Raw genomic sequence first — 112,471 nt, forward strand, 5'->3', positions numbered from 1 at the left:
TTCAACAATAGACTCTTCCAGGGCCGTAATGATTTTTTCTTTTAGAAAAATGCGGTTATGAACCAGGGACACTTCTCTGGTTGGAATCGGTGCCTGGAACTCACGCACGTGCTTTTTTTCTTCTTTTGAAAGGTTAAGGACGGCGAGTTCAGGCAGAAGAGTGTATCCACTGCTATTGATAACCATATTCTTAAGTGTTTCTAAGTTTCCACTTTCAAATTTCAGGTTGTCGTGAAGTCCGTTATCACGGGAAAGTTTGCATAAGTTTAAAACCTGCTGTCTGAAACAATGCCCTTCATTTAAAAGCCACACATCAGAAGTATCAAGGTCTTTATCTTTAACTTTAGCTTTCTTTAAAAGATGGTGGTCGTCTGAAGCAAAAACAGAGAAAGGCTCATGAAAGAGCACACGTTCAATAAAGTTCTCCCCCTGAATAGGCGTTACCAACAGCCCTGCATCGATTTCATCGCGACCGAGAAGATCAATAATGTCTTCTGTTTTAAACTCTTCAATCGTCAGTTTTACATCCGGGTATTTCTCTACAAAACTGGCCGCAAACAGTGGGATCACATAAGGAGCAAGAGTGGGGATGACTCCCAGTCTAAAATCCCCTCTGACTTCTGCTCTATTCGCATCGATAATCGAGAAGATCTTTTTATACTCGCGAAGAACAGTGCGGGCCTGATTGATAATCTGGCTTCCTTCTTCTGTGGGAAGAATCGGGTTTTTTGATCTATCAAAGATCACGACTCCCAGTTCCTCTTCTGCTTTTTGCAATTGCATCGAAAGTGTTGGTTGAGTCACGTTGCAAGCTTTAGCAGCTTTTCCAAAGTGACGGTGTTTATCTACGGCGAGAACATATTCTAGTTGTGTAATAGTCATAGACTCATTCTATCGAAAATAAATAGCGATAGCAACAAGGACTATATAGGACAGGAAGAAAGCGCGTAACCATTTACGATCACGGGCACTTAGCTCGTACCCAAAGTAAAAACTCTTATTCGGATTGAGCCCACGGGTAACTAATGAGAGAGATCCGCGCTGCGAGTGCCTGATCGCAAAAACGAGAAGAGGAAAAAGAACAAAAAGCCTGTCCCACCAACCAAGACCTCTAAAACGGGCCGAAAGCCTGATCCGATCAAACTCTTCTTTAAAAAGTAAAATCGAATTAAGAGCGATGAGTAATGGATAACCCATAATGACCTTAAGACCTTTATGAATAATAAGATACAAGATCACCTTGGTGTAGATGATAGTGTAAGTTGAACTCATCGACACAAGTGTGAGCATAAAAAGCCGGGCAAAATTCTGCAATCCATTCATTAAGGCCGCTTTATAAACAGTCCATGAAAAAATCGTCACCTGCTCCCCAACTCTTAACTTCTCCCCCGGATAAAGCAGGTTGAGCAGGAGAAACATAAAAGCAAAAAAGCCTGCATAAAATGAAAGCTTTAGCAGCACGCGGTTTGAAAGCCCATTCTTTTTAAAAAGAAAGATCATAAACAACGTTAAGGCAAAATTCGCCCATAAGACATTAGAGGCCAATAAAAAGATGAAGGTAAAAAAACTGATGATTAGCAAATACCAAGAATGGATAAATTCAACTTTAGCTTCGAGGAACTTCATGCAGCCTCCCCGCTTCTAAGATCAGAACCCGATCCGCAATTTTCTCAATAAAATAATCATCGTGAGAAATAAAAATTTGAATCAAGCCCAGTTTTTTAAGTTCTCTGATTAAGACAATAATTTCTTCTATCGACTTTTGATCTTGTCCAAAAGTTGGCTCATCATACAGAATCAGGCTCTTCTCTAAAAAGACTGTCATTAAAATAGAAAGCCTGCGTTTTTCTCCTTCTGAAAGAAGAAAAGGAGATTTCTTTAAATCAATGTCGTGAAAGAACCGGGCCAGAAGGTCATCTTTAAGCTCAGTGTGCTCTTTACTTAGAGCACGAAAACTCTGCTTAAGTTCTTCCTCAATGGTATCAAAGAAAAAATGGGCCTCTGGATTTTGAAAAACAAAACCGACATGGGAGAAAACTTTATCGTTTTTATAAAACTTTCCGTTTTTCTCCAGAAGAACCTGCCCACTCTTTGGTTTGAGAATTCCTGAAAGGATTTTAAAGAATGTACTCTTTCCTTCCCCATTTCTTCCTCTGACTGCGACCACTTCACCACTTTTAAAAGCAGCATTGGCGCCTTTTAAAAGCTCGCGACCTTCACTGTAAGAAAAACTAAGGTCAGAAGCAGTCACTCTAACATCTTCCACCGCTTTTGGTTTTGGCAGAGTGATGTTTTCAACCACAAAATTATTTTCTGTAAATGCCCCGGGAGTTATACGTCCTTCGTAATCGACAAAAACCACTTTGTTAATCAGCGGCCTAATTTCATCTACATGATGATCGACGATAATAAGAAGGCGATCTTTCCTGATAACGTCCAGGTAGTGGTAAAACTCTTTGCGAGCAGCGGGGTCTAAAAAGGCCGTCGGTTCATCTAAAAGAAGAACATCCGGACCAATCGCCAGCATAGAAGCCAACACTAACTTCTGGCACTCTCCATTTGAGAGTTCAGAAGTTTTTTTCCCCCAAATAGCTTTTAAATTAAAAAGTTTTTCGAACTTCTCTTTTTCGCGGTCCATTTGTTCGCGGGTAAAATTGAAGTTTTCCATTGAGAATAGAAATTCTTCTTCCGTCCCTGGATAAATCAGCTGCGAAAATGGATTCTGAAAAAGATAGAGAATCTTTTGCAGGTTCTCCTGAAAATAAGCTCCATCCAGTGGATGCCCATTAAAAAGGATTTCCCCTTCAAGTTTACCACTGCTGTATTCAGGAATAATCCCTTTAAGGATTTTAAGCAAAGTCGACTTCCCGCCGCCAGAAGGTCCAATGATAGCGACAGTGTCCTTTCGTTCAAAAATAAGAGTTGAATCTAAAAATATTTTTTTAGCTTTTGAACGTCCGGCAAAAGTATAAGTAAATGGTGATAACTTATACATCTTGATCTTTGGCAATCAGGAACTGATCCAATATTCCAAGTCTCACTAATCTTTTCCCTAATAAATGACTTAAAAGGCCTGCAAAAAAGAGCGACGAAATAATATAAGTCGATAACTGAAGCAGATTAAGTCCGGCGCTCAACGATTTATAATCGTAGTAGAAATAATCAAGAGTGTAGCTGAAAAAAGAGGACACTCCAGCGGCCAACATAAGAACAAACAGGTTCCATCTTTTGTATGAAAACACTAAGAACACAACCTCAGCACCAAGTCCTTGCACAAGCCCCCATACGACAGACATTAGCCCCCAGTGAGTAAGTAAACTCTCAATAAAAGCGGCCATGAGTGAAGCAATTAAAGCGACTCCTGGCTTTCTCACAATGTGAGGAATTAAAACCGAAGCAAGAATCCAAAAACCTGCAACGAGGTAACTCAACCCCGCCACTTTTAAAAAAGGCTTGGCCAGATCATAAACAAAAGTCCAACCCCAGAATGCGACACCCAATGCCACAGCGAGCACTAATGTGAGGACGATTTCAAAGATTGTCAGAGATTTTAGTTTTTCGAGAGGACGCGCGAGTGTATTCATGATTCTCCTTTCCTACGCAGGCATTATCCTGGTCAGGTGCGAGGGTATTTCTCAGACAGACAATGGTCTACCACCCCTAGGTTTCTAATAGGCCCATTTTAGCTTTTCTTCGCTTATTGTGCAATGAAAAACCATGCTATTTTCTTTGCATATAGAGTATTAAGGCGTACCCTACTTCGGTCGTAAATATTCCATTTAACAAGAGGATTGACCGTGAGTAATCAACGAAATGATCGCACTGAAAGAAACGATGCGGACGAAAAAAAACAACAGGCCCTAGACTATCATGCCGACGGGCGCCCCGGTAAAATCGAGGTTATCTCGACTAAGCCAACTCTCACTTCACTGGACTTAACTAAAGCTTACTCTCCTGGAGTTGCTTGGCCATGTCTGGAAATCGCCAAAGACCCTGAGCTTGCTTACAAGTACACTGCCAAAGGAAACCTGGTTGCTGTAATCTCTAACGGTACTGCCGTTTTAGGTTTAGGTAACATCGGTGCCGTTGCTGGTAAACCTGTTATGGAAGGTAAAGGTCTACTCTTCAAACGTTTTGCTGACATCGATGTATTCGACATCGAAGTTAACGAAAATACCGTTGAAGGAATGGTTAAAATTGTCTCAGCTCTTGAGCCGACTTTCGGGGGTGTTAACCTTGAAGACATCAAAGCTCCAGAGTGTTTTGAAATCGAGACACAGTTAATTGAAAAAATGCAAATCCCGGTTTTCCACGATGACCAGCACGGAACAGCGATTATCGCTTCGGCCGCGCTTTTAAATGCTATTGAGATCACTGGAAGAGATATCAAGAAAACAAAAGTTGCTGTTTCAGGAGCTGGAGCTGCTGCGATTTCTTGTGCAAAATTATTCTTTGAATTAGGTCTTCCAAGAGAAAACCTGATCATGTGCGATTCTAACGGAGCGATCTACAAGGGCCGCAAAGAAGGAATGAACAAATACAAAGACGAATTTGCCGTTGAAACAAAAGCAAGAACTCTAGGCGACGCGATGGTGGGAGCTGACGTTTTCATTGGTTGTTCTGCCAGAGGATTAGTCACTCAGCAGATGGTTAAAGATATGGCACCAAACCCTATCATCTTCGCCATGGCCAACCCAGATCCGGAAATTTACCCGGCAGAAGTTCACGCTGTACGCGATGACGCTATTATGGCAACAGGTCGCTCAGACTTCCCTAACCAGGTTAACAACGTTCTAGGATTCCCATTCATTTTCAGAGGGGCCCTGGATACACGTTCGAAAAAAATTAACGTAGAGATGAAACTAGCGGCCGTTCACGCCCTGGCAGGTCTGGCAAAAGAAGAAGTTCCAGAAGAAGTAAAAATGGCCTACGGTGGAGAAGACTTTAAATTTGGTAAGAACTACCTGATCCCTAAGCCATTTGACCCACGCGTATTAACTCGTGTCACTCCAGCGGTAGCAAAAGCTGCTATGGACTCAGGTGTAGCGAGATTTAACATCGACGATCTTCACGCTTATGCCCGCTCCCTTGAAGGACGTATGGGCAACTCTGCTCAGTTCATGAAATCTCTTCGCGACCGCCTGGCCACTTACGTGGCGAAGTCTGGCAAAAAAGTCAGAGTTGTTTTCGCTGAAGGAACAAACACACGTATCCTCCAAGCAGTTAAGCAACTGGTTGAAGAAGATAAAATCGAACCAATTCTTCTTGGACGCAAGAAAGCTATCCACAAAAAAATGGACATGCTTGGTCTTGAAAAATATAAGGACGATGTCCGTACGATCAATCCAAGAAAGCATGAAGAGTTTGAAAACTACGTTCGTCTTTACTCAAAAGAAAGACAAAGAAGTGGTGTTTCGGTTTACCACGCAGAAGAGCTTATGAGCCACCAGAACTATTTCGGTTCGATGATGGTTAAACACGGCTTAGCTGACGCTGTTATCGCTGGTCCAACTCTAAACTACGCTGACTGTTTCCCGCCACTAATGCACGTTATTGGTACAAAAGAAAAAGCAAGCGCTGCTGGTATCTTCGTTATGAGCTTCAAGAACCGCGTTCTGTTCTTTGCAGACTGTGCGGTTCAAATTGAGCCAAATGAAGACCAACTTTGTGAGATCGCAGCTGGTACAGCTGAACTCTTCAGAAAACTTATGAAGCGCGAACCACGTATCGCCTTCCTGTCGTTCTCGAACTTCGGATCAAACGACTCTGAAAGAGCAAAAGTTGTTAAGCGCGCTGTTCAGTTAACAAAAACTCGCTATCCGAACCTTCTGGTTGAAGGGGAAATGCAAGCGGACGTTGCTGTTAACAAGGGATTAATGGATAAATTGTTTAGCTTCTCAACTCTTGATGGGCCAAGCGACATCCTGATCTTCCCTGAACTAAACTCAGCGAACATCAGTTACAAACTTCTTGCTCAACTTGGAAATGCGAATGCTATTGGGCCAATTCTTCTTCCAATGAATCAGCCGGCAAACATTATTCCAAGAACAGCAACTGTTACTGAAATCGTCAATATGTGTGTTCTGTCAGCACTTCTGTCAGACAAAAAAATGAGCAACAGGGAGTAGGCGGTAAAATACTCCAATGGAGTATTTTTACATCGTCTGGAAATAAAACGCGCGGAACTTCTTTTTTAAGAGTTCCGCCTACATGAAGGTTAATTTTATGAACAAAACTATTATCGCAACAGACCTAGCACCAGCAGCTGTTGGAACTTATTCGCAAGGCGTCGCTGTAAACGGAACTTATTACTTTTCAGGCCAAATTGGTATTGAACCAAAGTCTGGAGAGCTGGCAAACGGCTTTGATGCGCAATTGAATCAAGTTATGAAGAACATCGATGGCCTTTTGACTTCACAAAATCTTAAAAGAGAAGATATCATTAAGACATCGATCTTTTTAACAGATCTAGGCAACTTTGCAGCTGTGAACGTTGCTTACACTGAATTTTTTAAGGCTCCATACCCTGCAAGAAGTACTGTTGAAGTCTCTAAGCTTCCAAAGGGAGCTCTCGTAGAAATCGAAGTTATTGCAGCTAAATAGCCACCAGTTATCGGACACTATGATTTTAAAAAGCAAATACGTATTTGAATCTAAGGGAACCAGAATGTATCGCCACTTCTTAAGCGTGGTGATCATTCTGACCTCTCTCTTCTTCTGTTACTCATTTGCTTGTGCCATTTTACTTCTGGACGCAAGAAACGAAGGGAAAAACTCTGTCTCGACTTTCGTCCAGAGTCCACCTGATTTGATCGTGGTTTTCACGGGTGGTCCAAAGAGAATTGAATTTGCCGTTAAAAAGGCGCAGGAATTTAAACAACCAAATGTTTTTATCACTGGTGTTCATGAGAAGAACTCTGTTCGCACGATTATGAACCCGATTGACCCGGCCGAAACAACTGACCATATCGAACTGGACTACACGGCAAGAAACACGGTGGAAAACGTTGTCTCAACGCTTAAATACCTTCGTTCTAACCGAGGTCTGAACAAAATCCTGGTTATCTCAAGTGACTATCACATTATGAGAATCAAAATGATTTTTAGTTCTCTGATGCTTGAAGATGAAAAGTTTGAATTCTTCTTTACACCAGTGCCTTCTGATTATTTAAGTTTTAAGAATATCAAAATCCTTTATACGGAAGTTTTCAAACTGATCCGTACAAAACTCTTCCTGATCTATTGGGATCAGAAATCGCCGATTAAGAATTTCTATTAATCACTAAACGCGCGTTACAGAAATAACTTCTTCCAAAGACTCAATCGCACTGATCGTCTTTAAAAGTTCACTATAGTCTTTAACTTCAACTTCAAAGATAAAACTTCCCTTTCTATCAGGCATAGATTTGGCAAGGGCACTTCTGATATTGATGCCGGCGTTGTTAATGGTTTTTGAAATCAGGGACAGAATCCCTGGCTTATCTTGAGTCATCACTCGCACGCTAACCGGGTGAGTGAAGCTGAAACCTTTATTCCATGAAACCCTGATCGTGCGGATAAGTGACTCTGCATCGACACGGTTACATTGGGCCGTGTGAACAGTAATCCCGCGTCCGCGAGTGATAAAGCCCACGATACTGTCGCCCGGAATTGGGTTACAACAACGGGCCATACGAACAACGACGTCGCTCATTCCGTCTACAATGATGGCATTGTCTGACAGAGACTTCTTGCGCACGTTTTTCGTCATCTTATCTGAGTAAGACTCGATTTCTGTGATCTTATCATCCAGCTCTTTGATTTCAGCTTTAGCGGCCGCCTCTTTTAGAGATGGAATGTGTTCGATAATACTTTTTGCCGTGTGCTTTCCAGAACCAACAAGAACACATAGTTCTTCTTCGTCGATAATGTGAAGCTCATCGAACATCTCTTTAAACTCATTGCCTTTCTTAAGCGCTTTAATACTGGTTCCAAAAACCTTGAAGGCCTTCTCCAGAATCTCGCGACCAAGCTCTCTGTTTTCATCGCGCTCAATTTTAAGGAGCCATTGTTTAATTTTACTGCGTGCCTTAGAAGACTTCGCAATATTTAACCAATCTTTCGACGGCGTCTGAGTTTTACTTGTCAGGATCTCTACCGAGTCTCCTGATTTAAGAATGTGTCTAAGAGGAACGATCTTTCCGTTAACTTTTGCACCAACACAGTGGTGCCCAACTTCAGTGTGAATCTCGTAAGCGAAATCCAGTGGAGTCGCTCCATACTTTAATTCTCTTACGTCTCCGTTTGGAGTGAAGACGAATACACCATCCAGATCCAGGTCGTTTTTAATAACGTCCAGGAACTCTGCTTTGTTATCTGAGTTTTTGTTGTATTCAAGAAGTTCCTGAACCCAGTCAAGTTTCGGAGCTGTTTTACCAGCAAGACCTTCTTTGTATTTCCAGTGAGCCGCAACCCCTGCTTCAGCAACTTCATCCATCTCGCTTGTTCTGATCTGGATTTCAATACGTTCAGCTTTTGGCCCCATAATCGTTGTATGGAGTGATTGGTAGTTATTGACCTTAGGAATAGCGATGTAATCCTTAAAGCGCCCTGGAATTGGCGTATAAGACGAGTGGATAATCCCCAGCGCCTTATAACATTCAGTGATGTTCGAAACGATGATCCTGAAGGCCAGTAAATCCTGAACCTGTTCAAAATCAACGCCTCTTGAAGTCATTTTCTTATAGATAGAATAAAAATGCTTCGGACGTCCCTTTACTTCAGCGTGAAGTGAGTACTCCAGAAGCTTTTCTTTGATGTTTGAAATAACGTCTCTGATATAAGCGTCGCGCTCCGATTTTTTCATCGAAACTTTTTCAGCTAAACGGTAATAGATTTCCGGCTTAAGGAAACGAAGGCACAAGTCCTCCAGGTCCGACTTAACCGAGTTAATCCCCAGACGGCTTGCCAGAGGAACGTAGATATCAAGAGTCTCTTGAGCGATCTTCTTTTGTTTCTCATCAGAAACGTATTGAAGCGTTCTCATGTTATGCATGCGATCGGCAAGCTTAACGATGATGACACGAAGGTCTTTGGCCATGGCCACGACCATCTTGCGGAAGTTTTCAATTTGCGATTCTTCTTTCGTTTTGAATTTGATCTTCCCGATTTTTGTCAAACCGACAACCAGGTCAGCAACTCCAGCTCCAAATTCTTTTTCAATTTCCTGAGGAGAGATATTGCAGTCTTCAACTACGTCGTGAAGGAATCCTGCCATAATCGTATCAAGGTCCATGTGAAGCTTGATTAGAGTGGCAGCAACGTTCATCGGGTGAATGATATAATCTTCACCAGAGCTTCTCTTTTGCCCAGAGTGCGCTTTTTCAGCAAATAGAAAGGCCTTTCTTAGTTTAACGAAGTCAGCGTCTGGATAGTACGCTTCCACTCTTCTAACTAAGTCGTCTACTGTGAGGTCTCTTTCGTGTGAAAAATCTAAACTCTGTTGCATTCTTTTTTAGCTCTATCCGTGCAGGATCTTCAGGGTGATTTCTTTTAGCCTTGCATAGGCGTTTTCGATATCGTCGTTTAAAATAAAAAAATCAAAATCGTCTTTTCTCAGAAGCTCTTTCTTGGCATTCGAAATGCGAAGATTGATGATCTGAGTGCTTTCTGTTCCACGGTGACGCAACCTTTTTTCCAATTCCTCTACCGATGGTGGAGCGATGAAAATAACATTGGCCACATCTCCAAAGTGCAGCTTCATTGAGTCCACACCTTGAACATCGAGATCAAACAGAACATGCTTTCCACTGCGGAGGCACTCTTCAACAAACGCTTTAGATGTTCCGTAAAAGTTGCCATGAACTTCGGCCCATTCTAAAAACTCATTGTTGTCTCTTTTAGCAATGAACTCTTCTCGTGAAATAAAAAAATAACTTAAGCCATGAATTTCACCCGGACGCATAGGTCGCGTTGTGTAGGAAACAGACTCGACGATAGACGGATGGTCCTGCTTTAATCTTTTGATCATTGTCGACTTCCCCGTACCTGACGGAGCGACAATGACGATTAATTTGCCAGTAAATTGGTTTTTATTCAATGTTCAACCCTTGCTCGCGCATTTTCTCTAGCTGCAGTTTCATTTGAACAACAGAATCTGAAATCTCTTTCATACTTGACTTTGACCCTATGGTATTGGTCTCGCGACCAAGCTCTTGCAGGATAAAATCAATCTGTCTTCCAACGTCGTTACTTGATTTTAAAAGATTTTGAAATTTTTCCAAGTGGGAATGAATGCGGTTAATTTCCTCATGGATGTCGATCTTTTCTAAATAAAAGATCACTTCCTGAAGCAGTCTTCCCTGATCGACTGCGATCAGAGCCTTGTATTCATCAACACGCTTCTTTAACTTCTCTTCCACGTTAGTCTTGAAGTGTTCAGCGTTTTTCTCCACTGTCTTAAACTGTTCCTTGTAGTTATCCAAGTGTTTCTCTAGGACTTTAATCAACTTTTCACCTTCAGCTTCGCGAGACTTTTTAAGCTCCCCGATAGCACCTTTGAAAGATTTGAAAAGAAGCTCACTTAACTCTTCCTGGTTCGCATCGTCCTGATCGATCAGAAACTCTGAGCGAAGAAGATCTGTCATTGAAAGCGTAGGAGTCACCCCTTCAGCTTTTGTCAGCGCAGTCACCTTCTGGATAAATTGCGAAACTTTTTTTGTGTCTAAATCATCGAAGCGATTTTTATTTTCGGCGCGTTTGATATTTACATAAACATCAAAACTCCCACGCGAAAAAATATCAGTCATTTCTTTTTTTAGTTCGAGTTCGTGTGCATTGAGTGTTGAAGGCATTTTAAAACGAATGTCTTTAAAACGATTGTTCACACTTTTCATTTCAACCGAAACAATGAAATTTTCAGACTGAGTAGCGGCTTGACCGAAACCGGTCATAGATTGTGCTGTCATAGGATCCTCGGCATTGGGATTTTTAGATTGTGCCGAGGATATTACTTTTTGATTTAGAGATCAAGGGCCCAGCCTTGAACCTTTCCATTCTCAAAATACACTTGTCTGACGCTACCATCTTCAACAAAAGACCATCGCTCATTTTGATTTTTCGGGTTACCTGCAATCTCTACGCGGGCAGGCTTACCCCATACATCAATAACTTCGCTTTTCTCCATTCCTAAAAACAGCTCACTACCGTGGACAGAGTGCCTCTGCACCATGTTTCTACGTTGATCCAGGTCCTCTTTAAGGTCCATTTGTTTGGTTTGAATGTAAGAATTCCTCTCATATGGTGACAGACTCAGGTAATAAAGCTTGTCAGAGTCCGTTTGCAGGAACTTTTTGTCTTGAAGATAACGCCCGGCCTCTTCTTCAGTCATGGCGTCTTCTTTTTGAATCAGCTCTTCACGTAGCGATACACTTTCTTTATTTAAGCGTCTTGATCTCTCACTTGCCGGCGTTCGGCTCATAATTTCTTCACGGCTTCGTCTCATTTGCCCCGTGTCTCCGCTAACTACTGGAAAGTCTTGTCCAGGACTAAGAAAGCCACCATCTTCTCTTTCCATTTCTTCAATGAAACTTCTATCCGGAAGCATCAAGGAGCAGCTTGAAGTGAGCGTCACTACTCCAACCAATAAAATTGCTTTCCTTGCCAATGTCTTCATGGGTCTTCTCCTGTCATTTTTTGTCGAAGAGCTTTCTCTTCATGAGTCATTTATCGGGCAAAGCTCCACTGAACCTTCGCTTGAAACCTCTTGTGCCCACCAACAGGCAAAAGTTGCATTTCCTGACTCGCACAGTCGGACAAAAATCGACCTCCTCAATTTCTATTGAAGAAATCCGATAAGACATTGAAGGAGTCCTAAACTTGAAGTTTTTAATTAAAATTGAAGAGGCCATTGATAACCTGATCATGACGTTCATCGAAAAGATGAAGGCCGCCACTCCACATTTTGTTTTTAAATCAATTGATTGGATTAAACACTCTCCTCAACTGGTCAAAAAGAAGGCCGGTGTTTATGTTCCAAAAATCAGAATTTTCTTTTTAAAGGTTATTGGTTACAGCCAACATTACACAACAATCGTTAAAGGCCATATTGTTGGTGTTCAGATTTATCTGCGCTCTGATGAATTTAAGCAAAGAAATAAAGTGGAAATGATTGTTTCTCCACTTAAAAAATTCAAAACTGACCCGGTTAAGGCCTTTAGTTTTGTGATCATTATGTCAATTTTTGTGGGTTCTGGTTATTTCATTTATAAGAACACTGAGAAAATTATCAGTGGAACGAAAGCTCTAAGAGCTCCTGCCTCTGCAGCGCTTGAAGACCCGATTTTAGAATTTAAAAAATTAAAATATCACGTCCTGGGTGATAAAGAGCTGGAACTCAACGTCATCATTACGGCCAAATCCATCGAAGACAAAAAAGACCTGGAGCATATTGAAAAAGAAATTGAAGAACATCTTCTAGGTGTCTCAATCCATATCAATCAACTACCTCCTTCTGATGAAGAAATCGCTGCCATTGAAAAAGAAATGATGGAAAAAATCGAAGGCTCTAAAATCAAGTCTGTTGAAATCAAACAAGTTCTTGGTGGAAGACCAAAGTATTTCATGCAGACTGAAAAACTGGCGACATTTAAAGATATCAATCTTCAACTCTTCCTGGAAGATACCAGAAGAAATCGCCAGATCTGGGTGGACTTCACAGCTCTTTCAAGTAACCGAAACGTCACTCTTTTCTTAAAAGATCATGAAATTGAAATTCGTGATTACATCAATATGCACGTTGAACCGGTCATTCCTCAACTTCCCATTGAAGAAGAAGGACGCCAGATCATCAAAGACAAAATCAGAATTGAACTCAATGAGTACTTAAAGAAATCAGGAATCGAAGGGAAAATCCTGGAGATTTATGTGGACTATCTTATTGTCTCTTAACTCACCCTCTTTTTTGGCAATATAGGCCTTGAGCGTATTGTGACTCAAATCGAGTAGCTTTGCTGTGCGGGTAAGATTTTTATCAGAGCGCAGATAAGTCTCATAACAATATTTGATTTTCATCTGTTCCATAGGGATGATCTCTTGTTTGTGAACTCTCTCACCTTCTTCAAACATTAGCTCTTTGTCACTTTCATCAATCACCAATCTTTTGCCTTCTGAGAGAATTTTCTTTCTCATCAGATGAGAATTGAGTTGCCTGATATTTCCTGGCCACGGGCAATTCATATAAAACTCAATCAACTCATCTGATAAAACCGCACAATGCTCTTTTTCAAACTGCTGACAAATTTTCTTAATTCTCTCTTTTTCTTCCATTAATGAATTGAGGCGAAGAGAGCTTCCCGCTTTTAAGCGGTAATAAAAGTCTCTGCGCATTTTTCCTTCCACGACTCTTCTCTTTAAATCACTCCCCGATGCAAAGATCATTCTCACAGAAGCCGTCGTCGTGCTCTCTCCTCCTACCGGACGAATTTCATAGTTATCTAAAAAAAGAAGAAGTTTTGTCTGGAGATCAAGAGATAAGGAATCAATTTCATCAAGAAACAACGTTCCTTTGTGGGCTTCGAGAATCGCTCCTCTTTTGGCATTTAAGGCCCCGGTGAAAGCGCCTTTAACATGCCCAAAAAGTTCTGATTCAATCAGACCTTGAGAAAAGGCAGACAAATTCAAATGTACAAAACGCCCGCTTCTTCCACTGGCCTCATGAATCTTCCTGGCCAGCGTCGTTTTCCCCGTTCCTGTTTCTCCCTCGATCAATACCGGAAGAGAGCTGCTCATCACCGCCAATGGAAGTGGATTTTCGTCTGCGACCAGGCTTTCAGGTCTTAAGAAATGCAATCGATTAAAGCCCAGGTCGATCACATCTCCACGCTCTAAAAAAGCTTCGTAGGAATAACTCCCATTAAGTTTAAAAGGAGTTTCACCAAGACTGCGAAATAGATAACGTGAATGTTGGTTGTGCATTTTAGTTTTTGCGGAAGCGACAAGAATCATTTCAAATCCACCACTCGCCCCTCCAAAAACCGGAAGTTTTATTTCCGATTTGATAAAATCAAAATTGAAATGATCATCAAAGAAAAAGCGATAGCTGGTGCGATTGAGTTTGAGTGTCCTTTTTTTCTCCTGAAAGGCATCGAGTAAAAAAGCATCCCCTTCTCTTGCACCATTAGGAATGACCGATGGATAAAGTGTGCGAGTTGCACGCAGTTGTGTAGGCATTTGTCTCATAGCTTCCATAAATCCCCCTTCGAAAAAAGCTTTTTCTCGCCTGCTTTACAACTGTTATGCCAGCTCAAGAACCGTGTACACACATGATTTTTAGTGTTATACTCCCTCAATATTTAAACTTAGGTACAGATATGAGTTACTCGATCAGACAACAAAGCGCACAGTTCAAAATGGGAATTTCAGACATTGCTCAATTTGAGGATTGGCTGGCAGACCACAAGGATGTTATTGGCGTAAGCTTCGTTGGCCGCTCAAACGTTGGTAAGTCGAGCATGATCAATGCTCTTTTTGGTTCAAAAACAGCGCGCGTTTCTAAAACACCAGGACGCACACGCGAAATCAACATTTTTGAATTTGAATTAAATCTCAATGGAAAAAAATCAGACCTTCCTCCTTTTTACCTGATCGACCTACCAGGTTATGGTTTTGCAGAAGTTTCAAAAGAAATGTCGAAAAACTGGAACGAGTTGATGGGAGCTTTTTTTGCTGAAGCTTCTGAATCAATGCTGTTATTAAACCTGCAAGATGCACGTCACCCTGATCAGGATGTAGACCGCCAGTTCTATGATTTCATCAAAGGCTTCGCGAGAAAAACGGTTCTTGTTTTTAACAAAATCGATAAACTTAAAACTCAAAAAGAAAGAGCTGCTCTTGAAAAACTAAAGCCAGCTCTATCAAAAGATTATAAATGGATCCGCCAAATGTACTTTGCTTCAGCTGAAAGCAAAAAAGGCGTGCCTCAAGTTGAAGAGGCCATCGTTACACACATTCTGGAAGAATTAGAGTTAAGAAAAACTCACGAAGAGTCAGATATCTAGTCGTCGTCCTTTTTTAGGTCAATTGCCGGGAATTTAATCTTATTCATCTTGCTCTCGATTTCTTCGAGGTCTCTTTTGCACGCTTTAATCGTATGAAGAAGGGCGCGCATTTTGGGAGAATCCCAATCCACCTCTCCATTATCAACTCCACGCTCTAAAAGTTTTCCCAGTTCTTCGTAGGTCTCTTTTAAATGGGCATTCGTGCGGGATGCTGTAAGCATCTTTTTGCCAATGGCGCTGGTCTTCATAAGTTCCTTATGAAAATTTAAGAACCAAAAGTTAAACTTATTTTTTAAGTTAGATCTTTTCTTCATGCGCGCGTCGCTCCTCCGGTATCCTTCGTAGTTTACCACTATAAGAAAGCTTGTGAAGAATGAATATTTTGATAGCATTAAAGGTGAAAACACTAATACCTTGAGAGGAATAGTTGGTTATCTTCAAACAAAAATTCACTAAGCTGGAAAAGGCCCTGGAAAAGCGCTATTCCAAAGAACGCGATCCTTGGGGTTTAGAGCCTAAGCGCGCCATCAGTGACCTGAAGGCCATCTGGCCATTTTACAAATATTATTTTGATGTCCGACTTCATGGAAAAGAAAAAGTTGAAGACAAGGCCTATATGGTGGTTTCTAATCACACCGGCCAGATTCCCATTGATGGGCTTTTAATCTGCACTGCTTTTGCAACAGAACTCGATCATCCAAAAATCCTGCGTCCTTTAGTTGAACGCTTTCTCACCTCACTTCCTTTTTTAGGAAGATGGTCGAGTGAAGGCGGAGCAGTTTTAGGCGACAGGATCAATTGCCTCAATCTCCTAAAGCGCGGCGAATCCATTCTCGTTTTCCCTGAAGGTGTCCGCGGGATTGCTAAAGAAACAAAAGATCACTACAAACTTCAGCGCTTCACTAAAGGCTTTCTAAGAATGGCCTTAACGTCAAAGGTTGAGATCCTTCCCATTGCCGTCGTAGGTGCAGAAGAGTTTTTTCCTTATGTTTACCACTTAAAGAAAGTGGCCAAACTTCTTCATGTACCTGCAGTGCCCTTGTCACTGAACTTATTTCCTCTTCCTTCTCCTATTGATATTTACATTGGCGATCCCTATATGCTTCCAGCAGAACTCAGCGCTGAGGCCTTAGATGAAGAGTTAGAGCCGCACATCATAGCCCTGGAAAAGAAGATTGAAGAGCTTACACAAGAAGGGTTAAAAAACAAACGCACGATAGCGCAAAGGTTGAAGTCATGAGTACAAAAAAAGTTCTCATCATAGGGATTCAAGGTGCTCTGGCCAAGATCACTGCTGAGCTTTTAATTAAAGCTCATCCAGATATCAGGATTCATGGCGTTGATTCTCGCCCGATTGACAACATCCCAAAGCGACCGCATATCACTGTTCAGCAAATTAAATATAACCGTACGAACTTTGAAAAACTTTTCCGCGAGCACCAGTTTGAGAGTGTCCTGCACTTAGGCCGTTTAGGCCATTCTCCAGCAATGGGAAATATCCACAAACGTATCGATATCAATCTGGTGGGAACAAATACCATTTTAGAACTTGCTCAGAAATTCCGTTCTAAAAAAGTTGTCATCCTCTCTACTCATCACGTTTACGGAGCTCTTCCTGACAACCCGATGTTTCTAAGAGAAGACTCACCTCTTCGCGCGAGTTTCAAATACGCCGAACTAAGAGATGTGGTTGAAATGGATCAAATGTGTACGAATTGGATGTGGAAAAACCAAAACCAAATTCAAACTATCGTTCTTCGCCCTTGTAACATCATCGGGCCTCAGATTAAAAACTCGATCACTCAGTACTTAAAAACACCATACTCTCCTCTACCACTGGATTACAATCCCATGTTCCAGTTTATCCATGAGTTCGACATGGCCACCATGATCGTCAACGCTGTCGAAAAACTTGGAACAGGAATTTACAATGTGGCCGGCGATGATGTGGTGAGCTTACATGAAGCCGCTGAAATTATCGGAGTGAAAAAAGTCCTGGTTCCCATTATTGCAGTCGAACAACTGGCAAAGGTTTTAACCCCGGTGTGGAAGTTTCCACTCTACCTTCTGGATTACATCAAATTCCCGGCGACGCTGGATAACAGCGAACTCAAAAAAACATTGGGCGAAGGCACTTTCCGCTTTAGCGCCAAAGAAGCACTTGAACTTATAAAACTCAACTGATTATTTACAAATCATCTTTGTAAGAATCTTTTGTTGGTCGTCGAGAAATTTCGAGACTTTCTTCTTTCCTTTTTCCTCGCATAGTGGACCTAAGGCTTCTGAGTGTGAATAAGATATCTTATGGTCTTTCATATTGTAAGCGACGTCTTTACTGATCACATGCACACGCATGTTCACCATTCCCGCTGATCGCAGAGTCTGACTTCCATCATCCTGGTTAGAAAGATAGGGAGAGGTTGAAGTGAAAGAACAATACTGGCAATCAAGAATCAAACTTGGAACCTCAGCCTCCTTCCCTGATTTTTTGAGCGAGATAAAACGATTGTTTCCAATTCCTTCGAGCTTGGAGTTAGCATCCAGAAAAACAATGCTTGATTCTGGATGCTCTGAGAGCTTAACCAATGACCTGGTTTGCACCAAACCTCTGATCCTATCCCCTGTCTTTAACTTAAAATCAGAGTGGGCATCATTGGCAACAAAAAGGTTTCTTGTCTTTTCAAGTTCATTCATCGTGTAGTTTGTAACGACTGATCCTACTACTGAGAGTTTATCATCGGTCATCCCACAAAGAGTCACTGGTCTGATTGATTTAGTACTCTCTGGTATCTTTTTTAAATCAGGAAGCCTGGTGTTTAAATCAAACGTCCATCCCTGAGTCAGGGCATCGTTTCTGATGTCGGTATAAACCAAGGCCTTTCCCGGCTCACGGATTACTTTTGTGTCTTCTGTTTCTTGTGTGAAATGAACGACACCCGTTCCAAAAACTTCGGCCTTTCCATCTTTCACCACAAGCCCAGTTTTTTCTTCCAGACAAATCCCAACGATCTTATCGTCTTTGTAATCTTCAATTGCTTTTGCCTGCACAGCGAGGATTCTTCCTAGTCTAGCGCGCTCACCACAATGAGTGGCGAATTCGAATCTTGCATGACATCTTTACTGGTAAAATCCTGTCCGCCAGTCATTGAGTACTGTGAAAGCCCCATTGAACCAGAACTCGTTCCACCAATCGCTCCACCTCTATTGGCCAGCGCTTTAATCTGCTCATGAAGTTTTGTGTCTTTCCATAACTGATAGGCTTTCCCTTGGTTTCCACCACGAATGAAAAGAACATCAGCATCGGCCAGAGTCTTAACCAGTTTAGGATCATTGGCCGCTTTTTTAGAACTGATAACCAAATTTTCAGAACTCGTCGCTCCCATGGATTTCAGATAATCCACCATGAAATTGGTGTCAGGCTTATCGAGTGAGAGAACGACGACTTTGATCTTGCCATCTTTAGTCGTGTCACCGTTGTCGATGAGTTTTTTATAAAGAGTGTACGACCAATCCTTCTCCATCCCAATATCGCCCTCCGGACCTCCGCCCGCAAGCACGACAACTCCTGGCGCGGCCAGGACAGACTGAGAAAGCATTAACCCCAGAAATAATGCTTTTATTTTCATAGTCTTCCTATCGAGACTTGCCTGAAAAAGATAACTTAATAATACCTGACTAAAAATTTTGGATTGACGTAAACGCTTACTATCCCTAAGATATCCTAATCCAATCAGTGCCTTGGTGGTGGAATGGTAGACGCAGCGGATTCAAAATCCGCCGTCCGCAAGGATGTGCGAGTTCGAGTCTCGCCCGAGGCACCAAATCTATACGTATAGTGTAAATCGCTATACGATTCTTAAATGAAACAGAAATCAAGGCATGGGGATTTGTATTCTCGAAGTTCCAAATCGATTTATTCGTAAAATGATTTGTACACGAGCCAGCTTGAAGCATTTGTATATTTTGAAATCCGTTTTAAATCAGAGTAATTTTCAGCGGCCCAACGAATATGAGAGCGTAATCTTTGAGTTGTTCTAAAACCTTTAAAGATTCCTTGAACAGGTTCTCGAAATGGTTTTTTACAACTCTTACAAAAGAATCTACTTTTTTTTATTTTTAAAAATACATGGCGACTTCTAATTGGTGCATCTCTAATTGTCACTAAAACGTGATCATAAATAGTCGAGCACTTTGAAGCACATTTGGACAAACTTCAAATTCAGATTGTTTTTCACAGTAAAAGTGATGTCCTTTTTTGTGGAAAGCTTCTTTGATAAATTGTAGTTCAGGAAGCAGAATTGATCGTGTTACACTTTCACTAAGCATGAGTTCTCCTTGTAAAATTTTTCTTCGCAAATTAATTTTAAACGAAGAGAACTTTATGCTTATTTGTTGATTAAATTAGTTCTGAGTCAGTGCTTCCCATTGTCAACCGAGAAGACCGGTAAAAGAGTTTGAAACCTTCCCAGGATAAAATGAATTACTATAAGACAACAATTCAGTACGTAGGAACAGAGTTCGCTGGCTTTCAATGGCAGAATGGACTTCGAACTGTTCAAGATGAAATCAATAAGGCTCTGGCCCAGATCATTGATGGCAAAGTGACTACCAGAGCAGCCTCTCGCACGGATACTGGTGTCCATGCCCTGGATCAAGTTGTCAAAATATCTTCTGCTCTCCCAATAGAATGTGAAACTTTTCTTGAATCATTTAATCGTCAACTTCCTGAAGATATCAAATGCCTGGCAATCGCTCCGTGTGAAGGAACTTTTAAACCAGGGGTAGAGGCCCTTTCTAAAGAGTACCGCTACTTTTTTACGAACAAAAAGCAAGTGAGCATAGAAGACAGACGGTTCATTGCCAATATTGCTAATGAACTGAATATTACGGCAATGAAATCATGCTTACAGGCCATTGTTGGAAAGCACGATTTTTGTAATTTTTATTCTATTGGAAGTAATGTTAAAACAACGGAAAGAGAGATTTCTTTTTGTGAACTCTCAGAAATTAATCCACATGAGATCTTTTCAGGTCAAACCTTATTTCATATCCCTAACGATTTACAATCTTGTTACCAATTAAGAATTGAGGCCAATGGTTTTCTCAAGCAAATGATCAGGCATTTAATGAGTGCTTTGTGGATGGTGGGAAGTAACAAGCTCAGTGTGGAAGAATTTCTGGCCTTAATTGATGGGCCTAAGAAAGAGAAGCAACTATGGAAAGTTGCTTCTCCTAATGGTTTGTACCTATATAAAATCTCTTATCCAAGAGATTAGTACTGCTTTTGCTTTACCGAAAGAACATAAGGAACCACTTTCCCATTTTCGTACTTCATCTTAACAGTCGCCACAACCTCAAGTGCATTATCCATAGATTTTGGAAATGAATAATCAAGAGTGATCACATTAACTTCCCCAATGTTTTCCAGGAATTTTGTTTCATTAAATGTTACGTTTTCAGAAGCTTCATCAAAAAGGTTAAGATTTTTTGGAAGAATAGACTCTCTCAATTTTTTTTTTAGTACTTCCATTGTTTCAGCGCCTTTTAATTCAACAGTTTTTAAGTCTCTTGATTCTCTGTTGATTAAAAGGATTTTTGAAACATAGTTCGACCATTTATAGTTTTCAGTTAAAACAATAGCGTCAGTGTCGAAACCAAGATTTTGAATAGCAAGCTTATCCAACGACAGATTGTAATGATTTCCAAAGTGAGTATCGCCAACGTTGAAAACAACAAATTCATCTCTCTCTTCATTGTTTTCACCAACGACAGTTAGGATTTTGTTTGATTCAATATCCACTACGAAATTGCGGACAGATGAAATATCCAGGTGCTCATCAATCTGGTCATATGTAAGAGTGTCAAGCCATTCAAAATCCAGACTCTGTCCAGGAATTCCCCAAGCGACAGCGTAACCATTTACAACCGGAAAGAATCTATCGATTCTAAAAGCCCTCTCAGCTGCGAAAGATGTTTGTGCTATGAAAAGTAGAACTAATCCAATAACTAAATTTCTCATAAATCCCCCTATTTTGTTTGCTGGGGAGGATTTACGACGCAGTTATTGTTTTGAAAATTAGAATTATTTAATTGAATCCTTGCAAAAATTAGAAGGATGGAATTTAAGTCTATAATAACATTGAGTTACATTGTCTTCATGATGGTTCTGATACCTTTGGCTATCTTCTTATCAACATCTGATTCAATGTCTGTTTTTCTTTAGTTTCTATTCTTAGAATTCAAAGTCCGGAATGAAATGCTGTAGAAACATTCGCGACGTAAGAGTCAAGTTCTTTCCTTTTGGTCTGGCCAACCATAGGTGGAACTCATGAATATGCTCGACTGGTATTTCAAAAAGCTCTCCACTCTCGATTTCATTTTTCACCATAAAGTTAGTCAGGTAGGCCACACCTTCACCGGCCATGCACATGCGTTTTTGTGATTCCTGACTATTAACTTCAAAACCAATGGGCGGAAGCTCTCCAAAAAGCTCTATCAAGACCTGCGAAGACCTGCGCCCCAGAGTCGCACCGATTGAACTGATGTAACCATACTTCCCAATAAGTTTTTTTAGAGTTTTTTCATTGCTTGATGATTTAGATTCTCTCCACAGGTCTGGGTGACAGACTAAAGACATTCTTTCCGGGTATAAACGACGGAATTCAATTTGCGGAGTATTGATCTTGGCAAACATCAAAGCAAACTCGCAGTCAGTTGTCAGAAGCAAATGCACGATCTCATCAGGAGTTCCTGCACGCACAGAAGGAATAACTTTTGGGTGCTCTCTTCTGAATTCATGCAGAGGTTTTGGCAAAAGATCATTTACGATGTGATCAGAAGCTGCAAACCTCAAGAGCCCCTCACAATTTTCCTGAACTCCTCGACAAAGATTTTCAATTTCTTTTTCAGTATGAAAGAGCTTTTCACATAATTTAAAAACATCAATCCCCTTAGGAGTAAGAGTCACTCCGCTTTTTGAACGGTCAAAAAGAACGACATTTTCTGTTTCTTCTAAAAGACTAACTGAGCGGCTTAAGGCCGATTGGCTGATATTAAGTTTCTTAGCTGCCTCTGAAAATTTTCCAGTCTTGGCCACTTCATAAAAGACTCTTAGGTAGTTTAATTCCATAGTTTCCGCCACTTAATTAATCATTCTATTTTTTAGAAGAATATGTACAAATCATTCTAATTTTCAAAACCTGCAAAGTAAAAGAAATTCCGGGACGCAAACAAAACAAGGGGAAAACAATGAAACAAGTACTTACTCTACTAGTCTTTGGGATACTTTCAACAACGGCCTTTGCTCACCCTGGAAGTCACAGACTTTCTTGTCAATCAGTTCTAAACTCTGGCGCCAAACAAAAGGTTGAGGTTTCACTCGTTAGGTCTAATGGCAAAGGTTGGTATGCACCAACAATTAAAGTGACCCTGGATAAAAAAGAAGTTGTCCTAAATACACCTGATGACATGGATAATTACGGTTCAACTTTTCACAATTCACCTTTAAAAGTTGTTACAGTGACTGCTGAAGTTCAGGACTCTGGTTATTTTTCAATCATCGCTATACCTGAAACAGTGAACGCCTTCGACCTAGAAGGAAATCTCGTTCAATGGAGCTTCGAAGCTGAAAAAGATGAATGCAATGATACTAATGGAAGTGCAACTTTCAAGGCCATAATCAATGGATATATTTACCAAGATGGTGCTGATGATAAGATTGAAACTCAAGTCTTGGATTGTAAATTAACTTACAATTCTGGAATGACTTGTTAAGAGGATTAAATGGCACGATTACTTTTACCCGTGATCCTTTTTTCTTCTCTGGTTTCAAATCGCGCTTTTGCGAAACAGATGACATCCCAAAACGACTCCGAATAAGACTCGTTTTGTTTTTGTGTTTGCGGGCCCATCAAGATGATGGCCCTTTTTATTTCTTTTTGGGTTCTAAAGGAAGGGTGACGAAAAAATTTGTTCCTGTTTCTGCTGAACTTTCGACGCGAACTGAGCCTTTATGAGCTTCTGCTAATCCTTTCACCAACGCAAGTCCTATGCCCCATCCAGTCTGCCCGCTTTTTAAAGCAGTACTCGAACGCCCGAAGTGAGTAAAGAGCAAAGCCTGATCTTCTTTAGAAATTGGTTTTCCTTCGTTGTGAATGCCAATTTCAGCAAACTCATTATCACAGTTTAAAGTAATAATGACATCACTATCACGTGAACCATATTTAATAGCATTGCTTGCCAGGTTTTCAATCATGCGATGGATGGCCAGATTATCCCAATGCCCGATAATCATATCTTGTGAGCGCTTCACTTGAAAACGTTTGCCGTGAAGTCTTTCCAGATCGTTGACGACGTAAGAGACAATCAACTCAAGGTGGCACTCTTGAAGTGTGACATTAATCCCAGCTCCAACCTTTAAACGGTTGGCATCTAAAAGATCGCGAATCATACGGTCTGCACGGTCCACACTGACGGCAATTCTATCCGCAGTCTCCACAACTACATCTTGTTTGTCTTTATTAAGCTTAATAATTTGTGAACCAACTTTGGCAATGGCCATTGGTGTGCGAAGATCATGAGTCAAGGCAGAGACAAATCTTTCGCGTAAGTCTCTTTCTTCCTGCAGCTCTCTTAAACTATCTTCAAGTTTTTTTCTGTTTAAGACTCTCGCGGTGACTTCTCTAGGTGTAGCAAGAATTCTATAAGGCTCACCTTCTCCATAACTGATACGTGAAAAAGTTGTATCAAAATAGCGCTCTTCAACAACCCCTGTTGTCTTATTAAAAATGCAGGCGAAACCTTCTTGTGAAAAAAAAGCTTCCCCAGTTTCATAAACTTTTCTCAAAATTCTTGGAAAATGAGAGTCTTGTAACTCTGGCACAGCAACTAACAATGGTTTGGTTAAAAGATCTCGGCCAGGATAAATAGCTTGATACTGCTCATTGAACATCTCATAAATCAACTCTGGTCCCTTAAAAAGCACCATCGGTGTGTCGCACCCATAAAACAATGCTTCGAACTTTTTTTGTTCAGCAATGATTTTCTGGTCAGTTGAATAAGAAGAAGATTCGGGCATAAGCATCCTAATATTATTAAAGCATAATTTACTTACTGGCTTCTGTAAAATTTAGCTTGATGCCCGAATCATTAAATGCGGTTTCTATTACTTAGAAAAATAGCAAAGAACTTTGATTTCAATAATCCAATTGGAATTAAATTTTATATAATCTTTGATGTCATTCGCGCTGTCGTTATGCTCAAAACTTCCCCATTCCAGATGATCATTGTTAAGCTCATCCATTGAAGAAATTCTCTCATAAGACACTTTATCTTTATTATCAGAAAGAGATAATTGGCGCTCATCTACGTCAATCGCAAAATTAGCTCCTTGAGGAATGTTGATCGAACAGTTGTAATTCGAACCATCCAAGATCTTAGACGTTGTTTTTACAATTGGTGATAGAAAAGTCAAAACACCGTTGTCGATCTTGTAACGTCCACTTCCTGAAGCCTCTAAAGAAAAACGTTGTGCGGCCGGTTTTGGATCACTGTTGCCACGAAGCTGATCACAGCTGACCTGGACATCATTAAAATAACAGCTTTCTTTTTTAGCTACCGAATCTGAATCACAGCTCACTAGAGTTAATAAAACAAGTGCACTTAAAAAAATTGATTTCATGGTTCCCCCCTTTTTTGTTCAGCCTGCTCTAGAGCAAGGCCAATGCCAAAAGGAGGATATTTGATTTAAGTAAGTTAGCGAAACAGGAGCGGCTTGATCGTATCATATTTAATACAAACGTATTAAATTAACGAATCATTTTTCCTATTCTAGTAGGAGTAAAACTAAAAGTATCATCTAATAATGGAAGAGTTAAAGACATCCATACGACAAAGGCCTTCCCTTTGATATTTTGCTCTGGAACAAAACCCCAGAATCGTGAGTCAGCAGAAAAATCGCGGTTATCCCCCATCACAAAATAATTCCCGGCCGGAACTTTAAACTTAGGAAAGGTATCGACTTGAGTAAGTTTATGGGTCGTCTGAATATTAAATTCACGTTCGCTGTCTTTAATTTTAAAGAACTGAACTTTCTCGCCATCAAAACTTCCTGCGAAATCTTTGGTGACATCAGAGCTATCCGGAATCATCGCCATTGGTTTTCCATTGACCAGAACTTCTTTATTAACAATTTCAATCTCATCACCTGGAAGACCGATCACGCGCTTAATAAAGTTCTTTGATGTATCCACCGGGTATTTGAAAACGATGACATCGTCTCTTTTTGGTGGTTCAAACTTTGTCAGGTATACAGGATCTGAAAACGTTTCCGAATAAGGAAGTTTAAATCCATAGGCAAATTTATTAACAACAATAAAGTCGCCGATATTAAGTGTAGGAATCATAGACCCGGAAGGAATTCTAAAGGGCTCAAAAAAAGTTGAGCGGAAGGCAAAGACGGCTGTAATGATCAGGACGTAAGACCAGATCTCCTTAGCATTTATTTTTTTGCTTAGTTCTTTCATGGAGTCTCCAAAATAATGACTCTACTAGTATTACGCCCGTCCATTACAAAGATCAATTGTTTATTAAAAGACTATTCACCCGTGCAGTTTAAATCCATAAAAGTTTTAAATTTTTCGGACTGCAGAAAATAAATAGTTCCTTGTGCATCCAGAATAAAGTCTCCTTTAAAACGTCCAAGCTCTGCTGCCCCATTCTTAATAACAATAGAGGCAGTTCCTTTTGCCTGACGAGCAACTTCTTCCAGCTCGTCAGCTGAAACAATGTCTGTGGAAAAATACAAATAATCACGGCTTCCTACTTCTTCACCTTGATAAGCAAAGTAAACTGAATCTGTATAAATATAACAAACTGTGTTTGAATTCTGCCTTACAAGTTTAGAGTCTAAAGCATGGGCCTGAGAAAATCCAAGAACTAGTGCACATGATAGAATTTTAGCAATCATAAATCCCCCCTTTGTTTAATGAGAGGCTTATAACACCCCCCTTTATATTATAAAAATTAATTATTCTTTCTAAAATAAGTAGTTTTTCTTATTATATAAACCTATGAGTGACCCGAATATCTACCATTTGCGCTATTTCCTCGACGCTGCCAACCTTGGAAGTGTCGCTGCCGCAGCTAAAAAAAATCATGTTAGTCAGTCCGCAGTCAGCCAAGCGATTAGAAAACTTGAAGAGTCTATGGACTGCTCGTTGATTGGGCATAGTAAAAATCAATTCAAACTAACCAGTGAAGGGCTCGTTGCCTTAGAATCGATTAAACAGATTCTTGACTCCGTTACCAATATGAAGGCCAAACTTGCAGGGGCCAAAGACGAGGCCGAAGGACCTCTTACTTTTGCCACACTCAGAAGTTTAGCTTTAGTACTTCTTCCTGATTTGATGAGCACTCTACAAAAAAACTATCCAAAGATTCAGCCGGTTTTGAAAATTGGTCACACTAAAAATATCCTGGAACAAGTTATCGCTGGTGAAATTGAAGTTGGACTGGTTGTCGATAACCGCGCTATTAGCGGTGTTCACAAGCATGTGTTACACGAGGGAACTTTCCTTTGTGTCGTCGGCTCTGCTTTTGCTGACAATGTGAAAAACATGGGATTTCTGGTCACAGAAGAAAAACCAGGCGTTAATGAACTAAAAAAAACTTATAAAGATCGCTATAAAAAATCCCACGTAAAAATTGCGATGGTAGTTGAAAGCTGGGAAGTTATCGCGCGTTTTGCCAGCACAGGATTAGGAATCGGCATGATACCTGATTTCGTGGCCGCCTCTGTCCCTGATTTAAAACTAGTTGAGGTCCATCATGACCTCGCTCAGAAAATTAGGTACAAAATTGTTTTAATTACGAAGAAATCGCTTTCCCCTAATGCGAAAGTCCTGGCCCATGAATTAAGCAGAGAAACCGAAAAACTTTTCCATAAATAGAGACTGATAAGAATGCACCCTTTTCCTATTGATACAATAAAAGATGATATTTTAAAGTCACTCGATGAAGTGGACTTTCTTATTATCAAATCAACTCCCGGTTCTGGAAAGACCACACGTGTTCCTCTCTTTCTTAGCGAAAAGTATAAAAAGAAAATCTATATTCTTGAGCCTAGAAAGCTGGCCGCTAAACTGGCCTCGCAATTTGTGGCAAAAAACAAAGGTGAACAACCTGGAAAAAGTGTCGGTCACATCTTCAAATATGAAAAGATGGCCAGCGATGAGACCCAAGTTATCTTTTTAACCGAGGGAACTTTTTTAAGAATCCTGGCCAGTGACCCGACTCTTGAAGATTGTGATGTGGTTATTCTGGATGAGTTCCATGAGAGACACTACTACACGGATATCGCCTTTAGTTTTCTTCACAAAATTAAAGAAAAAAATAAAAACTTAAAAGTCATTATTATGTCAGCAACGATTAACCTGGCCGAACTCGATGGTGCACTGACCGGACGAGTAAAGACGCTAGAGTTAAACGAAACCAAACATAAGCTTCATATCGAGCATTTGCCTAACAATACACTTGTTCTTAAAGATCCACTTGAAAGAAAAGTTTATAATGCTCTTTTGGAAGTTATAAAACGCCCGGGACATGTATTGATCTTTCTTCCTGGAATGTCCGAGATCAGAAAATGCGAAGAGATCGTTAGAAACAATTTTGACTGCGAAGTTGTTATTCTGCATTCTGAAGTCGCAGGAATTAACATTGATGAGAGCTTTTATGACCTCTCTCAAAAACGAGTCATTCTCTCAACAAATATTGCAGAAAGCTCGGTGACCATTCCTGGGGTCCGTTCAGTGATTGATTCAGGACTTCATAAAATCAGTCGCATTAATCCCATCACCCGACTCCCAATGGTTGAGCTAAGAAAAATCAGTCAATCTTCTGCCATACAAAGGGCCAACCGCGCCGGAAGAGAAGCCGATGGTTATGCCTTAAGGCTTTATGCCGAACAAGATTTTCAAGGACGAGATCTTTTTGATGTCCCGGAAATCAATCGCTCTGATTTAAGTGAACTTATTATAACATCGGCCGTTTTATTTAAGGCCCCTCTTCAAGAGTTTACTTTTGTTGCTCCTTTAAAAGAAAGCGAAGTCAAAAAGTCTGAAGACTTTTTGAACCAGATAGGCTTTTTAGAAAAAAATATTCCTACACCTCTGGCCCATAGACTTTCTCGTCTGCCTTTTCTTCCACGTGTTTCAAAGATTTTATATGAAGCCTCTCTTTGTGGAGAAGAAACTTTTAATCAAACCGTGCATTTCTTAGCAGAACTTTTGGAATCTAAAAATACAAATCGCTTTAAGTCATTGGCCAAAACTCATTTTAAATTTAAAAACAACGGATCTCATGTCGATGTAGAGAAATTAATCCTCTTTGGGTACGTGGATCAGATTTCAAAACTCCGTGACGGAAATAAACTAATCCACTCAAGCGGAGAAGTGTATGCCATTTCTTCAAGCATCACAGGATCAGTCGATCCCTCACATGATCTTTGGATCATTCTTGATTTAGACAACCGCAATGAGGTGACAAAACTTCTTCCAATTGAAGAAGAGTGGCTGTATGACTTGCCACTTTTTCCCATTGAAGAGTCTGAGCGTGTGGATTTTAATCCTGAAACATTAAAGTTGAGTGTAGAAAGAGCGATACACATTGGGGCAATTGTCCTCTCAAAAGAAAAAATAACAAATTCAGGACTATCAGATGAGTCTATTTCTTTTGTTATGAAAAAGCTCACTCCACTTTTTAGAGAAAAACTCAAAGAAGATACTTTTACTCGTTTAGAAATCCTGGAAAAATACACAGTTAAAAAAATAGCTGATTTTGAATTTGAACCGTGGTTTAAAAATCAAGTCCCTTACATACTGAGTGACTCTACTTATACTCTTGATACTGTGCTGGGATTCTATGTAAATGATTTGTTTGCACTTCTCAATGAAGAAGGCCTCTATGACCTGGAAGAAGATCTTCCTCTTTTTCTCAAGCTTCACGACAAGAGAAAAGTTCCCATTCACTACGATGCGACCAACGGCATTCACTGTGAATCTTATATTCAGGATTTCTACGGATTAAAAAATGCTCCTTCTATTCTGAAAGGAAAAGAAAAAATTAAAGTGCATCTTTTAGGTCCACACAAAAGGGCCCTGCAAGTCACAACAGATCTAGGGAGTTTCTGGGATAAGACCTACAAAGAACTTTATGCTGAATTAAAACGCGATTACCCAAGACACTACTGGCCTCTTTCTCCCAAAGAGGCACTTCCAATTCTTTTGATGAAAAATGTAAAATAGGACAACTTATGGCAAACCTGGACATCAATCGTTTAAGACAAGATACTCCGGCAACATCTGGACTTATTCATTTTAATAATGCAGGTGCTTCTCTTCCTCCTGCACCGGTTCTTAACTCGGTCATTAAGTACTTAAACGACGAAGCAACAATAGGTGGTTATGAAGCAGAAGCAAAGTACGCTCCTCAATTTAAAAGTATCTACTCTTCGATTGCTCGACTGATTAATGCCAAAGAAAATGAAGTGGCCTTGGTTGAAAGTGCAACCCGCGCCTGGGACCGCGCCCTTTCTTCCATTCCTTTTCAAAAAGGTGATATTATTCTGACGTCTTATAATGAATATGTAAGTAATTATATTGCCCTTCTCCAACTGCAAAAACATCACGGTGTTCAGATTCAAATGATTTCAGAAGACCCTCTAAGAGAGTTCTCAATTGATGATTTAAAAAAGAAAATGAATGCTCAGGTTAAACTTGTTGCTTTAACCCATGTTCCCTCGACTAATGGGTTGATCAATCAACTTGAGGGCGTAAGTGAAGTCGTCAAAAACCAAAAGTCCTTCTTTCTTTTAGACGCTTGCCAATCCGTAGGGCAAATTAATATTGATGTCGAAAAGATAGGTTGCGATTTTCTTGCAGCCACTGGAAGAAAATTTATGCGTGCACCTCGCGGCACTGGTTTTCTTTATGCGCGCAATGAAGCCCTTAAAGAATTAGAGCCCATGTTTCTCGATTTTACTTCTGCCGATCTCAAGAATAAAAACTATCAGATCAAAGAAGGGGCAAAGCGATTTGAAAATTATGAAACAAACTTTGCTGCACGCTTAGGGCTAGGTGTGGCCGTGGATTATGCTTTAAATATTGGAATGAAAAATATTGAAGGTCGCGTACAAAAGCTTGCTGGCGACCTGAGAACAAGGCTCTCAACTCTCCCGAATGTACGTGTGCATGATACAGGTAAATATCAATCAGGGATCGTCACTTTTTCATTAGATCAAAAAGATTCTTATCTGGTTGCTCACAAACTTAGAGAGAAAAAAATTAATGTTTCAGTTTCGAGCCCATCCTACGCTCTTGACCTTGAGGCCAAAGGACTCCTTCCAGTTGTGAGAGCTTCGGTTCACTACTACAACACAGAAGATGAATTGGAAGTATTAAAAGAAGCGCTAAAAGTAATCATTTAAATGATGGGGCCTGGCCCCTTCTTTTTCATAGGCCTCAACTTCAAAGCTGATGGCCATATAGGCTCTGTAGTGATTCATGCCTTTTAAGCGGCAGGCACAATACTCTTTCAGGTAAAGAAAATAAAAACGGCAAACTCCTACTCGCTTCATTTGATCAATATGAATCATTTCATGGTGAATTAGAACATCGTTGGGATTCTTTGAAGCAAAAAGGACAAAGGGATAAATAACAATACCTTCTGCCCTAAGTAATTTAGCAATCAATGAATTTCTAACCAATCTGGGTTTGAGCACTTATCCTTCTCTGATCGAATAATAATCCTGAGGAACCTTGATTCCACGGCGGGCGATCTTTTCTGTCATAATTGTTTCTTTTAAAAAGAAGATTGAAAACAAAAAAGCAGCGCTATTGCCCAATAAAAGCGGCGCGATTCCAAAATGAGCCCCCGTGACTTCTAAAGCAAAAACGGTTGAAGTGAGAACGGCCCTTGTCGCCCCGGAAAACATTGAAGACATACAGACAAGTGCAGTCACTTGAGTAGCAATTCCAATATCAGGGAAAAAATGCATTCCGATAAAACTCAGGACAACTCCAAGAGTGCTGCCAAAAGTTAAAAGTGGTGCGAGTGTTCCTCCCGATGTCCCACTTCCCAAAGAAATGGCCCATGAAAGAAATTTCAGAATAAATAATGTCAGCGCGGGAACAAAGAGCATATTTCCCTGAAGAGAATTGATAATATTGCTATACCCTACTCCTAAGGTTCTTGGGTCGTAATAACCAATCACACCAACAGCAATCCCACCGATCATTGGCCACCACATCCAGTGGATAGGAAGATGTTCAAATTTATCTTCTACATAAAAAACAATTTTTGAAACGACACATGAGACTGCACCAGTAATGGCCCCGGCAACAAAATAAAAAAGAGAGTTCCACCCATTAACTACTTCATGAATTTCTCCAATCGGAAATTCAGGTGTTGTATGTCCAAGAGCAAGCCTTAATGAATAAGAAGTCGACACACCAATAATAACGGGAATAAAAGACTTCGCACTAAATTCAAATAATAAAAGTTCAATACAAATAAAAATTGCAGCTAGAGGTGTTCCAAAAATAGCGGTCATACCTGCGGCAGCTCCAGTTGCTAAAAGAATTTTTCTTTCATACTCATGAAAATAAAGATGCCTTCCAATCCATGAACCAATCGAACTTCCAGTCGCAATGATCGGTCCTTCGGCCCCAAATGGTCCACCAGAACCAATAGAGATGGCCGCAGACAATGGCTTTAATAGAGTCATTCTTCTTGGGATTTTACTTTCTTTGGTTAAGATATTCTCCATCACTTCAGGAATGCCGTGACCTCTGATTGCTTGGCTTCCATAACGGGCCATAAGACCAACAATCAATCCTCCAATGATGGGAACTAAAATATAAATAGGACTGAATTCATGATTAACCAGCTCTACTGGCCTAAAAGAAATTTCATGAAACCAGAAAAGATGAGTAATGAAAGCAATTGACCACAATAAAATTTTGGCAATAAGATTAGAGAGTGCTCCTATGAGAGACGCAAATAAACAAAGAATAAGCATTCTTCTGCGTTTCAATTCCATTCATTAGTCCTTTTAAAAAAGTATATTCCTTAAAAGCAAAACTAATGTGCCTCCTGACTTTCTGCAATGGGCATCGTATCGAAACGCTGCATCAATGAGCTTCTTTAAATACCTCTCCTTTAGAACTTGAATGATATTCATTCATATGAAAGTTTGCTTTCTTTTCATAGAGACAGCTGTGTTGTGTTCAATGACCGATTGCCCGGCCACCGCATCGGCCGCAAAACAAACTTCAAAACTATCGGCGATTGCATCCACTACCGGATAAGTTAAGCAGATCTCTGTATAAAGAGCACAGAACACTAAACGTTTTTTTCCTGTGGCCTTCACGGCTTCTACAAACGCTTTGTCCTCCCATGCATCCATTGATGTACGGTCAATCTCAACAACACCTTGAAGAATATCTCTGAGCGATTGAATAGTTGGTCTATTCACTCCCATCTTCACAGCAACTGTGCTGAGGATAATAGGAATATTAAAGGCAACTGCGGCTTTTGCAATCGTGCATACATTAAGCTCAATCTCTTTGGGATAAGCAGAACCTAATCCACTGGACATTTCTGGCTGATTATCAATTAAGATAAGAGCGCAGTCATCTGCATCCCAAATACCTTTTAGACTCTTCATCATACTTGCCTCCATGTTATTCATCTTCGGCAGAAAATATTGTCGACACACTCAAACACTAGGAGCATGAATCTTTATATACAATTTAAGAAATAATTAAAGATAATAAGAAAATTAATCAGTTATTAGTAACCTCGAATTCTTGTCATGACCGAGTGGGAGGACTAGAATGCCTTTATTATGTACTCCATACTACTATTTTTTATTTCCATCTTCGCGGGCCTTCTAGGATCACTCCTAGGACTTGGGGGTGGTATTATTGTCGTTCCAGTTTTAACACTTTTTCTTGGTATTGATATCCGATATGCCATTGCCGCGAGTTTGATTTCAATTGTGGCCACGTCATCAGGAGCTGCTGCGAGTTTCTTAAAAGATCATTTGACCAATCTTCGTTTGGCAGTGTTGCTTGAAGTTGGAACAGTGTGCGGAGCTATCGTTGGATTCCTTCTGGCAAAATCAGTAAACTCATCTTTTCTTTTTATTCTCTTTGGAGGATTTCTTTTCTTCTCGGCCGTTATGATGTTGAGAAAAAAAGAAGATCACCGTGCTGAATTTGATCATCCCTGGTCACAAAAATTAAAACTGGCCGGACAATACACTGAAAAAAATGGCGAGCTTATTATTTATAAAGTTGCTCAAGTTCCAGTTGGCCTTGGAGCAATGTTTATTGCAGGTATCCTCTCTGCTCTTTTAGGTATCGGAAGTGGTATCTTTAAAGTTATGGCGATGGATGGCGCTATGAAACTTCCAATGAAAGTTTCTTCTGCCACTTCAAACTTTATGATCGGGGTAACTGCGACGGCCAGTGCGGGAGCATATTTTCTTCGTGGAGACATCCGTCCGGAAATCGCTTGTCCGGTTTCAGTAGGGATCATTGTAGGCTCTTATTTTGGAGCGCGCTTAATGCCTAAAATGCCTGCAGCTATCATTAGAAAAATATTTGTTGTCGTTCTCACAATTGTGGCAGTTCAAATGTTAATGAAAGGGATGAAATAATGGAACAGATGGATCAATTAGAATCACTGGAACTTAGAATTTCAAAATTCCTGAGATTAGGGGTTTTAGTTGCCGGATTATTCATGCTTATTGGCTGGATCTCGCAATCAATCAATCAGCCCGACTCTCTTATAGCTCTTAAAACATACCACTCGTCTACTCTCTCTGAGACACTCTCAAATGCATGGACAACAAGTTCATGGGGCGTACTTATCTCTTACCTTGGACTGGCCATCTTAATATCACTTCCTATCACACGCGTTTTTCTCACTGCGGTTCTTTTCTTAAAACAAAAAGAGTATCTGCTGGCTGGAATAGCTGCTTTCGTTTTAGTGGCATTGATTGTCAGTTTCTCTTTGGGAATTGAGTTGTAATCACTCTCTGGCGCTTTTGTTAGAGAGTGATCGATGAAATGATTAAGATACTTTTTTTACTTTTTTAAATTCTTTAGAAAGGTTATTCACTAACTGTTCAGTGGCAAGAGTGACCAATAGATTAAACAGCATATCTACTTTCACGTTTAGGACTTCTGAGAGTTCATGGAGCCTTTTAACAGGAGGACTTGAAACACCTCTTTCCCAATCAGAAATAAACTGTGGGCTTGTGTATCCAAGTTCTGCAGCCAGCTCAGACTGAGAGTATCCTCTGGCGAGACGAGTTTTCTTAATGTAAGAGCCAAGTGTTTCTCTTACGACCTTTGAGTTCTTTTTTGTGATTTTCTTTTTAGTTGTCATAATAATTCATCGTACCGCAAATATGAAGTATGTCAAACTACATATACATAGGCTACACATTTTGATGTAAAGGAAATTTCACTATAAATGAAGACCCTTTTCCTGCAACACTTTCTATAAATATTTTTCCACTGTGCGCTTCTACTATTTGTTTAGAAATATAAAGTCCTAAACCTAATCCTGATACTCCTGGATCATCACTCGCTCTTTCGAAACGCTCGAAGATTTGTTCTTGTTTCTCTAATGGAACACCAAGACCTTCATCTTGGACAACAACAACAGCATTACTGTTTTCTTTAAATACTTTTACTCTAACAGGTTTTCTTTCTCCGTATTTCATCGCATTGGTCAGGAGATTGGTAACAACTTGAGACATTCTGATTGGATCCATTTCTCCAACGGTTATTTCTGAACGCTCTAAAACTAACTCACTACCGCTGCGAATGGCCTGACTCGCTAGCTGAGCAATACAATCGCTAACTAATGCTGCCAGATCGGCCTGTTCTTTTTTTATTTCCAGTTTGCCAACTCTGATCTGTGCAAGATCCATCAGTACGCCTTGAAGTGTGGCAAGTTTTTTCACCAGAGTCATTGAACGAGCTGTGAGATTTTTCACCCGCTCTTTATCCATCGGTCCTTCTTCTTCGCTGACCGATTTTTCTAGTAAATAAATTTGCAGGTTAAGTGCAGTCAGTGGAGTGCGCAGCTCATGAGAGGCAATAGAAAGAAAATCGTCGCGCATTTTCACTGAAGCCCTTGCCTCTTTATACAGCTCACTGTTTTGAGTCGCAATTGCCTCCAGGGCAGCAGTTCTCTCCTGCACTTTTAACTCAAGGTCCTTGTGTGAAAGCCTCAAGTCTGAATATGATTTCTGTAGAAGATCGCCCATCCGGTTTACAGATTGATTCAGTTGCCCCAGCTCATCGCTTGAATCAACAACCAAGCGACGTTCAAAATTCCCTCGTCCAAACTCTGTCGTGATGTCATTGAGGTTTGATAAACCTTTAGAGATCGCCTTACTGGTAAAGAAAGTCAGAGTCAGACCAATACTTTCGACAGTGATAACCAGGATCACCAGGATCATAAAGATAAGTCTTTCCATCCAACGTGAGCCTTCACCTAATATTGATGAAAAAATTTCTTCAATTCTTGTAAGTTCGTTATTGATGCGAACAACATCATCGAGACACTTTTGCATTCTGACTTTATTAGTACCACCATCCAGCACCAACCCATAATACTCATCAACAGTGTTTCTCAATTCTACTAAAAGAGCATCACCTTCTTTCCAGGCCGATACAGCTTTAGCAATATAGCTGACTCGATTGAAACGCGTGAGCATATTGACGACAGGAGGAACATCATCAGGATGGATACGTCCTTGAACAAATCCGGCCAGAACTTTTTCCATATTCGGGTTTGGTTTCTCCAGCTCCAGTCTCGCAGCACGATCACCATCTGGAATTTTTAAAGCTTCATGAAAAGCGCGGTAGTCTGCTTCTTCTTTTGTCAGGGCAAAACGCTGAAAGCGATAAACAGCATTTTTTTGCGCCTTAGACCAACTGGCTTCACCGCCAACAAAGGCGCGAACAGCTGAAAGGTTCCCCATTGCAAAATGCAAAGTAAAAAGTTCGATAATAACCAGCGTGGCCATAATACCGACGACAAAATACAACTTCACTGAAATGGAAATATTCTTCCAGACGTTAAAAAGATTCTCTAATGGATGACTCTTTCCCAAAAAATTTTCTCAAAAGATTCTGATTCTTATAAAGCAAAAGTTTAGCACAAACTGTCGAAACGAAGTTAGCAATTAAATTATTTTTTTTGATTTGCCTCGAGTCATTTCCTTGTCATTAAATCTTTAGAAAACTACCCTCGCCATTGGATAATCAGTGTGGGATGTAATGAAAAAACTGCTTATAAATAAAGTTTTTTAAGATGCTCTACTGGCCATCTTTGTGACGGCCAGGCACCGAGGCTCACTTCCCGGTAATATCGCTACAATTTTTTGTGGACTCCTGGCCGTCTACTTTCTTATGGGAAAAATTCACGCTCGTTACTTCAGCATCTCCGCCTGGAAGAGTATTTAGAAAAATACCCGCCTGATAAGCGCGTGGTCTCAATAACCACTGAAACCTCTTACTACGATCCTCAAATCCTCGATTCTCAATTAAAGATTATGATTAAGGATGAAAGACATTATGAACTGTTGATGGAGTTAGGTTCAAACTCAAACATGATTGTCCCCATCAAGGCCCGTGAAAAAGTCAGAGGATCACTGGCCTTTATCGCTGGAAAAAATAAACCGAATTTTTCAGCTCAAGACCTCGCCCTGGCCGAAGACCTGGGAGGACGAGCGGGAATTGCCATCGAAAATGCAGCTACAGATGATGCTTAGAGGAGTTAATCCTGAAAGAGGTCTCACACCTCCACCGGAAAAACTAATGAAAGCACTGGTGAATTCAAGCAATCAGGTTAACCGACTCACTCTGCTCATAGAAGACTTGTTGGATGTTACCAGAATTGCCAGAGGCAAACTGATATATAACTTTGAAGATGTGAACCTCTCAAAACTGGTGCGTGAAGTGCTGTAACGTTTTAACGAAGAAATTCAATTCTCTAAATGCGAGCTGACTTTCGATTTAGAAGAATCAGTTATGGTTTACTGCGACCGCTATTGCATCGAACAGGTAACAGTTAACCTTCTTTCCAATGCCATAAAATACGGAGCTAATCAGCCGATTCATGCTGTCGTAAAACACGAAGCAGGCAAAGCCATCCTTATGATTCAAGATAAGGGAATGGGTATCCCTAAAGATATGCAAGCAAAGATTTTTGAAAGGTTTGAAAGAGCGATCTCAAGCACGAATATTAGTGGACTGGGTCTGGAACTTTATATTTCCAAACAAATCATCGATGCTCATCAGGGAACAATCGAAGTTGAAAGTGAACTGGGTAAAGGCTCAACCTTTAAAGTTTTCACTTCCAACCGGATTTTAATCATTATTCCTGAGTGCAGACAATACGCTTACTAAGCGGCTTGCCAAGATACTTACCATCTAGGTTTGAATAAAGTGTGTCGCCTTCTCTGTAGATTTTTGCCACAAACTGCCCGACTTTTGCTCCCATAAAATAAACATCGGCATCTGAAACGACAGCATCAGTCTCACATCTTGATTTAGAGTCGATTCTTACTTTAATTCCGACACGTGGAAGTTTTTCTTTTCTCGACTCCAGTTTTCCGTCTGTGCGGATAGCATCTGTTCTGTTTTCATCTGTATCATCATCAATATAGTGGATCTGATAGAAGTTCACATCGTCTTTCATATACTGTTCAACAATATACTCACCACGAATGTCTCTGATTTCTGACTTACATTTTGGATAGCGCCCTTCAAGGTTTGGGCAAGTTGTGCCAGCGAAAAGATTCAACGAGAGAAATGTCATCATTAGCATTAGCGTTGTTTTCATAGATCATCCTTTGATTTATGTTTTCATTTCGTAAATTTTGAAACAGAAAAAACAACTTGCCTACCAAAATAATCTTGCAAGCCTTTTGACGATAAGTATTTTCCTTTTTACACTATAGGATATGGGATCAAAAATCGTTACAGTGCAAAATATTGATGAAGTTCTGGATAAGAATGAAATTGTCATTTTAGATTTCTGGGCAAGCTGGTGTGAACCTTGTAAGATCTTTGGCCCAATCTTCGAAGCCGTTGCTAAAAAAAACCCCGATGTTTTTTTTGGAAAAGTGAATACTGAGACCGAAATCGAACTGGCCCAGGATTTCAATATTCGTTCAATTCCTACACTGGTCATCCTCAAAGACCGCACAATCATCCTCGATCAATCCGGCATGATCCCGGAATACTTACTCACTAAGATTGTTGGTGAAGCCCGTGCACTAGATGTGTCTAAGCTCGAAGCTGAAAACCCTGAAGAATAGTGTGAACAAATTACACACTCAATTGACGTAGTTTACCCATTTTGAGATTTCTCCCCCAAATACAGCAATCTATTAAAGGGGCAAACTATGCGTTTTTTATCTTTATCAATTGTGGCCATGGGGCTTATCGCCTTCAACGCCGAGGCAGGTCTCTACCGTGGTGAAACCAGAGTTGGTCTTTACCAGGACAGTGTTTTAGACACAGAAAAAGTCACTCACATTATCGTTGTTGGTTCTGGTGTAAAAGAAGACTCAAACCAATTCTTCCAGACAGGTGTAGCTCGCGCTCATAAATATAAAGAGCTTTACCCGAATCAGCAGGTTGTTATCATTTCAAGTCCAGAAGTAAGAGGACGTGAAGACGCTGAAGTTTTTAACGACTTCAACATTCCTGTTATTAAATTCATCAATGACACTTTCACTCCAGAAGTTCTTATTGGTGAACTTAAGCAATTCACAAAAATTGCCAGCCTTGATTTCTACGGACACTCTTCTCCATGGGCAATCAAACTTGGAAAAACAGATGCCGCTCTTACTCCAAGTGCCTATGAGAAAAAACTTAGAGCACTTAAAGGAAATTTTCTTAAAACTGCTTACGTAACAGTTAACAGCTGCAGCAGTGGTTTCTCAATCGCTCCAGATTTAAGCAAGTATCTTGAAATCCCTGTTTCAGGATCACTGACAAGCTCACTCTTTGAAAGAATTGAATCAGACGGAAGATGGTATAAAGAAGAAAACTACACTCCGGAAAACTATGTTCTTACAAACACATTCAGCTTCAACGAAGACCAATCATGTAAACTTGGTCTGTGTTACAGAATGAAGCCTTCTCAATACTACTACTCTTCATACTGGGGACAGTTTAAAGAAGGTGGAGTGAACTTTTACAAGTTCTTCTGTAACTACGATAACAACACTGACGGACGTTGTGAAACAGCAATGGCGAAGTCACTTATTGCCTTCCCTTCAGTAAAATCAATCACTGTTGACTCATCAATTGAAGATTTCAAAACCGTAGCGTTTGATTACCTTTGCCCAACATACAAGAACAAAAACAAGTTTAATGAATGTGTTGCCGGTATTACAGCTGCTATCGAAAGAGGCGACCTGGTTTACCAAACAATGCCTGGTCCTGAATTAAACTGTAACTTCAAAACTTGTAATGCGACTGTTGTTTGTAAAGATAAGAAAATTTTCGGAAGCGGTCCAAAAGGCGGGACATGTAAGCTGAATGTTGACATCCAACCAAACCCAACAAACGCTGCTCAGGAAATGGTTTCATTCTTAAAAGGTTTTAAACTTCTTAAAGCATCAAAATAAAAAAAAGGGCCCGGAAACGGGCCCTTTTTTATTTTATGGATTCCACCAATTATCATCTTTTTTCAAGCATCTCGCCGCATCTTTAACTTGCGACTTATCCGGGTGCTTCCAGCTTAGGATTTTTGTAGCTCCCAATGCCGTTGTATCTCCAAGAAAAACCTGTGCCCCAGAGCCATCCCAGTAGTCCGTACAGACCACAAAGTTCCCTAGAGTCACGCAATACTCTTTTCTCACATCAAGAGCGTCTTCAACAGTGTTCTTTCTCACACCTTTAAGATCTTCAAGTGAGTAGTATTTTTTTTCATAAAGGTTCGCCACCATTCTCTTCAGGTCGTATTCTTTGTGAATGATAGAGCAAATGTAATCATCAATTTTCTTCACTTGAAGATCTCCACTTTCTACTTCAGTTTTTGGCACTTCCGTTTTTGGAGTTTCAACTGCCGGTTTTTCTTCTTTTGGACAGTTAATTGAATCCGCGACTTCCTGGCTTAATGTAGCTGCAGTCACTTCTTCACAAGCACCAACGCTTGCTCCATTGTGGTCATACACCGCACAGTCCAGTTTAAATTTTGTCCCTGAAAGTTCATAAGTTCCTAGCACAATATAAGATCCACCTGAAAGCTTAGTCACACGAGAGATTTCGGCCTGATCAGCATCCATTCCTACTGCTCTGGTTGAAAGAGTGGTTTTAACACCGGCGCGAGCCAACGCGGCATTGATTTTTGAATTCACTGCTTTGCTTGGAGCGCACGTATCAGTTGCTTTCACACTTTTAAAAGTCCCGAGTACAACCTTGCCGCGTTTACCTTCCAGTATTTTACCAAGGGGCTTTACGCTATCATTAATATGCGTTTCCAACGTCTGCGCCTGCAGTGAAAAACTTGTCAGTAGAGCTAATAACAAATATTTTTTCATAATTTATTCCTGAATAAGTCCTGGGATCGCTGTTTTAATAGCGTCTAAAACGTTTAGAGACATTTGTTTTGAAGCTGATGCCATGGCATCGTCTTCGCTATCTGTAGTTGAGAAACCTTGAACAGTCGCTCCCTTGTTTGTCCCAAGAGTTCTTCCTGTGGCGATATCTTTAACAATCACTCCAAATTTATAGACAATCGTAAATCCTAGAGCTGTTTTTGTTTTTCTTGGAATTCCTGCTTCTTTAAAAACAATCTCAATCCCTGACTTCGGTTTTGTTCCACCTACTTGAGCTGTAAACCCTTTTCCACCTAACATTGATTCTGCATCCAGGGCCACTTCATCATACTTTGGGAATTCGTCGATAAAGAAAACGATGCTGCGTTTTGCTTCATCATAAGTTTTATCCAGGTCAACTTCAGATGTCTTAAATTTTTCCCACCAAGAAGCTCCTGGCTTATTTAAGTAAGTTTTGTACATATCAGCACGAAGGATCGCCCATTCATTGGCCTCTAAATCTTTTTTAGCAATGTCATAACGTCTTACCACTTCAATAAAGTCTTTCTTTCTTTGAGCGGCCATGACGTCTTCTAGTTTTTTATCCAGCACTTTCATAAAACCTTCGGCATCTACTAGAGCAGCAGAAACGTCAAAAGTGTAGGCCATACAAGTCGTATTGTTGGAATCTTTTGCCTCTTTGTAAAACTTGATTCCCATCACCTTATCAACGTTAGTTGATACGTTAATAATACCTTTATAGGCAGTCGACTTGTCTGTTTCATCAAGAGACATCGACGACTCTACGTTCGAGCGCAGTTGAGAAACAATGTCCTGGTAAGCGCGCTGCTTAGCCTCTTCTTTGCCTTTGATTTTATCTTTATCAGTACTGATCCCGATACCAAAGATCATATTAGATGACGGTGTGTAGCCTTTCATTAGCTGGTCGCGGTCGCAGTCACCTGCATAAGCGCTTCCCAGTGCTGTAGCTGTTAAAATAAGAGCAGATAGTCCATTTACTAGTTTCATATTTCCTCTCTTCATAGTTAAGGTCCCCTAAAGCATAAGTTCGTTTAGCAAATACTTCAATACTGATGCTAGATGGCAAGGCCATTATAGTTGAGTTTTACGCTTTAAACTGTACGCAAGCTGCATGTGAAAAGTATAAGTTTTGGTTTATTTTTTTCTAATTTCAGTGTTGAATATCCTAGTGATTTGAAATTTTAAAGGAGAATCCTATGAACTCAAAGGTACTAATCGTAGCAGCGATGGCGCTACTTGCTTCGTGCTCTTCTGCTCAAAAAAAGTATGATGGTAAAGAGCTTGCCCTGACATCTTCAGGTGAAAGCACAAGACCATTCTGGACAATGGATGGTGGATACAAAATCGAAAAACTAAGAGAACACTATAATGACGATGAAGACAAGCCAAACAATGCTTACTTCGTCACTCAAGCTTCTGTTGGTAAAGCTGACCTGGTTCCTAACTGCTACAACATGGCAAGAACAAGAGCTTCTTCAGAAATTTCTGAGCAAGTAAGTGAAGTCGTTAAACAGGCCGGAGCAATGGCCGTAACGAACACGAATACTGAATTCAATAAAATGATCGAAACTCAAAGCAAGAACATGATTGTTGGCGCTGAGATGATCGACAAAACTTGGTTTAAAGTAGAAGGTGAAAACGAGCAAAACCCATATAAGTGCTTTATCGTTCTTTCTGTTCCAAGAAAAAACCTGGATAAACTTCAAGCAAACATGATGACGATGCTGGAAAAAGAAATGTCAGGTGATGCTGGAATGATTAAGCAGGTAAAAGAATCTGTTGAAAAAAGAATGCAAGAAAGTTTCTAATTGTTTTTAAATGGCAGCCTGGGTTTAGCTCAGGCTACTTTTCTCTCTCTAAAAATTGCGGATGCCTTTTCACAAACCACCAAATCATCAATACGTCTAAAATTGGAAAAGCTAGAGTTGTTTTCATATTGAACTTCAAGTCCATCCCAAAGATTAAATTTCCCAACGTTCCTGCAATCCCCATAAAAATAAAAAGAATCGCACTGCTCGTTATCTGACTAGAGTGAATGATAATTAAACCTTCTTCTTTTCTCTCTGGATTTTTTCTGATCATTTCAAAAATAAAAATGCCAAAGATAAAAAGCACAACATGATTCAAGAGAACGACACCACAGAAAGCGGCACTCAAAGTACTCTTTTCAAGATAGAGATTATAAATCAAAAGAAGAGCGGCAATAATGCCCGCCAGATTAAGCCCCATGAATGTTTTTTGAGTTTTAAAGCGAGCTGGCCAATTGCCTTTTTGAATGAATAAAACTCCTGCCAGAAGCTGGGTCAGGTATAAAACCGCTTCAACGAGGACTGAGAGCCTGCCTGTTGAAAAAGGCAAGACCCCTTCATTCATATAGCGACCGGTATAAAAAAATCCGTAGCCGGTCAGAATCACCCCAATAGTGATGAATGAGAAGAGTGTGTAAGCATATCCCAAAAAGATGTGCCCTCTCCCACCTTTTTTCATGGCAAAAAGAGGAATGAGGGCACAGATAGCAATTATACTTGAAATGATGTGAATATTAGTCAAATGAAGCTCTTTCATTGGACTAGAAGAAAGTTTTTAAGGCCACTTTTTCATCGCCTGCTACATTAAATCTTCCTACTAAAGTCTCTGCTTTTGTGACTCCATTGAAAGTGTAGAGCTCATACTCACCAGGAGAAAGCTTGAACGAGTTCATTCTCACCTGATTTGGCAATGTCAGCCATGAACGCAGGTCAGCTTTTTCCGACTCTGCAATCCCACGAGCTGCCAGGTTGTAGGCCCCAACTCCCGACAACATCGCAATTCCATCTCCCATCTTATCTTTAAGTCCTTTGTAAGTAGCAAAAGAAGCTCCAAGTGCAGTTAAGTGCTTGGCCACAACTCTCGCTCCCGTCTTGGCCAAGTCAGAGACCGCTTTTGAATCAAGAGTGTAAAAGGCCATTTCAGAAAGAGGGTCCATCAACAGGGCCGGCTTTTCAAAAACAGTCTTTCCGCCTTTTTTTACGATCATCTTAAAGTCTTCATTGTTAGGACGGTATGGAATAACCGGCATTTCAAATTCAACTTTGGGGTCTGCCATATCAGAGATGGCCAATGCTTGCTTGGCAAAACCAACAAAGTCCATTTTCTCATTGCTCTTAACAGTGACGGCCGTCAGCCCGATAGGAAAATCGTATTTCTTGATTTCCTTTGGAGAAATAGTACCTTCATGCCAAACAAGATAGACGTTATCCTTGTCTTTTGTCCCCCACTCTTTCACTTGTTCATCAGCATAACTCGTGACTGCAAGGCTTAGAGGTGTTGAGTTCACATATCCATCTTGCACAGCTTTTGTGTCCAGACTCGAGAGTTTTTTATAGTCTTTGTTGAAGTCAACGTATTTCGTATTAAAACTTTGATAGCTGTTGTAATACCTAAAGACTGTATTCTTCGATTCCTTGTAAAGGCTCAAAGCGATCTGGCGATCTGCCGTTGAATCTGCTTTCTCGTGTAAAACAGCTCCCACAAACTTCGCGAGTAAATCGTCTTTATAAGTCACTTCACCTGCTGTTGTTTTCTTCATATCTTCAAGAATAGAATTCCACTCTAAAAGAACAGACTTCGCAGCTGTCAGGTGGAATCTTTTTTTGGCGTCATCAAGAACAACTTCCGGCATTGGTGTCGACTTAAGAACTATACCTTTATCGTCACGCTCTTCGTCCGTATAAGCTTCATATACACCTTTCTCATACAGATTGTAGTGAGCAAGGATAGTGTAATAGCGAATCAGTGAACGTTCATACCTCTCCCCATAGTAATTGTCCGAGGCTTCGTTACCAATGGTTCCAGCAATTTTTTTAGAAATAGAAACGGTGAACAGTTTGTCTGATAAATCGCGGGCACGATCAAAGTACTGCAGGGCCTGGTAATACTCTCCACTGTACAAGTGAAGAGTACCCAGTTCCAAAAACTTTAACAGCCTTGATTGTTCATCTTTATAAATCGAATCACCCTTCATCATTTCAAGAGCAGACTTGTAATCTTTCTTCTGGACCATTTCGCGGTACTTTAAAATCGCTTTATGGTTACTCGAACAGCCGGCCAAGAGAACAAGTGAAAATACTAAAAGTGCATTCAATTTTTTCATTGATTACCAACCAGACTTAGCTTGCTCAGAGTATTTTTGTGCTTTTGAACGTACGCGAAGAACTTCTTCAGAAGTTTTAAGATTCGTCATTCTCATGTTAACTGTATATTGCTTAATTGTTCTTCCATCTCTTGATTCTGGATTCATACGAACAGCACCAAGGATGATAAGGTCAGCACCTGTTTGTTTTCCGATTTGAACCATTTGAGCTGGATCAACCATACCTTCTGCCTGGTACTTAACTTCTTTTAAGATTTTATCGCGACCTTGGTTATCGATAATTGTGTATTCTCCCGAAGCAGAGAATTCGTTAAGAAGTTCGTCGTTCATGTCTGCGATTGGGAAATATGGCTCAGAAGTTTCATTTTGAACTTCCATGATGAAGATCTTTGGTTTTCTTTTTGTTTCACCAAGGTATCTTTGGAAACCTTTGTGCTTTTGGATTTGCTCAAGAATGTCTTTAACTGCGTTTTCTGTATCTTTTAAAACCCATTTATCAGTGATTGTAAGGGCCTTCTCATCTCCCTTAGCACCATCAACTCTTTCAGCTTTAAAGCTTGAACAGCTGGTTAATAGAACAGTCATAGCGATAGCGACAAGTGTAAGACTTGCTTTCATTAAGAACTCCTTTTCGGGTTAAAGTTTATGAGAAGATTTTAGGAGGAGGATCGCTTTGGTTCAAGGTGAATTATTGGAATTCTTATAACGAGATGAGTAAAACCTGTACGCAAAAATGAGTTTTCATTGGGAAAAGACTTGTTCGCGCTGTGCGTACGTTTTTAAAAAAGGCAAAAAAAAAGGCCCGCTTAAGCGGGCCTTCTATTAAGAATTATTTCGCAACACTTTGTGAAGGAGATTGAGTGGCCCAATCAGGTCTCTTGTATCCATTTTCCGTTTTTCCGGCCGGCTTTCTTGGACCATCATTTACACCAGCTGTTTCATCTTTCTTAGGAGTATTCAATTCCTGGTTTAGTACAATCAGGTCTTCAGTCACTTTAGAGAGCTCTTCTGCTGTTCCTGTCACATCTTTAGACTTAACTTTTGCACAAGTGATTTCCATATATCTTCTCACTGTGTATTTTTCGTCTTTATCTACATAAAGCTCTGGCTCTTTAGAGACAACGCCTAAGAAGTTTGTATCTACGATCAGACCGTTTTTGTTGGCGTTCTGAGGCATGATTTCAGCTGAAACAATACTCTTAAGTGATTTTTCATATCCAAGATACTTACAAAGAGCGTCCCCTTCTGTGATTCTCTTTTCTTTTGGTTTTCTTGGATTACCGTAATCCACTCTAATGGCATAAAACGCTTTTCCGAATCCTGCTTCATCAAGTTCAAGCGCTGTGAATTTTTTCGATTCGATATTTGCTTTTCTTGCAGCCTCTTCTGATGATTTCGCAGCATCAGCTTCTTCCTGCCACTTTTTCTTTTGCTGGTTTTCTTTGTAAGTATCCGACTCGCCTAATTTGGCCAAACATTTTTTAATCGATTCTTCTGACGACTTTCCGCTTGCGATCATATCATCACAAAGGTTTTTTGTTGCCGAATATGCAGGAACTGCACTCATTAGTGTCATAGATAAAAGTAATGTTTTAAAAGTCATAAAAAATACCTCGCTGGATATATCTTAGAACGAAAATGGTTTTTTAAAAAACCTAGTAATTTGGTACGGAAAAAACTGCATTCGGTGTCCCCAGCACTCCCCCGCCCAATGTGCGGACAAAAGTCCCGGAAGGTGTAATCTCAACTATTTGGTTAAAAACCGAATCCACAGTCAGTAAATTACCGCTAATGGTTTTAGTCAGCCAGCGGGGTGAGGCTAGAATTGCGAGATCAGAATAAATTGTTGCAATTGATGCCTGGGTCATCCCCGAGCCAACTGTCCTTATGGTGTCAGTCGTTCCATTGAAAGCAACTGCAATTGAACCATTATTCATTTCAACACAACCGTTACCTGCAGTCGTTCCGGCGATAGCTGAAACAACTGCTGCACCAACTCGAACAGCGTTTGTCGTAAAGCGGTTTACATTGGCCGATCCACAAAGAATTAATTCACCATTTGAAGTTGTACTGATTTGTTCAGGAGCTGCCGTTGCACTAAATGTGTTAGGCCACGTTACACCCGAAACAGAAGTTCTTCTAACCCCATTGGTTGTAAAACGCTCAACGTTTGATGTTTCGATAACCAAAATATCGCCGCCAGGAATTTGAGTTAAACCTCTAAGCGTTCCGGAAAGGTTTGCATCTGTGATTAAATTTCGATAGGTCCCATCAACTACAGAAATCGCTCCTACTCTCGGAGCTCCATTCACCGTGAAGATGATTTCCTTTGTATCCGACTTCCAGGCAATTCCATAAAGAGACTCACCAACATTGTCGACATCGTAGAGCACTCCTTTATACACGCCGTTTGAATCAAAATGAAGTAATGAATCAGATGACATATTTACAACTAATATATCGCCAGGTTTGATTAAATAAGATTGACTTGATGTTGTCGGTATTGCTTTGTCTTGCTTGCATCCAAACGTTAGACAAATAGTTAGGGTTACAAAAAATAATTTCAAAAAATGTTTCACTACCAAACTACCTTGTAAGTATAAAGAAGCTTACACTTTCTCATAGTAGCAGAGTCTTCAATCAAAGATTTTCTCTGGAACTATTTGCCGACAAATTTAGATTCTCTTAAGAATACTAATGTTTTTTTGCTTAGTCTCGACAAGTTGAGCACTATGAAAAAAATAATTTTGTTTTTTCTATTCATCTCATTTACTCAAGCACTCCTAGCTTCAGACTCAAAAACATATTTCAGAGCTGACTATGGAATGGGAAGATTTAAGAGTGACAAACTTGATTCATTAAATGCTAATCCAAAAGGTTCAACTTATGGAATCGCCTTCGGATCAAAAATGAGTTATGTAGAAGTCGGAATCTTCTACAGAAATTTTTCTTTCGATGCTGATATAACTCATGATTCTTCAGCTAACCAGATTCTCCACAAAGGAAATACTTTTGGCCTGGACTTGAATGTCTTTTTAAATAACCACTTGAGTTTAAAAATTGGATACGCAGTTAATAATTATAAACAAAGTTTTGCCAACTCAATGAGCGCATCTTCTTTGAGCGCCGCTAAGAACAGCTATGGAATTGAAGATAATAAAAGTAGTTCAAATATTTTTTATGGTGCCAACGTTGATATTTTTAGTGGAAAGACATGGGATCTTTACACTTCGATCATCCAATTTCCAATGGGAGACGGCAAGAGCACATTAACTGCTCAAGTAGGTATCAGATTCTATATGAATAAGAGTTTCTCATACTTTTTTGGCCAATAAGCAGTCAAATGGTTCAGACTCTGCAATAAATTTTTTTTCTTCGCCGTTGTAAATCAATCGATATAAAACACAATTTGGAATGGCCAGCATCGGCTGGTCTTCAGGTAAGAAACTGTGAAGAGCATTTCTCAATGCTCCTCCATGGGTGCTGATACCAATGGCCTGATGTGGAGTAGTTTCAATCAAATGATGAAGAACCGCCAGAAATCTCTCGCGGGCACTTTGCCTGGTCTCTCCCCCTGGAAATCCCACATTATCATTTTCTCTTTTAAACGACATGAGTTTTTGCCAAAGTTCCGGACCAAAAGAAGAGATGGCCTCTTCAAAAAGCATTCCTTCGGCCTGTCCGTAGCTCATTTCACGCAAACGGGCATCAATCATGAGTGGCACCGCTTTCTTTTCGGCCACTGTTTTCCCTGTCGTCAATGCGCGCTCTAAGTCACTAGTCACAACAATGTCCAAAGGAACATGGAGCATACGTTCAGCTAATTCCATGGCTTGCTGAATACCGTTCTGATTAAGAGGCGTATTAGTGTGCCCTTGGCAGCGACGCTCTCTGTTCCAGTCTGTTTCCCCATGACGAAAAATGTAAAACACTCTATTCATAGTCAGCAATCTATCCTAAAATTCACTTGAATGAACTACCTAATTTTTAAATCACTACATATTATTTCTGTCGTTACCTGGTTTGCAGGACTCTTCTATATGCCGAGGCTTTTTGTTTATTTCGCCGAAGCGGGAGCAAAACCAGAGCCAGAGAAAAGCATTTTACAAAAACAATTTAAAATCATGCAAAGAAGACTTTGGTATGGCATTACCTGGCCATCGGCCTTCGCCGTTTTTATTTTCGGCGGCTCTCTTCTTTCGCAATGGATACCGCTCACACAGCACCCGTGGCTTATGTTAAAACTTCTCTTTGTGCTGGGACTTTATGGTTACCATTTTTTCCTGCACAAGATTTTCAAACAACAGCAACATGATCTTATCGCATTCTCTCCAATGGCATTGAGAGTTATTAACGAAATTTCTACCATTTTTTTATTCGCTATCGTCTTTTTAGTTATTTTAAAAAATGTAATGAATATGGTTTATGGAATAGTCGCTTTGGTCGGTTTTATTTTAATCCTGCTTGCCGGAATCAAAATTTATAAAAATATTAGACAAAAATCTGGAGAGAGCGCATGAGTAACAAAAAACCAGAAAACAACGAAGAGTGGAAAGATAAACTATCAAGTGATGAATTTCAGATCCTAAGAATGTGCGGAACAGAGCGTCCTTTTTCTGGAAAATACAACTCATTCTACGAGCCAGGTGTTTATCACTGTGGTGCTTGTGGCGCTGAACTCTTTGACTCGAAGACAAAGTTCGACTCGGGAAGTGGATGGCCTTCTTTCTATGACGTCTTGAAAACTTCAAACGTAAAACTCTTAGAAGATCACACTCACGGCATGACTAGAATCGAAGTTAGATGTGCCAAGTGCGACTCTCATTTGGGCCACGTTTTTAACGACGGACCTCCCCCTACTGGACTTAGGTACTGTATCAACTCCATTGCCTTAAAGCACCATAAAGCCTGATTATTGCTATGTTTCTATTGCATATTAAAACAATCGTTTTATTTTTTTAAACGATCGTGTTAACATTTCAAACGATTGTTTGACGCGCGCAATAAAGGAATTCCATGAGCAAAGACAAGGCCGCCGGCTGTTTTATTTTCGGAAGGAAGCCTCTTCCCTCTGAAAAAACCAAAGACCTCATTCTCGATGAGGCGAAAAAGCAATTTAGTGAAAAAGGATACGAAGGAACTTCTGTCAGAGATATTTGTGAGGGAGCTGGTGCTAACGTCAGTGCTATCAAGTATCACTTTGGCGGAAAAGAGGGCCTCTATCGCGAATGTTTTTTTCACTACGGTGAAGAACGCTTAAAAAAATCAGAGAAAATTCTTACAAAAGCTGAATCAGTTGAAGAGATTAAACTTCGAATCAAACTCTTTGCTGAAGACTTTATTAAAGACGGACTGGATAACAGTCACGTGACAAAAATGATTTGCCGTGAGATTGAAATCGAAAATCCACTTATTCAGGATATTTTTGAATCGACTTTTTTGAAGGTCTATACACTCTTTCACGCCTTCTTTCTCGATGCCCAGGAAAAAGGCATCATCAGAAAAGATGTAGACGCTCATCAAATTACATCTTTTGTTTTTCATTCTCTGACAACTAGTCTTAGGGTGGATCACGTCGGTGAGAAATACTATCAAAGAACATTAAAAAACGAAGAATACAGAACCCAATTTATCAATAATCTTATCACCATTGTCTTCGATGGTATTAAAACTCAGGAGCTATGATTTATGAACCGCAATCGTCTGCAGTCCCTACTCGCGGCAATTTTGCTTGTACCGAGCTTAGGTTACACTGCTCCTCTATCCCTCGCTGACTACTTAAGGCAAGTAGAGGAAAAAAACCAAGGTGTAGTTGCTAACAAGTTAGTGGCAGAAGGAACCAAGGCCCGCGAAGAAGAAGGGCGCCTGATTTTCCGCCCGAGCATTTTTGCTCAGGGACAGATGATGGTGGACAAAAAACCTGTGGCCAACACTTCAACACAGGGAGACCGCACAGACACTCAATATGTGACAGCAGGTCTTGCGCAGAATTTCAACTTTGGTCTTAAAGGCCAGTTAAGCTACACGCTTTACCATACAAAAATTCACAATGCAGGAAAGACATTTGTCCCTGTTGCTGACTTCAATGACGGTATCGCTAAACTTGAACTTTCTCAGTCTCTTTGGAGAAACTGGAATGGTAAAGAAAACAAGGCCCAAGCTGACTTAATTGACTCTCAGGCAAAAGCTGCCAAGCACATTGCTGACTTCACCGTTCAAACAACGCTGACAAACGCAGAGTCTATCTACTGGTCTCTTTCTCAAACAAGAAAAGTTATTAAGGTACAAAAAGATATTCTTACCCGCGCTCAGCAAATCAGATCTTGGAACCAGAGACGCTTAAGCAATGGTCTTGCTGAAAGATCTGACTTTCTTCAGGCCGACTCAAACTACAAACTTCGCGAATACGAACTAAACAGCGCTCTTCAGCAACAAAACCTGCTTGAGAGATCATTCAACTCTTTAAGAGGAATTGATAGCAGCGAAGTAAGCGAAGACCTTGATCCAGTTAACAGCAAAAACTTAAAAGACCTGAATCCTCCCACAAAAGCAGAATTCCGTTCGGACACTCTTGCTGCTCTTGAGCAACAAAATCTTGCTAAGGCCAATGCTGCCTTAGCGATCGAAAGAAACAGACCAACTTTTGAAGTTTACGGGTCATACGCTCTTAATGGCAGAGATCCTGAACGTGCGGATGCTATTTCAAACTCGTTTAAAACAGACCATACGACAAGTGCGATTGGGGTGAGATTTAACACTCCATTGGATTTTGGAACAACAAGTTCGGCAATCGATGGTTATAAAAAAGAACAAATCGCAGCTGAGTACAACTACCAAAGAAAAGTTTTTGATCAAGACAGAGAGTGGAATGATCTATTAACTAAGTTTGCTGATGCAAAAGTCAAATTAGACCTGGCCGAAAAAATTTCTGATGCCCAAAGAACAAAGGCCTCGAATGAAAGAAACCGTTTAAATAACGGTAGAACCACAACATTCCAGGTATTGAGCTTCGAGGTAGATAACGCTTCTGCTGAAATCCTTAGAATTCAAACTGAAACTGACTTACTTAACATTTATGCCCAATTAAAAATTTTTAGTGCCGGAGGTGCCAAGTGAATTTGGCTTCGTTATCAATCAAAAGACCCGTCTTCATTACGTGTATCGTAACGGTGATTCTGGTCGTGGGATGGCTGTCTTTGAACAAGCTTCCTGTTGACCTCTTTCCCAACGTAACGTTCCCGATCGTTACTGTTACAACAACTTACCCTGGTGCGGGACCAGAAGAAGTTGAGACACTTGTTTCAAAAATTTATGAAGAAGAACTTTCAAACGTTCCAGGACTAAAAAAGCTCTCTTCACAAAACCTTGAAGCTGTTTCAATCATCATCGCCGAGTTCAACCTCGACGTAGATATCAAGTACGCTGAACAACAAGTTCGCGATAAAGTTTCTGCCGCTAGAAAGAAACTTCCAAACGATATTGATGAGCCGGTCATTAGAAAAATCGACCCGGCCGATCAGCCCATCGTAACCATCTCTGTTGCTTCAAACCTTCCGGATGGACAACTCTTTCAGTATGTAGATAAAAAAATCAAGCCGATGTTCGAGCAAGTCAACCAGGTTGGCCTGGTTGAAATCTTCGGGGGACGCAAAAGAGAAATTAAAGTTGAACTAGACCGCAATAAACTTAAAGCGCGTGAAATCTCAGCTTCTCAAGTGTCTGAGCGCCTGAAAATTTCAGGACAAAACATCCCGGCAGGTAAAATCTCTGGTTCAAGCAAAGACTCAGTGTTTAGAACACTGGGTGAGTACAAGACCATCAACGAAATTGAATCAACAATCGTTAACTTCCTAGGGAACGACGTTCCGATCACTGTTAAAGATGTTGGTTCAGTCAAAGACTCACTTGAGGAAAGAAAGACCTACGCTTATTACAACGGGACAAACTCGGTTATCCTAAACGTGTATAAGCAGTCTGGATCAAACACAATCGGTGTGGCCAAAGCAATCAAGAAACAACTGGAAAAAATCAACAAGAACTTAAAGGAACAGAATCAACCACTGAGCTTACAGATTGTTCGCGATGGTTCTAAGCAAATTGATGCCAACGTTTATGACGTGTATGAAACGATCATCATCGGGATCATCCTGACGATCATCGTAGTATTCTTCTTCCTTGGGTCTCTAAGATCAACGATCATTACCGGTCTTGCTCTGCCGAACTCGCTTCTGGGGGCCTTTATTCTCCTGGCAGCTGCAGGGTTTACGGTTAACATCATGACTCTTCTTGCTCTATCTCTTGCCGTAGGTCTCTTGATCGATGATGCCATTGTAGTTCGAGAAAATATTTTCCGACATATAGAGATGGGTGCCGATCCGGTCAAGGCCTCTATTGAAGGTACGACCGAGGTAACTCTCGCCGTTATCGCGACAACATTAACAGTTATCGCCGTATTTGCTCCGATCTCATTTCTGGACGGGGTTGTTGGTCAGTTCTTTAAAGAATTTGGTCTGACAGTATGTTTTGCCATGATTATTTCCCTTTTCGATGCCCTGACAATGGCACCGATGCTTTCAGCTTACTTCGCTGGGAAAATCCAACACCATGAACCAGGCGTAAAAAGAGAAAGAAAAGGAATCTGGGATAACACTGTTGGTGTTCTATTAGACAAGTTCAACGATTTCCAGACATGGTTAGAAGATATCTACGTCGGTGTTTTAAAGTTTACTTTAAAAAGGCCATTCGTCGTTCTTATCCTATCTTTCTTTATTTTTATTGCCAGTTTCGCGGCCCTTAAATACGTTCCAAAAACATTCCTTCCTCCTCAGGATGCGGGTGAGTTCATGGTTTCAGTTGACCTTAAACCAGGGACAAGTTTGGACGGGATGAACACAGTTGCAAAACAAGTTGATGAGGCCGTTCGCAAAAACAAAGAAGTGGCTTCAACTCTTTTAACTGTTGGTGATAAAAATGGTCAGCCGGAAAAAGCTGATATCTTCGTTACACTGATTCCTTCGAAGCAAAGACCAGGTGTAAGAACATCTGATGTTAAGGCCAATGTACGTGAGCAACTAAAAGCATTTGCTTACGCAAACCCAGTTGTAAAAGACTTTGATGCCGTTGGTGGTGGACAACGTCCATTCAACGTCAACATCGTTGGTGATGACATGAAAGAGATTGAAAAATACTCTGAAATGTTAATGGAAAAAATCAAACACCACCCTGCTCTTCTTGACGTTGTAAGTTCAAGCCGTCCAGGGAAACCAGAATTCCAGGTTATCCCGGATAGAAACAAAGCTGAGAGACTTGGGGTTTCAACAACTCTAATGGGTGCTGAACTAAGAACTCAAGTAGAAGGTGCAACTCCGGCAGTCTTTAGAGAGCTTGGAGAGGAGTATGACATCCGCGTGCGTATGAAAGAAGACCAGCGCGATCTTAAAGCTGCTTTCAACAGTATCTATGTTCCAAACATTAACAACTCTCTTGTTCGCTTAAATGCTGTATCTAAGCCACTTGATACAACAGGACCGGCAAACATTAACCGTCAGGATCGCGGTCGTTATATTCAGCTTTCAGCTGACGTAGCTCCAAATGGTCCAGGTATGGGTGGAGCGATCACCGACATCAACAGAATCATGCAGACGGAAATCAAAATGCCGTCGAACATGAGATACCAGTTCGTAGGACAAGCTGAGAACTTCCAGGAACTAATGGTTAATATGGTTGTGGCCGCAGGTCTGGGGATCATGTTCATTTACTTCGTACTCGCTTCTCTCTACGAATCGTTTGTGACTCCATTTACGATCATGCTCGTTCTTCCGCTGGCGATGTGTGGAGCTTTCTACGCTCTTGCACTTACCGGAGCATCGCTGGATTTATTCTCGATGATCGGATGTATCATGCTTCTGGGTGTTGCTACTAAAAACTCAATTCTTCTGGTGGACTACGCTCACCAACAAGTTGAAGGTGGAAAAACTTTAGCTGAGGCGATCATCGCTTCTGGTAAAGCAAGACTACGCCCTATCCTAATGACGTCTTTTGCCCTTATTGGTGGTATGTTACCTCTTGCAATCGGGCTAAACGAAGCCTCTAAACAAAGAACGTCAATGGGGATCGCGGTCATCGGAGGGTTGATCTCTTCGACACTTCTTACCCTTGTTGTTATTCCGGCCGCTTACTCTTATATCGAAAGATTCAGAGTATGGTCTGGGAACATCCTGAAGAAGGTCTTCATTGCAGAATAAACCTGCACAACAGATGGAAAAGGGCCCTCGAAAGAGGGCCTTTTTTTGTTTATCCTGAAGAAAATACAGCCTTGCCCCACCAAATTTTCCACCATGCTATAGTCCTCCCAACTACGGGAGAATTTATGAAAAAGCCAATCGGTTTCGGTTTACTTGCGCTTTCAATTTCTGTCTCATTAATGGCCGGTGAATTCCAGACGATCTCTGGCCAGGAAGCCTATGACCTTTACCAAAAACTTCCTGGAGCGAAATGCCAGGAGTACAGATTGGCCAACTATATTGTTTACAGTAAATACCAAACAAAGAGCTGCAGCGAAAATCAAACAGACACCTCAAAGTGGAACTGTACAGTTCAACTTGAACTAAAAAATGGCAAAGTTAACAGTGTGATTTCTGCTGATTGCTCAAGAGAAATTTAACTAAGGAGTTATACATGAAATCAACTATCGCTCTATCTGCTCTGCTTTTCTCTCTGAACTCATTTGCTTCAGGTGGTTTTTTCTGTGATGCTAAAGTCACAACTCTAATGGATCAAACTGATATCCAAATCAGTGGATCAACTGGACACGTCGTTGGGAACCCTCTTATTGGCGACATCACTATTGCGGTAGATGGAACAGAGGCAAAGATCTCTAAACAACAAGTTGTTGGATACTGGGGAGAAGGACCTGTACTTCAACTGCACGTTGTAGACCCACAAGCTCAATACTCTGTGATCATTTTAAACTACGACCAAAACTCTGGAACGGGTGAACTGGTTCTTGATTACGGTGAAGTGGTTGCCAGAACTTATGATGTAAGCTGCTCATTTGAATAGACATAAAAAGGCCCTCGAAAGAGGGCCTTTTTGTTTTAGTGCTTTAAGTTTTCCAATGCGCCTAAAAGCGTTTCATCTTTCTTGGCAAAACAGAATCGAATCATACGCGATCCTTCATCTGACTTGATATAAAACGCCGAAGTTGGAATCGTCGCTACTTTCTTTTCAACGATAAGTTTTTTGCAGTAATTAATATCGTTTTCACCTTCAGGTAAAAGCGCCATCGCGAAGTATGTACCCTTTGGGCTTAGGACGTTGAACCCAAGCTCTTTGAGCCCTGTAACCAAAAGCTCTTTTTTCTTCTTGTAATCAGCTCTAAACTCAATCAGGTATTCATCCATTTTCACCAAAGCTTCTGCCATGGCCACTTGTAACGGATGGGCCACACAGAATGTTGAGAACTGGTGAACATTGTGAATCGCTTTAATTAAAGCAGCTGGTCCAATCGCCCAGCCAATCTTCCATCCAGTTAGACCAAAAGTCTTACCAGTTGAAGAGATTGTGATTGTTCTATCTTTTAAATCCTCATAAGTCGCAGTCGGTTTGTGAGCAACATCAAAAGTTAAAAACTCATAAACTTCATCTGAAAGCAGATAGAAATCGTGTTTTTTTGCCAGGTCGCCGATGATCTTAATTTCTTCTGCCGTAAACACCTTTCCTGTTGGGTTGTGAGGATTATTTACGATTAAAAGTTTAGTCTTATCTGAGATCGAAGCCTTCAGCTCTTCAATATCAAAGTGGAAGTCCGGTGCCTTTAACGTCACAGGAATAGCCTTAGCTCCAGAAAGCTTTATTGATGCTAAATAAGAATCATAAAAAGGCTCCAGCACCACAACTTCGTCACCTGGATTTAAAAGCGCTAAACAAGCGCAGAAAATGGCTTCAGTTGCTCCGTTAGTAACAACAACCTCACTAAGGGGATTTACTTGGTAATTATAAAAACGTGCGTAATTGTGAGCAATCGCCTCTCTAAGAGATAAAACCCCCATTGAAGGTGCGTATTGGTTTTTAGCTTCTTTAAGCGCTTTAACGGCCAAATCACTTACCCAAGCAGGCCCATCGAAGTCAGGAAAGCCCTGAGAGAGGTTAATTGCCTTATTTTCCATGGCCATTTTTGTCATGGTGGAAAAGATGGATTCAGTAAACTGCTCTACAGTGTTATTTAGTGGCTTCATAAGCACTTCCTCAAGATAAAAAATTAACTAATCTTAACAATCTTTACTACATTGTATTGGCCAAAAAAAGCCCAATTTTGTATATACCGACAAATTAATGTTCTCCTCTCAAAAAAGGGTTCACACGTGTCATTTATCATCAGTGCTCAAGATTACGAAGAATCGAAAAAACTAGCGGCCCTTGTTCGTGTTATGAACAGTTTGGGACACAACCCGGCCACATCGGGAAACTACTCTCTCAGATCAAAGACTAACCCGGATATCGCCCTCGTTTCAGAATCTGGGATCGATAAAAGTAAATTTACTGAGGACAACTTTCTTCCGCTTTATTATCAAACGCGCGAAATGCACGAAGACTACAAAGCCTCAGGAAGAAAATCTTCTGATGAAACTGATATTCACCTGACAATTTACCAAATCACAAAAGCGAACTGTGTTCTTCACAGCCATATTTTAGACTCTCTTCTTTTCGCCGATCTTTTCCCTGGAAAACAATTTGCGGCAATCAAAAACCTTGAGCTTCTAAAAGGCTTCAAAGGAATTAAAACTCACGAACTGGAAATCAATATTCCGGTTTTCGATAACACTCAAGACATCAGGTCACTGGCCGAAGAAGTGAAACCAGCGATTCTTTCTCAACCAAACAGTTACGGACTGCTTCTTCGCGGTCACGGGATTTATGTTTGGGGTGAAAGTGTTGAAGAAGCAAAAAGACACTTGGAAGTTTTTGAATATATTTTTAAGTACTATCTAAACTCTAACAAAAGGATTGGATAATCATGGCAAAGTTATTCCTGGCAAAAACCAACGAAACAATTACTGATTTTCCAAAGATCAAAGAATACTTAAACGCTCATCAGATTATGATCGAAAAATGGGAAGCTAATACCAAGCTTGCCGACGATGCTGATCAGGAAACCATCCTGGCCGCTTACGCTCATGAACTAAAGCCATTCATGGAAAAATACGGTTACTCGACAGCTGACGTTATCAATGTCACTCCGGCAACTCCAAACCTTCAGGCAATTAGAGAAAAATTCATGAAGGAACACCGTCACTCAGATGATGAGATCAGATTCTTCGTCGATGGAGAAGGTATCTTCTGGTTTCACTTAGACAACGATGAAGTCATCGCTGTGACTTGTAACGCTGGCGATTTTATGTCAGTGCCTAAGAACTTCCGTCACTGGTTTGATTTGCACCCAAAATACTTCGTTAAAGCGATCCGTATCTTCTCAAACATTGAGGGATGGGTTCCGCACTATACAAACTCAGGCGTCGATGCGAGCTATAATCCATGAAATTCATTCTAACTGACGTCGAAGGCACGACAACGGCCATTAGTTTTGTTCACGATGTACTCTTTCCTTTCTCTAAAGAAAGATTAAAAGAATACATTCAAAAGCACGCTTCAAAAAAAGAAGTGCAGGAAGCTTTAGACTTAACGAAAAAGACAGCATTAGAAGAAAACCAACAGACAATTAACGACGACCAAGCAGGAGATCTTCTCCTGAAATGGATCAAAGAAGACCGCAAACACCCTGCTCTTAAATCTCTTCAAGGAGAAATCTGGGAAGAGGGATACGCGAGTGGGGCCATTAGAGGTCACGTCTATTCAGATGTCCTACCGGCCCTTAAAAAATGGAAAGAAAGTGGTCTTGGGCTTGGTGTATACTCATCTGGTTCAGTGAAGGCCCAGCACCTTATTTTTGGTTTCTCATCAGAAGGAAACCTTCGTCCTTTCTTCAGTCACCACTTCGATACGGCCGTTGGCCACAAACGCGAAGTGAACTCGTATAAAAACATTATTGCTGAACTAAAAATCCCAGCAGAAGAGATTCTCTTTCTTTCTGATATCAAAGAAGAATTGGATGCTGCGAGAGAAGCAGGCATGAAGACTACACAACTAGTAAGACAAGATGATGTGGTTTTAGGGGATCACCCTAGAGTGCACGACTTCAGCGAAATTAATCTCTAAAAGCGCCACCAGAAATCAAGGTTGACTAAGTATCCTTCTTTTCCAATTTTAAAGCTGGAGAAGTCATTAGCAGATACACCAATCATAGTGTGGAATTCTCTTTCGATAATGTAATAACCAATGACTCCACCGACATTCTTTTTGTTAACGTCGATCTTTGGGCCAAAAAGAATACGGTTCCAGTTATCGAATAAATAACCGTAAGAAAGTGTGAACTCTAAGTTTAAACTCTTAGGATACTCTTCCGAGTTATACAGGTACTCATCCTGAGGCTTTTGAGTAAAAGCACGCAGTTTAAAATAGGAATTGAAATTAGAGTTCGACACTGTATCAAGATAGAATGTCAGCTGGTATGAGCCTCTCGTCTTTTCGTGATAATACTGAAAGCCGTTTTCTACCGCCAATTCATAATCATCGTTTCTAAAAAGAGTATTTTTAAACGACACGTTTAAAATCTTAAACATCGTCGACACTAAGTTAGTGTTGACCTGCCATCCTGACGTGATTCCGTACCCTAAAATAGAAGGTCCTAATAAGAATTCTTTTTTGATAAGGTTTGAAGCTGTAAACCCTTGGGCAATCCCGGCATAAGCAAGCGGGCGGTATTTAGCAGCGGCCGTTCTGTTTTCGCGAAAAACAAGATCGAAGCGCGCTGGCATATCTTCATTTTTAGCTTTGGTTAGATCGATTTTTCTCAAATAGTTTTCTGGGCGAATGATCCCGCTTTTATTGTGAGTGATAATCGTGGCCGTAAATTGATCTGGCCCGATATTCATGACTTCTGCGCGGGCATAACCTAAAATGTTTTTGCTTTCATGAGAATACACCAAAAGCAAATCCCCTGGCTCAATCAGGACATCGCTGGCCAGTCTATGAACTTTAACCACGTCATCACTTAAAATCTCAGTGATAACAAATTCTTTTTCATAGGAAAAAGCACAAAAACTAACTAGAAAAAAAGACAATGCCAAAATCAATTTCATTAACTAAAATACCCTTATCAAAACCTTAAAGGAGTCCGCCGTGAAGACTGGAGATATTCATATCGAAAAACTTACCATAACCTCAGCTCATATTCAAAAATTTGCTGATTTTTCTGGCGACTTTAATCCTGTTCATTTTGATGACGAAGCAGCAAAGGCCCAAGGCTTTAAAGGAAGAATTGCTCACGGTATGGTAGCCGCTTCACACTTCTCTAAAATTTTTGCCAATGAATTCCCCGGTGCTGGAACTATCTACTTAAACCAAACATTCAAATTCCATGCTCCAGTTTATGTCGATGACATCTTAACTTACAGACTTGAAGTTATTGCTCAAAAAGAAGGAAAATCAATCTTCACTGTAAAAACTGAAGTCTTTGGTGCTGATGAAACTCTTCGCATTTCAGGTGAAGCAGTCATTAGGGCCGCACGCTAGTTACTCAACATACGAAGCGTATAGCAGGACTTTTTCCAGGATAATTTTGAGAGAGTCTTTGATGGTGTGTTCTTCTTCGAGGAAGCGTGGGTCGAGTGTTGTCAGGCGGTGTTTGGCGCTATCAATGTATGGGAGATCTGCTTGTGTATGTGGATAATTGCTATCCACAAGCGACTGGAAGGCGGTAGCCTTCTCTTCCTTCAGTGTTTTACAAACAGAGTATTCGATATTGTTTTTTTTCCCATGTCTTGCTGATACCCCAAAGGTGCGGCAAACGAGCGGACGGAAAGCATACTCCGTGCATTTGCCCTGGAATTTTTCCGCGTTATCCACATGAAGAAAAGGGCATCGCTCTTCTTTACTCTCCAGGCATTTATCATAAACGGCCTGCGCTTCTCCTCTTCTTAAGAGTTCAAGCGCCAGTGGAAGAAGCTCTATGGGTGAGCAATAAATGTCGGGCTTAAAACAGCATTTGCCACAACCACTGACACAATCGAGCCGGTTGTTATGCTGGAAGGCGTGGAATTTCTCGGAAATGTCACCGTACTCACGTAGAATAGACTGCGAGAGTTCTTCAAAGTTTTTGAGGTTTAAAGAGTTCGTAGACATAAATGCTAAACATCCCAATGACCTGTGAAAGCATCAAAGAAATAAGAACCATTATTATTAGCGAAGGACTCGAACGTACCTTAGAAAGTCTTTCTCTCTCCAGGATATCTACTTTGTTCTTCACATATGTCTTTTGTAAACCAATTCTTGCCAGACTGTCATTAAGAGACGCGAACATTTTGTATTCAAACTCGTGGTTAGCGTTCATTTTCTGGATTTCGTACTGCATTGGAACCAGACCCGTTTTCTGATTTTCATAGGTTTTCAGGTATGTCTGGTAAGTTTGCAACTGAATTTGCAAGTCTTTATTTTCATCTTCCAGCATTTTGATTTGCGAAGACTCATTGAACTTGCTGATAACGCCCAGGTCGCGCGGTCCGTTCTTTTTGATTTTTTCCGTTAGCGCTTCAATCTTACTAATGTTATTTGAGATCGTGATTTTTGTATCATTGATATTCTTTTTAAGTTCACTGATATACTTCGAGCTATCCCCTTTTTCTAAATCCACAGAAAGAATTTGATTCTTCTGTAGCTTGCGAACAGTTGAGTTCTCAATCATATCCAATTTTGAACGAGCACTCTTAATCTCTTCATTAAAATAATTTTCAGCACGATTTAAATCTTCAAGCTCGCGGTCAATAAGATTTTTCTGCGCTTCTTCAAGTGCTGCATTGACAATAATGACTGAGAGTTCGCGATTATAAGTTTTTGCATTAATCGTTAACACTCCCCCTTTGCCGCTATTAAAAGAAAGAATTCCTGAGAGAGCATTTCCTACATCGTGAGGAAATTCCGGATCAGTTTCCTTTTCTTCAAATTTTTTAAAAAAATTTTTTAGAGGAAGAGAGTTTTGTTCATTTTTAATTTGGATCAATCTATTAGCAAGTGCCACATAAAATTCGTGAGTATCAAGAACTGTTTCTGCACGATCAACAACATCATCCCCTTTGGCATCAGGAGACACTTCATTTCCTCCGGCCACAGAGCTAAGCACCAACTGTAGTTGACTGTTTCGAACGTCTTTAATAATGAGCTTTCCCGTTCCAGGATACATTGGAAAATACTTGTGCTTCACCAGTGCAGCGAGAGTAAATAACAGAGCAAGCATCAGGAGATACTTCCATCTTCTGGTAAAAATCTGCAAGACTTGATGTAGAGTAATCTCTTCGTTTGAGTTCATAATTATCCTGAATTAAATATCTTATCGTCGAATATTCTAATCTCTAAAGGCTATAATTTTTTTTATTTAAAAATAATTCTGTTATTATAAAGAAAATATTCTTATTTTAGTTCTTAAGAGGGAAATTATAATGAGACACCTGATTATCTGTCTTTTTACGTACAGTATTTTAGTTAACCAAACTTTTGCCGCAACGTCTGAATCGGGCAAAGCTTCAAAATACAACCTCAGCTCTCCTTCTGAATTTGTCTTCGAATCCTATCCTAATCAGGAATTGATTCCTATTCGTCTTCTTGGTGCCGTAAAGAATGCAGGCCTCTATCACGTGCCGGCCAATATGAAACTCACAACCCTACTTTCTCTTGCGGGTGGAACAAACAATGAAGCCGACTTGGAAAACATCGTCATCGGAAATGATCAGCAAAATGTCATTGCTCCTAATGGTGAAGAAAAGAAAAGCTTAAATGTTAATCTTGAAGAAGTGTTAAAGGCCGGTGCAAAAAATGATTACACTCTAAATTCAAATGACATTGTCTTAATTAAAAACAAAAGCCCACTTATCAGCAATGACTCATTTCGAATTATTTCGATTGTTTCAGTTGTACTGACTGCTCTTTTAACTGCCGTTGTTATTAAAGATAAATTAAATGATTGAGCCTAAGTTTTCCGTTCCAAAGATCATCGACTTTTGTTGTATCACGCTCATTGTCCTGATCTTTGTTTCAAAACTTTCTTTTAAATGGATGCAGATCGTTCCTTACTCGATCCCTCCTTTTATTTTTCAGTACGGTCTTCACCCTTTTATTAACTTCGGACTTCAGGTCGTCATTGCTCTCATCCTGATTTATTACTGGTTAAAAAACCGTAGTAACTTTCCTCTGTCTAAATTTTATAAAGTTTTTATCTGGACCTTGATTGCCATTTTAACCATTCAGACACTTTTTCAAATCACCCTGGTAAACGTCACTCAATCAGTACTCGTTCAGCTCGGTGGTCTCGGTATGGCCATTATGCTTATCCTGATTTACGGCGTGATTGTCCCCGCCGTTTTTCCTTTAAGAAAATTCTGCGATTGGATGAATAAGGCCAGCACCTTTTTAGTTATTACTAGTGTGCTTTTTCTACCGATCCTTTTTCCTTTCATGTTTCGTGGCGGACGCTTCGTTGGATTTTTTAAGCACATCCCACACATGGTAACTGCAAGCACAGCTTCTTTTATTTTCTTTTTTCCTAAGATCTTCCAGGACAAACCTTGGACGCTTAAAAACAACACGCTTTTAAAAATCTTGGGACTCTTCATTATCACTCTCGCCGTTCTTGCCACTTCAACCAAAGCGGCCTTCGGAACTATTGTGATCACTGGTTTTGTAGGGATTCTTATCTACGGATCGAAAAAAAGATCAGTGCGCTTATTTAAGTTCACTTTCCTTTCATGCCTTTTGATTTCTATTCTTCTAGTGGGTGCCCCGACTTCGCAATTTATGTATGAAGTGACAACCGGAAAAACTGGTTTTGGACTAAGACCTGCTCAAGATGGGGTCTCAACCAGAATGGACGAAGTGTTTCGTGGTTGGACAATGTTTGAACAAAGCCCTTACTTCGGCCACGGTCTCCTTTATAAGTTTTTTAGCGGCGCTAAAGAAGGGATCGAAGTCGAAAGTTACAACTCTTTTAAGGACCCGCACAACCTCTTCGTGTCGGCCGGAGTTATCGGTGGCTATCCACTGCTCATTCTCTCGATTATTGCCTACCTCTTAATGATCGTCGGGGTATTAAAGGGCCTTAAAGAAGTTGATATCGACCGCCAGACCATGGCCCTCTTTCTCCTTTCCCACCTTCCGGTTTTTATCATTTACCACGCCAACTTCTCGCTAGGCGGCATGGGCGATAGAATCTACTGGATGGTTTTCGGCTACTTAGGCCAGGAATGGGGGTCAATTATTAAGAAACCAATAAAAATTTCAGATGGTGTTGGCAATCCTCAATAAAAAATATAAAAACTCGCGATTCATTATTAATTAGTCTCGGGAGTTTTTATGATCTGGAACAAAATTAGTAAGCTCGACATTATCATTCTATGTCTTATCGTTATGGTTATTGCTGTTGGTGTAAGCCCACAACTATAATCCTAAAAATGTCTTCTCTCTCGCCGCTCTCGATTTAGATGATCTTTTTTAGCCTTAAGTATTCTTCGAACACTTTTAGAAATGCCTCGATATCGGCAGGATAAATCGCGCCAATATTCGAGAGTCTGAAAGTGTTGATGCTTCCTACTTTACCTGGATAGATAGTAAAGCCACGCTCAAAAAGGTAGTCGTGCATTTCATTGAATGCGTAATTCGGGCTCTTCGGGTCCAGGATGGCAGTCAGAAGTTTAGCGTGGTGTTTTTCTTCAACTAAGAATTCAAATCCTAATTCCTTCAGACGTTTTTTCATCACTTCGTACATTGAAGCGTAACGGGCAAAACGATTTTCCGCTCCTTCCTGGAAGTATTCAGTAACCGCTTGTCTTAAAGCGTACAGAGTCTGCACAGGTGGAGTAAAAAGGAATTGTTTGTTCTTATTTAGGTATTCGTAGTTTGCCATTAAGTTGAAATAGAAATTTCTTTTGATCGACGATGTCTTTTTGAGGTTCTCAAGTCTAGCGATAACAAAACTAATTCCCGCCATACCTTGGATACATTTATTAGAAGATGAAACAAGGTAATCTACTTCATCTCTTTCTACATCGATATCCATTCCCGCAAATGAGCTCATCGCATCGACAATATTTTCTAATTTATACTTGTGAGCAAGGCTACAAATCTCTTTTAGTGGATTTAAAATCCCTACAGTTGTTTCATGGTGAATGAAAGCAACATGAGATAAATCTTTTTGGTGAGCTTGAATCATTTTTTCTAATTCAGCTAAATCAACCGGTTTTCCAGCTGGGATATTGTAATCAACATGAGCGATTCCGTAAGCATCACAGATCGCCTGCATACGCTCACCGTAAGCTCCATTGTTAACGATCAGAACTTTTTTATCCATTGGAATAACTGATGTTAAACAAGCTTCAACACCACCTGTTCCAGAAGAAGTTAAAAGAACACATGTGTGGTTTTTTTCACCGCGGGCCACTTTAATTAAATCGTCTCTTACTGAAAGAGTCAGCTCGCCGAACTCCAATTCTCTTGGACAAATATCTGGAACAACCATTGCGTTTTTAACTGTGTCAGTTGTTGTTGCCGGGCCTGGATTTAATAAAATATTGCGCTTAACAGTTTTCATGTTTGCCTTGGGTGAAAGTAAAATGTGAGGCATATTAACCTTTTATTCGCCTCTGTGGAAGGGGTATTTCTTGAGCATACGCTGGAGGCTTTGACGGTGAAGACCAAGGATTTTTGCCGCCTTGGAAATGTTTCCGTCACACTTAACTAGCACATATTCGATATATTCGCGTTCTTTTTCGGCAAGTGTCATTTCCGATTCAGAAAGAGTCACTTCATCGCTTTGTGCGTTTTGCAGAGTGTGCAGAAGGACATCAAAAGAAACTGGTTTAGAAAGGTAGTTAATCGCGCCTAAACGCATGGCCTCGACCGCGGTGGAAATCGTTCCAAATCCTGTCAGCATAACCATTTTTATTGCAGGATTTAGCTCTCTTAATTCCACCAGAATGTTGAGTCCGTTTTCACCTTTTAACCTAAGATCGACGATGGCATGGGTTGAATCAAGAATCAATTCTTGTGGAATATCGCTGAAGCGATGAAATCCCATGACATCAATGTTTCTGTCTTGAAACTCCAAAACTAACGAGCTTACAAAATTTTCGTCGTCATCAATCAAAAGTATTTTCATGCTTGGACCTCTTCAGGAATAACCGGCAGTGACAAAAGTGCATGAACATTTTTATTTTTATTAAAAATTTTAAATGTCCCATTCATCACTAAAGCAGAATTAAATGCGTTGAAGAGACCAAGACCTGCTCCATGCTCTTTTGTGCTATTAAACGGCTCTCCGATTTTTGATAAAACATCATGTGAGATCATGGCATGATGATTGATGACTTCAAAATGGATGAAGTGATTGTCTTGATAAATCTCTAAACACACTTCGTCTTTTGAAGCATCAAAAGCGTTGTCAAAAAGATCTAAGAGCGTTTGTGTGAGAAGCTGAGGATGACATACAACAGACTGCACTCGTTCATCAATCAGGAGCTTCATCTCAGGATGAGAATTGGCAATCAAGTTTTGGCAAAAGCCTTTTAGCTCAATTCTCTCTCTTAATCCCATGGTTTTTTCAGCACGCATTTCAGAAAGGTCGCGCAAGGCCACTTCACATTGGCCTAGGGCCATTAAAGCAGAATTCAAATCATCCTGCGAGTAGGCCTGGTGGCGGTTCATGCGATCAAGGCGAAGCTTAATAGTGTTTAATGGTGTGGCCATCTGGTGACAAAATCCAGAAGTCATCGCTCCGACAACTTTTAAGTGATCCATTCGTTGTTTATAATTGTGAAGCGTTTCCAACCGTTTCTGAAAATGCCTGATAAAGCTCATTAAGAGATTGAGAGTAAAGCAAGTTAACCCCATCGTGAAAAGATGAGAATAAAAGTGATGATAGTTGTGATGATCCGCCCCGGGTGAAAGATAAAAACTTCCAACGACAGCGACAATGGCCAGCGAATAGATAAAGTTCCAGATAAAGGGCAAAACGATAATGCCGACAATTAATGGGAGGTAGAAAATCTCAATTAATGGATTGGCCTTTGACATCACTAGCTTTAAGAAGATGAAGAGCTGAAACAGGTCAAAGAAGAGCTGAAAGGCAAGAAAGCTTGAGCTGACCTTTTCCTTCCCCTTAAGGGTAATCGTCACCACAGTATTGAAAATGACCATCAGGACGATACTCAGGACGATATAAGCATAGTTCATCCATAGGAGCTTTCCCATAAAACCATAGGCCACTGCAGTAATAAACTCCACCAGGAGAATTACCCAGCGCAGAGAAATAATGAGAGAGGCCCTCAATAAATTCTCATTAAGCTGGCTTCCCAGAGGAAAGAGCCATTTTCTCAATTGGTTCGGTAAGGTTTGCATCCGTTTTATCGTCCAGACTGCACCAATATGTTGCAGTTACAAGGGTCCATTTTCTAGTTATAACCGGATTATCTTTTACCGGAGACAACTATGAAAATTGCTACACTTCTTTTAGCTTGTGCCTTTTTTAATATCAAAGCCTATGCCTGCGAACAAGGTGAAATTTCTTTTTCACAAAATAATATTTGTGCAAGAGTGGAATGGCAAAACACACCTGTTTTTAACCAATATACAAGTGCAACTGTTACCTTGAAAAATAACAGCAACTACGCTCTCAACGTCATCCCTTGGATGGTTATGGCCGCAGGGCATGAGCACGGCTCTCGTCCAGTGACGATTACAACAATTTCTCCTAATGACTACCTGATTGAAAAAATTTATTTCATGGGTGGGATGAAAGGAGATTGGTTTCTTCGCCTTCAACTTCTTAATGAGAAAAAACAAGTTGTAGAAGAAAATAGGATGAAGGTTGAACTTTAGTTTATGAAAGTTTTATCTCTTTTTATATTCACTTTTCTTTCAGTAGGGTCCTGGGGGGCAAATCTGCCAAATCTCACGTCTTATCCTTCAGGAAAAGAAAAGAATTTAAACACTGATAAAAAAACTAAAGTGCTGATCTTTTTAAGTAAAACTTGTCCCTGCACTCAACAAAACATTCCCTACATCAACGAGATGGCCAAAGCTTTCCCGGAGATCGAGTTTATTGGCGTTCACTCTGTGAGAAAAGCGAACGCCAAAGATATTGAAGAAATCAGAGAGAACTACAAAGCTGAATTTCCAATCATCGATGACAGCGATCTTAAGATGGCCGATTTCCTTAAAGCAAACCGCACCCCTCAAACTTTTATCCTGGATAAAAACAATGAGGTGCTCTACAGCGGTGGAGTCACGGAGCGCACTAATCCCTATAGCGCTAAAAAACTTTATTTAAAAAATGCTCTCACTGAACTTGCCAATAACCAGGCCATCACTGAGAAAGAAACCAGGTCACTCGGATGCATTATTTTAAGATAATCCTCTTCGCTACATTCTTTACACTGACCTCTTGTGGGAAATCTCCCCTCTTTAACAAGCTGGAAAAAACCAAAGAAATCGCTGGTAGCATCCTGCTTGAAGAGCAACTCCCCGGTGCTCAAAATTCATTCTCTCTCAAATGGAATGTACCTCCTTCATTGAGCGAGCTTGGTGTTTTTGAAATCGCACTCAGTTCTCCCTTAAAAACAACTCAAGCCTTAAATGCCTACATCTGGATGCCAGATATGGGGCATGGATCTTCTCCCATCGTTATCACGTCACTTTCTTCTGTGAGCTACGAGTTTTCTGAATTGGCCTTTATCATGCCAGGACTTTGGGTTTTACATATTGAAATTCTAGAAAACAATCAGGTGATCTCATCATGGCAAAAATCTATAGTGCTTTAATCCTGACTCTTCTTTCCAGCAGTGCCTACTCAGCTTCATGCTGTGGTGGCGGGCAATCTGCTGCTTCTTTGATGATTGCTGATCATTTGCAGGAATGGACTTTTTCTACACTTCTTAGACGAGATATCGGACAAACAAATAATGATGGCAAAGCTTTGATGGATGATGATGGTAATAAAGATCAAACTATCACCAGCTCTATTGAATACAAAAGGCTATTCACTGATCGTTTTCAAGGTAACACCAGTCTTTCTTTCATTCAAAAAGAGGCAAAACGCCTGGGAAAAAATGAAACGGATGCAGGTCTTGGTGATTTAGGAGTTGGCGTTTTTTATGAAGCTCTGACAAATTACAGCTATAGCTCATGGACTCCTCGCCTTTTTACCGGAATGAAATTCACCGTTCCTTTTGGAGAAAACAATTTCAACTCACAAAAAACTCTTCGCACCGATATTCGCGGAACAGGTTTTTATAAAATTGACCTTCCTGTTGTCATGGTTCGTGGAGATTTTAAAGCAAGCCTCACACCTCAGTATCTTCCCAAGCAAAAACATCTCAATTCAACTTATGCTTTCAGTACGGCCGGAACATATACCTATTCCATCAGCAGTGAAGTTGACCTTTCATCGACTCTACAATGGAACTACCTGGCCAAAAAACAGTACCAAAACCAGACCCTGGTCGCATCTCAGTTCTGGGAAATCTCACTGTCCCCGGCCTGGAATTTCCAGAAAAATGCCAGCCTCAATCTGAATTACAGCGACAGCACTTTGCTAGGAAAAAGCAGGAATTCAGCCCTTTACCGCTCTCTGTCCCTGGGAATGACATGGTCTGAACTTCTTTAAACAGATCAATTTTACAGGCCTTATAGAGACGAATCCCTATTTTTGGTATGAATGCCTCAACCAATACCTTAGGAGTCTTTATGAAAAAAACAATCGCTTTAATGACTATGCTTTTATCCCTGTCTGCTATGGCCGCTGATTATTCATGCAGCGGAACTGAGCCATTCTGGGATCTAAAGATTGAAGGAAACACTGTGACTTTCAATGAATTTATGGCCGATGAAACAACAACTAAAGAAGAAATCATCTCTCGTGTAGATGCTCAAGGTCTAGCTCCAGACTTCGCCTTCGTAGTTGAAACTAAAAATGCAAAAGCGACAATCGTTACTGGTGAATGTAATGATGGAATGAGCGATAACATTTACGAAAAACACATCATGTACACAACTGGTAATACAGTTCTTTACGGATGCTGCAACGAAATCACAAAGTAATTTTCCTGCAATAAAAAAGGCCCTCAAACGAGGGCCTTCTTCTTAGTTTTAGTTAATCTTTAAGTTCTTAGTGGACTCTACCTCTGGATAATCTGCTAAACGCTTTTGCTTGCAACAAGCACCAGGGCATTGAGCGCAAACCTAAAAACCTGCTTTACTCATGACGAGGTCGGGGTCCTAGATCTCGAGAAGCTATACCGTAGTCTAGACATTCTCATTTTACCTCCTTGGATCAGTGATACACGTTCAAGAAAGGTTCCAGGCCGTCCTAGTCCTAGAGAAACGAAACTTTTGGCGTTTTCTCATATTGCCTCCTTTGTTTCTTCTTTCTACATAATCATCTTCGCCCTTTTTCGGCTTTTTCTACATGATCTGCATCAGGTTAAAACAATATTTTGGTCAGGCGCTATTTAGACTGCACAAACTCCGCAAATCTCACAGAAACTTCTGCAGGAGTCACTTTAGGTCTTCCTAATTTTTCAGGAGAACCTTTTTGAGTTTTCATATGAACGAATGTTACAGCATCGTTCTTTTTTACCTCTTCAAGTATCTCAGAGAATTTCTCTAAACGGTCAGTTGAGTAGATTTTATCGTAACCAAATCCAGCTGCGATTGTTCCGAATGAAACTCCACCAGTCACAGTTCCCTGTCCACCAGTTGAATCGTGAGCTTCGTTATCAATTAAGATGTGAACTAAGTTCTTTGGCTTATAAGCTCCCGCAGTGGCCATTGATCCAGTTCTCATTAAAAGCGCTCCATCACCGTCAAGAACGATAACTTTAAGCTTAGGCTTAACAATGGCAAGGCCCAGCCCAAACGCCAGTGCACACCCCATAGAACCCACCATATAAAGCTGGTTCTTTTGATCCCCTACTTCGTAGAACTCTCTTCCTGTTTTACCAGTTGTCGCAATCACTGCGGCGGAAAGCGCCACTGATTTTTGAAGCACTTCAAGAACCGGAGTTCTCGTCGTACGTGCTTTATAATCAAGTTCAAAATGATCAGTGTGAGTGATGCTGAAATCTTTTTTGGAAGCCGCTGGCTTCTTTTGAAGTTTGTATTCAGCGATGTCATCTTTTCTCATGACAAACACGAATGGTTGATTGTGTTTTTTCATGTATTCGTCAGCTGCTTTTAGCGCAGGAGCTACTTCTTCTTCCGTCTGCGGGAAGAAGGCCCACTTAAGTCTCATCGTCTCAAGCATTGCCGTTGTGATTTGCCCCATCAGTTCGTGTTGAGGTTCATCAGCAGGGCCGCCCGGCTCTCCACGAAGAGTCGTGATGATCATAACTGGAATGTTAAACGTATAAGTTAGTGACGTAATCGGGTTAACTGCATTTCCTAAACCTGAGTTCTGGAACATAACAACCGCGCGCTTCCCACCAACTGTTGCTCCTGCCGCGATAGCGATTGCATCACCTTCGTTGACACTGTCGACGAAATCAAATCCGTCTGTGTCGATAACGTAGTTAATGAATGGCTTTAAGTATGAGCATGGTGTCCCCGTAAAGAAGTTAAAACCAAGTTCGCGTGCCGGAATTAAAAATTTATCAGCTGTAATCATAAATTATCCTTAGAATTTTTGTCCTTTTGAAACGTCAGCGTAGCTATCAACATCCATCCAGTGTCCATCAATGTACATAACATTGATTTTAACTTTCTTAGATAGAAGGTGGTTCATTAAATCTGGAAGTTTCAGTTTATTGAAGTCTGGAGTTGTTGAAAGCTCTGTAAGGGCCTTTGATAAAACTTCAGATCCAACTTTATTTGTCTTCACAAGACCAATCCACTCACCGCTTGCGTCTTTGTTTTCGCTTGCAGTTCCAAACTTGATTCCTTGAAGTTCAGCAGGAGCTTCATTGTAGTTAGTGCTGTGGTTTCTAGAGCAAAGAACAAAGTCACCTTTGTAATCAGCGGAACGGTTGTTAATTGTGGCATCAACGACAATCGTAATATCTCCTTTTTCTTCTAATAAACGAGAAAGGATGTATTTTCTGTAAAGGATGTCACCGTAAGAGATGATTGTGTTATCTGCAATTTGCTTGCTTGCTAAAAACAATGAAGCAAGCTCTGAAGTCGATTCAAAATTTTCATTGTTGATGTACTTGATGTTTGGGAATTTGAAAGCTTCTTTTTTATACCCTGTAACAATCGCGATATCTTTAATGTCATGAGCGTAGAAGTTGTTGATTGATTGCTCAATTAACGGCTTTCCATTGATATCGATCAGAACCTTTGGACGGTCTTCTGTTAATTCTTTTAGTTCAGCACCACGTGATGCCGCCAGAAGAACAACTCTTGGAGCGTCAGCGTCTGCTACTGTTAAGTATCTCTTCTCAGCTGCTTCAAGTTCTTTATCGTTTTGCAGACGGAAAAGTTCTGCAACTGATACGATTTTATCTTCAACGTTCATTAAAGATTGCTCTTCAAAGATTGTCTTAGTTACTTGTTGCATCGCTGTTACGGCCATTCTCATTTGATGGTTGGCCCAGATAACAGTTGAAACACCTGCTTCTCTGAAGACGTTTGTCGGAGTTGCGTAGTATTTAGTTGGAACGATAACAACCGGACATTCTTTTGATCTCTCACCCCATTCTTTCATGAAAGCTAGGATTTCGTCTGGCTTTGAAATTTTTGAGTGCATTAGAATGGCGTTAGCTCCCGCTTTTCTGTAAGCGTCCGCTCTCTTAACTGCTTCTTGTAATCCCCATCCAGCGATCAGAGCCTCTACGCGAGCGATGATGTTGAAATCATCGTCAAGTTTAGTGTCTTGACCAGCTTTGATTTTCCCACAGAACTCTTCGATATCGGCAAGAGGTTGCGCCTCTGTCCTTAAAAATGAGTTTGTTTTTGGGAAGATTTTATCTTCGATACAAACCCCGGCAACTCCACGTTGCTCAAGTTTCATAACAAGTCTTCTCATGTTGTTGAAGTTCCCGTATCCAGTATCACCATCAAGCAGGATAGGAATCTTCGTAGCATCGCTCATGTATTCAACAACGTCCAGAACCTGAGTCCATGAAGCTTCGTTGTTATCTCTTACACCAAGAGAAGCTGAAATCGAAAGTCCCGATCCCCAGATCCCCTTAAATCCCGCTTCCTGAGCGATGATTGCAGAGATACCGTTGTGGGCTTCCATTAAAAACTCCAGTTCGTTTGACTGAAGCATCTGTCTAAGCTGCGTTGATTTTTTCATAGGTACACTTCCTTATAAACTTTAAATGCCATAAATAAACTAAACATCACAATCAATACACCTGAGGTGCGGCTGAAGTGATGGAAAAACTTCTGCGGGATGCGGTTTTGGTAGCGCTGAACCATCTTCAATAAAAGAAAGAACCAGCTCGCCGAACCGACAGCAATTCCTAGCGACAGGAAAAAATAATTAAAATAGCTAAACTCAAATGCATGCCATGATTTAATAATGGCCGCTAAGCCTGACATGGTCGCAATCAATGTCGGGTTAGATGTATAAATTAAAACTCCCAGTAAAAAGAAACTCGAAGCTCTCGGAATCTTTTTCTTTGCATCTTCATCTTCTTCAAAACTCTGGCTCGGGCTAAGGATTTCTTTTAATCCAAAAGCAAAAAGAAAAATCACGCCGGCCACTTTAAAGAACATCGTCATCTTTGGAGTAAAAGAAAACAATGAAAGCCCTGTCAGGATGATCATAAAGTAAGTGAAATCCATCACTGATCCACCCAAGGCAATCGAAAAAGCGGAACGAAAGTTATGTTTCAGCAGAGTATTCACGACCCAAACATTGATTGGGCCAACGGGAATACACATTAAAAATCCAATAGCGAGACCTAGGATAAGTGCAATCATGCTTGAGCACTCTCTAGGCGGTGATAAATTTTTTGTTGATAAATCAACATGATCACCAGCCAGGTATTACCAAAAATAATGGCATAACCAAAAAGCCATTCAGGTCTGTCGAATAAAAGAGCGAAAATAAGAAAAGCGATATGCCATGCCGGCCCGATAAGACCCCATAACTGAATAGCACGGTAATTCTTCTCAATATAATTTTTGCATTCAAACTTTAAAGAACGCCCTTCATTACCTGCTTGAAGTGTGCTGAAACCTAAATAGGTCGTCAGCATAAAAAGGCGAATTTTTGACTCTTTTGGATTGGCCTTCGCGGCTGCAAGCTTCTGGCGAAGTTCTTCAACTTCTCTTTGAACAAAACCGCCATCTCCGCGGTCATATGAGAGGTATTCCATCAGATAGTGATCGTAGATAATCGAGTGCAGCGCCTTACTTAATCCGGCTGCAATCACCAGATAAACCGTCGGGATAGAGCCCATCATCGGCATCGCCTTCGTCACACCAAAACCAAGTCCGATATAACAAGCGATGTTTGAGGTGTAATCCACCAGGCCATCAATAAAACGGCCAAACTCAGATCCATTCTTTTTCATTCTCGCCTGCATTCCATCACAACAATCCAGAACGGCAAAAAGGAAGAAAAAGAAAGCTCCCCACTGAAGCTCGGCCTTGTAAAAAAACCAGGCAGCGGTAAAACCAGAAACAAAAGAAGCGAAGGAATAATTATTTGGCGTTAGCGGCAGAGGATAAAAAAGTTTAACGATGACAAAAGCAATCGGTCTGAAAAAATAAACATCCAGGAATTCTTCTGCATGAACGTTTTTTAATGAACTTCTATATTCTGCAAGCCAAGTCACTACACTTCTCCAAAAAGTTTTTTCGCGCGCTCATAATCTTCACGGTTATCGATCTCAACCCACTTATCACTTACTGACTGGTGAACTGACATGTCGTGCGTATGCAGGAATTCGTTCATCACGTGTTCCCAGTTTTTAGAAACGTTTTTTTCATCAGCAAGGAACTTCTTGCACTCGTTGAACATATCGTCTCTGTACTCTTTAGAGAATTTCAAGATACCGATCGCTTCACCAGCAAAAGTGTACTTCTCACGCTCTTCTGCACTTACAGCACGCTTATCGATCGTCATACGGACAAAGCCGTCTTTGTCGATCATTGTTTTTGCACATTCGATATCATCGATTGAACTCTCACCAACCAGGATCTGGTTAGGGTTTGTATCTTCAACGAAAGCTCTTAGGATTTGAGTTTCATAAATCAGGTCGGCATCAAAAAGAAGGAAGTCTGTTTCTACTTTTTCCAGACCAAAGAAAAGTGAATACGTGTTCCCTTTTACTTTGTAATCATCGTTAACTGCGAAAGATAAGTTGAAGTTGCTTTTAAATTTTTGCAGGTATTCTTCAAGCACTTCACGTTTGTATCCAGTCACCACGACAACGTCTTTAACTCCAACAGCAGCAAGGCTATCGAAATGCCAGTCCATTAGTGCTTTTTCTTTAATTGTTAAAAGCGATTTTGGGTTTGTTGTAACATCAGCAATGCGCGAGCCGTATCCAGCGGCCAAAATCAGAGCGGTTAAACTAGACACAGGCTACCTCTCTTTTTTGCCCATAGACGGTCCATCGTGCGTTTCAATGGTCTATTGTGATCTTTTTTATAATCAAAGATTGTCACTGCATCCAGTGAGTCCGAGAAACAAGTTCTTCCATGAAGGACTTGTGAATCGTAAGTCAAAAGGATTTCTCCCGCTTTAAAAGTGTGGCGGTATTGATTGTCTGAGTGCTCGATGACCGAGTCCAAAGTATCAATCGCATACATTTGCTCTTCAGTTAATGGATTGTTCGTTTTTCTGTGAGCTGATTCCATGTATGGACGAAGATGGCGGAACATTGGTTCGCCTTTTTTATTGTAAGTCAGGATCGGAGCTTCGTAAGTAGCATCGGCCACTCCACGTTGTTCCCAGATAAAATTCTTTTCCAGGATCGATAAAACATCCGGGTGTTTTTCTTTAAGGATTTTGTGAACTGTCAGGGCGTTCACCAGAATGTTTTCTCCACCCGCCATTGCCGGTGCAATACAAGAAAGAATCAGGTATTCCCAGTGGTATGGAACGTTCACGTTATCTGTATGGATTGTTCCACCTTCGCGAGTCTGGTGGTAACGAGCTCCCTTCACCATCGTGTTGTGACGGTCGCGATCGAAAACACAAATAACTTTATCACCAGCTTCGTTTTGCACTAATGGCTCACCAAGTACATTTCCTAAAAGCCAGCTGATCGTTCTTTGTTCCTGAATTGTGTATTTATTGTGAAGGTCAACAAATGGTCTAACGATAACGATGCGCTTTCCGTTTTCCAGTTCGTTTCTGATCTCTTCAACTTCTCTTAAAAAAGTTGGGCAATCGTCACTCTCTAACGTTTTAGCGTCTTCAATGCGATCGTACTGATGAAGGTTTTTAATAAAATCGTAAATTTCATTTTGTGCTTCTGTTGAAAAAGCATAGGTAAAATTGTCATTTAACATCGGGTTTTCCCTCGAAAAAGTAATCCTAAAAAGTGCGGTAAAAATAGCACTCTCAGGAGGGGAAAACAACCTAATAAGGCTCATGAGAAAAACTCTCGATGCGCTCTGTGTAATGTAAGTTTAGGGGGCCTTACGCTACGCGCGTTACGACAAGGCCTCTAACTCTTTATCGTATTTGGCCTGGATAAATTCCAGACTCTCATTGGAATTGGTGAGTTTTTCAAAGAGCTCATCAATCATGTGGTTAAGCTTTCCAACTGCGTGGGCGTAGTCAGTCAACTTGGCCGTATCATTGGAGATTGTGGCCTTTTCCAGCTCGCCGTTGATGCGTTTTAGCAGGTCTTCATTCTTAGTGATTTCACTTTCCAGGCGTTCAATCTCTTCTTTGATCGGCTTCGTTTGTTTAGCTCGCTCAATCGTTAGCTCGGCCCTTTTTTGTTTAATCTCTTTTTCAGAAAGCTTTTTCGTTTCGACTTTTGGTTTTGTCTCTTCACTTTCCCATCCGATTTTTTCTAAGAAATCATCGTATGTTCCGTTAAAAAACTCTGCGTTCCCATTGTGAAAAATAACCAGTTTAGTCGCCAGGTTTTTAAGCATGATCTCACTGTGGGTAACGATCACAACTGCACCAGGAAAGTTTCCGATCTCTTCGGTTAAAGACTCAATCGATTCCATATCCAAGTGGTTGGTAGGCTCATCCAGAAGCAGAAGATTTGCCGGTTTTGCCAGGATTTTCCCCAGTAAAACGCGGGCCCTTTCCCCTCCGGAAAGAACTTTAATTTTCTTTTTTGCCAGATCCCCTTCAAACATCATCGTCCCACAAATATTGCGGACACTTGAAATTGAAAGATCGTTATTTTCCTGCTGAATTTCTTCGGCAATCGTATTTTCCATGTTCAGACGATTGATGTTTGTTTGACCAAAATGACCAATCTGCGCTGACGGGTGAAAACTCACTTTTCCAGTGACCGGAGTTAAGGAGCCACCGATGACATTTAACAATGTCGACTTTCCTTTCCCGTTTTTCCCGATGATCCCGATTCTGTCTTCGCGGTTAATCGGAAAACTCAAGTTATGGAATAGATTTTCTTCTTTTCCTTCGTAGTGAAAACTTAAATGTTTCACCTCGGCGATTTGCTTCCCCGGGCATTCCACAAAACGGAACTTAAAGCCCAGCGAATCAACATCCGCAAGCTTGTCCATCGAGCTCATTTTCTCTAGAGCTTTCACTCTGGATTGAGCCTGAGCGGCCTTAGAAGCTTTTGCTTTAAATCTTTCGATAAAAGCTTCCATTTCTTTGCGCTTTTTATCTAAATTTTCGCGCGTCTTTTCGTACATTTCTTCGTCTTGAAGAATCTGTTCATAAAATTTCGCGGTGTCGCCTTTGATTTTCTTTAATTGCTGGCGGTGAAGCCCCATCGTGTGGGTCACAACATCATCCATGAACTCGCGGTCGTGAGTAATGAGCATGATTTCCCCAGGGAAATTCTTTAAAAAACTCTTGAGCCATCTCATACTGACGATATCGAGGTAGTTGGTAGGCTCATCCAGAAGCAATAGATCTGGAGACTGCAACAGAACCTTCGTCAGGTTGATCCTGATTTGATAACCGCCTGAAAAACTTTTGGGATCGCGGGCGAGGTCAGTTTCAGTGAATCCCAGACCAAAAAGAATTTTCTCGGCTTCGTGTTCTTTAAAGTCCTCCGGGTTTAAAACCTGTATGCATTCTTCTAAAACAGTCGGTTTAGTAAAGTGAATATGTTGTTCAAGGGCACCTAGTCTATAGCCTTTTGGGATAGAGATTTCTCCCCCGTCAGCAGATAACTCTCCGAGAATTAGTTTAAAAAGCGTCGACTTACCCGAGCCATTTCTTCCAACCAGACCGACTCTTTCTCTTGGTCCTAATTGAAAACTGACATTACTGAATAACTCTTGTGCACCGAAATGTTTGGATAAATTTTTGGCCTGTATCATTGTGTTCTCGCTATAGGGGCCATCTTATGCTAAAGTCTCCCAAAATTCATTATAAATTTTGACCATGCCATAAACCAAGGATTAGCCTTCTATGTCTAAGAATTACTCAAAACTAAAAAACATTGCCGTCGTAGCTCACGTTGACCACGGTAAAACAACAATGGTTGATTGTCTTTTGAAGCAATCAAATACGTTTGATGAGCGCGAACAAGTTGCTGAACGTGTAATGGACTCAGGCGATATCGAAAAGGAACGCGGGATCACAATTACAGCAAAAAACTGTGCTTTCATCTGGAAAGACACAAAAATCAACCTTCTGGATACTCCGGGCCACGCCGACTTCGGTGGAGAAGTTGAAAGATCACTTATGATGGTTGATGGGGTTCTACTTCTGGTAGATGCTTCAGAAGGGCCACTTCCTCAAACTCGCTTCGTTCTTCAAAAAGCGATGGAGAGAGGAATTAAGATTTCTGTTGTTATCAACAAAATCGACAGACCAGATGAAAGAATTGAAGAAGTTAAAAATGATATTGAAAACCTTTTCCTGGAAATGGCAGATCAATTAAATATCACTGATTTCGATCTAGATGTACCTATCCTTTACGCTTCTGCGAGATCTGGATGGGCAACTCACGATCCAAAAGTCGTTAGAACTGACGTTCACCCTATCCTAGACTTCATGGTTTCTGATTTCTATCCAGAACCACAAGTTGCTCAAGGTGAAGACCTTCAGCTTCTAGTAACGAACCTTGGATACTCAAACTACCTGGGACCTTTAGTTATCGGAAGAATTCAAAGAGGAGTTATCAAGAAAAACGGTAACTACACTCTTTGTGATATCGAAGGAAAAAACAAGTCATACAAAATCACAGCGATTCAAGAGTTCTCAGCTCTAAGAAACATCGATGTTGATGAAGCTCGCGCAGGTGAAATCGTTACAATCGCAGGTATCACTAACGCGAAAATTGGTGACACTGTTGTTTCGACAACTAAGATCGAGCCACTTCCACGTATTACTGTTGAACCACCAACTGTAGGGGTTCAGGTATCAGTATCAACTTCTCCTCTATCAGGACAAGAAGGTGAATACCTAACGTCAAGAAAGCTAGAAGAGTTCCTGGAAGACTCTGTTAGAACAAACGTTGCTCTTCAATATGAACCAACTGACGACCCGAAAGTTTACATCCTGAAAGGGAGAGGTGAACTTCAGCTAGCAATCGTATTCGAAGAACTTCGTCGTAAGGGATTCGAGTTCATGGTTGGTCGTCCTCAAGTTCTTTTCCAAACTGCTGAAGATGGAACTAAATTAGAGCCATTTGAAAAAGTCGTTCTAGATATTCCTTCAGATGCAACTGGTCCAATCACTGAAAAACTATCTATCAGAAAAGGGATCATGGAAAACATGATGCCACTTGGAGAAGATAGAACAAGAGTTGAGTTCATCATTCCTTCAAGAGGATTAATTGGTTACCGTGGTGTGTTCTTAACAGACACAAGAGGTGCTGGTTTAATGTCTTCTGAATTCCTGGGATACCGTCCATTCGTCGGAGAAATGCTGGCTCGTCAAAACGGTGCGATCATCTCTGACCGTCTTGGAAAAATGACTCCGTATGCACTATTTAACCTTCTAAGTGTTGGTAGACAATTCGTAGTTCCAGGGGAACCAACATACGAAGGACAAGTTATCGGTGAACACACTCGTCCAAACGATACAAACGTAAATGCTGTTCGTGAAAAGCACTTATCTTCAGTTCGTACTGCTGGTAAAGACGAAAACATCACTCTTCCACCTATCGCTCCAAGAACTCTTGAATGGGCACTAGACTGGATCGACAACGATGAATGGGTAGAAGTCACTCCAACTTCAATCCGCATCAGAAAGAAAGAACTTGCTCAAAACAAGCGCTCTGTTGTTAGAGGATAGTTTCTTTTTTTAACAAAAGATCACAAAGGCCTGCGTAAATCGCAGGCCTTTTTTTTGCCTTTTTCCAAACTTTACAATGCCCTTGTGAGTGAAGCAGAATTGTTTAAGAAACTCTAACAAGGAAAGTTGAAATGAGAAGTTTAGTTCTAGGACTAGTAACCCTGTTTTCTGTAAGCGCTCACGCCGTGACTGTTGACTCAATTGCCTTTGACGACAAAGTCACTGTTGCAGGAAAAGAATTAGTGCTTAACGGAGTGGGAATCAGAAAAGCGACATTCTTAAAAATCAAAGTTTATTACGGGGCCCTTTACCTGACAGCAAAAACTTCAAACTCTGGGGCATTCCTGGGGACAAATGAGCCGAAACAAATCACTATGCAATTTGTCCGTGACGTAGATGCAAAAGATCTTAAAAAAACTTATAAAGAAGCTTTTGAAGGCGCTAATAAAGAAACATACAAAAACATGCTCCCTACCTTTGAAGCTTTCAACAACAACTTCACCGACATTAAAAAAGGCGAAAGAATGGTCTTTACCTTCCTTCCTGACGGTGTAGTGCTAACACTTGCTGGGAAAAGCTTCCCAAAGGCCGGCGATGCTGCTTTCTCTCATGCCATCCTGAATATGTGGTTTATTAACCCTCTAGACGAAGGTCTAACTAAGGGTTTACTTGGCCAGTAGTTTTGGAATACATAATATTATCGCGCCCTTACCCCAAGGGCGCCCCAAAACTGCGCCATTTTTGATAGAAAACACCTATAAACAATCCTACTTGACACAATAAAAACATATAGATATAAATCTTATCTCAAGATCTGAGCAATTTCGTCTAAGCTTATTTAAAAGGAATTGTTGTAAACTTATACTAAGAGGAGCAACAGGGATATTTATGGAGAGAAAAATGCACGTAACGATCGTGGACGATGTGAAAGATAACTTAAAAAGTTATAACGAATTATTATCACCAACATTCAATCTTGAACTCATCCAGAATCCAGTAGACCTTCTAAGTTTCCTTGGAAAAACCGAAACAGATCTTATCCTTCTCGATCTGCATATGCCGACGATGAATGGATTTGAACTCTATGAAAAATTTAAAACATCTCATCCAGACCTTCCTGTTATTTTCTTAAGTGGTGACCCTTCAGAAGAATCAATCATTAAAGGTCTCAACCTTGGTGCAGACGATTTTATCGTTAAGCCTGTCTCTCTAAGAGAGCTGGTAGCGCGTATTAAGAATAAGATCAACACGAAGCAAGCTCAGGCGAATGAATCAGAAATCATTGCCTTTGATGGCTTTAAACTTCACTGTGAAATGCAAATGGCAGAAATTGGAGAAGAAAAAATCCAGCTTACGCCAATTGAATTCAAACTTATCCACCTTTTGGCAAAAAACCCAAATAAGGTTTTCTCTCGTGAGTACATCACGAACCTTCTTTGGCCGAACATCCACGTTCAAAACCAGAACATTGATACTCACCTTTCTAATCTTAGAAAGAAATTGATGCCTTTTTCTAAATACATCCGCACGATTAAATCGCGTGGGTATATTTTAAGAATCGGCTAAAAAGCTTTTTCGATTTCTTCGACTAAAAACTGAAGCCCATTTTGCTTCTGCACTTTCGTCATTGGATTGCGATCACCAATATCCGATAACGCCTGAAGAAAGCTCGCATCCGTCAGTTCTTTTTCTTCAATAATGATAGACCCAAGTTTTTTATGGGCCTCTAAGGCATTAAAGAACTGCTCGTTCTTTTGAGCGATCTTCAAAGGAATATAAATCGATTTTTTTCCGACTGCGATCAATTCGCACACCGTCCCAGCTCCAGAGCGGGAAATAGTCACTGTGGCCAGTTTAAAGAGGTCAATCATCTCTGTTCCGATAAAAGGAACTGCGATGTAGTCAGGGTGCTTTAGCTTTGTGCTGTAGTCATTAAAGAAGGCCTTCCCTGTCTGGTGAACAATCAGATATTTCTCAGTTAAAAAAGCGAAATTCTTTTCAATAAGCTTATTGATTAACTGAGCTCCATTTCCACCACCAGTAACAAACATAATCGGCTTTGAAGTTTCATTGATCACTCTGCCGTTGATTTTTATCGGCTTGATCTCATCGGTGTAACACTCTTCTCTTAGCGGATAACCAGAGAAGTAGGTTTTGTTTTCATCGAAGTATTTATATGAATCTTCAAAACTAATGAACACACGGTTGGCGAAGATTGAACAGATTTTATTGGCCAAACCTACGCGGCTCGTTTGCTCGTGAATAAAAGATTTTTTCCCTTGAAGTCTTGCGGCCAAAACCACCGGTACAGAAACGAATCCACCAGTTGAAAAAATTAAAGTATTTTTTCTATCAAATTTCCAAAGCAGTTTAAAAGAATCCACTAACCCTAAAAACACGCGGATAATATCTTTCATATTTTCCATAGAAAGATAGCGTCTTAGTTTTCCGGTGCGGATGGGATGATAAGTAAGCTTGTAATCCTGAACCAGTTCGCGTTCGATGCTGGCAATACCACCGATATAGTGAACATCGTAACGAGCATCTTCATTGATTTTTTTAATAATAGTCAGCGCCGGCATAACATGGCCGCCAGAGCCCCCACCTGTAAAGATCAACGTTTTTTTGTTAGACATAAAGGCCTCAGGGAAAATAAAAAGCGCCCCCATAAGGGAGCGCTATAAATTAGATGCCTTTATTATAAGTAGAAAAGATTAAGAACGGAAGGATCTTTCAGATCTGTTACCGTTTCTGTCTCCATTTCTGTGGTTGCTTCCACTTCTGAAACTTGGACGACGATCGCGGTCTCCACCACCGAAGTGTGGACGGCTCATTGGTGCCGAGCGAGTAAGCTCGAAACGCACAGTGCGGTCGATGATCATCGGAGTGTTAACTTTTAATAAAACTTCACCATATTGCTCAGGAACTTCTAAGAAAGAAAATGTTTCTTTCATGTCTACGTTTCTGATCAGGCGCTCTTCTACTTTAACCATATCTGAGATTGATCCCAGTAGTGATTTAAGAGTCAGGCCGTGGTCTTTACCGATGTTAACGAAGAATCTCATGTTGCCAGAGTGGTTTGGACGTCCCTGGTCTCTGCTTCCTCTGTCGTTGCCTCTATCATTTCCTCTGTCATTGAACTCACGGTTTTGACGGTCTCTGTTTTCAGGACGTCTTTCCTGGATTTCAAGAGAAGGAGAATGATCGTAACGAGAGATTTGAGATTTGAAGATATGGTTGTACATAACCTTCAATAAATCTTCTTTTGAAAGATCATTGAATTTTTCTGTAAAGACAGCATCTGCAGAAAGTTTATCAAGGTTTTCGATAACGCTATCAAACTTCTTAAGCTCCTTTCTAACCATTACTTCCTTTAACTCAGCTGGTGTTGGAAGAGTGGCCTGAACAATACGAGCTTTCGTATTGTTTTCTACCATGCGAAGTCTGTATCTTTCTGATGGTTCAACTAGAGTGATCGCCACCCCTTTCATCCCCGCGCGTCCTGTACGGCCGATACGGTGAACGTAAGATTCGATGTCTTGTGGAAGACCGAAGTTAATGACGTGAGTAAGGTTGTCTACGTCAATTCCGCGAGCGGCAACGTCTGTACAAACCAGCATGTTGATCTTTTTAAGTTTGAAGTTCTTCATTGTAATGTCACGTTGTTGTTGTGACATGTCACCGTGAAGTGAATCTGATGGATACCCACGAGCGTTTAGTTCGTCAGCAAGAGTTTTAGCATCTACTTTTGTACGGCAGAAAATCATTCCGTAGTAGTCTTCTAGAGAATCAAGGATTCTGCAGATAGCTTCGCTCATATTGTTGTGGCGAACGACATAGTGCTTTTGCTCGATAGACTCGTTAGATAAAGTTTTCTTTTGAACTTTAACAACAAGAGGATCTTTTAGGTAAGTCTTGATTAGAGAAAGAATTGGAGCTGGCATAGTTGCCGAGAACATCCAAGTTTTTCTTTCTTCACCAAGGTTAGAAAGAATTTGTTTTACGTCGTCGATGAATCCCATATCTAGCATTTCATCTGCTTCATCTAAAACAGCGTATTTTGCGTTATCTAGAATTAAAACACCACGGTCGATAAGATCCAGAACGCGTCCTGGAGTTCCTACTACGATTTGTGGACGGTCTTTTCTTAATCCTCTGATTTGTCCTTCAAGAGAAACACCACCGTAAACAGCAAGTGTTTTTACTTTTTCGTACGTAGAGAATTTTTTGATTTCTTCAGTAATCTGGTTAGCTAACTCGCGTGTTGGAGTTAAGATTAGTGCTTGAACATCACGGTTAGTGAAGTCGATCTTATTTAATAGTGGAAGTGAGAAGGCAGCAGTTTTACCTGTACCTGTTTGCGCTTGTCCTACAAAGTCTGTTTCTGTTGTTGCAAGTGCTGGAATAGCTTGAGCCTGGATTTCTGTTGGCTCTACATAGCCCCTCTCCGTGATCGCTCTAATTAATGATTCACGTAGTGGCAATTCTTGAAATGTCACTTAATACCTCGTCTGAATGTGGTTCCACCGATCTTAATTGCTTGAAATGAAACCTGAACCACTAGACGCAAAAAAAGCAACATCGAAGGGAGAAACGTTAAATGTTAAAGACTTCATACGTTATTAATAACGATACGACTAGCCCAATGTGTAAAAAAGATTAGAATTCGAAGCTTAATCGTGGGTTAAAGGCCAATCCACCGATGTAAGTCTGGGGTTTTCCGAAATATAAATGGTATTCGATCATTAAGTCAAAACTCGACTTCCCGACTAAATAAATTCTCATTCCAACCCCTGGAATAAGCCCAACAAGAGTCCCTTCCTTAATCTTAGTGCTCAACTCCTGCCCTTGAGAATTCAGGTAGCGTCTTCTCACTCCGTAGTCTCCAATCGAGAAGGCTAAACTTCCAGTCCAGTCAGTTTTAACTGCGCCCTTTTGGAAAAGGGGCTCGTGGTAATCGGCAAACAAGCGGTATTGAAGTGCACGGATAACATCCGGGATATTCTGATTGCTTCTATCGCTGATAATCTCAACAGCAAATCCTGTCTGAATCTTTGTCGTCATGTCACCAACAAAACGAAATGATGTCAGCATTGACCCATTATCTAAAGACGGGTGAAACTTTTCGTAGTTAGAATTCAAGTAACCGAATGAGAACTGTAAATAGCGTCTTAATGTGTTGTCATAAATTGCAATAGCAATCACATCATTTTCAAAAGTTGGTGCTTTTTTATTATCATCAAGTCTGATCTCACCGTCTTTAACGACAGGGGCAGCTGTTGGAGGTGTTTCTGTTGATGGGCCAAGCTTTAGCTGCCCATCTATTGGGTTGGCAGGGGCTTCTTTATTAACAACTGGAGCTGACTCAATCGGTGCAATCGCAGGAATCGCTTCTGATGGCTCAACTGTTTTAGCTTCGTCTTTATTAGCTTCCTTCGAAATCAGCTTTGATTTCTTTTTTGATTTAGCAGTTTTTTTCTCAACTGGTGGATTAACAACGTCATCATTTGGAATGACCAGGGCCTCTGCCGCCGGAGGAGCCACCACTTCAACACCATGAGGAATTTCAGCTGGCTTAGCGTCTTTATCGCCGTCAGCGCGCTCAATGATCTTTCTCGTTCCTTCTTCCGTGATACTTAAAGGTGCACTCTCAATCACTTGTTGAGCATGCGCTTGTGATAATGACAAAAGTAAAAACCATCCTAGCAATTTCATAGGGCCAACATTCCTTAATTAACACCAATTGTGTTTTTAATATTTCGGACAAGTTCACGGGCCTGTGGACGAACTCTCTCTGCTGCTTCTTCCAGAATTGCATCGATCTTCTTTGTATCGGCCATCAGTTCATTATAAATATCGCGAGGTCCTTTCAAAGTGTTGTTAAGTACATTTAAAAGATCAGCCTTTGCTTCTCCCCATCCAATACCACGCAGGTATCTTGCTCTCAGGTCTTCAGTTTGCTCTTTAGTCGCAAATGTCTGATAGAAATCAAAAATCAGAGAATCATCCGGGTTCTTGGGTTCAGTCGGCCCACTTGAGTCCGTAGTGATTCTGTTGATAAGTTTTTGTAGCTCTTTTTCCGTTGAAAAAAGTGGGATGTGATTGTTATAACTTTTGCTCATCTTTCTTCCATCAAGACCTGCCAGCAGCTTATTTCCTTCTGCAACGATGGCCTTGGGTGGATTTAAGAAAGCGACGTCTTTTGTTTTTTCATTAGTTCTAATGAACTCAGCAAGCGACTTCGTATTTTTTTCGTGATCCAGATTTTTTCTAATCTTTTCATAACCTGGAACATAATTGCTGTTAAATGAGTGCGCGATATCGCGGGCAATCTCAATGTGCTGAAGCTGATCTGCTCCAACAGGAACAACATCCGCATTTAAAATCATAATATCGCAGGCCATGAGCACAGGATAAGAAAATAGCCCCATGTTCACACCAGCATCTTTATCGCGTTGTTCTTCCTCGTTGGCCTGGACCATGGCCTTATAGGCGTGAGCCCTGTTCATTAAGCCTTTGCTGGTAAAACAGTTCACAATCCAGTTTAGTTCCAGGATTTCCGGAATATCACTTTGTTTATAAAGAGTAACTTTTTTTGGATCAAGTCCCATGGCCAGCCATGTGGCGGCCACTTCATAAATATAGTTTCTTAAAAGTTTTGCATCGTGAACGCCGATGAGTGAATGGTAGTCAGCGATGAAATAGTATGAGTCGTATTCACCAGAATTCGCCATCTCAATAGCTGGCTTGATAGCTCCGATGTAATTTCCCAGGTGAGGCATCCCCGTTGGTTTGACCCCAGTTAAACAGATTTTTTTAGACATAAATTCCTTCTTAGAGAGACGCCTTCTATTCTAGACAATTTTAGGCGTTCTAAAAAGAGGAAATCAGCCTCTATAGCGACTAGTCATTGCTGATAACGGATAAGGTGACGTAATCCTGATAGGTTCCCGGGTCTTTATCGTCGACTGTCTTAATAGCGACCTTAATAGGCACCAGAGCGCCCCCTGAAGGAGTTTTTCCTGTGCCGCTGGCGATAGTGACCGGAGAAGATGCCGAAGAGGTTAAAGTCTTAATAGAGTTATTGGCATAGAAATCATAGCCGATTTGCGATTTCACTCCCGTCCCACCGATGCGCTTTAAAAGTCCGTTGTTGCTTGAAGACACTTTTAAGATATAACCAGAGTTACTGACGATGCGGACATCAAACCCCAATTGCTCACCTTGCTCTAGTTCTCCAAAATCCAGTGTTTTTGAAGTCTGGTTGCCATCATAAGTTCCGCCAGTGTCGACCATTGATAATGAAATAAACTTGGCGACATTCAAATAAACATAAAGGTCGCGATAGCCTTCATAAGAAACAATATTTGTATATGTCCCCGAATAAAGCTGAACCTGGACGACATCGTAATAAGTCCCGGCACTCGGAGGAGAACTGGCATCAATTGGTGCAAGTGAAAAATAATAATTCAGGTTTTTTGATGAGCCTTTTGAAAGTGTATCAAAGATAACTTCATTGGTAGAAGAGATATCACTTGGCTCTTTCAATACCCCTGTGGCGTTATTATTTTTATAAAAGTTGTAATACAAATAACCGACCCAAGTCGTAATATTGTATCCGCGACGGTTGTAGTTTCCCGCCCAGCCTTTGGTAAAAGCGAGAAAGAAATTATTACAGTTTGAACTATTACCACCCTGCCCTCTGCTGACCTGAACAGTCCCGGAAACGATTGGGTTAGTGTCCCCAACTCCATAAGAAAATGTCGGGACAGTTAAATTGTAATCACAATCTGCAAAAGCATTGCTCACTGGAAAGAAGCTCAAGGCAAAGAGTAAGGCCGCTATTGATTTCATTTTCATAACTCGCTTCCTCCATCCGGCAGAATAATGTCACCGGTATCCACCATTCCCTGCTTCTTCCCTGTCATATCAATCTGTGCTGGTGAAAAATTATTATCATCAAGCTGAATGGTTCCTAAACCTGGCTCAACTCCTTCGATAAAAAACTCTCCTTCACGGTCAGTAAAAAATGGCGTGCTCTTTTGTGTTTGTGCCGAAGTGAAAAATCCAACTTTAAGCGCCAAAGGATTTTTCTTCTGATCAACAATTCTTCCCTTTAAAACCAGAAGTCCAGCTTTTCCAATGACAAATAAATGTCCGCTGTCTCTTCTTGGATAAACCACAAAACTCTCTTGTCCTAGAATATACCCCGGGTCCAGGTTGCTTGGGTCAAGTTGAAGTCTGCGGTATTGGTAAGGTGCTAAGCTTGAAACCAGAGACTCGCCAAAAAGCCCTGTCGTCGTGTCATTAACTCCGCCGGCAGTCTGAACTCCAAACTTCTGTCCACTCCATTCTTTATTTGGTTTAAAAATAACGAAACTGTTTGAAATAGGTCTGGCAATTGAGAAGGCAGAATCATCACCATTGTGAACAAATGCAAATGCACTTAAAAGACGCACGCTGGTTTTGTAGCCTTCTGATTGACCATTATTTTTCAGCACCTCTTGTCTCGCTCCGACATCGGCCAGAACCGTGTTGTATTGCAGATCAAGAGATGCATTCTTAGAAGAGTTATTGTCATCAGCAGAAGCTGAAACTTTAAGATCGTTGTATTTTTTCCCGGTATCTCTGATAACCGTTAAGCGTTTTGTCTGTGACTCTTTTTCATAAAAGGCCGAGGCAAATGTCGAACTCTCGCCAAACGTCATGTTAAAGAAAAAATAAATTTGATTAGACCATGTTTTGAACTCATCTCTGCTTCTTCCGGCATAGGCCGTCAGTGAGCTCGATTCGAAAATCTTAGTTGTTAAACTACCGTTAAAGGCCAATCGTGCATTTTCGGCCAGAGTTGGATTTTGATAACTTCCTCCTAACGCCACATTGAAACGCTCAAAAAGCGGTACACTATAAGAAGCTGTGGCGGTGACATCAAAACGATTTTTAAAATTCTCACCGGCTTCATTAAAAAATGGCGAGCGGTATTCAACCTTAGTCGTTAGAGTATGAGAGTCATACCAGTAGGCCCCGAATAAGTTGAGCTGATAAGTGGCCTGAGTGACATAACCGTTATTGAAGTCATTTTTTGTTCCGGCCAAATCAAATGACCAGTTACCATAGGCAGAAGACAGAATATGGTTAGTCCCCAGCATTTTATATTTTTTATTACCCTGAGCATAAGCAGAGACGCTCCAGTGTTTATAAAGACCGTGCTGGTAAAAACCTGACACAAAAGCGCCATTGTCTTCGTTATATTTTAAATTCCCATCAACTTCCGAAGATGGATACCCTGTCGCTAGCGCATATCGACTGACACCTTTTGCTAATAAATCCAGAGAACCTGATTCATTAAAAGTAAAAGACTTGGTGACTCCAAATTCATCTGTTACTTCTACTACGATGCGGTTGAGCCCGTTGTTTAGTGGAATATCTTTTACCGAGTAACGGCCGGCACTCATGTATTCAGACTTAAGTAAAATATTATTCACATAAGTTTTTACCAATGAACGGCTGTCGACTTGAAATTCAAAAGAAGAAGTGGGTGTTACAACGCGATAAGGATTCAATGAAAAGTCGCGGTAAAAAGAAAGACCCCCAAGAGAATACGCCTGCTGATACCCGATAATAGGGTAACTTACGTCTCCCGCTTCAATTCTTTGCATACGGTTAGGACGATCGAAAATAGCTTTTGAGCCTTGTCTTCCCCACTGACGATCTCTCGTTGAAAGATAAGTCATGCGGTTTTCTAAGGCCACTTTCTGGATGTTCATAAACGCATCAGTTTGCGCTGTAAATGAATCCGACTGACCGGTGTTATGGTTGAAAGTCTGCTCGAGTTTATAATTTAATCCCAGCGAAAAAGGTGCTGGCTCAATCGCCTTGCGCGAATAATAAGGAATTAAATCATCGTAGACGTTGGCATCTGTCGGGCGCAAATCCTCCGGAGGAATCTGAACAGAAAGTCTTAACTCTGACGGATGGTACTGCACTTTAAAAGGCAGTCTATCCGGACTCACATCACCATCATTGACCGGATACTTCATAATTTTGTCTTCGCGGATTTTATCAATCAGAAGTTTTCTTAACTCTCCACCAGAGATAGAAATAATTTTATCCCCCTGAAGGGTGACCGAAACTTCTCCAATGAAAAAATCTCCCAGCGATACATCAACCGGAGTCTTTTTTTCTTCGCTCGCTTTCCCAAAAACTTTTTTAAAAAGTTCGTCTGTAGACTGTGATTGAGACTGGGCCTCTGCTCTATAGAGCGGACCTAACAGAACCAGAGTCGATATAAAAATGGGTTTAAAATTAATCTTTATCAAAACTAATTTTCACCTTATCTGTGGACTGAACATCTTTGAACTTACCGCTTTTCTGGAAATGAAAAATGCGCTCGCTTTCAGCCAGTACATTTTCTCCGATCATGCCTTTTAGATCTTCGCCTTCAACCGTGATATCTTTTTTACCGTTAAACTTGATGACCAGGTTCGAAAGCACTTGATGCTTTTTACCTGCATTACTCATGGTTAATGAAACCTTCTTCTCATCCACTTCCATTTTTTTTAAGGAAACATCAGAAGAAAGTCCTTCCGGTTCAACATAAAGGGCCGCTACATAACGAAGCAGAACTTTAATACTGGCCTTTTGTTTTTTATTTTTATCAAGTTCAATTGGAAGCTGTTCTGCAATCAAGCGGTAAGCTTCTTCTTTGACAGGAGCTGTCTTTCCAACCCACGTCACTTTCACTGAACGCTTTTCGTTTGGTGGAATGATTAACTGTGTAGGATAAACTGTAATTTCATTGTCGATTTTTTTGTTGGTCTCAACACCTTCAACACTCATCTCTCTTTTCATGACTGATGCGGTAACTGCAATCGGCTGGTCAGAGTCATTTTCCAGATAAAATAAAGTTGAGTTTGTTTTTTCTTTTACGCCGATTGATGTCGACATTGGAGAAAACTTAAATGCATGAGCATTTAATGAGATCAGTAAACTTGTGAGGATGAATAAAATGTTGCGCTTCATTCCTTGAAACCGCCTTTTAAAAGTTCCTTTAATTTTAGCGGTTAAATGGAATTACTACAAAACTAATTTGCAGATATTTTCAGGAAAATAGGTTTGTGGACAGGCATAGTATCCTTTAAGTGTTTCACTAGAAGTTCGTACTGAATACTGCGGTCACTACCAGTTATTTTCTTCAAGTTTGCCTCTAAACCAGACTGATCAAGGCCTTCAACTTCAAACTTCTGTTCGTTGCTTAAATACCTGGAATTCATTTGACTGGTAAATGTCACTAAACTTTTTGAGGAACTAAGCTGAGTTTGGTTTATGGTCGTATTAATCGCAGGAGGGACATAGGCCCTTAGTACTAATCTTGCACTTCCATCGGCCAAGGCCAAAGAGGAAAGAGAAAAAACAACGAATGCTAAACAAGTCTTCATATGAGACTTATCGGCACAATACCTGACTAGCTTTAGCGGGTATTATGAAACTTATCTATCTAGCTGCAATTTCAAAGGTAATTGTGTCTGTATAGGTACCTGCCACCATCTGTTCGGCCGGTTTTCCGGTGTAGGAAATCGTCAGGTTGCGAAGAATATTCACATAAAAAATATGCCAGCGCTCGTAAGTCGTTCCAGCTGAAGTCGAAAGATTCAAGGCCGTCCCATCATACTTAAGCGAGTAAGGAAAAACCTCTGCTCCATCAGTACGTTTAAGTTTTCCCAGGTTCGCACTAGTTATTGTCACTCGGTATCCAGACAAAATCGCGTTTGATTTTTCTCTATAGCTCGCAACTTTTAAATCGGTTTGAGTTGTCGAAAGATCCAGACCTGTTGCAACGGCTTCAGGAAATACTTCAATCGAAACTCTCGATGAAACTTTTCCCTGTAAAAGAGATGACCCTGTCACTGCCGAGAAAGCAGAGAAAGAAAAAAGAAGTGTGAATAGCAGAGTGGAAATAATTGTCTTCATCTTCCTTAATTTTGGGCAAAAAAAGGCCCGCCATCCATGAGCGGGCCTTTTTTATTTTTTTAAAATTAGTTCGCAGCGATGTTGAAAGTAACTGTATCAGCGTATGTACCTTCTACCATTGATTCAGCAGCAACACCTGTGTATGAAATGTTCAGGTCTTTGTTCACGTTAACAGCTGCAGCTGAAGAGTTTGTGAAAGTTGAACCTGCTGCCGTTGAAAGACCTACTAATGATCCAGCATACTTAAGTGTGTATGAGAAAACTTCAGCACCGTCTGTTCTCTTAAGTTTCCCTAAGTTTGCAGAAGTGATTGTTACCTTGTAACCAGTTTTTGAGTTCGATTGCTCATTAACTGTAGCTACTTTTAGATCTGATTGAGTTGTCGCAAGATCAAGAGCTGATGCTACTGCAACTGGAGTTACAACGATCGCTACCTTTTGGGCCACTACACCTTGAAGTAGTAATGAACCTGTTGTTGCAGCAAAAGCTGATGTTGTCGTAAGAGTTAAAAGTGCTGTTACTGCTAAAAACTTCTTCATAAATACTCCTGTGTTGTGATCGTTTTTGGTTTTTTCGTAAACCTGATTCTGTCCTTATCTAAAGCACTTCCGGTGCCAAGTTTAAAACAACCTTAAGTCCTCGACATCAAGTTCCTGTCTAGGAGAAAGCCTGACTATATTTTAAACACTGATGTCAAAACGTGTCTAAAAAAGTGTCAAAAGGATCTTTTTGCCAGTTGCTAATATCACCACAACAACACCACTAAAAAAGATTTAATTATAATTGGATAGACTACAAAACTATCAATAAAAACCGTCTATATTCAAAGTAGAATTTTACTTAATAAAAGACTTAAAAAAGGAAAGCTCAATGGGAGATATCCAGGCCTTAGCCAAGGGTGGTTTCTACACACAACCGAATCTTAACTTGAAGCTGGCCCAAGACCCTGCTACAAGGCTGTCATTAGTATTTTTAATTGGGAGTGAAGTATGAAGAACTTAGTTTTAGCTATTGGTTTTTTATTTAGCGCAGGGGCTGCACTAGCGTGTAATCCAGAAGCACAATTTATTGGAACAGTAACTGAATACAAAAAAGTTCGCATCGACCAGAACATGTTCGATTGCTCATTTAAGATCAACTATACTGATTACAGAGCAAGCATGGTATGCCCACTAAGCGAATCTGAAGCATCTACTACTGAATTCGTAGACGCTTCATGTAGCCTGAAAGATGGCGACGCGGTTTCTGGATACCTTGTTGTTCAAGACGGCCAGATCGTTATCGAATAATTCTTAAGCTTGATGCTTGATGGTTTGTTCATCGTGAGCTACGGCGTCGAATGTGCTAACCATCTTGGTCATAATCTGAATCATCATCTTGCGCTCTTCACTGTTAAGAACACGCGTATAATGCTCCATACGCGCAATGTGAATTGGCAATACTTGTTTCAGCTTGTCTTCACCAACCTGGGTTAACTCAACCAACATACCTCTTCTGTCTTTCGGATCTTCAACTCTTTTCACAAAACCATCTTTTTCGATAGCATCAATGAATTGAGTCATCGTTCCTCTTGTGACACCTGTTCTCTTCGCCAGCTCAGAGGGAGAAAGAGCGTGTACAGGCTCTTGTCTCTTTAAAAGCATGAGGAGCTGAAAGCGTCCAGGAGTAAGACCAAACTCAGACAGAGTGGCTTCTCGTCTCATGTTAATGAGAGATGAAACTTTGTGAAACTGAAGGATCGTCTCTACTGCTTCTGGAGAAACTTCCGGGTAGTTTGTCAAAAGTTCTTGGTAAACGGGATCTGATTTAATGTCTAAAATACTAGTGTGTTCCATAGATTCTGATTATGATAGTAAGGTAGGTTATTGGTCAATTTAGGAAAACCTTAAATTTTGCATTCCCTGATCATTTTAAGAATAAATTATGAAGAAGTTTGAGACACAGTTACAAAACATTCGTTGGGTTGATCTAACGACTCCTAAGAAAAGCGATTTGAATCATTTGTCACAGGAGTTAAGTATACCTAACCGCGTACTGATAAACGCCCTTGACCCAGAACATCTGCCTAAGTATGAATTACTTGAGTCTGCCGCTGTCATATATCTGCGAACGATCGATCATTCAAAGACCGATGCCGCTAACATTCAAGATTTGACGACTAAAATAACCCTGATCATAAGCAATGATTCACTTATAAGCATCCACCGACTGGATCACCCATTTCTGGAAGAGCTTCGTCTTGAAGCTGTGGAAAAAAATTATACACTAAAAGATGTGATTAAAAGAATCATCACTTCTTCAATGATGACATTCGATGCCCCACTCTCTGCTCTGGAAAATAGAGTGGAGATTTTTGAAGAGAGTATTTTTGAAACAAGTAAAAGTGAAAACATTGTCCGCGAAGGCTACTTTTTAAAAAGAAAAGCTTCGGCCATTAGAAAAGTATTAAAATTCTCTCTCGATATTCTCGCCTCTCTACAAAGCAGACCGGATTTTGTCTGGAGGGATTTTCAAGGATTGCGCGAGAGCATTGAGCGCAATCTCTTTTATACGGAAGACGTTTTAGAAAATGTCACCGGCCTTCTCAATTTGCACATCTCACTTTCGGCCCAAAAGACCAATGAAGTTATGCGCGTCCTGACCGTATTTTCGATTTTTTTCTTGCCGCTTAATTTCTTAGCGGGTGTTTACGGGATGAATTTCGATAATATGCCGGAGCTTCACCATGAAAGCGGATACTTCCTGGTTTTAGGAAGTATGCTCGCTATTTCAGTAGGGATCTTTATCTGGGTGTACCGCCGTGGATGGCTGAAACGTCCAAACTAAGAATTACTTTTTTGTGACAGTTTCTTCTCTGAGAACAAATTTGGCGATCAGAAACACCACCAGCGCCACAATAAAGAAATCAGCAGCAGAGCCAATCACTTTGCCGTAGAAAATTCCTTCATACTGAAGTTCTCTGATATTTGCAACATTAGCAGCTTTAAGCGCCGGCTTAAAAATAAGCGGCATCATCAAGTCGTTGACCAGGCTTCCAATAAGTTCATTAAGTTTCCCACCGATGATGACAGCGATAGCAAGACCAATAACTCCGTAAGCTTTAAGAAATGAAAAAAACTCTTTAACCATATTCTCCCCCAATTAGATATTAGGAGAAGTTTAATTCCAGTACCAAAAAATGAAAAGCATCATCATCAGCCTTACTAACTCAAAACTTGCGTCAATCGTCACAACAATCCAATTTTTAAACTGCCACACTGCCTTGTTAACAGCGAAAGGAAGGAAAAATCCGGCCCACACCAAAAGTGTTGCCAACACTCCTACTTCTAGTGAGCCATCACTTAAAGACTTTGTAAAAAAGACCATCAGTCCAAAGACGTAGGCCGTAATTAAAGACACCAGAATATAAATGCTAAAAGATGTCATCTGTTGTTTTTTAGTCACACTTCCTTGGTCTTTAACCCCGTACATATATTTACTGTAAGGAACTCCAAAGAGCTTACTCATCCAGAGAAATCCTAGGACTAATGACAAAACACTAGAGGCAATGACCGCGAAAAAATTTACGCTCACAGGAATCATGACTTCTCCTTAAAATATTTATTCACAAAGTATAACATCAAACTTGTAGAGAAAAAGTCGCCATGCTTTAATTTTATTTATGAAAAAGAAAATATTGTCGTGGATTGGATACATTTTATTCATCATCTTTGTCGTCACTGCTTCACTAGAGCTCGCCAGTCAATTTTATGTACACAACTACAGACGCGATCTTCTTCACCAAACCTATCAGCAAGAAAACCCGGCCGAATACAAACGCATTAAAGATTGGTACGGCAATTTTAAGCGCTCACCTTTTTTTGGATATGTGACAAAATATGGGAACAATTATGGCTTTAGTTCCAGCGATGATTACCCACTGGCAAAGGACAATAATACTTTTGTCATCGCTATTCTTGGTGGCTCTGTCGCAGATCACTTCGTCCGCCATATCGTGGCCAATGAGCGACTGACTAATAAACTGAAAGAATATGTCCCTGCTCTCAAAAACAAATATATTCGTTTTATGAATCTCGCTATTCCCGGCTACAAGCAGCCTCAGCAATTCATAGCCCTTTCTTATTTCATTGAAGATATCGACATGGTTATCCAGCTCGATGGATGGAATGAAGTATGGTCAAGAACCAGTGGCGCTTATCCGATGAACTATCCGACTTTCAGTGAATTTCTATACGATGATGAATCGAATGGTAGAATCAGTGACGTCTTTGAACAAAAAGAAAAAGCTGAAGCAATCAGGATGCATCCCATTTTGAGTAAGAGTGCCATTATGATTCTCTATCGCAACATTCTTCTAAAAGATGTCTATAAAGAATCCCAAGACCTTTCCGAACCCAAGACTTCTTTCTATAACCGCACAAACTCTGCCGAAGAAATTCAGCAAATCCTTGTCGGCAATTGGAAAAAATACACTCAGATGCAACAGGCAGTTTTAAAACTTCACAATAAGCCCGGGTTCTTTTTTATTCAACCAAGCCAATACAATCCAGGTTCAAAAACATTGAGCTCCGAAGAAGAAGTAACGGCCATTAATGGCATATTTGCCAACAGTGTGACGGACTTTCTGGCCTTGAGAAAAGAAGCTCCGGCACTTGGGGTCCATGACCTGGCAATGGTGTTTAAGCCGTTTAAAGAGACGGTTTATATCGATGATTGCTGCCATCTCAACAATAAAGGCAATGAGATTGTAGCTGATGCTATCTTTCGCACGATTGGACAAAATTTTAAGTAGAGATAAGGAAGAGTTTGAATTTTAGGCACAAAAAAACCCATTCGAGATGGGCTATTTTTTAATCTATTTTCAAATGGTGCCCTGCGAGGGACTTGAACCCCCACGCTTGCGCACTAGATCCTAAGTCTAGCGTGTCTGCCAATTTCACCAGCAGGGCATCGTTTTGAGACACTATTTTTACTCAAAAATAAAATACCTGACAAGTGAAAAATGAAAAAATTATGAAGCTTTTTTGGTAACGCCGAGTTTTTTCTCTAGTTCGGCGATTTTTGAGCTCATTAACGTATTTTCTTGTTTAAGTTTAACGATTTCCTTACGTTTTTCGGCCACTTCGTTGTTTGCTTCACCTAGGCGAGAGTTGGCCAGCTCGAGCTGTTTTGCGTAGGCATCGGCACTCTTTTGGCCTGCTCCGCCCTTCTTATTAGACGATTCCAGCTGGCTCGTGACGTATTTAAGCTTCTGCTCAGTCTTTTTAAGCTCGATAGATAGAAGCTTGTACTTATCCTCAGAAGACTTTCTTTCACTCTGTAGGATGGCAATCTGGGCCTCTCGTTCGGCAAGCTCGGACTTCATTGCTGAGCTTGAACCTGCTGCCGAGTTTTCTTCTTTGAGTTTGCGGTTTGCTTCGCGCTCCTCTTGGAAGCGAGCTTCCATTTCCAGCTTATCTTGCTTGAAGCGCTCGATTACCGATTGGGCCATCTGCATATTTGAACGCAAGCTCTCAATTTCTCTTTCGTGCTTTTCTGTCGTTTCGCTTTCGCGATTTTCAATATTTTCATTGATGATATTGACCTTTTTATTGGCCAGCTCAAGTCTGCCCTTCAAGCTCTTATTTTCCGCTTGCAGGATCTGAAGCTTTTCTTCACTGGCAAATTCACGGCTACGGGCAAATTCCGATTTGATCTCAACAATTCGGTCTTCAAGTGCGGCGATCTTCATGTCTTTAGCGCGAAGATTGATTTCGGCGTCGGCCTTATGTTTTTCAATGATCTTATCTTTTGCCTTGGCCACTTCAACAGCTTTACCGAGCGCTGATTTCAACCTCCCTAGTTCTGGATTCTCCTGAGAAGGTGTTGCCAGATTGCCTTCGATACCCTGGAGGGTTTTCTCATTCTGGAGTCGGATGATTTCATTTTTCATCTGCTCGAGAACTTTTTTCATTCTGGCGATTTGAGATTCAAGCTTTTCTCTGACTTCGTCTGGTGTCTGATTCCCTAAGATTTTGAGCGCGAAAGCTTCTTCCAGTTTCTGGTTTTTTACAAGCTCAGAAGAGACAGCTTCTTCAACAATGCCACTGACAACAGTCTTAATATCGTTTTCTTTAACATTAAGTTCCTTAGCAACAACACGGATAATATCTTCCTGAATGACATTGCGTCCTTCAGAGTTGATACGGATGACTTCATCCTGGATCTTTTCATTGATTTGAGAGCGTTTAACTTCCCACTTCTCATTGTTGGCGACAGCGACGTCTCTTCCAGACACCCTGATAGCTTCATTGTCAGAAGTATCAACCCAACCTTTGACTCGGTCGTCGCCTTCTTTCTCACTTCCTTTCCCGTGAATCATCAGGATTTCTTCAATATCACATAGAGATTTTTCTGCAATAATTCTTTGGATCTCCTGAACCTGTGGATCGAGTTTTGTGTTGGCAATCTTTTGAACGTAATCTGTAATTCCGCTAAAGAGTTGGTCATCTTTAATCAAGCGGAAAACAAAACTCTTAACTTCATCATCAACTTCTTTAACTGCTTCTTGCTTCGGATAAAATGATAAATAGTATTCCACGTCAATAAGCTCAAGTTTTTCAAGTGGCTTTGGACGTTCTTCATTGTTGCGGTAGTTTTTAATGAAAATAGCAAACTTTCTGGCAATGGCCAGCTTCTTCGACTGCTCATTTCCACCCTTAGGTGCTTCATAACGAACAGGCTTCTGAGGTACAAGCCCTGGATGGAGTTCGGCCGGCGATTCTGCAACTTCAGAACTAGAGGCTTTTTTGGCCACTTCAGTAAAGAAGTATGACTTCATTCCTTTAAAGCTCTTGTCTTTAAACATCAGCATCGAAAGAGTCAGTTTCTTTTTCTTATCAAAGTACGTCACATCGAAATAGTTTGTATCTTTAGTCAGAAGATCTAAGACATCTTTAAACTCACCCTTTCCACCAAAGAACTCCACTTCCATTGAAATTTGAACAGTAAAAGCTTCCCCGTTGTGAGAGTAAGAAAGATCAATCGGCATTCTCTCCTGGCCTGCTTCAACTTTCTTGAAAGCAAACTTAAGCGCCGTATGCATATAATCGCGAAGTGCATTGATATCAAATTTCGCCTTATAGGCTTCAACCACGATTGAATCCACAAAGTATCCCACGTTGAGATATTCGTGAATCTTCACCGAGTAAATGTTCTTTAAATCTTTTGAATAACGGTCAACAAGGTCGAAGTCGACTGCTTCAGTAAAATACGATGTTAGAAGTTTTTTACCGGCCTCTGTCGCAAACAATCCTTCACTGATGTAACTTCTCACATGAGTCAAAAATTTTGCATCCAGGTCGGCCTTAGTTTGTAGTCGTGGAAGATGAGTCACTTCCGGGCAGGCGTTATTGATAGCAAAAAGATAATTGTGACCTTCAGTGTATTTTTGCTCTAACTCTACTCCCATCTCTAAAAAGAAATGCGCCACCGGTGAGCTCATAAGCTCCGGTGTCACTAAGATCTTCATTTTAGAGTTTTGATTCAAATCCTTATCCCTTTTAAGCGGCTACATCTGCCGTTCTTTCTTTTTTCATGAGCACGCGTTTTAAAAGCCTTTGGGTCTTCCCTTCGCATTTAAAATCGCCGCAATCAATTGCCAAAAGCACATTCTTATCAAGACACTTTTTAAAGCCGTAAGAACTATTTAAGGCCACCATTACAATTTCCAAATCACTCATCTCGCGTGAATTAATATTGCGAATTCCTGACCCATCATATTTTTCAAACAACACACTTTTTGTTAACACATCATCTGAAGCGATTTCTTTCATCACTTCAAAATCTTCAGGAAGAAAACTTTCCTGGAATGATAAGTAATCCAGCTTCTCTTTTAAGCTCATCACGTTTACGCTTTCTCCTAAATGCATCAAACTCTCGAGGGTTGAAGAGAAGAGCCTAGAGAGAAAATCTGATTCGTAATAACCAAGAAGAAAAGCGCAGAAGGCATAAGAGCTTGCGACACTTAAGTGTCTTTTGAAAAGCTCGCTGTCTCTTTCCATAAAAGCAATTCCCTCTTCAGTTGAAAACTTGGAGAAGAATTTCCACGCCAGCATATTAAGTTCAAATTGTTCTTTTTCTTTTTCGATGAATTCTACTCGTAGTAGTTCAATCAACTGCTCACGCCACTTGATCTTGTCTCTCATTAAAACTTCAGAGCAGTATTTTTCGTAAACTGCTTCAAACTCATGACGAACATCTGGATCGATTAAATTTTCAATTGTGAGTGTATGTTGTGCGGCCTCGAGTTTTTTAATTAACTCGAAATTGATGGCGTCACCTTTTTTTGAAACGAGTAAGTTTTGACCAGATTTTTTCTGCCAAAAAATATCTCCAGGTGCGAGCATTTCATTTCTGATGAGTTTAAAATTGAAGTTCATTTTTTCCCTTAATTTTAGAGGGTTTTCCCTCTAAAGCTTTTCGGAACAAAATGAAAATCATTGACATATTTTAGACAAAAGCTTCGAAAAAATGCTCAAGCAGAGCATTTTTATTTTTTGATTTTAAGAGTTCGAAGCAGCCTCAGAATACCTGAGGCTTTGGACTGTAGTTCTATTGGATTAGACCTATTAAACTAAATGAACTTTTACTTACTAATCGGATTGTAGCAACGGTACATATGTGTTCCAGAATGTTGAGTCACGCTTGGAAAAGTTTGACGACAAACATCCGTGGCATTCCAACATCTTGGGTTGAAATGACATCCTTGTGGTGGATTCATCGGGCTTGGGATGTCTCCTTCAAGGATAATGCGATCCGGTCTCTTATCCGTACTAGGATGAGGAATGGCCGAGAATAATGCTTTAGTATAAGGGTGTTTTGCATCCCCATATAGTTCGCTAGACTCAGCAACTTCTACCATGTTTCCTAAATACATTACGGCTACACGATTTGAAATATACTCAACAACCTTAAGATCGTGAGCGATGAAAAGGTATGTTAAACCTAATTCTTTTTGTAGATCCATTAACAGGTTTACAACCTGAGCTTGAACAGAAACGTCCAGAGCAGAAACCGGCTCATCGCAAACAATGAATTCAGGTTCAACTGCAAGAGCGCGAGCGATACAGATACGTTGTCTCTGTCCACCAGAGAACTCGTGCGGGTATTTATTAAGAGCGTCTGCTGGAAGTTGAACTTGAGCAAGCAATTGAAGAAGACGAGCTTTTCTTGCTGCTTTATCTGTGTGTAGATCATGGATATCCATTGGCTCAGCAAGGATATCTCCAATAGTCATACGCGGATTTAATGAAGCGTATGGGTCTTGGAAAATGATTTGCATTTTTCTTCTGATCGCTCTCATTTCAGCTGGAGATGCTTTCTCGATGTTCTTTCCATCGAAAATGATTTCACCCGAAGTTGGCTCAATCAATCTTAGAATTGATCTTCCCAGAGTCGTCTTTCCACATCCAGACTCCCCTACTAAACCAAGAGTTTCACCTTTTTTAATTTTAAAGCTGATGTCATTAACCGCTCTCACGGCCCCAACTTCACGCCCTAAAAGTCCACCCTTGATCGGGAAAACTTTCGTTAAGTTTTTTACTTCTAATAAATATTCGCTCATAGACCTTTACCTTAAAATTGCTTTAGAGGGTTAAAACAAGCCGCTAAGTGGCCTGCTTCCATGTCTCTTAGTGTTGGTTCACCTTGAGACCCACGACAGTGTTCAGTTACACTTGAACAACGATCCTGGAAATTACATCCTGCAGGTAAATCAAACAGAGATGGAACCATTCCTTCGATTGTTTGAAGTCTTTCTTTTCTCTGACTCTTAGTAGAGTCAAAAGAAGGAATCGAGTTCATCAATCCTCTCGTATATGGATGTCTCGGGTGATTAAATAATGTTTTTACGTCGGCCGTCTCAACGATCTGACCACAGTACATAACTGCAACTGTATCACATGTTTCAGCAACGACCCCCAGATCGTGAGTGATCAGGATGATCCCCATTCCCAGTTCTTTTTGCAGCTTTTTCATTAGCTCAAGAATCTGTGCCTGAATTGTTACGTCCAGAGCAGTTGTCGGCTCATCAGCGATAAGAACATCTGGCTCACATGAAAGCGCGATAGCGATCATAACCCTTTGTCTCATCCCACCTGAAAGTTGGTGAGGGTATTCTTTAACTCTCTTTTCAGGAGAAGGAATCCCTACAAGGCGTAGCATATCGACAGCTTTTGCTTCTCTTTCTTTTTTAGATAATTGAGGTTGGTGAAGTTCAATAACTTCTTCGATCTGGTTTCCGATAGTGAATACCGGGTTAAGCGAAGTCATTGGCTCCTGGAAAATCATCGCGATTTTGTTACCGCGGATTTTTCTCATTTCACTAGCGTCCATGTTGACTAAACTCTTTCCTTTAAAAAGAATTTGTCCACTTGCTACGCGCCCTGGAGGATTTGGGATAAGTCCCATGATCGCTAGAGCAGAAACAGATTTACCTGATCCAGACTCTCCTACGATCCCTACAGTTTTTCCTTTGAATACGTCAAAGTTTACACCGTTAACCGCTTTAATCGTTCCACGGTCAGTCTTAAACTCAACGACCAGGTCTTTTACTTCTAAGACTTTTTCAGTCATTTTTATTTCCCTTTCAGTTTTGGATCAAGAGCATCGCGAAGAGCGTCTCCAAGAATGTTAAAAGCAAGAACGATAAAGAACATTGCCAGAGTTGCAGCACCTAGCTGCCACCACACTCCACGAGCAAGCTCCAGTTTCGAGTCGTCAATCATTGTTCCCCAGCTTGGACGTCCTTGAACTCCAAGCCCCAGGTAAGAAAGAATAACTTCAGATTTAATCGCCGCTTCAAAAGTCAGCGAGAAGTTGATGATAAGAACGTGAGTGATGTTCGGTAAAATATGCTTGAAAATTTTTCTTGTGTGACCAGCACCTAAAGCGTTTGCCGCTTGAGAGTACTCGCGGTCTTTGTGCTTCATTACCTCACCGCGGACGATACGGCACAGACCTACCCAACTCGTAACCCCGAGAGAGATAAATACTGTCGACGTTCCCTTCCCCATGATGAAAGCGATCGCAACCAGAAGCATGATGAATGGGATTGATGAGAATGTAGTGTAAAACCAAACGATGATTTCATCAACGATCCCACCGAAATAACCAGCAAGAGCTCCAAGAGTTGTTCCGATAAATAAAGCGATGAAAGAAGTCGCTAAACCGATGGCAACGGCCGTTTCAGCTCCTTTAACCATCTTTAAAAAAACGCTTCTTCCGAAAATGTCTGTTCCGAAAATGTATTCTGCACCTGGTGGTGCGTAAGAAGGACCTACCTCAACTCCCCAGTTGCTGGCGATGACGCCAAGGAAAGTTAAAAGAGCGATTAAAAAGTAAAACCCAACAATGATCAAAGAAACAAGAGCAAGCTTGTCTTTAACGATTGTAGAGAAAGCATGCTGCCACAGGGACTTGGATGCTTTATTTTTTGTTACAGGAACTTCTAGTGCAATTGTCTTAGTATCTGTCGTCATTCTTCTCGTCCTATTTCAATCTCATACGCGGGTCAACCACAGTGTATAGAACGTCTGTGATAACACCGAAAATGATAAACCCTACCGCACTTAAGATCGTCATAGCTTTAATGACCGGGAAATCACTCGTGTTGATTGCTTTAATTGTAATCCCACCTAGTCCTGGAATACTGAAGAAAGCTTCAGCAAGTAAGAGCCCTAGGATAAGGAAAGGAATCTGGATAATTACATAAGTTAAAATCGGGATCATCGCGTTCTTTAATACGTGCTTGAACATGATGCTTAGTTCGCCCACGCCCTTAGCACGCGCTGTACGAACATAGTCCTGATAAACTTCGTCCAGAATAACTGAACGGTAGAATCTTGTGTCTGGTCCCCAACTGATAGCAATATAAAGAAGAACTGGAAGGATTGTATAAGGAATGAAGTTTGGAAACCCTGCTTCGTACCCTGAGATTTCAAACCATCCAAGCGTGTAAGCGAAATACCACTGACCAAAAAGGATATACGCTAAACTTGGAATACTCATCATCGCGATAGAAAGGATAAGAACTGTCTTATCCAGCATCTTTCCGCGGTAGAAAGAAACAAGTAGCGCTGTTGAAATAGATACGATGTTAACGATGATGAAGAGTGGAACAGTGATCGATAGTGACGGACCTGCTCCGGCCTTGATCATTTCCCAAATTTGCTGCTTAGATGACCATGAATAACCAAAGTCAAATGTGAAAGCTGATCTTACGATTGAAAGGTACTGCTCCCAAAAAGGGCGGTCCATTCCAAGCTCGTGGTGAAGTTGGGCGATCTGCTCGTGAGTTGCGTGCTTTCCTAAAAGGATAAACGCTGGATCAGGAGCTACAACGTTAAAGATAACAAAAATAATTAAGCAGACTCCCAGTAGTACTGGGATGACATATAGGAGCCTGCGTAGAATGTAAGAGTACAAATTCATTTCTTATTAAACCTATTTGAGATTAAAACTTTTTAGCCATCTCTTCTTTTTTAGCCGTATCAAGGTTCAAGTACTGAACATTGTCGTGGTGAAGATCAGATGCACGGTAGTTTCTTAACCATGATTGTTGAAGAGTGTACGCCTGACGGTGAACACCGAATAAGCTTACTACTTCTTCAGCAATGTACTTGTTTAGTTTTTCGTATAGAGCAGTTCTCGCTGGAGAATCTTGCATCATCACAGCTTGCTCGAATTCTTTGTTGAACTTTGGATCGTTGTAGTTCGAGCTGTTAGCACCTGGTGCTGAGTTTGGTCCGTAGAAAAGTTGTAGGAAGTTCTCAGCATCTGGGTAATCTGCTCCCCATGCGATACCGAACATTTGTCCCGATCTCTTCTTAAGCTTAGCTTGGAATTCTGGCCATGGAGAAGCAGAGATCTTGATCTTGATTCCGATTTGCTCCATTTGCTTTTGGAAGTATTCACCCATCTGACGAGATGTTGTTGAATCTGGAATGTCGTAAACGATTTCTGGAAGACCTTTACCTTCTGGGTATCCTGCTAGAGCAAGAGTCTTCTTAGCTAGTTCAATGTTTGGTCCTTTCCACTGGTTTTTGTAAGCTGGGTCGTTACCAGCAATTCCAGGAGGAACGATTGATTGAGCTGGGAAAGCTGTATTGTTATAGAATAGTTCGTTAGCTTTTGCTTCGTCGTAAGCAAGGTACATAGCTCTTCTTAAGTTCGTGTTGTGGAAAAGCTTGTTGTCGTAGTTAAAGCTTGTGTATGTAACGTCAAGCTGTGGAGAGATCGTAAGAACGATTCCTTTATCAGCAAGCTCACCAGAGATCTTGTTGTCTTTTACCGCTGTTGCGAAGTTGTCTTTTGGAACACCAAAGTAATCGATTTCACCTTTGTTGAACTTTAACCATGCTGGTTGAGATTCAACCATTACGTGTACGATGACTTTATCAACAAGTGGAAGTTTCTTTCCAGCGTCGCCAAGAAGATTTTGGTACTCTGGAGAAGCGTCGCTTGGATATAGTTTTTCTCTGAAAGTTGGGTTCTTTGTGTAAACGATACGTTTACCTTGGTCGAATTTTGGAAGAACGTATGGTCCAGTTCCAACCGGGTGGTTGATGAACTCTTTTCCGTACTTCGCTACTACTTCTTTAGAAACTACAGAAGTGAATCCCATTGCTAGAGAGTATAGGAATTGTGGGAATGGCTTCGCTAGTTTGAATTGAAGTGTATATTTGTCTAGAGCTTTTAGACCTTCAACTTCTTCATCGTAGTTAGTCGCTGGAAGGTTAGCGTTTTTATCGCGCCACTCGTTTAGACCTTTTAGTTTTCCATCAAGGATCCACCATCCGCTTGCTTGGTTTTTTGAATCAGCAAGACGCTTGATTGAGTAAACGAAGTCAGAAGCTTCTACTTCTCTTCCTTTTCCATTAGGGAAAGCTGCGTCGTCTTGGAATAGAACGCCTTTTCTAATTTTGAAAGTGTAAGTGATACCATCTTTTGAAACTTCCGGCATTGCTTCAGCAAGGTTTGGAATTAGCTCATACGGCATTTTTAGGTAATGATATGCTAGTAAGCCTTCATAGATTTTTGCGATCTCTCTACCAGAATAAAGATCGTCCGACATAATCGGATCGTAACCTTTAATTTCAGCAGGGCTCACGATGTTAAGAACGCGTTCACTCGCGTCTTGTTTTTTTGCACAGCCAGTTAATGCAGTCGCTGCAGCAACAGTTAGGGCCAATAAGATGTTTCGCATTTTCATTTAAAAATCCTCGATTAACAAAATAAAATGGTCGGACTTTTATTTATATCTATGATTCTCTGCATTTGTCATTTTTTTTGGGATTTTTTTTTAATGCGTCACAATACTTACATGTCGCATTCTTTTGGGACTAAAAACAGTGTCAAAATGGGATCATTTGAGAGGTCTTTTACGAAGATTTTAAAGACGACTCTCTCATAGAATTTTTGGTTAGATACCGAGTTATCAACAACAAATCTATATGAAGGTGTAGTGCGCTCCATGATGAAATGATTGTCAGAAAAGCTGGCCGAAAAATGTTTAGGGTAAACTTTCGCTGCTTTGAAGCGCATGAAATCAGAAGCAAAAACAAAGAACTCTTCAATGCTCTTGGCTATTTTTGCTTTGTCAGTTCGCTCGCCTAGTTGATCTTTTAAAAGCTCAGTAATCTCAGAATTTTTAATCGTGCGATTTACAAATTCAGGATCGAGAGATAACGCAAGCTCTCTCTCTCCGATGACTGGAAAATCTAACACTAAATCGAACCTGTTTTCTTTTCGTGAAATCTGAGATTCGTAAGAAAAAATATGTTTAGTGGATAAAAGCTCGATGCGTCCATTTCCACTTCCCTCTACACAAATTTTTTGGAATTCGGTTTGAAAATCAGCCGCTGATTTAGGAGTTTCCGTTGCACAAGAAACTAGAAGAACTAACAAAGAAAATAAAAGACAACTGCGCCCTAAGGAATAGAGGCCGGTAATCTGCTTTTCTCCACGTCTTCTAAAAGTCTTAATACGTCTTCTCTCTCTGCTTTTGCCTGAGCGCTCTTCAGTGCTTCTGTCAGGTACATTTTTGCTTTATCATAATTGTGCAGACGCTGATAAATCATTCCGAGGTGCTTCGTGATCGTGGGATCACCTTTGACTAACTCGATGGCCTTTCTCGCCTCTGCTAAAGCTTCGTGATATTTTCCTGTCTGGTAAAAATACCATGCAAGTGAGTCTCTAATATACCCGTCATCAGGTCTTAATGAAACAGCTTTCGAAATATATTCGAAGGCCACATCCATTTTTTCTTTTCTTTCCAGGTATGAGTAACCTAAGAAGTTAAGCGCGTGAGCATTGTTTGGATCTTTGTCTACAATCACCTGTACTAATTTTCTAGCTTCATTATACTGTCCGTCTTTTTCCATGATCGAAGCCAGGTAGTAGCTGTGGCTTTCTGTGAAATTCTTGTGTTCTTTTAAAGACGATAAAGTGGCAATCGCATTTTTGTATTGGAAAGTGTCTTCAAAGAAACTCGCCTGAAGCATTTTAAGCTCCATCGTCATTTCCGGATTCTCTTTCACTCTTCCATCAACGAATTGATTAAAGAGTTTCATTGAATCAACTTTTCCTTGAACAAATTCTTCGCGGGCACGCACGCCCATAATTTGTCCGACTTGAAGTCCAGCGTCGCCAAACAGTGGACTGCTTGCGCCGATGCGCTTGAAGTATATCATCGCTTCTGCCGGCTGGTTTGTTTGCTGATGAAGTGCCCCAAGATAGTAAAGAACTTTATCTGATTCTGGCACAACTTCTAAAACATCTTTAAAGAGTTTGGCCGCTTCGTCATAACGTTCCATATCTGAGTACAATAATCCCAGACGAACCTTTAAGTTCAGGTCTGTATTGTCTAAAGAAACCAATGTCTCAGCATAAGGAAGAACCTCTGCTGTTTTTTCCATTGAGAACATTACCGTCACCATGCGTGAGAGCACCTGAGTATTGCCGGCGTTTTCTTCATTATCCACAAACTTCTTATAAACTTTAAGCGCTTTAGCAAATTGCTCCTTTTCTTCATAAAGTGCACCAATCGCCATTGCTGCTTGCGAGTATGTCGGGTCAATTTTCAATGATTTTTCAAAGTGAGTTTGAGCAACTGCTTTATTTCCTCTGTCATACTCCATTCTTCCACGAAAAAATGAAAAGACCGGACTATCAGGTGAGCGTTTTTCACAGCTGCTTAAAAGCGAGTGCGCTTCTTTATACATTTTATCTGCCACATAAGAACGCGTAAGATAGAGACACGCCTCTTCTGATTTAGGATTAACCGCTAACAGGCGCTGATAAACAGCGCGGGCTTCTTTGGTTTTTTCCAATGAAGAATGAACACTTCCTAAAATAAGACCGACTGTTTCGTCCTTAGAGTCTGTTTTTTTAAATACAGTTTCCAGGATTTTTTCTGCTTCTTTTAAGTCCGGCTCTTTTGCTGAACGAATAAGTTCATAGGCTAGTTTTCTTTTTACATAAAGATCATCGGGCTGCAGCTCACTGACAGATCTAAAGATAATTCCCGCGGTTTGAAAATCTCCGCGAATCGAAGCATCGTTTCCTTTGATGAATAAATCAGTGGCCAGATACTCTGGAGCTTTTCCTCCAACTTTAAGAGCACTCTCCACCATCTCTTTTAACTCGCCATTCTTAATTCCAAGTTCTGCAGTGGGATTAAATTTAATTTCTTTATACGCTTCGCCCTTAGGAGAATACGTCATCTGTGAACATGAAATGAATGTTAAAAGAATTGCTAAAAGTGAAAATTTTAAAGTGCGCATAGGCTGTTATCCATCGCAGTCGAGGAAATAATCTCCCTCGAAACTTCATCGACTTCTGCCCCCATGAGCTTTAAATAAAACTAGGATTTAGAAGCAAAGCGGCCATTTTTTCGCAGCACTCCTAATACTTGATTTAATTGCATTATTAAAAAAATTTAAAAAGAACAGCAAAAATTGTTTGGGAAATGTTTGACAGCATCAAATCAATGTTGTTATTTCTTGGCTCGCTAAGCCTTAGGAGGGCACCATTTCGTTTGGAATGCACCATAAGTACCTGATTTTCAAAAGAAAAAAAGGTAGTCTAAAGGTTTAGTGAAAAAAGTACTTAATATTGCGAAACCGAGATTCTGTACTTTTGTTTTGTGATAGAAAGTTTACGGCATAAAGCCTTAAAACCAATATTCTGAGAACCAAGTTAAAAAGGTTCTCGATAAAATAGGGGAAATTAGTATGAGCGACGTAAGAATCATTAAGCGTTACCAAAACAGAAAACTTTATGACACTCACCAGAGCTGTTACGTGACTCTAGAAGAGATCGCACAGATCATTCGTGAAGGTAACGAAATCCAAGTTATCGACAACAAAACTAAGAATGACATCACTTACATCACTCAAATCCAACTTCTTTTTGATCAAGAGAAAAAATCAACAAGAGCTGGAGATGTTGAACTTCTTAAGCGTGTAATCCGCTCAGAAGAAGGAACTTTCACAGGACACATCAAAGCTCTAGAAAAGAAGCTTGGTGGTGAAGTTTCTGAGTTCAAAGCACCTTTCATGAACAATGAAAACTCTGCTATTGAAACTACAACTACTTTAAACTAAAATTTAAGCATTAGTTCCCTCTTAAACTAAAGGTACTTAATGCTAAACAACATTTTTAAAATAGTTCTTATGACACCCGTCTTTATGGCGGGTGTTTTTGTTTCTCCCGCCCAAGCTCAGGAAAAACAAATCAAGCCAAATATCCATGTCCTTACCGGCGAAGAAAGTGCCAAAAAAGTTAACAACAACATTCCTTCTGCCAGCGACTCTCGCATCCCAGATGAGATCAATAAGCACTCTATTGGTATTGGTGTAGGTCAGACGTTTCTTCGCTCTGATTTCCACGACCACGGGACAGATAAGATCACTCCTGATCTTTATTACAACTACTCTGCCAGCTACTCTTTTGACTTTATGGCCAACCTTCATTGGTCAAAACACAAATATCTTAACCGCGACGTAACGATTAAAGGACTCGCGCTTTCAATTAAAGGTAAAGGATTCCAATTCGACGCCTTCTCTCCTTTCGTTCTTGGTGGATTCGGGTTCTATGAGCCGACAGCAACAAGAAACATCAATGGCGTTTTAACGAAGACTCGCGAGCAGCTGGTCTTTGGGATGAACCTTGGTGCCGGAGTTGAATTAAGACTTAATAGCCAGGCCACAGTGGGTGTTATCGCTCACTACCACGACCCATTTGATGTTAGACAAGAAAACGCTCCAGACTTAGAAGGGTCATATATGAAACTTCTGATCCTTGGAATGTACACTTTCAACTAGTATGAAAGTACCTCCAAAGAGACTCTACATTTTCACAGGTAAAGGCGGCGTAGGAAAAACGTCACTTGCCATGGCAATGACCAAGCATCTTGAGAGCACAGGCCATAACGTAAAATACAATTCATTTTATCAAGAACCGGAAAGATCGCTTTGGAAAAAGCTCGCTCTTCCGGTTTTAGATATCGATCTCAATACTTCTGCTGAAATTTATATCGGAAGAAAACTCAACTCGAAAACCATCGCCTCATGGATTATGAAAACGCATTTTTTTAAATCGCTTTTTCAAATGATCCCGGGCCTTGGCCACATGATTCTACTGGGGCATATCCTGGATGAATTAGATAAAAATCCTGACCTAGTAATCGTTCTCGACTCCCCGGCTTCAGGGCACGCACTGACGATGTTTGAGTCTTCATCGAACTTTAAAAAGATTTTTAGAGCAGGTCTCATCGTTAAAGACATTGAGAAAATGCACACATTCTTAAGCCGTCCAGGACACTTAAAAACATTGATTGTTTCCCTGGCCACAGAGCTCGCTATCAATGAAGCCCGCGACCTGCAGAATGAACTGGCCAACAGTAATGGACCTGATTTAAATGTCGAACTAATGGTCAATGATTCCTACCTGAAATACTTAAAAGACAATCAGATTGATGAAAAAGACCTCCCAAATTTTTTAAAAAATAAAATTGAGCTGGAAAAAGAGATTATTGGAAACATCAAGTCTCTGCCACATATTGATGAGAGTGAGCAAGTGGGTGTGATTGAAGAACTCGCTCCTCACATGGGGGCCTTTCTATGATCAATATCCCTCAGAAAAAAGTTGAACTCTTCTGTGGAACTGGTGGCGTGGGAAAAACTACGGTGGCCACGGCCAGGGCACTTGCGCTGGCAGAAGAAGGAAGAAAAGTTTTACTCATCACGATTGACCCGGCCAAAAGATTAAAACAAATTTTAAACCTCCCGGACACAGATGATGGCGTAATCAACACAATTACCCTGGATCTTTTCGGACAGGATAAAAATAAGTCCTTTGATGCTATGCTGATGTCGCCGGGAGCGACTTTAAAGCGTATTGCTGTGGAAAAAGGGCTGGAAGCTGAATTTGAATCGACAATCATTAAAACCCTTTCTCGCCCTTACGGTGGAATGAATGAGATCATGTCGATCATTGAAGTTCAGTATCAAATTAAAAAAAATCTCTACGATACGATTATCCTCGATACTCCTCCGGGAAAACACTTTATCGACTTCCTCGAGTCTTCTGAGAAGATTAAAAACTTCTTTGATAAATCATTCCTGGAAATCTTTGAGTATCTCGGAAAGAGCATTCACGGTGGGTCGTCAAAAAGCCAGGGAATCTTCACTAAGATTATCTCCACTGGTGTAAACAAACTTTTAAGTTACCTCGAAGATGTGACGGGTGCCGAATTTGTTCGCGAATTCATTGACGCTGTCCTTGCTCTTTATAGAAGCCGCGACTCTTTCCTGCATGCGCTGGAATTTCAGGAAGAGTTAAAGAATGAGACATTCTCCAACTGGTTTCTGGTCACTTCGGTTGAGCAACAGAAAATTAATGAAGCACAGGGGCTAAAGGATCAGGCAGGACACTTTATTCACGATGACTTATTTCTAGTTATCAATAAGTGCCTAACGCCGTATTTGAATGCCTGGGAACCCGCGGGAAATGCTCCACTTTCAAAACTAAAGTCAGGTATGGTGACTCGCGAGGCAAAGCTTGCTGAGTTTGCTAGTAAAAACTTCACAAACGTACTAAAATTCCATGAAATAAATAGTCCTTCTCCATTGGAGCACGTTAAGGGCCTG

Annotated in this window: 119 protein-coding genes, 2 tRNA genes and 1 riboswitch (2 of these 122 cut by a window edge); of the genes, 50 read left to right on the forward strand and 71 right to left on the reverse strand. The window is 40.6% G+C overall.

The window, feature by feature from the left end:
• The 4 genes from ACN20O_RS04860 to ACN20O_RS04875 all read right to left on the reverse strand — a co-directional run.
• A protein-coding gene (locus tag ACN20O_RS04860; protein ID WP_491637737.1) for a hydrogen peroxide-inducible genes activator crosses the window boundary here: on the reverse strand, nt 1-882 show its 5' portion. 66 nt of this gene lie to the left of the window's left edge; 882 of the gene's 948 nt are visible here — the first part of the coding sequence; the start codon lies at nt 880-882; the stop codon falls past the left edge of the window.
• Nucleotides 883-891: 9 nt separating this feature from the next.
• On the reverse strand, nt 892-1,626 hold the full coding sequence (locus ACN20O_RS04865) for an energy-coupling factor transporter transmembrane component T family protein (RefSeq protein ID WP_491637739.1): 735 nt from the start codon (nt 1,624-1,626) through the stop codon (nt 892-894).
• Complete coding sequence (locus ACN20O_RS04870; protein ID WP_491637741.1) at nt 1,607-2,995, reverse strand: ABC transporter ATP-binding protein; 1,389 nt, start codon at nt 2,993-2,995, stop codon at nt 1,607-1,609. Before ACN20O_RS04870 ends, ACN20O_RS04865 begins: the two co-directional genes overlap by 20 nt.
• The gene (locus ACN20O_RS04875) at nt 2,988-3,584 is read right to left on the reverse strand and encodes an ECF transporter S component (protein ID WP_491637743.1); all 597 of its coding nucleotides are present in this window, start codon (nt 3,582-3,584) and stop codon (nt 2,988-2,990) included. The genes ACN20O_RS04870 and ACN20O_RS04875 overlap by 8 nt, the downstream gene beginning before the upstream one ends.
• Nucleotides 3,577-3,672: riboswitch (TPP riboswitch) on the reverse strand. It overlaps the preceding gene by 8 nt.
• Before the next feature lie 125 nt (nt 3,673-3,797).
• Between ACN20O_RS04875 and ACN20O_RS04880 the strand changes: the two genes are divergently transcribed.
• From ACN20O_RS04880 to ACN20O_RS04890, 3 genes are all read left to right on the forward strand, one after another.
• A complete protein-coding gene (locus ACN20O_RS04880; RefSeq protein WP_491637745.1) occupies nt 3,798-6,128 on the forward strand; it encodes an NADP-dependent malic enzyme in 2,331 nt (776 codons plus the stop codon).
• Nucleotides 6,129-6,225: 97 nt separating this feature from the next.
• Nucleotides 6,226-6,603, forward strand: a complete 378-nt coding sequence (locus ACN20O_RS04885; RefSeq protein WP_491637747.1) for a Rid family detoxifying hydrolase — start codon at nt 6,226-6,228, stop codon at nt 6,601-6,603.
• A 19-nt stretch (nt 6,604-6,622) separates the two neighbouring features.
• The gene (locus ACN20O_RS04890) at nt 6,623-7,279 is read left to right on the forward strand and encodes a YdcF family protein (RefSeq protein WP_102244800.1); all 657 of its coding nucleotides are present in this window, start codon (nt 6,623-6,625) and stop codon (nt 7,277-7,279) included.
• Between the two features lie 3 nt (nt 7,280-7,282).
• On the opposite strand, the gene ACN20O_RS04895 is transcribed toward ACN20O_RS04890, so the two are convergent.
• Genes ACN20O_RS04895 through ACN20O_RS04910 form a run of 4 tightly spaced genes read right to left on the reverse strand, consistent with a single transcriptional unit; the run spans nt 7,283 to nt 11,653 of the window.
• On the reverse strand, nt 7,283-9,487 hold the full coding sequence (locus ACN20O_RS04895) for a RelA/SpoT family protein (RefSeq protein ID WP_491637750.1): 2,205 nt from the start codon (nt 9,485-9,487) through the stop codon (nt 7,283-7,285).
• A 12-nt stretch (nt 9,488-9,499) separates the two neighbouring features.
• Nucleotides 9,500-10,078 carry a guanylate kinase gene (gene gmk / locus ACN20O_RS04900; protein WP_491637752.1) on the reverse strand — a complete coding sequence of 193 codons (579 nt, stop codon included), beginning with the start codon at nt 10,076-10,078 and terminating at the stop codon, nt 9,500-9,502.
• Nucleotides 10,071-10,946 (reverse strand): YicC/YloC family endoribonuclease, encoded by an 876-nt coding sequence (locus ACN20O_RS04905; protein WP_491637754.1) that lies wholly within the window; start codon nt 10,944-10,946, stop codon nt 10,071-10,073. Before ACN20O_RS04905 ends, gmk begins: the two co-directional genes overlap by 8 nt.
• Nucleotides 10,947-10,999: 53 nt before the next feature.
• The gene (locus ACN20O_RS04910) at nt 11,000-11,653 is read right to left on the reverse strand and encodes a hypothetical protein (protein ID WP_491637756.1); all 654 of its coding nucleotides are present in this window, start codon (nt 11,651-11,653) and stop codon (nt 11,000-11,002) included.
• A 203-nt stretch (nt 11,654-11,856) separates the two neighbouring features.
• Here ACN20O_RS04910 and ACN20O_RS04915 point away from each other — a divergent pair, with 203 nt between their 5' ends.
• Nucleotides 11,857-12,927 carry a hypothetical protein gene (locus tag ACN20O_RS04915; RefSeq protein WP_491637758.1) on the forward strand — a complete coding sequence of 357 codons (1,071 nt, stop codon included), beginning with the start codon at nt 11,857-11,859 and terminating at the stop codon, nt 12,925-12,927.
• Here the strand turns inward: ACN20O_RS04915 and ACN20O_RS04920 are convergent.
• A complete protein-coding gene (locus ACN20O_RS04920; RefSeq protein WP_491637760.1) occupies nt 12,871-14,226 on the reverse strand; it encodes a sigma 54-interacting transcriptional regulator in 1,356 nt (451 codons plus the stop codon). The two genes, ACN20O_RS04915 and ACN20O_RS04920, sit on opposite strands and share 57 nt — an antisense overlap.
• Nucleotides 14,227-14,348: 122 nt before the next feature.
• On the opposite strand from ACN20O_RS04920, the gene yihA reads away from it, so the two are divergent.
• Nucleotides 14,349-15,035: a ribosome biogenesis GTP-binding protein YihA/YsxC gene (yihA, locus tag ACN20O_RS04925; RefSeq protein WP_491637762.1), complete on the forward strand. Its 687-nt coding sequence runs from the start codon at nt 14,349-14,351 to the stop codon at nt 15,033-15,035.
• Here yihA and ACN20O_RS04930 read toward each other — a convergent pair.
• A complete protein-coding gene (locus tag ACN20O_RS04930; protein ID WP_491637764.1) occupies nt 15,032-15,349 on the reverse strand; it encodes a hypothetical protein in 318 nt (105 codons plus the stop codon). The two genes, yihA and ACN20O_RS04930, sit on opposite strands and share 4 nt — an antisense overlap.
• 113 nt (nt 15,350-15,462) lie before the next feature.
• Here ACN20O_RS04930 and ACN20O_RS04935 point away from each other — a divergent pair, with 113 nt between their 5' ends.
• Both ACN20O_RS04935 and ACN20O_RS04940 read left to right on the forward strand, forming a co-directional pair.
• On the forward strand, nt 15,463-16,275 hold the full coding sequence (locus tag ACN20O_RS04935) for a lysophospholipid acyltransferase family protein (RefSeq protein ID WP_102244809.1): 813 nt from the start codon (nt 15,463-15,465) through the stop codon (nt 16,273-16,275).
• Nucleotides 16,272-17,219 (forward strand): NAD-dependent epimerase/dehydratase family protein, encoded by a 948-nt coding sequence (locus tag ACN20O_RS04940; RefSeq protein ID WP_491637767.1) that lies wholly within the window; start codon nt 16,272-16,274, stop codon nt 17,217-17,219. The genes ACN20O_RS04935 and ACN20O_RS04940 overlap by 4 nt, the downstream gene beginning before the upstream one ends.
• On the opposite strand, the gene ACN20O_RS04945 is transcribed toward ACN20O_RS04940, so the two are convergent.
• Nucleotides 17,220-18,083, reverse strand: a complete 864-nt coding sequence (locus tag ACN20O_RS04945; RefSeq protein ID WP_491637769.1) for a hypothetical protein — start codon at nt 18,081-18,083, stop codon at nt 17,220-17,222.
• A 14-nt stretch (nt 18,084-18,097) separates the two neighbouring features.
• A complete protein-coding gene (locus tag ACN20O_RS04950) occupies nt 18,098-18,661 on the reverse strand; it encodes a Type 1 glutamine amidotransferase-like domain-containing protein (protein WP_491637771.1) in 564 nt (187 codons plus the stop codon).
• A 109-nt stretch (nt 18,662-18,770) separates the two neighbouring features.
• Between ACN20O_RS04950 and ACN20O_RS04955 the strand changes: the two genes are divergently transcribed.
• Nucleotides 18,771-18,856 (forward strand) — tRNA-Leu (locus tag ACN20O_RS04955).
• A 92-nt stretch (nt 18,857-18,948) separates the two neighbouring features.
• Here ACN20O_RS04955 and ACN20O_RS04960 read toward each other — a convergent pair.
• Nucleotides 18,949-19,197, reverse strand: a complete 249-nt coding sequence (locus ACN20O_RS04960; protein WP_491637773.1) for a hypothetical protein — start codon at nt 19,195-19,197, stop codon at nt 18,949-18,951.
• On the reverse strand, nt 19,197-19,361 hold the full coding sequence (locus tag ACN20O_RS04965; protein WP_491637775.1) for a hypothetical protein: 165 nt from the start codon (nt 19,359-19,361) through the stop codon (nt 19,197-19,199). The genes ACN20O_RS04960 and ACN20O_RS04965 overlap by 1 nt, the downstream gene beginning before the upstream one ends.
• A 149-nt stretch (nt 19,362-19,510) precedes the next feature.
• Between ACN20O_RS04965 and truA the strand changes: the two genes are divergently transcribed.
• On the forward strand, nt 19,511-20,311 hold the full coding sequence (truA, locus tag ACN20O_RS04970; protein WP_491637777.1) for a tRNA pseudouridine(38-40) synthase TruA: 801 nt from the start codon (nt 19,511-19,513) through the stop codon (nt 20,309-20,311).
• Here the strand turns inward: truA and ACN20O_RS04975 are convergent.
• Nucleotides 20,308-21,054, reverse strand: coding sequence for a hypothetical protein (locus ACN20O_RS04975; protein ID WP_491637779.1), 747 nt, complete (start codon nt 21,052-21,054; stop codon nt 20,308-20,310). The genes truA and ACN20O_RS04975 overlap by 4 nt on opposite strands.
• 213 nt (nt 21,055-21,267) lie before the next feature.
• Nucleotides 21,268-22,164, reverse strand: a complete 897-nt coding sequence (locus ACN20O_RS04980; RefSeq protein ID WP_491637781.1) for a LysR family transcriptional regulator — start codon at nt 22,162-22,164, stop codon at nt 21,268-21,270.
• 119 nt (nt 22,165-22,283) lie between these two features.
• Between ACN20O_RS04980 and ACN20O_RS04985 the strand changes: the two genes are divergently transcribed.
• Nucleotides 22,284-22,808, forward strand: a complete 525-nt coding sequence (locus tag ACN20O_RS04985; protein WP_491637783.1) for a hypothetical protein — start codon at nt 22,284-22,286, stop codon at nt 22,806-22,808.
• A gap of 154 nt (nt 22,809-22,962) precedes the next feature.
• Here the strand turns inward: ACN20O_RS04985 and ACN20O_RS04990 are convergent, their stop codons facing one another.
• From ACN20O_RS04990 to ACN20O_RS05005, 4 genes are all read right to left on the reverse strand, one after another.
• A complete protein-coding gene (locus ACN20O_RS04990) occupies nt 22,963-24,111 on the reverse strand; it encodes a sensor histidine kinase (RefSeq protein WP_491637785.1) in 1,149 nt (382 codons plus the stop codon).
• An 87-nt stretch (nt 24,112-24,198) separates the two neighbouring features.
• Complete coding sequence (locus tag ACN20O_RS04995) at nt 24,199-24,714, reverse strand: hypothetical protein (protein WP_491637787.1); 516 nt, start codon at nt 24,712-24,714, stop codon at nt 24,199-24,201.
• Between the two features lie 127 nt (nt 24,715-24,841).
• The gene (lepB, locus tag ACN20O_RS05000; RefSeq protein WP_491637789.1) at nt 24,842-25,558 is read right to left on the reverse strand and encodes a signal peptidase I; all 717 of its coding nucleotides are present in this window, start codon (nt 25,556-25,558) and stop codon (nt 24,842-24,844) included.
• Between the two features lie 71 nt (nt 25,559-25,629).
• On the reverse strand, nt 25,630-26,001 hold the full coding sequence (locus ACN20O_RS05005; RefSeq protein ID WP_491637791.1) for a hypothetical protein: 372 nt from the start codon (nt 25,999-26,001) through the stop codon (nt 25,630-25,632).
• A gap of 103 nt (nt 26,002-26,104) precedes the next feature.
• Between ACN20O_RS05005 and ACN20O_RS05010 the strand changes: the two genes are divergently transcribed.
• The 3 genes from ACN20O_RS05010 to ACN20O_RS05020 are packed head-to-tail and all read left to right on the forward strand — an operon-like array spanning nt 26,105 to nt 30,516.
• Nucleotides 26,105-26,983 (forward strand): LysR family transcriptional regulator, encoded by an 879-nt coding sequence (locus ACN20O_RS05010; protein ID WP_491637793.1) that lies wholly within the window; start codon nt 26,105-26,107, stop codon nt 26,981-26,983.
• Nucleotides 26,984-26,995: 12 nt separating this feature from the next.
• Nucleotides 26,996-29,335: an ATP-dependent helicase C-terminal domain-containing protein gene (locus tag ACN20O_RS05015; protein ID WP_491637795.1), complete on the forward strand. Its 2,340-nt coding sequence runs from the start codon at nt 26,996-26,998 to the stop codon at nt 29,333-29,335.
• 8 nt (nt 29,336-29,343) lie between these two features.
• Nucleotides 29,344-30,516: an aminotransferase class V-fold PLP-dependent enzyme gene (locus ACN20O_RS05020; protein ID WP_491637797.1), complete on the forward strand. Its 1,173-nt coding sequence runs from the start codon at nt 29,344-29,346 to the stop codon at nt 30,514-30,516.
• On the opposite strand, the gene ACN20O_RS05025 is transcribed toward ACN20O_RS05020, so the two are convergent.
• From ACN20O_RS05025 to ACN20O_RS05035, 3 genes are all read right to left on the reverse strand, one after another.
• Nucleotides 30,499-30,780: a hypothetical protein gene (locus ACN20O_RS05025; protein ID WP_491637799.1), complete on the reverse strand. Its 282-nt coding sequence runs from the start codon at nt 30,778-30,780 to the stop codon at nt 30,499-30,501. The two genes, ACN20O_RS05020 and ACN20O_RS05025, sit on opposite strands and share 18 nt — an antisense overlap.
• Before the next feature lie 30 nt (nt 30,781-30,810).
• Entirely contained in the window at nt 30,811-32,130 is a 1,320-nt protein-coding gene (locus ACN20O_RS05030) for a chloride channel protein (RefSeq protein ID WP_491637801.1), read from the reverse strand.
• Between the two features lie 141 nt (nt 32,131-32,271).
• Nucleotides 32,272-32,760, reverse strand: a complete 489-nt coding sequence (locus tag ACN20O_RS05035; protein ID WP_491637803.1) for an isochorismatase family protein — start codon at nt 32,758-32,760, stop codon at nt 32,272-32,274.
• 177 nt (nt 32,761-32,937) lie between these two features.
• On the opposite strand from ACN20O_RS05035, the gene ACN20O_RS05040 reads away from it, so the two are divergent.
• Together ACN20O_RS05040 and ACN20O_RS05045 are read left to right on the forward strand one after the other, a co-directional pair.
• Entirely contained in the window at nt 32,938-33,753 is an 816-nt protein-coding gene (locus ACN20O_RS05040; protein WP_491637805.1) for a sulfite exporter TauE/SafE family protein, read from the forward strand.
• Nucleotides 33,753-34,127: a DUF1634 domain-containing protein gene (locus ACN20O_RS05045; protein ID WP_491637807.1), complete on the forward strand. Its 375-nt coding sequence runs from the start codon at nt 33,753-33,755 to the stop codon at nt 34,125-34,127. Before ACN20O_RS05040 ends, ACN20O_RS05045 begins: the two co-directional genes overlap by 1 nt.
• A gap of 42 nt (nt 34,128-34,169) precedes the next feature.
• On the opposite strand, the gene ACN20O_RS05050 is transcribed toward ACN20O_RS05045, so the two are convergent.
• Complete coding sequence (locus ACN20O_RS05050; protein WP_491637809.1) at nt 34,170-34,487, reverse strand: helix-turn-helix domain-containing protein; 318 nt, start codon at nt 34,485-34,487, stop codon at nt 34,170-34,172.
• Between the two features lie 52 nt (nt 34,488-34,539).
• Nucleotides 34,540-36,228 carry a sensor histidine kinase gene (locus ACN20O_RS05055; protein WP_491637811.1) on the reverse strand — a complete coding sequence of 563 codons (1,689 nt, stop codon included), beginning with the start codon at nt 36,226-36,228 and terminating at the stop codon, nt 34,540-34,542.
• Nucleotides 36,229-36,498: 270 nt separating this feature from the next.
• On the opposite strand from ACN20O_RS05055, the gene ACN20O_RS05060 reads away from it, so the two are divergent.
• The 3 genes from ACN20O_RS05060 to ACN20O_RS05070 all read left to right on the forward strand — a co-directional run bounded on the left by ACN20O_RS05060 (nt 36,499) and on the right by ACN20O_RS05070 (nt 37,525).
• Nucleotides 36,499-36,888: a GAF domain-containing protein gene (locus ACN20O_RS05060; protein ID WP_491637813.1), complete on the forward strand. Its 390-nt coding sequence runs from the start codon at nt 36,499-36,501 to the stop codon at nt 36,886-36,888.
• Nucleotides 36,878-37,084, forward strand: a complete 207-nt coding sequence (locus tag ACN20O_RS05065) for a hypothetical protein (protein ID WP_491637815.1) — start codon at nt 36,878-36,880, stop codon at nt 37,082-37,084. The genes ACN20O_RS05060 and ACN20O_RS05065 overlap by 11 nt, the downstream gene beginning before the upstream one ends.
• Nucleotides 37,085-37,147: 63 nt before the next feature.
• On the forward strand, nt 37,148-37,525 hold the full coding sequence (locus tag ACN20O_RS05070; RefSeq protein WP_491637817.1) for a sensor histidine kinase: 378 nt from the start codon (nt 37,148-37,150) through the stop codon (nt 37,523-37,525).
• Here ACN20O_RS05070 and ACN20O_RS05075 read toward each other — a convergent pair.
• Nucleotides 37,494-37,961, reverse strand: a complete 468-nt coding sequence (locus tag ACN20O_RS05075; RefSeq protein ID WP_491637819.1) for a hypothetical protein — start codon at nt 37,959-37,961, stop codon at nt 37,494-37,496. The genes ACN20O_RS05070 and ACN20O_RS05075 overlap by 32 nt on opposite strands.
• Nucleotides 37,962-38,082: 121 nt before the next feature.
• Between ACN20O_RS05075 and ACN20O_RS05080 the strand changes: the two genes are divergently transcribed.
• Nucleotides 38,083-38,439: a thioredoxin family protein gene (locus ACN20O_RS05080; protein WP_491637821.1), complete on the forward strand. Its 357-nt coding sequence runs from the start codon at nt 38,083-38,085 to the stop codon at nt 38,437-38,439.
• A gap of 87 nt (nt 38,440-38,526) precedes the next feature.
• Nucleotides 38,527-39,759: a hypothetical protein gene (locus tag ACN20O_RS05085; RefSeq protein ID WP_491637823.1), complete on the forward strand. Its 1,233-nt coding sequence runs from the start codon at nt 38,527-38,529 to the stop codon at nt 39,757-39,759.
• A gap of 33 nt (nt 39,760-39,792) precedes the next feature.
• On the opposite strand, the gene ACN20O_RS05090 is transcribed toward ACN20O_RS05085, so the two are convergent.
• Together ACN20O_RS05090 and ACN20O_RS05095 are read right to left on the reverse strand one after the other, a co-directional pair.
• A complete protein-coding gene (locus ACN20O_RS05090) occupies nt 39,793-40,674 on the reverse strand; it encodes a hypothetical protein (RefSeq protein WP_491637825.1) in 882 nt (293 codons plus the stop codon).
• A 3-nt stretch (nt 40,675-40,677) separates the two neighbouring features.
• Complete coding sequence (locus ACN20O_RS05095; RefSeq protein WP_491637827.1) at nt 40,678-41,700, reverse strand: hypothetical protein; 1,023 nt, start codon at nt 41,698-41,700, stop codon at nt 40,678-40,680.
• A 209-nt stretch (nt 41,701-41,909) separates the two neighbouring features.
• On the opposite strand from ACN20O_RS05095, the gene ACN20O_RS05100 reads away from it, so the two are divergent.
• Nucleotides 41,910-42,521 carry a hypothetical protein gene (locus ACN20O_RS05100; RefSeq protein WP_491637829.1) on the forward strand — a complete coding sequence of 204 codons (612 nt, stop codon included), beginning with the start codon at nt 41,910-41,912 and terminating at the stop codon, nt 42,519-42,521.
• Nucleotides 42,522-42,555: 34 nt separating this feature from the next.
• Here the strand turns inward: ACN20O_RS05100 and ACN20O_RS05105 are convergent, their stop codons facing one another.
• The 5 genes from ACN20O_RS05105 to ACN20O_RS05125 form a co-directional block, all read right to left on the reverse strand.
• On the reverse strand, nt 42,556-43,263 hold the full coding sequence (locus ACN20O_RS05105; protein WP_491637831.1) for a hypothetical protein: 708 nt from the start codon (nt 43,261-43,263) through the stop codon (nt 42,556-42,558).
• Between the two features lie 19 nt (nt 43,264-43,282).
• Entirely contained in the window at nt 43,283-44,845 is a 1,563-nt protein-coding gene (locus ACN20O_RS05110) for a COG3014 family protein (protein WP_491637833.1), read from the reverse strand.
• Between the two features lie 3 nt (nt 44,846-44,848).
• On the reverse strand, nt 44,849-45,463 hold the full coding sequence (locus ACN20O_RS05115; protein ID WP_102244849.1) for an LpoB-related protein: 615 nt from the start codon (nt 45,461-45,463) through the stop codon (nt 44,849-44,851).
• Nucleotides 45,464-45,674: 211 nt separating this feature from the next.
• Nucleotides 45,675-46,448, reverse strand: a complete 774-nt coding sequence (locus tag ACN20O_RS05120) for a hypothetical protein (RefSeq protein ID WP_491637835.1) — start codon at nt 46,446-46,448, stop codon at nt 45,675-45,677.
• A 52-nt stretch (nt 46,449-46,500) separates the two neighbouring features.
• Nucleotides 46,501-47,289, reverse strand: coding sequence for a hypothetical protein (locus tag ACN20O_RS05125; RefSeq protein ID WP_491637837.1), 789 nt, complete (start codon nt 47,287-47,289; stop codon nt 46,501-46,503).
• Between the two features lie 288 nt (nt 47,290-47,577).
• Here ACN20O_RS05125 and ACN20O_RS05130 point away from each other — a divergent pair, with 288 nt between their 5' ends.
• Nucleotides 47,578-48,180 carry a hypothetical protein gene (locus ACN20O_RS05130; protein WP_491637839.1) on the forward strand — a complete coding sequence of 201 codons (603 nt, stop codon included), beginning with the start codon at nt 47,578-47,580 and terminating at the stop codon, nt 48,178-48,180.
• Here the strand turns inward: ACN20O_RS05130 and ACN20O_RS05135 are convergent.
• A complete protein-coding gene (locus ACN20O_RS05135; RefSeq protein ID WP_491637841.1) occupies nt 48,160-48,786 on the reverse strand; it encodes a histidine phosphatase family protein in 627 nt (208 codons plus the stop codon). The two genes, ACN20O_RS05130 and ACN20O_RS05135, sit on opposite strands and share 21 nt — an antisense overlap.
• A gap of 30 nt (nt 48,787-48,816) precedes the next feature.
• Here ACN20O_RS05135 and ACN20O_RS05140 point away from each other — a divergent pair, with 30 nt between their 5' ends.
• The 7 genes from ACN20O_RS05140 to ACN20O_RS05170 all read left to right on the forward strand — a co-directional run bounded on the left by ACN20O_RS05140 (nt 48,817) and on the right by ACN20O_RS05170 (nt 55,906).
• Nucleotides 48,817-49,365, forward strand: a complete 549-nt coding sequence (locus ACN20O_RS05140) for a CopD family protein (RefSeq protein WP_491637843.1) — start codon at nt 48,817-48,819, stop codon at nt 49,363-49,365.
• Complete coding sequence (gene msrB, locus ACN20O_RS05145) at nt 49,362-49,757, forward strand: peptide-methionine (R)-S-oxide reductase MsrB (protein WP_102244855.1); 396 nt, start codon at nt 49,362-49,364, stop codon at nt 49,755-49,757. The genes ACN20O_RS05140 and msrB overlap by 4 nt, the downstream gene beginning before the upstream one ends.
• A 104-nt stretch (nt 49,758-49,861) precedes the next feature.
• A complete protein-coding gene (locus ACN20O_RS05150) occupies nt 49,862-50,530 on the forward strand; it encodes a TetR family transcriptional regulator (protein WP_491637846.1) in 669 nt (222 codons plus the stop codon).
• A gap of 3 nt (nt 50,531-50,533) precedes the next feature.
• The gene (locus ACN20O_RS05155; protein ID WP_491637848.1) at nt 50,534-51,961 is read left to right on the forward strand and encodes a TolC family protein; all 1,428 of its coding nucleotides are present in this window, start codon (nt 50,534-50,536) and stop codon (nt 51,959-51,961) included.
• Nucleotides 51,958-55,089, forward strand: a complete 3,132-nt coding sequence (locus ACN20O_RS05160) for an efflux RND transporter permease subunit (protein WP_491637850.1) — start codon at nt 51,958-51,960, stop codon at nt 55,087-55,089. The genes ACN20O_RS05155 and ACN20O_RS05160 overlap by 4 nt, the downstream gene beginning before the upstream one ends.
• A 125-nt stretch (nt 55,090-55,214) precedes the next feature.
• On the forward strand, nt 55,215-55,508 hold the full coding sequence (locus ACN20O_RS05165) for a hypothetical protein (protein ID WP_491637852.1): 294 nt from the start codon (nt 55,215-55,217) through the stop codon (nt 55,506-55,508).
• 14 nt (nt 55,509-55,522) lie between these two features.
• The gene (locus tag ACN20O_RS05170) at nt 55,523-55,906 is read left to right on the forward strand and encodes a hypothetical protein (RefSeq protein WP_102244860.1); all 384 of its coding nucleotides are present in this window, start codon (nt 55,523-55,525) and stop codon (nt 55,904-55,906) included.
• 35 nt (nt 55,907-55,941) lie between these two features.
• Here the strand turns inward: ACN20O_RS05170 and ACN20O_RS05175 are convergent, their stop codons facing one another.
• On the reverse strand, nt 55,942-57,081 hold the full coding sequence (locus tag ACN20O_RS05175) for an aminotransferase class I/II-fold pyridoxal phosphate-dependent enzyme (RefSeq protein WP_491637854.1): 1,140 nt from the start codon (nt 57,079-57,081) through the stop codon (nt 55,942-55,944).
• 126 nt (nt 57,082-57,207) lie between these two features.
• On the opposite strand from ACN20O_RS05175, the gene mtnB reads away from it, so the two are divergent.
• Genes mtnB through mtnC form a run of 3 tightly spaced genes read left to right on the forward strand, consistent with a single transcriptional unit; the run spans nt 57,208 to nt 59,059 of the window.
• Nucleotides 57,208-57,858 (forward strand): methylthioribulose 1-phosphate dehydratase, encoded by a 651-nt coding sequence (gene mtnB / locus ACN20O_RS05180; RefSeq protein ID WP_491637856.1) that lies wholly within the window; start codon nt 57,208-57,210, stop codon nt 57,856-57,858.
• A 2-nt stretch (nt 57,859-57,860) separates the two neighbouring features.
• The gene (locus tag ACN20O_RS05185; protein ID WP_491637858.1) at nt 57,861-58,382 is read left to right on the forward strand and encodes a 1,2-dihydroxy-3-keto-5-methylthiopentene dioxygenase; all 522 of its coding nucleotides are present in this window, start codon (nt 57,861-57,863) and stop codon (nt 58,380-58,382) included.
• Nucleotides 58,379-59,059 carry an acireductone synthase gene (gene mtnC, locus ACN20O_RS05190; RefSeq protein WP_491637860.1) on the forward strand — a complete coding sequence of 227 codons (681 nt, stop codon included), beginning with the start codon at nt 58,379-58,381 and terminating at the stop codon, nt 59,057-59,059. The genes ACN20O_RS05185 and mtnC overlap by 4 nt, the downstream gene beginning before the upstream one ends.
• Here the strand turns inward: mtnC and ACN20O_RS05195 are convergent.
• Nucleotides 59,056-60,042: a hypothetical protein gene (locus tag ACN20O_RS05195; RefSeq protein ID WP_491637862.1), complete on the reverse strand. Its 987-nt coding sequence runs from the start codon at nt 60,040-60,042 to the stop codon at nt 59,056-59,058. The genes mtnC and ACN20O_RS05195 overlap by 4 nt on opposite strands.
• Before the next feature lie 40 nt (nt 60,043-60,082).
• Between ACN20O_RS05195 and ACN20O_RS05200 the strand changes: the two genes are divergently transcribed.
• Complete coding sequence (locus ACN20O_RS05200; RefSeq protein WP_491637864.1) at nt 60,083-60,475, forward strand: MaoC family dehydratase; 393 nt, start codon at nt 60,083-60,085, stop codon at nt 60,473-60,475.
• Here ACN20O_RS05200 and ACN20O_RS05205 read toward each other — a convergent pair whose 3' ends face one another.
• Together ACN20O_RS05205 and ACN20O_RS05210 are read right to left on the reverse strand one after the other, a co-directional pair.
• Nucleotides 60,476-61,084, reverse strand: coding sequence for a YkgJ family cysteine cluster protein (locus ACN20O_RS05205; protein WP_491637866.1), 609 nt, complete (start codon nt 61,082-61,084; stop codon nt 60,476-60,478).
• Nucleotides 61,050-62,264 carry a GumC domain-containing protein gene (locus ACN20O_RS05210; RefSeq protein WP_491637868.1) on the reverse strand — a complete coding sequence of 405 codons (1,215 nt, stop codon included), beginning with the start codon at nt 62,262-62,264 and terminating at the stop codon, nt 61,050-61,052. The genes ACN20O_RS05205 and ACN20O_RS05210 overlap by 35 nt, the downstream gene beginning before the upstream one ends.
• A gap of 130 nt (nt 62,265-62,394) precedes the next feature.
• Between ACN20O_RS05210 and ACN20O_RS05215 the strand changes: the two genes are divergently transcribed.
• Both ACN20O_RS05215 and ACN20O_RS05220 read left to right on the forward strand, forming a co-directional pair.
• Entirely contained in the window at nt 62,395-62,919 is a 525-nt protein-coding gene (locus tag ACN20O_RS05215; RefSeq protein ID WP_491637870.1) for an SLBB domain-containing protein, read from the forward strand.
• A complete protein-coding gene (locus tag ACN20O_RS05220) occupies nt 62,912-64,252 on the forward strand; it encodes an O-antigen ligase family protein (protein ID WP_491637872.1) in 1,341 nt (446 codons plus the stop codon). Before ACN20O_RS05215 ends, ACN20O_RS05220 begins: the two co-directional genes overlap by 8 nt.
• Nucleotides 64,253-64,424: 172 nt before the next feature.
• Here the strand turns inward: ACN20O_RS05220 and ACN20O_RS05225 are convergent, their stop codons facing one another.
• The 3 genes from ACN20O_RS05225 to ACN20O_RS05235 are packed head-to-tail and all read right to left on the reverse strand — an operon-like array spanning nt 64,425 to nt 67,339.
• Nucleotides 64,425-65,567, reverse strand: coding sequence for a 2-aminoethylphosphonate aminotransferase (locus ACN20O_RS05225; RefSeq protein WP_491637874.1), 1,143 nt, complete (start codon nt 65,565-65,567; stop codon nt 64,425-64,427).
• Nucleotides 65,568-65,576: 9 nt separating this feature from the next.
• Nucleotides 65,577-66,101, reverse strand: coding sequence for a response regulator transcription factor (locus tag ACN20O_RS05230; RefSeq protein ID WP_491637876.1), 525 nt, complete (start codon nt 66,099-66,101; stop codon nt 65,577-65,579).
• Entirely contained in the window at nt 66,098-67,339 is a 1,242-nt protein-coding gene (locus ACN20O_RS05235) for an ATP-binding protein (protein WP_491637878.1), read from the reverse strand. The genes ACN20O_RS05230 and ACN20O_RS05235 overlap by 4 nt, the downstream gene beginning before the upstream one ends.
• A 90-nt stretch (nt 67,340-67,429) precedes the next feature.
• Between ACN20O_RS05235 and ACN20O_RS05240 the strand changes: the two genes are divergently transcribed.
• From ACN20O_RS05240 to ACN20O_RS05260, 5 genes are all read left to right on the forward strand, one after another.
• Nucleotides 67,430-67,819 carry a hypothetical protein gene (locus tag ACN20O_RS05240; protein ID WP_491637880.1) on the forward strand — a complete coding sequence of 130 codons (390 nt, stop codon included), beginning with the start codon at nt 67,430-67,432 and terminating at the stop codon, nt 67,817-67,819.
• Between the two features lie 3 nt (nt 67,820-67,822).
• Nucleotides 67,823-68,353 carry a redoxin domain-containing protein gene (locus ACN20O_RS05245; RefSeq protein ID WP_491637882.1) on the forward strand — a complete coding sequence of 177 codons (531 nt, stop codon included), beginning with the start codon at nt 67,823-67,825 and terminating at the stop codon, nt 68,351-68,353.
• A complete protein-coding gene (locus tag ACN20O_RS05250; RefSeq protein ID WP_491637884.1) occupies nt 68,335-68,760 on the forward strand; it encodes a hypothetical protein in 426 nt (141 codons plus the stop codon). Before ACN20O_RS05245 ends, ACN20O_RS05250 begins: the two co-directional genes overlap by 19 nt.
• Nucleotides 68,736-69,605, forward strand: coding sequence for a hypothetical protein (locus ACN20O_RS05255; RefSeq protein WP_491637886.1), 870 nt, complete (start codon nt 68,736-68,738; stop codon nt 69,603-69,605). Before ACN20O_RS05250 ends, ACN20O_RS05255 begins: the two co-directional genes overlap by 25 nt.
• 80 nt (nt 69,606-69,685) lie before the next feature.
• Complete coding sequence (locus ACN20O_RS05260) at nt 69,686-70,039, forward strand: COG3650 family protein (RefSeq protein ID WP_491637887.1); 354 nt, start codon at nt 69,686-69,688, stop codon at nt 70,037-70,039.
• A 406-nt stretch (nt 70,040-70,445) separates the two neighbouring features.
• On the opposite strand, the gene aepY is transcribed toward ACN20O_RS05260, so the two are convergent.
• The 7 genes from aepY to ACN20O_RS05295 form a co-directional block, all read right to left on the reverse strand.
• Nucleotides 70,446-71,603, reverse strand: a complete 1,158-nt coding sequence (gene aepY, locus ACN20O_RS05265) for a phosphonopyruvate decarboxylase (RefSeq protein WP_491637889.1) — start codon at nt 71,601-71,603, stop codon at nt 70,446-70,448.
• A 9-nt stretch (nt 71,604-71,612) separates the two neighbouring features.
• The gene (gene aepX, locus ACN20O_RS05270; RefSeq protein WP_491637891.1) at nt 71,613-73,235 is read right to left on the reverse strand and encodes a phosphoenolpyruvate mutase; all 1,623 of its coding nucleotides are present in this window, start codon (nt 73,233-73,235) and stop codon (nt 71,613-71,615) included.
• A complete protein-coding gene (locus ACN20O_RS05275; RefSeq protein ID WP_491637893.1) occupies nt 73,232-73,867 on the reverse strand; it encodes a LysE family translocator in 636 nt (211 codons plus the stop codon). Before ACN20O_RS05275 ends, aepX begins: the two co-directional genes overlap by 4 nt.
• Nucleotides 73,864-74,727 (reverse strand): CDP-alcohol phosphatidyltransferase family protein, encoded by an 864-nt coding sequence (locus ACN20O_RS05280; RefSeq protein WP_491637895.1) that lies wholly within the window; start codon nt 74,725-74,727, stop codon nt 73,864-73,866. The genes ACN20O_RS05275 and ACN20O_RS05280 overlap by 4 nt, the downstream gene beginning before the upstream one ends.
• Nucleotides 74,727-75,476 carry a phosphocholine cytidylyltransferase family protein gene (locus tag ACN20O_RS05285; protein ID WP_491637897.1) on the reverse strand — a complete coding sequence of 250 codons (750 nt, stop codon included), beginning with the start codon at nt 75,474-75,476 and terminating at the stop codon, nt 74,727-74,729. Before ACN20O_RS05285 ends, ACN20O_RS05280 begins: the two co-directional genes overlap by 1 nt.
• Entirely contained in the window at nt 75,464-76,411 is a 948-nt protein-coding gene (locus tag ACN20O_RS05290) for a TauD/TfdA family dioxygenase (protein WP_491637899.1), read from the reverse strand. Before ACN20O_RS05290 ends, ACN20O_RS05285 begins: the two co-directional genes overlap by 13 nt.
• A gap of 144 nt (nt 76,412-76,555) precedes the next feature.
• Complete coding sequence (locus ACN20O_RS05295) at nt 76,556-78,385, reverse strand: ATP-binding cassette domain-containing protein (RefSeq protein ID WP_491637901.1); 1,830 nt, start codon at nt 78,383-78,385, stop codon at nt 76,556-76,558.
• Between the two features lie 91 nt (nt 78,386-78,476).
• Between ACN20O_RS05295 and typA the strand changes: the two genes are divergently transcribed.
• The 3 genes from typA to ACN20O_RS05310 all read left to right on the forward strand — a co-directional run bounded on the left by typA (nt 78,477) and on the right by ACN20O_RS05310 (nt 81,875).
• The gene (gene typA / locus ACN20O_RS05300; protein ID WP_491637903.1) at nt 78,477-80,309 is read left to right on the forward strand and encodes a translational GTPase TypA; all 1,833 of its coding nucleotides are present in this window, start codon (nt 78,477-78,479) and stop codon (nt 80,307-80,309) included.
• 131 nt (nt 80,310-80,440) lie between these two features.
• Nucleotides 80,441-80,989, forward strand: coding sequence for a chalcone isomerase family protein (locus ACN20O_RS05305; RefSeq protein ID WP_491637905.1), 549 nt, complete (start codon nt 80,441-80,443; stop codon nt 80,987-80,989).
• Between the two features lie 220 nt (nt 80,990-81,209).
• Entirely contained in the window at nt 81,210-81,875 is a 666-nt protein-coding gene (locus tag ACN20O_RS05310; RefSeq protein WP_158649726.1) for a response regulator transcription factor, read from the forward strand.
• On the opposite strand, the gene ACN20O_RS05315 is transcribed toward ACN20O_RS05310, so the two are convergent.
• The 10 genes from ACN20O_RS05315 to ACN20O_RS05360 all read right to left on the reverse strand — a co-directional run bounded on the left by ACN20O_RS05315 (nt 81,872) and on the right by ACN20O_RS05360 (nt 92,818).
• Nucleotides 81,872-82,945 (reverse strand): UDP-N-acetylglucosamine--N-acetylmuramyl-(pentapeptide) pyrophosphoryl-undecaprenol N-acetylglucosamine transferase, encoded by a 1,074-nt coding sequence (locus tag ACN20O_RS05315; RefSeq protein WP_491637908.1) that lies wholly within the window; start codon nt 82,943-82,945, stop codon nt 81,872-81,874. The two genes, ACN20O_RS05310 and ACN20O_RS05315, sit on opposite strands and share 4 nt — an antisense overlap.
• 78 nt (nt 82,946-83,023) lie before the next feature.
• Complete coding sequence (locus ACN20O_RS05320) at nt 83,024-84,808, reverse strand: DEAD/DEAH box helicase (RefSeq protein ID WP_491637910.1); 1,785 nt, start codon at nt 84,806-84,808, stop codon at nt 83,024-83,026.
• Nucleotides 84,809-84,968: 160 nt separating this feature from the next.
• A complete protein-coding gene (locus ACN20O_RS05325; protein ID WP_491637912.1) occupies nt 84,969-86,024 on the reverse strand; it encodes a hypothetical protein in 1,056 nt (351 codons plus the stop codon).
• A 14-nt stretch (nt 86,025-86,038) separates the two neighbouring features.
• A complete protein-coding gene (trpS, locus tag ACN20O_RS05330) occupies nt 86,039-87,133 on the reverse strand; it encodes a tryptophan--tRNA ligase (RefSeq protein WP_491637914.1) in 1,095 nt (364 codons plus the stop codon).
• A 79-nt stretch (nt 87,134-87,212) separates the two neighbouring features.
• Nucleotides 87,213-88,169, reverse strand: a complete 957-nt coding sequence (locus tag ACN20O_RS05335) for a spore coat protein U domain-containing protein (protein ID WP_491637916.1) — start codon at nt 88,167-88,169, stop codon at nt 87,213-87,215.
• Entirely contained in the window at nt 88,166-90,628 is a 2,463-nt protein-coding gene (locus tag ACN20O_RS05340) for a fimbria/pilus outer membrane usher protein (RefSeq protein WP_491637917.1), read from the reverse strand. Before ACN20O_RS05340 ends, ACN20O_RS05335 begins: the two co-directional genes overlap by 4 nt.
• Complete coding sequence (locus ACN20O_RS05345; protein ID WP_491637919.1) at nt 90,615-91,331, reverse strand: fimbrial biogenesis chaperone; 717 nt, start codon at nt 91,329-91,331, stop codon at nt 90,615-90,617. Before ACN20O_RS05345 ends, ACN20O_RS05340 begins: the two co-directional genes overlap by 14 nt.
• 62 nt (nt 91,332-91,393) lie before the next feature.
• Nucleotides 91,394-91,747 carry a hypothetical protein gene (locus tag ACN20O_RS05350; protein WP_491637921.1) on the reverse strand — a complete coding sequence of 118 codons (354 nt, stop codon included), beginning with the start codon at nt 91,745-91,747 and terminating at the stop codon, nt 91,394-91,396.
• Between the two features lie 55 nt (nt 91,748-91,802).
• The gene (locus ACN20O_RS05355; protein WP_491637923.1) at nt 91,803-92,279 is read right to left on the reverse strand and encodes a fimbrial protein; all 477 of its coding nucleotides are present in this window, start codon (nt 92,277-92,279) and stop codon (nt 91,803-91,805) included.
• A gap of 65 nt (nt 92,280-92,344) precedes the next feature.
• A complete protein-coding gene (locus tag ACN20O_RS05360) occupies nt 92,345-92,818 on the reverse strand; it encodes a fimbrial protein (protein WP_491637925.1) in 474 nt (157 codons plus the stop codon).
• A gap of 450 nt (nt 92,819-93,268) precedes the next feature.
• On the opposite strand from ACN20O_RS05360, the gene ACN20O_RS05365 reads away from it, so the two are divergent.
• A complete protein-coding gene (locus tag ACN20O_RS05365; protein ID WP_491637927.1) occupies nt 93,269-93,568 on the forward strand; it encodes a hypothetical protein in 300 nt (99 codons plus the stop codon).
• A gap of 3 nt (nt 93,569-93,571) precedes the next feature.
• Here the strand turns inward: ACN20O_RS05365 and ACN20O_RS05370 are convergent, their stop codons facing one another.
• Nucleotides 93,572-94,114: a MarR family winged helix-turn-helix transcriptional regulator gene (locus ACN20O_RS05370; RefSeq protein WP_491637929.1), complete on the reverse strand. Its 543-nt coding sequence runs from the start codon at nt 94,112-94,114 to the stop codon at nt 93,572-93,574.
• A gap of 88 nt (nt 94,115-94,202) precedes the next feature.
• Here ACN20O_RS05370 and ACN20O_RS05375 point away from each other — a divergent pair, with 88 nt between their 5' ends.
• A complete protein-coding gene (locus ACN20O_RS05375; protein ID WP_491637931.1) occupies nt 94,203-95,105 on the forward strand; it encodes a CorA family divalent cation transporter in 903 nt (300 codons plus the stop codon).
• 3 nt (nt 95,106-95,108) lie between these two features.
• Here the strand turns inward: ACN20O_RS05375 and ACN20O_RS05380 are convergent, their stop codons facing one another.
• Both ACN20O_RS05380 and ACN20O_RS05385 read right to left on the reverse strand, forming a co-directional pair.
• Entirely contained in the window at nt 95,109-95,408 is a 300-nt protein-coding gene (locus ACN20O_RS05380; protein ID WP_491637933.1) for an MscL family protein, read from the reverse strand.
• A gap of 30 nt (nt 95,409-95,438) precedes the next feature.
• A complete protein-coding gene (locus tag ACN20O_RS05385) occupies nt 95,439-95,786 on the reverse strand; it encodes a DUF1761 domain-containing protein (protein ID WP_491637935.1) in 348 nt (115 codons plus the stop codon).
• Nucleotides 95,787-95,940: 154 nt separating this feature from the next.
• Here ACN20O_RS05385 and ACN20O_RS05390 point away from each other — a divergent pair, with 154 nt between their 5' ends.
• Complete coding sequence (locus tag ACN20O_RS05390) at nt 95,941-97,071, forward strand: hypothetical protein (protein ID WP_491637937.1); 1,131 nt, start codon at nt 95,941-95,943, stop codon at nt 97,069-97,071.
• Between the two features lie 74 nt (nt 97,072-97,145).
• Here the strand turns inward: ACN20O_RS05390 and ACN20O_RS05395 are convergent.
• From ACN20O_RS05395 to ACN20O_RS05440, 10 genes are all read right to left on the reverse strand, one after another.
• Nucleotides 97,146-97,228: transfer RNA gene (locus ACN20O_RS05395), tRNA-Leu, on the reverse strand.
• Nucleotides 97,229-97,290: 62 nt separating this feature from the next.
• Entirely contained in the window at nt 97,291-99,789 is a 2,499-nt protein-coding gene (locus ACN20O_RS05400; RefSeq protein WP_491637939.1) for a hypothetical protein, read from the reverse strand.
• Between the two features lie 31 nt (nt 99,790-99,820).
• A complete protein-coding gene (locus ACN20O_RS05405) occupies nt 99,821-100,699 on the reverse strand; it encodes a hypothetical protein (RefSeq protein ID WP_491637941.1) in 879 nt (292 codons plus the stop codon).
• A gap of 206 nt (nt 100,700-100,905) precedes the next feature.
• On the reverse strand, nt 100,906-101,883 hold the full coding sequence (locus ACN20O_RS05410) for an ABC transporter ATP-binding protein (protein WP_491637943.1): 978 nt from the start codon (nt 101,881-101,883) through the stop codon (nt 100,906-100,908).
• Nucleotides 101,884-101,894: 11 nt separating this feature from the next.
• Nucleotides 101,895-102,899, reverse strand: a complete 1,005-nt coding sequence (locus ACN20O_RS05415; protein ID WP_491639262.1) for an ABC transporter ATP-binding protein — start codon at nt 102,897-102,899, stop codon at nt 101,895-101,897.
• A complete protein-coding gene (locus ACN20O_RS05420; protein WP_491637945.1) occupies nt 102,896-103,798 on the reverse strand; it encodes an ABC transporter permease in 903 nt (300 codons plus the stop codon). Before ACN20O_RS05420 ends, ACN20O_RS05415 begins: the two co-directional genes overlap by 4 nt.
• A 10-nt stretch (nt 103,799-103,808) precedes the next feature.
• Nucleotides 103,809-104,750, reverse strand: coding sequence for an ABC transporter permease (locus tag ACN20O_RS05425; protein ID WP_491637947.1), 942 nt, complete (start codon nt 104,748-104,750; stop codon nt 103,809-103,811).
• 22 nt (nt 104,751-104,772) lie between these two features.
• Nucleotides 104,773-106,530, reverse strand: coding sequence for an ABC transporter substrate-binding protein (locus ACN20O_RS05430; protein ID WP_491637949.1), 1,758 nt, complete (start codon nt 106,528-106,530; stop codon nt 104,773-104,775).
• A gap of 107 nt (nt 106,531-106,637) precedes the next feature.
• On the reverse strand, nt 106,638-107,225 hold the full coding sequence (locus ACN20O_RS05435; protein WP_491637951.1) for a hypothetical protein: 588 nt from the start codon (nt 107,223-107,225) through the stop codon (nt 106,638-106,640).
• Between the two features lie 23 nt (nt 107,226-107,248).
• Complete coding sequence (locus ACN20O_RS05440; protein ID WP_491637953.1) at nt 107,249-109,102, reverse strand: tetratricopeptide repeat protein; 1,854 nt, start codon at nt 109,100-109,102, stop codon at nt 107,249-107,251.
• Nucleotides 109,103-109,552: 450 nt separating this feature from the next.
• Between ACN20O_RS05440 and ACN20O_RS05445 the strand changes: the two genes are divergently transcribed.
• The 4 genes from ACN20O_RS05445 to ACN20O_RS05460 form a co-directional block, all read left to right on the forward strand.
• The gene (locus tag ACN20O_RS05445; protein ID WP_102244914.1) at nt 109,553-109,924 is read left to right on the forward strand and encodes a polyhydroxyalkanoate synthesis regulator DNA-binding domain-containing protein; all 372 of its coding nucleotides are present in this window, start codon (nt 109,553-109,555) and stop codon (nt 109,922-109,924) included.
• A gap of 69 nt (nt 109,925-109,993) precedes the next feature.
• Complete coding sequence (locus ACN20O_RS05450) at nt 109,994-110,644, forward strand: hypothetical protein (protein WP_491637955.1); 651 nt, start codon at nt 109,994-109,996, stop codon at nt 110,642-110,644.
• Nucleotide 110,645: 1 nt separating this feature from the next.
• Nucleotides 110,646-111,446, forward strand: coding sequence for an ArsA-related P-loop ATPase (locus tag ACN20O_RS05455; RefSeq protein ID WP_491637957.1), 801 nt, complete (start codon nt 110,646-110,648; stop codon nt 111,444-111,446).
• Nucleotides 111,443-112,471 carry the 5' portion of an ArsA family ATPase gene (locus ACN20O_RS05460; RefSeq protein ID WP_491637959.1) on the forward strand. It continues 21 nt past the right edge of the window, so 1,029 of the gene's 1,050 nt are visible here — the first part of the coding sequence; the start codon lies at nt 111,443-111,445; its stop codon lies beyond the right edge, outside the window. Before ACN20O_RS05455 ends, ACN20O_RS05460 begins: the two co-directional genes overlap by 4 nt.

The sequence above is a fragment of the Bacteriovorax sp. As-1 genome (assembly GCF_058446905.1).

Bases quoted from the DNA above. Each gene is read 5' to 3' on its own strand.
- ACN20O_RS05450 (WP_491637955.1), top strand. From the start codon at position 109,994: ATGACACCCGTCTTTATGGCGGGTGTTTTTGTTTCTCCCGCCCAAGCT.
- ACN20O_RS05035 (WP_491637803.1), bottom strand. From the start codon at position 32,760: ATGATGAAGAGTCTAAAAGGTATTTGGGATGCAGATGACTGCGCTCTT.
- ACN20O_RS05040 (WP_491637805.1), top strand. From the start codon at position 32,938: ATGTACTCCATACTACTATTTTTTATTTCCATCTTCGCGGGCCTTCTA.
- ACN20O_RS05325 (WP_491637912.1), bottom strand. From the start codon at position 86,024: ATGAAATTGCTAGGATGGTTTTTACTTTTGTCATTATCACAAGCGCAT.
- ACN20O_RS05310 (WP_158649726.1), top strand. From the start codon at position 81,210: ATGCACGTAACGATCGTGGACGATGTGAAAGATAACTTAAAAAGTTAT.
- ACN20O_RS05020 (WP_491637797.1), top strand. From the start codon at position 29,344: ATGGCAAACCTGGACATCAATCGTTTAAGACAAGATACTCCGGCAACA.
- ACN20O_RS04920 (WP_491637760.1), bottom strand. From the start codon at position 14,226: ATGGAAGCTATGAGACAAATGCCTACACAACTGCGTGCAACTCGCACA.
- ACN20O_RS05010 (WP_491637793.1), top strand. From the start codon at position 26,105: ATGAGTGACCCGAATATCTACCATTTGCGCTATTTCCTCGACGCTGCC.
- ACN20O_RS05365 (WP_491637927.1), top strand. From the start codon at position 93,269: ATGAAGAACTTAGTTTTAGCTATTGGTTTTTTATTTAGCGCAGGGGCT.
- ACN20O_RS04975 (WP_491637779.1), bottom strand. From the start codon at position 21,054: ATGAGAAATTTAGTTATTGGATTAGTTCTACTTTTCATAGCACAAACA.
- ACN20O_RS05115 (WP_102244849.1), bottom strand. From the start codon at position 45,463: ATGAAAGCAAGTCTTACACTTGTCGCTATCGCTATGACTGTTCTATTA.
- ACN20O_RS05440 (WP_491637953.1), bottom strand. From the start codon at position 109,102: ATGCGCACTTTAAAATTTTCACTTTTAGCAATTCTTTTAACATTCATT.
- ACN20O_RS04950 (WP_491637771.1), bottom strand. From the start codon at position 18,661: ATGAAAATAAAAGCATTATTTCTGGGGTTAATGCTTTCTCAGTCTGTC.
- ACN20O_RS04940 (WP_491637767.1), top strand. From the start codon at position 16,272: ATGAGTACAAAAAAAGTTCTCATCATAGGGATTCAAGGTGCTCTGGCC.
- ACN20O_RS05230 (WP_491637876.1), bottom strand. From the start codon at position 66,101: ATGAAAATACTTTTGATTGATGACGACGAAAATTTTGTAAGCTCGTTA.
- ACN20O_RS04965 (WP_491637775.1), bottom strand. From the start codon at position 19,361: ATGCTTAGTGAAAGTGTAACACGATCAATTCTGCTTCCTGAACTACAA.
- ACN20O_RS05260 (WP_491637887.1), top strand. From the start codon at position 69,686: ATGAAAAAAACAATCGCTTTAATGACTATGCTTTTATCCCTGTCTGCT.
- ACN20O_RS05255 (WP_491637886.1), top strand. From the start codon at position 68,736: ATGGCAAAAATCTATAGTGCTTTAATCCTGACTCTTCTTTCCAGCAGT.
- ACN20O_RS05095 (WP_491637827.1), bottom strand. From the start codon at position 41,700: ATGAAACTAGTAAATGGACTATCTGCTCTTATTTTAACAGCTACAGCA.
- ACN20O_RS05275 (WP_491637893.1), bottom strand. From the start codon at position 73,867: ATGATTGCACTTATCCTAGGTCTCGCTATTGGATTTTTAATGTGTATT.
- ACN20O_RS05425 (WP_491637947.1), bottom strand. From the start codon at position 104,750: ATGAATTTGTACTCTTACATTCTACGCAGGCTCCTATATGTCATCCCA.
- trpS (WP_491637914.1), bottom strand. From the start codon at position 87,133: ATGTCTAAAAAAATCTGTTTAACTGGGGTCAAACCAACGGGGATGCCT.
- ACN20O_RS05335 (WP_491637916.1), bottom strand. From the start codon at position 88,169: ATGAAAATGAAATCAATAGCGGCCTTACTCTTTGCCTTGAGCTTCTTT.
- ACN20O_RS04980 (WP_491637781.1), bottom strand. From the start codon at position 22,164: ATGGAATTAAACTACCTAAGAGTCTTTTATGAAGTGGCCAAGACTGGA.
- ACN20O_RS05445 (WP_102244914.1), top strand. From the start codon at position 109,553: ATGAGCGACGTAAGAATCATTAAGCGTTACCAAAACAGAAAACTTTAT.
- lepB (WP_491637789.1), bottom strand. From the start codon at position 25,558: ATGAAAGAACTAAGCAAAAAAATAAATGCTAAGGAGATCTGGTCTTAC.
- ACN20O_RS05175 (WP_491637854.1), bottom strand. From the start codon at position 57,081: ATGAAGCCACTAAATAACACTGTAGAGCAGTTTACTGAATCCATCTTT.
- ACN20O_RS04870 (WP_491637741.1), bottom strand. From the start codon at position 2,995: ATGTATAAGTTATCACCATTTACTTATACTTTTGCCGGACGTTCAAAA.
- ACN20O_RS05125 (WP_491637837.1), bottom strand. From the start codon at position 47,289: ATGTCATCTGATTCATTACTTCATTTTGATTCAAACGGCGTGTATAAA.
- ACN20O_RS05075 (WP_491637819.1), bottom strand. From the start codon at position 37,961: ATGAAAACAACGCTAATGCTAATGATGACATTTCTCTCGTTGAATCTT.
- ACN20O_RS05370 (WP_491637929.1), bottom strand. From the start codon at position 94,114: ATGGAACACACTAGTATTTTAGACATTAAATCAGATCCCGTTTACCAA.
- ACN20O_RS05120 (WP_491637835.1), bottom strand. From the start codon at position 46,448: ATGACTTTTAAAACATTACTTTTATCTATGACACTAATGAGTGCAGTT.
- ACN20O_RS04865 (WP_491637739.1), bottom strand. From the start codon at position 1,626: ATGAAGTTCCTCGAAGCTAAAGTTGAATTTATCCATTCTTGGTATTTG.
- ACN20O_RS05385 (WP_491637935.1), bottom strand. From the start codon at position 95,786: ATGAGTAAGCTCTTTGGAGTTCCTTACAGTAAATATATGTACGGGGTT.
- aepY (WP_491637889.1), bottom strand. From the start codon at position 71,603: ATGATTACAGCTGATAAATTTTTAATTCCGGCACGCGAACTTGGTTTT.
- ACN20O_RS05085 (WP_491637823.1), top strand. From the start codon at position 38,527: ATGCGTTTTTTATCTTTATCAATTGTGGCCATGGGGCTTATCGCCTTC.
- ACN20O_RS04930 (WP_491637764.1), bottom strand. From the start codon at position 15,349: ATGAAGAAAAGATCTAACTTAAAAAATAAGTTTAACTTTTGGTTCTTA.
- ACN20O_RS05150 (WP_491637846.1), top strand. From the start codon at position 49,862: ATGAGCAAAGACAAGGCCGCCGGCTGTTTTATTTTCGGAAGGAAGCCT.
- truA (WP_491637777.1), top strand. From the start codon at position 19,511: ATGAATTACTATAAGACAACAATTCAGTACGTAGGAACAGAGTTCGCT.
- ACN20O_RS05135 (WP_491637841.1), bottom strand. From the start codon at position 48,786: ATGAATAGAGTGTTTTACATTTTTCGTCATGGGGAAACAGACTGGAAC.
- ACN20O_RS05250 (WP_491637884.1), top strand. From the start codon at position 68,335: ATGCATTATTTTAAGATAATCCTCTTCGCTACATTCTTTACACTGACC.
- ACN20O_RS05400 (WP_491637939.1), bottom strand. From the start codon at position 99,789: ATGAAGATCTTAGTGACACCGGAGCTTATGAGCTCACCGGTGGCGCAT.
- ACN20O_RS05090 (WP_491637825.1), bottom strand. From the start codon at position 40,674: ATGAAAAAATATTTGTTATTAGCTCTACTGACAAGTTTTTCACTGCAG.
- typA (WP_491637903.1), top strand. From the start codon at position 78,477: ATGTCTAAGAATTACTCAAAACTAAAAAACATTGCCGTCGTAGCTCAC.
- ACN20O_RS05195 (WP_491637862.1), bottom strand. From the start codon at position 60,042: ATGAAATTGATTTTGGCATTGTCTTTTTTTCTAGTTAGTTTTTGTGCT.
- ACN20O_RS05355 (WP_491637923.1), bottom strand. From the start codon at position 92,279: ATGAAGACAATTATTTCCACTCTGCTATTCACACTTCTTTTTTCTTTC.
- ACN20O_RS05295 (WP_491637901.1), bottom strand. From the start codon at position 78,385: ATGATACAGGCCAAAAATTTATCCAAACATTTCGGTGCACAAGAGTTA.
- ACN20O_RS05380 (WP_491637933.1), bottom strand. From the start codon at position 95,408: ATGGTTAAAGAGTTTTTTTCATTTCTTAAAGCTTACGGAGTTATTGGT.
- ACN20O_RS05245 (WP_491637882.1), top strand. From the start codon at position 67,823: ATGAAAGTTTTATCTCTTTTTATATTCACTTTTCTTTCAGTAGGGTCC.
- ACN20O_RS05065 (WP_491637815.1), top strand. From the start codon at position 36,878: ATGATGCTTAGAGGAGTTAATCCTGAAAGAGGTCTCACACCTCCACCG.
- ACN20O_RS04885 (WP_491637747.1), top strand. From the start codon at position 6,226: ATGAACAAAACTATTATCGCAACAGACCTAGCACCAGCAGCTGTTGGA.
- ACN20O_RS05210 (WP_491637868.1), bottom strand. From the start codon at position 62,264: ATGAACTCAAACGAAGAGATTACTCTACATCAAGTCTTGCAGATTTTT.
- ACN20O_RS05005 (WP_491637791.1), bottom strand. From the start codon at position 26,001: ATGATTGCTAAAATTCTATCATGTGCACTAGTTCTTGGATTTTCTCAG.
- msrB (WP_102244855.1), top strand. From the start codon at position 49,362: ATGAGTAACAAAAAACCAGAAAACAACGAAGAGTGGAAAGATAAACTA.
- ACN20O_RS05070 (WP_491637817.1), top strand. From the start codon at position 37,148: ATGGTTTACTGCGACCGCTATTGCATCGAACAGGTAACAGTTAACCTT.
- ACN20O_RS04910 (WP_491637756.1), bottom strand. From the start codon at position 11,653: ATGAAGACATTGGCAAGGAAAGCAATTTTATTGGTTGGAGTAGTGACG.
- ACN20O_RS05225 (WP_491637874.1), bottom strand. From the start codon at position 65,567: ATGCCTCACATTTTACTTTCACCCAAGGCAAACATGAAAACTGTTAAG.
- yihA (WP_491637762.1), top strand. From the start codon at position 14,349: ATGAGTTACTCGATCAGACAACAAAGCGCACAGTTCAAAATGGGAATT.
- ACN20O_RS05185 (WP_491637858.1), top strand. From the start codon at position 57,861: ATGGCAAAGTTATTCCTGGCAAAAACCAACGAAACAATTACTGATTTT.
- ACN20O_RS05305 (WP_491637905.1), top strand. From the start codon at position 80,441: ATGAGAAGTTTAGTTCTAGGACTAGTAACCCTGTTTTCTGTAAGCGCT.
- ACN20O_RS05350 (WP_491637921.1), bottom strand. From the start codon at position 91,747: ATGAAGACTTGTTTAGCATTCGTTGTTTTTTCTCTTTCCTCTTTGGCC.
- ACN20O_RS05080 (WP_491637821.1), top strand. From the start codon at position 38,083: ATGGGATCAAAAATCGTTACAGTGCAAAATATTGATGAAGTTCTGGAT.
- aepX (WP_491637891.1), bottom strand. From the start codon at position 73,235: ATGAAAAAATCAACGCAGCTTAGACAGATGCTTCAGTCAAACGAACTG.
- ACN20O_RS05015 (WP_491637795.1), top strand. From the start codon at position 26,996: ATGCACCCTTTTCCTATTGATACAATAAAAGATGATATTTTAAAGTCA.
- ACN20O_RS05220 (WP_491637872.1), top strand. From the start codon at position 62,912: ATGATTGAGCCTAAGTTTTCCGTTCCAAAGATCATCGACTTTTGTTGT.
- ACN20O_RS05140 (WP_491637843.1), top strand. From the start codon at position 48,817: ATGAACTACCTAATTTTTAAATCACTACATATTATTTCTGTCGTTACC.
- ACN20O_RS05050 (WP_491637809.1), bottom strand. From the start codon at position 34,487: ATGACAACTAAAAAGAAAATCACAAAAAAGAACTCAAAGGTCGTAAGA.
- ACN20O_RS05235 (WP_491637878.1), bottom strand. From the start codon at position 67,339: ATGCAAACCTTACCGAACCAATTGAGAAAATGGCTCTTTCCTCTGGGA.
- ACN20O_RS05430 (WP_491637949.1), bottom strand. From the start codon at position 106,530: ATGAAAATGCGAAACATCTTATTGGCCCTAACTGTTGCTGCAGCGACT.
- ACN20O_RS05165 (WP_491637852.1), top strand. From the start codon at position 55,215: ATGAAAAAGCCAATCGGTTTCGGTTTACTTGCGCTTTCAATTTCTGTC.
- ACN20O_RS05455 (WP_491637957.1), top strand. From the start codon at position 110,646: ATGAAAGTACCTCCAAAGAGACTCTACATTTTCACAGGTAAAGGCGGC.
- ACN20O_RS05360 (WP_491637925.1), bottom strand. From the start codon at position 92,818: ATGAAGAAGTTTTTAGCAGTAACAGCACTTTTAACTCTTACGACAACA.
- ACN20O_RS05130 (WP_491637839.1), top strand. From the start codon at position 47,578: ATGAAAAAAATAATTTTGTTTTTTCTATTCATCTCATTTACTCAAGCA.
- ACN20O_RS04905 (WP_491637754.1), bottom strand. From the start codon at position 10,946: ATGACAGCACAATCTATGACCGGTTTCGGTCAAGCCGCTACTCAGTCT.
- ACN20O_RS05170 (WP_102244860.1), top strand. From the start codon at position 55,523: ATGAAATCAACTATCGCTCTATCTGCTCTGCTTTTCTCTCTGAACTCA.
- ACN20O_RS05410 (WP_491637943.1), bottom strand. From the start codon at position 101,883: ATGAGCGAATATTTATTAGAAGTAAAAAACTTAACGAAAGTTTTCCCG.
- ACN20O_RS04875 (WP_491637743.1), bottom strand. From the start codon at position 3,584: ATGAATACACTCGCGCGTCCTCTCGAAAAACTAAAATCTCTGACAATC.
- ACN20O_RS05290 (WP_491637899.1), bottom strand. From the start codon at position 76,411: ATGTTAAATGACAATTTTACCTATGCTTTTTCAACAGAAGCACAAAAT.
- ACN20O_RS04990 (WP_491637785.1), bottom strand. From the start codon at position 24,111: ATGCCCGAATCTTCTTCTTATTCAACTGACCAGAAAATCATTGCTGAA.
- mtnC (WP_491637860.1), top strand. From the start codon at position 58,379: ATGAAATTCATTCTAACTGACGTCGAAGGCACGACAACGGCCATTAGT.
- ACN20O_RS05390 (WP_491637937.1), top strand. From the start codon at position 95,941: ATGAAAAAGAAAATATTGTCGTGGATTGGATACATTTTATTCATCATC.
- ACN20O_RS04895 (WP_491637750.1), bottom strand. From the start codon at position 9,487: ATGCAACAGAGTTTAGATTTTTCACACGAAAGAGACCTCACAGTAGAC.
- ACN20O_RS05345 (WP_491637919.1), bottom strand. From the start codon at position 91,331: ATGAAGCGCAACATTTTATTCATCCTCACAAGTTTACTGATCTCATTA.
- ACN20O_RS05240 (WP_491637880.1), top strand. From the start codon at position 67,430: ATGAAAATTGCTACACTTCTTTTAGCTTGTGCCTTTTTTAATATCAAA.
- ACN20O_RS05420 (WP_491637945.1), bottom strand. From the start codon at position 103,798: ATGACGACAGATACTAAGACAATTGCACTAGAAGTTCCTGTAACAAAA.
- ACN20O_RS04985 (WP_491637783.1), top strand. From the start codon at position 22,284: ATGAAACAAGTACTTACTCTACTAGTCTTTGGGATACTTTCAACAACG.
- ACN20O_RS05215 (WP_491637870.1), top strand. From the start codon at position 62,395: ATGAGACACCTGATTATCTGTCTTTTTACGTACAGTATTTTAGTTAAC.
- ACN20O_RS05030 (WP_491637801.1), bottom strand. From the start codon at position 32,130: ATGGAATTGAAACGCAGAAGAATGCTTATTCTTTGTTTATTTGCGTCT.
- ACN20O_RS05045 (WP_491637807.1), top strand. From the start codon at position 33,753: ATGGAACAGATGGATCAATTAGAATCACTGGAACTTAGAATTTCAAAA.
- ACN20O_RS04890 (WP_102244800.1), top strand. From the start codon at position 6,623: ATGATTTTAAAAAGCAAATACGTATTTGAATCTAAGGGAACCAGAATG.
- ACN20O_RS05155 (WP_491637848.1), top strand. From the start codon at position 50,534: ATGAACCGCAATCGTCTGCAGTCCCTACTCGCGGCAATTTTGCTTGTA.
- ACN20O_RS05110 (WP_491637833.1), bottom strand. From the start codon at position 44,845: ATGAAAAAATTGAATGCACTTTTAGTATTTTCACTTGTTCTCTTGGCC.
- ACN20O_RS05100 (WP_491637829.1), top strand. From the start codon at position 41,910: ATGAACTCAAAGGTACTAATCGTAGCAGCGATGGCGCTACTTGCTTCG.
- ACN20O_RS05315 (WP_491637908.1), bottom strand. From the start codon at position 82,945: ATGTCTAACAAAAAAACGTTGATCTTTACAGGTGGGGGCTCTGGCGGC.
- ACN20O_RS05375 (WP_491637931.1), top strand. From the start codon at position 94,203: ATGAAGAAGTTTGAGACACAGTTACAAAACATTCGTTGGGTTGATCTA.
- ACN20O_RS04995 (WP_491637787.1), bottom strand. From the start codon at position 24,714: ATGAAATCAATTTTTTTAAGTGCACTTGTTTTATTAACTCTAGTGAGC.
- ACN20O_RS05205 (WP_491637866.1), bottom strand. From the start codon at position 61,084: ATGTCTACGAACTCTTTAAACCTCAAAAACTTTGAAGAACTCTCGCAG.
- ACN20O_RS05405 (WP_491637941.1), bottom strand. From the start codon at position 100,699: ATGAACTTCAATTTTAAACTCATCAGAAATGAAATGCTCGCACCTGGA.